General features: G+C 73.6%; 72 protein-coding genes. 43 read left to right on the top strand and 29 right to left on the bottom strand.

Going from position 1 to position 84067, the window contains the following annotated elements:
* The first annotated feature begins 102 nt into the window (after nucleotides 1–102).
* On the top strand, nucleotides 103–585 hold the full coding sequence (locus tag I3F58_RS15020) for an NUDIX domain-containing protein (RefSeq protein ID WP_240109084.1): 483 nt from the start codon (nucleotides 103–105) through the stop codon (nucleotides 583–585).
* Nucleotides 586–754: 169 nt separating this feature from the next.
* The gene (locus I3F58_RS15015) at nucleotides 755–3520 is read left to right on the top strand and encodes an HAD-IC family P-type ATPase (protein ID WP_240109083.1); all 2766 of its coding nucleotides are present in this window, start codon (nucleotides 755–757) and stop codon (nucleotides 3518–3520) included.
* A 160-nt stretch (nucleotides 3521–3680) separates the two neighbouring features.
* On the opposite strand, the gene I3F58_RS15010 is transcribed toward I3F58_RS15015, so the two are convergent.
* Nucleotides 3681–5126 (bottom strand): glyceraldehyde-3-phosphate dehydrogenase, encoded by a 1446-nt coding sequence (locus I3F58_RS15010; RefSeq protein WP_240109082.1) that lies wholly within the window; start codon nucleotides 5124–5126, stop codon nucleotides 3681–3683.
* 143 nt (nucleotides 5127–5269) lie between these two features.
* Here I3F58_RS15010 and I3F58_RS15005 point away from each other — a divergent pair, with 143 nt between their 5' ends.
* Nucleotides 5270–5953: a ribonuclease H gene (locus I3F58_RS15005; protein ID WP_240109081.1), complete on the top strand. Its 684-nt coding sequence runs from the start codon at nucleotides 5270–5272 to the stop codon at nucleotides 5951–5953.
* A gap of 36 nt (nucleotides 5954–5989) precedes the next feature.
* Here I3F58_RS15005 and I3F58_RS15000 read toward each other — a convergent pair whose 3' ends face one another.
* Complete coding sequence (locus I3F58_RS15000; RefSeq protein WP_240109080.1) at nucleotides 5990–7144, bottom strand: Gfo/Idh/MocA family protein; 1155 nt, start codon at nucleotides 7142–7144, stop codon at nucleotides 5990–5992.
* Nucleotides 7145–7269: 125 nt separating this feature from the next.
* Between I3F58_RS15000 and I3F58_RS14995 the strand changes: the two genes are divergently transcribed.
* Nucleotides 7270–8289: a LacI family DNA-binding transcriptional regulator gene (locus tag I3F58_RS14995; protein ID WP_240109079.1), complete on the top strand. Its 1020-nt coding sequence runs from the start codon at nucleotides 7270–7272 to the stop codon at nucleotides 8287–8289.
* A 184-nt stretch (nucleotides 8290–8473) separates the two neighbouring features.
* Here I3F58_RS14995 and I3F58_RS14990 read toward each other — a convergent pair whose 3' ends face one another.
* The 3 genes from I3F58_RS14990 to I3F58_RS14980 all read right to left on the bottom strand — a co-directional run bounded on the left by I3F58_RS14990 (nucleotide 8474) and on the right by I3F58_RS14980 (nucleotide 10688).
* Nucleotides 8474–9604 (bottom strand): Vms1/Ankzf1 family peptidyl-tRNA hydrolase, encoded by a 1131-nt coding sequence (locus I3F58_RS14990; RefSeq protein WP_240109078.1) that lies wholly within the window; start codon nucleotides 9602–9604, stop codon nucleotides 8474–8476.
* A 78-nt stretch (nucleotides 9605–9682) separates the two neighbouring features.
* Nucleotides 9683–9898: a hypothetical protein gene (locus I3F58_RS14985; RefSeq protein WP_240109077.1), complete on the bottom strand. Its 216-nt coding sequence runs from the start codon at nucleotides 9896–9898 to the stop codon at nucleotides 9683–9685.
* Nucleotides 9899–10061: 163 nt separating this feature from the next.
* Nucleotides 10062–10688, bottom strand: coding sequence for a hypothetical protein (locus tag I3F58_RS14980; RefSeq protein ID WP_240109076.1), 627 nt, complete (start codon nucleotides 10686–10688; stop codon nucleotides 10062–10064).
* Nucleotides 10689–10883: 195 nt separating this feature from the next.
* Here I3F58_RS14980 and I3F58_RS14975 point away from each other — a divergent pair, with 195 nt between their 5' ends.
* Nucleotides 10884–11177, top strand: coding sequence for a hypothetical protein (locus I3F58_RS14975; protein ID WP_240109075.1), 294 nt, complete (start codon nucleotides 10884–10886; stop codon nucleotides 11175–11177).
* A 164-nt stretch (nucleotides 11178–11341) separates the two neighbouring features.
* Nucleotides 11342–13357, top strand: coding sequence for a glycosyltransferase (locus I3F58_RS14970; RefSeq protein WP_240109074.1), 2016 nt, complete (start codon nucleotides 11342–11344; stop codon nucleotides 13355–13357).
* A gap of 21 nt (nucleotides 13358–13378) precedes the next feature.
* Here I3F58_RS14970 and I3F58_RS14965 read toward each other — a convergent pair whose 3' ends face one another.
* The 6 genes from I3F58_RS14965 to I3F58_RS14940 all read right to left on the bottom strand — a co-directional run bounded on the left by I3F58_RS14965 (nucleotide 13379) and on the right by I3F58_RS14940 (nucleotide 18815).
* Nucleotides 13379–13627, bottom strand: coding sequence for a chaplin (locus tag I3F58_RS14965; protein ID WP_240109073.1), 249 nt, complete (start codon nucleotides 13625–13627; stop codon nucleotides 13379–13381).
* Between the two features lie 86 nt (nucleotides 13628–13713).
* On the bottom strand, nucleotides 13714–14754 hold the full coding sequence (locus I3F58_RS14960) for a Gfo/Idh/MocA family protein (RefSeq protein WP_240109072.1): 1041 nt from the start codon (nucleotides 14752–14754) through the stop codon (nucleotides 13714–13716).
* Between the two features lie 33 nt (nucleotides 14755–14787).
* The gene (locus tag I3F58_RS14955) at nucleotides 14788–15732 is read right to left on the bottom strand and encodes a sugar phosphate isomerase/epimerase (protein ID WP_240109071.1); all 945 of its coding nucleotides are present in this window, start codon (nucleotides 15730–15732) and stop codon (nucleotides 14788–14790) included.
* Between the two features lie 95 nt (nucleotides 15733–15827).
* A complete protein-coding gene (locus tag I3F58_RS14950; protein ID WP_240109070.1) occupies nucleotides 15828–16682 on the bottom strand; it encodes an ATP-binding cassette domain-containing protein in 855 nt (284 codons plus the stop codon).
* Between the two features lie 4 nt (nucleotides 16683–16686).
* Entirely contained in the window at nucleotides 16687–17778 is a 1092-nt protein-coding gene (locus I3F58_RS14945) for an ABC transporter permease (protein WP_240109069.1), read from the bottom strand.
* Nucleotides 17778–18815, bottom strand: coding sequence for a sugar ABC transporter substrate-binding protein (locus tag I3F58_RS14940; RefSeq protein ID WP_240109068.1), 1038 nt, complete (start codon nucleotides 18813–18815; stop codon nucleotides 17778–17780). The genes I3F58_RS14945 and I3F58_RS14940 overlap by 1 nt, the downstream gene beginning before the upstream one ends.
* A 277-nt stretch (nucleotides 18816–19092) precedes the next feature.
* Between I3F58_RS14940 and iolC the strand changes: the two genes are divergently transcribed.
* From iolC to I3F58_RS14915, 5 genes are all read left to right on the top strand, one after another.
* Nucleotides 19093–20064 carry a 5-dehydro-2-deoxygluconokinase gene (gene iolC / locus I3F58_RS14935; protein WP_240109067.1) on the top strand — a complete coding sequence of 324 codons (972 nt, stop codon included), beginning with the start codon at nucleotides 19093–19095 and terminating at the stop codon, nucleotides 20062–20064.
* 132 nt (nucleotides 20065–20196) lie between these two features.
* Nucleotides 20197–21075 carry a deoxyribose-phosphate aldolase gene (locus I3F58_RS14930; RefSeq protein ID WP_240109066.1) on the top strand — a complete coding sequence of 293 codons (879 nt, stop codon included), beginning with the start codon at nucleotides 20197–20199 and terminating at the stop codon, nucleotides 21073–21075.
* Nucleotides 21076–21093: 18 nt separating this feature from the next.
* A complete protein-coding gene (gene iolB / locus I3F58_RS14925) occupies nucleotides 21094–21978 on the top strand; it encodes a 5-deoxy-glucuronate isomerase (RefSeq protein ID WP_240109064.1) in 885 nt (294 codons plus the stop codon).
* A 10-nt stretch (nucleotides 21979–21988) separates the two neighbouring features.
* Nucleotides 21989–23872 carry a 3D-(3,5/4)-trihydroxycyclohexane-1,2-dione acylhydrolase (decyclizing) gene (gene iolD, locus I3F58_RS14920; protein WP_240109062.1) on the top strand — a complete coding sequence of 628 codons (1884 nt, stop codon included), beginning with the start codon at nucleotides 21989–21991 and terminating at the stop codon, nucleotides 23870–23872.
* 52 nt (nucleotides 23873–23924) lie between these two features.
* Nucleotides 23925–25418, top strand: a complete 1494-nt coding sequence (locus tag I3F58_RS14915; RefSeq protein ID WP_240109061.1) for a CoA-acylating methylmalonate-semialdehyde dehydrogenase — start codon at nucleotides 23925–23927, stop codon at nucleotides 25416–25418.
* Between the two features lie 10 nt (nucleotides 25419–25428).
* Here I3F58_RS14915 and I3F58_RS14910 read toward each other — a convergent pair whose 3' ends face one another.
* Entirely contained in the window at nucleotides 25429–26880 is a 1452-nt protein-coding gene (locus I3F58_RS14910; protein ID WP_374207975.1) for an adenosine deaminase, read from the bottom strand.
* Nucleotides 26881–27076: 196 nt separating this feature from the next.
* Between I3F58_RS14910 and I3F58_RS14905 the strand changes: the two genes are divergently transcribed.
* A complete protein-coding gene (locus I3F58_RS14905; protein ID WP_240109060.1) occupies nucleotides 27077–27583 on the top strand; it encodes a hypothetical protein in 507 nt (168 codons plus the stop codon).
* A gap of 63 nt (nucleotides 27584–27646) precedes the next feature.
* Here I3F58_RS14905 and I3F58_RS14900 read toward each other — a convergent pair whose 3' ends face one another.
* Entirely contained in the window at nucleotides 27647–30361 is a 2715-nt protein-coding gene (locus I3F58_RS14900; protein WP_240109059.1) for a SpoIIE family protein phosphatase, read from the bottom strand.
* Nucleotides 30362–30453: 92 nt separating this feature from the next.
* On the opposite strand from I3F58_RS14900, the gene polX reads away from it, so the two are divergent.
* The 5 genes from polX to I3F58_RS14875 all read left to right on the top strand — a co-directional run bounded on the left by polX (nucleotide 30454) and on the right by I3F58_RS14875 (nucleotide 37016).
* Nucleotides 30454–32178, top strand: coding sequence for a DNA polymerase/3'-5' exonuclease PolX (polX, locus tag I3F58_RS14895; protein ID WP_240109057.1), 1725 nt, complete (start codon nucleotides 30454–30456; stop codon nucleotides 32176–32178).
* A 102-nt stretch (nucleotides 32179–32280) separates the two neighbouring features.
* Entirely contained in the window at nucleotides 32281–34089 is a 1809-nt protein-coding gene (locus I3F58_RS14890) for a serine/threonine-protein kinase (RefSeq protein ID WP_240109056.1), read from the top strand.
* On the top strand, nucleotides 34086–34772 hold the full coding sequence (locus I3F58_RS14885) for a hypothetical protein (RefSeq protein WP_240109054.1): 687 nt from the start codon (nucleotides 34086–34088) through the stop codon (nucleotides 34770–34772). The genes I3F58_RS14890 and I3F58_RS14885 overlap by 4 nt, the downstream gene beginning before the upstream one ends.
* A 147-nt stretch (nucleotides 34773–34919) precedes the next feature.
* The gene (locus tag I3F58_RS14880) at nucleotides 34920–36398 is read left to right on the top strand and encodes an MFS transporter (protein ID WP_240109091.1); all 1479 of its coding nucleotides are present in this window, start codon (nucleotides 34920–34922) and stop codon (nucleotides 36396–36398) included.
* A gap of 117 nt (nucleotides 36399–36515) precedes the next feature.
* Nucleotides 36516–37016: a flavodoxin domain-containing protein gene (locus I3F58_RS14875; protein ID WP_240109052.1), complete on the top strand. Its 501-nt coding sequence runs from the start codon at nucleotides 36516–36518 to the stop codon at nucleotides 37014–37016.
* A gap of 105 nt (nucleotides 37017–37121) precedes the next feature.
* Here the strand turns inward: I3F58_RS14875 and I3F58_RS14870 are convergent, their stop codons facing one another.
* Nucleotides 37122–38024, bottom strand: coding sequence for a S1 family peptidase (locus tag I3F58_RS14870; protein ID WP_240109049.1), 903 nt, complete (start codon nucleotides 38022–38024; stop codon nucleotides 37122–37124).
* A gap of 641 nt (nucleotides 38025–38665) precedes the next feature.
* On the opposite strand from I3F58_RS14870, the gene I3F58_RS14865 reads away from it, so the two are divergent.
* A complete protein-coding gene (locus I3F58_RS14865; protein WP_240109047.1) occupies nucleotides 38666–39052 on the top strand; it encodes a rodlin in 387 nt (128 codons plus the stop codon).
* A gap of 88 nt (nucleotides 39053–39140) precedes the next feature.
* Here the strand turns inward: I3F58_RS14865 and I3F58_RS14860 are convergent, their stop codons facing one another.
* Together I3F58_RS14860 and I3F58_RS14855 are read right to left on the bottom strand one after the other, a co-directional pair.
* A complete protein-coding gene (locus I3F58_RS14860) occupies nucleotides 39141–39674 on the bottom strand; it encodes a hypothetical protein (RefSeq protein ID WP_240109045.1) in 534 nt (177 codons plus the stop codon).
* A gap of 257 nt (nucleotides 39675–39931) precedes the next feature.
* Complete coding sequence (locus I3F58_RS14855) at nucleotides 39932–40570, bottom strand: TetR/AcrR family transcriptional regulator (protein ID WP_240109043.1); 639 nt, start codon at nucleotides 40568–40570, stop codon at nucleotides 39932–39934.
* 58 nt (nucleotides 40571–40628) lie between these two features.
* On the opposite strand from I3F58_RS14855, the gene I3F58_RS14850 reads away from it, so the two are divergent.
* The 12 genes from I3F58_RS14850 (at nucleotide 40629) to I3F58_RS14790 (ending at nucleotide 53729) form a co-directional block, all read left to right on the top strand.
* Nucleotides 40629–41648, top strand: a complete 1020-nt coding sequence (locus tag I3F58_RS14850) for a saccharopine dehydrogenase (RefSeq protein ID WP_240109041.1) — start codon at nucleotides 40629–40631, stop codon at nucleotides 41646–41648.
* Nucleotides 41645–42442 (top strand): class I SAM-dependent methyltransferase, encoded by a 798-nt coding sequence (locus I3F58_RS14845; protein WP_240109039.1) that lies wholly within the window; start codon nucleotides 41645–41647, stop codon nucleotides 42440–42442. Before I3F58_RS14850 ends, I3F58_RS14845 begins: the two co-directional genes overlap by 4 nt.
* 39 nt (nucleotides 42443–42481) lie before the next feature.
* A complete protein-coding gene (locus tag I3F58_RS14840) occupies nucleotides 42482–43042 on the top strand; it encodes a hypothetical protein (RefSeq protein WP_240109038.1) in 561 nt (186 codons plus the stop codon).
* 918 nt (nucleotides 43043–43960) lie between these two features.
* Nucleotides 43961–45514: a sensor histidine kinase KdpD gene (locus I3F58_RS14835; RefSeq protein ID WP_240109036.1), complete on the top strand. Its 1554-nt coding sequence runs from the start codon at nucleotides 43961–43963 to the stop codon at nucleotides 45512–45514.
* Nucleotides 45511–45921 (top strand): roadblock/LC7 domain-containing protein, encoded by a 411-nt coding sequence (locus I3F58_RS14830; protein ID WP_240109034.1) that lies wholly within the window; start codon nucleotides 45511–45513, stop codon nucleotides 45919–45921. The genes I3F58_RS14835 and I3F58_RS14830 overlap by 4 nt, the downstream gene beginning before the upstream one ends.
* Nucleotides 45918–46280, top strand: coding sequence for a DUF742 domain-containing protein (locus tag I3F58_RS14825; RefSeq protein ID WP_240109032.1), 363 nt, complete (start codon nucleotides 45918–45920; stop codon nucleotides 46278–46280). The genes I3F58_RS14830 and I3F58_RS14825 overlap by 4 nt, the downstream gene beginning before the upstream one ends.
* Nucleotides 46261–46914, top strand: a complete 654-nt coding sequence (locus tag I3F58_RS14820; protein WP_240109030.1) for an ATP/GTP-binding protein — start codon at nucleotides 46261–46263, stop codon at nucleotides 46912–46914. Before I3F58_RS14825 ends, I3F58_RS14820 begins: the two co-directional genes overlap by 20 nt.
* On the top strand, nucleotides 46911–48347 hold the full coding sequence (locus I3F58_RS14815; RefSeq protein WP_240109028.1) for a cytochrome P450: 1437 nt from the start codon (nucleotides 46911–46913) through the stop codon (nucleotides 48345–48347). The genes I3F58_RS14820 and I3F58_RS14815 overlap by 4 nt, the downstream gene beginning before the upstream one ends.
* Before the next feature lie 209 nt (nucleotides 48348–48556).
* Nucleotides 48557–49663: a selina-4(15),7(11)-diene synthase gene (locus I3F58_RS14810; RefSeq protein WP_240109027.1), complete on the top strand. Its 1107-nt coding sequence runs from the start codon at nucleotides 48557–48559 to the stop codon at nucleotides 49661–49663.
* A 15-nt stretch (nucleotides 49664–49678) separates the two neighbouring features.
* A complete protein-coding gene (locus tag I3F58_RS14805; protein WP_240109025.1) occupies nucleotides 49679–51031 on the top strand; it encodes a cytochrome P450 in 1353 nt (450 codons plus the stop codon).
* Nucleotides 51032–51273: 242 nt separating this feature from the next.
* Complete coding sequence (locus I3F58_RS14800) at nucleotides 51274–52974, top strand: rhodanese-like domain-containing protein (protein ID WP_374207974.1); 1701 nt, start codon at nucleotides 51274–51276, stop codon at nucleotides 52972–52974.
* Entirely contained in the window at nucleotides 52971–53729 is a 759-nt protein-coding gene (locus tag I3F58_RS14790; protein WP_240109024.1) for a sulfite exporter TauE/SafE family protein, read from the top strand. The genes I3F58_RS14800 and I3F58_RS14790 overlap by 4 nt, the downstream gene beginning before the upstream one ends.
* Nucleotides 53730–53804: 75 nt before the next feature.
* Here the strand turns inward: I3F58_RS14790 and I3F58_RS14785 are convergent, their stop codons facing one another.
* Entirely contained in the window at nucleotides 53805–54092 is a 288-nt protein-coding gene (locus I3F58_RS14785; RefSeq protein ID WP_240109023.1) for a metal-sensitive transcriptional regulator, read from the bottom strand.
* Nucleotides 54093–54896: 804 nt separating this feature from the next.
* Between I3F58_RS14785 and I3F58_RS14780 the strand changes: the two genes are divergently transcribed.
* Nucleotides 54897–56279, top strand: coding sequence for a cytochrome P450 (locus I3F58_RS14780; RefSeq protein WP_240109022.1), 1383 nt, complete (start codon nucleotides 54897–54899; stop codon nucleotides 56277–56279).
* A 52-nt stretch (nucleotides 56280–56331) separates the two neighbouring features.
* Here the strand turns inward: I3F58_RS14780 and I3F58_RS14775 are convergent, their stop codons facing one another.
* Both I3F58_RS14775 and ppdK read right to left on the bottom strand, forming a co-directional pair.
* Nucleotides 56332–57549, bottom strand: a complete 1218-nt coding sequence (locus I3F58_RS14775) for a globin domain-containing protein (RefSeq protein ID WP_240109021.1) — start codon at nucleotides 57547–57549, stop codon at nucleotides 56332–56334.
* Between the two features lie 230 nt (nucleotides 57550–57779).
* Nucleotides 57780–60479 carry a pyruvate, phosphate dikinase gene (gene ppdK, locus I3F58_RS14770; protein ID WP_240109020.1) on the bottom strand — a complete coding sequence of 900 codons (2700 nt, stop codon included), beginning with the start codon at nucleotides 60477–60479 and terminating at the stop codon, nucleotides 57780–57782.
* Between the two features lie 227 nt (nucleotides 60480–60706).
* On the opposite strand from ppdK, the gene I3F58_RS14765 reads away from it, so the two are divergent.
* On the top strand, nucleotides 60707–62398 hold the full coding sequence (locus tag I3F58_RS14765) for a GAF domain-containing sensor histidine kinase (RefSeq protein WP_240109089.1): 1692 nt from the start codon (nucleotides 60707–60709) through the stop codon (nucleotides 62396–62398).
* 135 nt (nucleotides 62399–62533) lie between these two features.
* On the opposite strand, the gene I3F58_RS14760 is transcribed toward I3F58_RS14765, so the two are convergent.
* Nucleotides 62534–63037 (bottom strand): pyridoxamine 5'-phosphate oxidase family protein, encoded by a 504-nt coding sequence (locus I3F58_RS14760; protein WP_240109019.1) that lies wholly within the window; start codon nucleotides 63035–63037, stop codon nucleotides 62534–62536.
* Nucleotides 63038–63273: 236 nt separating this feature from the next.
* On the opposite strand from I3F58_RS14760, the gene I3F58_RS14755 reads away from it, so the two are divergent.
* Complete coding sequence (locus I3F58_RS14755; RefSeq protein ID WP_240109018.1) at nucleotides 63274–63987, top strand: response regulator transcription factor; 714 nt, start codon at nucleotides 63274–63276, stop codon at nucleotides 63985–63987.
* Nucleotides 63988–64045: 58 nt separating this feature from the next.
* On the opposite strand, the gene I3F58_RS14750 is transcribed toward I3F58_RS14755, so the two are convergent.
* Entirely contained in the window at nucleotides 64046–64945 is a 900-nt protein-coding gene (locus tag I3F58_RS14750; RefSeq protein WP_240109017.1) for a universal stress protein, read from the bottom strand.
* Nucleotides 64946–65189: 244 nt separating this feature from the next.
* Here I3F58_RS14750 and I3F58_RS14745 point away from each other — a divergent pair, with 244 nt between their 5' ends.
* A complete protein-coding gene (locus tag I3F58_RS14745) occupies nucleotides 65190–65495 on the top strand; it encodes a DUF1876 domain-containing protein (protein WP_240109016.1) in 306 nt (101 codons plus the stop codon).
* Nucleotides 65496–65561: 66 nt separating this feature from the next.
* On the opposite strand, the gene I3F58_RS14740 is transcribed toward I3F58_RS14745, so the two are convergent.
* Entirely contained in the window at nucleotides 65562–66179 is a 618-nt protein-coding gene (locus tag I3F58_RS14740) for a CBS domain-containing protein (RefSeq protein ID WP_240109015.1), read from the bottom strand.
* Between the two features lie 62 nt (nucleotides 66180–66241).
* The gene (locus I3F58_RS14735) at nucleotides 66242–66697 is read right to left on the bottom strand and encodes a cyclic nucleotide-binding domain-containing protein (RefSeq protein ID WP_240109014.1); all 456 of its coding nucleotides are present in this window, start codon (nucleotides 66695–66697) and stop codon (nucleotides 66242–66244) included.
* A 199-nt stretch (nucleotides 66698–66896) separates the two neighbouring features.
* Between I3F58_RS14735 and I3F58_RS14730 the strand changes: the two genes are divergently transcribed.
* The gene (locus I3F58_RS14730; RefSeq protein ID WP_240109003.1) at nucleotides 66897–67577 is read left to right on the top strand and encodes a pyridoxamine 5'-phosphate oxidase family protein; all 681 of its coding nucleotides are present in this window, start codon (nucleotides 66897–66899) and stop codon (nucleotides 67575–67577) included.
* A gap of 122 nt (nucleotides 67578–67699) precedes the next feature.
* Here the strand turns inward: I3F58_RS14730 and I3F58_RS14725 are convergent, their stop codons facing one another.
* Nucleotides 67700–68740 (bottom strand): nitroreductase, encoded by a 1041-nt coding sequence (locus I3F58_RS14725; protein ID WP_240109002.1) that lies wholly within the window; start codon nucleotides 68738–68740, stop codon nucleotides 67700–67702.
* A 93-nt stretch (nucleotides 68741–68833) separates the two neighbouring features.
* A complete protein-coding gene (locus tag I3F58_RS14720; RefSeq protein WP_240109088.1) occupies nucleotides 68834–70186 on the bottom strand; it encodes a nicotinate phosphoribosyltransferase in 1353 nt (450 codons plus the stop codon).
* Nucleotides 70187–70415: 229 nt separating this feature from the next.
* On the opposite strand from I3F58_RS14720, the gene I3F58_RS14715 reads away from it, so the two are divergent.
* From I3F58_RS14715 to I3F58_RS14705, 3 genes are all read left to right on the top strand, one after another.
* Nucleotides 70416–71312, top strand: coding sequence for a universal stress protein (locus tag I3F58_RS14715; RefSeq protein WP_240109001.1), 897 nt, complete (start codon nucleotides 70416–70418; stop codon nucleotides 71310–71312).
* A gap of 7 nt (nucleotides 71313–71319) precedes the next feature.
* Nucleotides 71320–72225 carry a universal stress protein gene (locus I3F58_RS14710; protein WP_240108997.1) on the top strand — a complete coding sequence of 302 codons (906 nt, stop codon included), beginning with the start codon at nucleotides 71320–71322 and terminating at the stop codon, nucleotides 72223–72225.
* A 601-nt stretch (nucleotides 72226–72826) separates the two neighbouring features.
* Nucleotides 72827–73768: a DUF3040 domain-containing protein gene (locus tag I3F58_RS14705; RefSeq protein ID WP_240108996.1), complete on the top strand. Its 942-nt coding sequence runs from the start codon at nucleotides 72827–72829 to the stop codon at nucleotides 73766–73768.
* Nucleotides 73769–73780: 12 nt separating this feature from the next.
* Here I3F58_RS14705 and I3F58_RS14700 read toward each other — a convergent pair whose 3' ends face one another.
* Nucleotides 73781–74011 (bottom strand): hypothetical protein, encoded by a 231-nt coding sequence (locus tag I3F58_RS14700; protein ID WP_240108995.1) that lies wholly within the window; start codon nucleotides 74009–74011, stop codon nucleotides 73781–73783.
* A 397-nt stretch (nucleotides 74012–74408) separates the two neighbouring features.
* Between I3F58_RS14700 and I3F58_RS14695 the strand changes: the two genes are divergently transcribed.
* Nucleotides 74409–74615 carry a hypothetical protein gene (locus I3F58_RS14695; protein WP_240108994.1) on the top strand — a complete coding sequence of 69 codons (207 nt, stop codon included), beginning with the start codon at nucleotides 74409–74411 and terminating at the stop codon, nucleotides 74613–74615.
* A gap of 67 nt (nucleotides 74616–74682) precedes the next feature.
* Here I3F58_RS14695 and I3F58_RS14690 read toward each other — a convergent pair whose 3' ends face one another.
* Nucleotides 74683–74967, bottom strand: coding sequence for a hypothetical protein (locus I3F58_RS14690; protein ID WP_240108993.1), 285 nt, complete (start codon nucleotides 74965–74967; stop codon nucleotides 74683–74685).
* Nucleotides 74968–75590: 623 nt separating this feature from the next.
* On the opposite strand from I3F58_RS14690, the gene I3F58_RS14685 reads away from it, so the two are divergent.
* The 3 genes from I3F58_RS14685 (at nucleotide 75591) to I3F58_RS14675 (ending at nucleotide 79597) form a co-directional block, all read left to right on the top strand.
* A complete protein-coding gene (locus I3F58_RS14685; RefSeq protein ID WP_240108991.1) occupies nucleotides 75591–78347 on the top strand; it encodes a SpoIIE family protein phosphatase/ATP-binding protein in 2757 nt (918 codons plus the stop codon).
* Between the two features lie 47 nt (nucleotides 78348–78394).
* Nucleotides 78395–79144 carry a class I SAM-dependent methyltransferase gene (locus I3F58_RS14680; RefSeq protein ID WP_240109087.1) on the top strand — a complete coding sequence of 250 codons (750 nt, stop codon included), beginning with the start codon at nucleotides 78395–78397 and terminating at the stop codon, nucleotides 79142–79144.
* A gap of 237 nt (nucleotides 79145–79381) precedes the next feature.
* Nucleotides 79382–79597 (top strand): DUF5133 domain-containing protein, encoded by a 216-nt coding sequence (locus tag I3F58_RS14675; RefSeq protein ID WP_240108989.1) that lies wholly within the window; start codon nucleotides 79382–79384, stop codon nucleotides 79595–79597.
* 327 nt (nucleotides 79598–79924) lie between these two features.
* Here the strand turns inward: I3F58_RS14675 and I3F58_RS14670 are convergent, their stop codons facing one another.
* Entirely contained in the window at nucleotides 79925–80848 is a 924-nt protein-coding gene (locus tag I3F58_RS14670) for a MurR/RpiR family transcriptional regulator (protein WP_240109086.1), read from the bottom strand.
* A gap of 403 nt (nucleotides 80849–81251) precedes the next feature.
* Between I3F58_RS14670 and I3F58_RS14665 the strand changes: the two genes are divergently transcribed.
* On the top strand, nucleotides 81252–83759 hold the full coding sequence (locus I3F58_RS14665; RefSeq protein WP_374207973.1) for a SpoIIE family protein phosphatase: 2508 nt from the start codon (nucleotides 81252–81254) through the stop codon (nucleotides 83757–83759).
* 57 nt (nucleotides 83760–83816) lie between these two features.
* Here the strand turns inward: I3F58_RS14665 and I3F58_RS14660 are convergent.
* On the bottom strand, nucleotides 83817–84067 hold a 251-nt coding region (locus I3F58_RS14660), incomplete at its 5' end, for a glycosyltransferase (protein ID WP_240108988.1).

The raw sequence follows: 84067 nt of genomic DNA, 5'->3' as shown, positions 1-84067 counted from the left end.
CGCGGCGGAGGCGGCCGCGGCCGAGCCCCGGGCGGAGTCCGAAGCGGAGCCCAGCGCACCGCGCGCCACCGAGGCCGTGTCCGCCCAGTAGGGTGCGCAGGTATGGCAACTCCCGACTTCATCAAGGCCGTTCGAGCCAAGGCCGGTAACCGGCTGCTCTTCCTGCCCGGCGTCACCGCGGTCGTCTACGACGACCGGGAGCGTGTCCTGCTGGTACGCCGCTCCGACAACGGCCGGTGGACCCTGGTCGGCGGCATCCCGGACCCGGGGGAGCAGCCGGCCGCCGCCGTGGTCCGCGAGGTCCTGGAGGAGACCGCCGTACGCTGCGAGGCCCTGCGAGTGGTGCTTGTGGAAACAGAACCGGAACCGGTCGTCTACCCGAACGGCGACCGGTGCCAGTACATGAACATCACCTTCCGCTGCCGAGCCACCGGTGGCGAGGCCCGCGTCAACGACGACGAGTCCTCGGAGGTCGGCTGGTTCCCGCCCGACGCCCTGCCGCCCCTGTCCGGCCTCGACCGCCACCGCATCGACCGCTCCCGCACCGACGCCCCCACCTGGTTCGCCGCTCCGTCCGGCGGCTGACACCACCCCGGCCGCGGGCCCGAAGCATGGCCCGACCGGCCTGGCGGGCGGTGCCCCTCGGCCCCTGCGGACCGCCGGGTACGGCGTGATCCTGGAGGTGCACGCAGGCCGGGGCCGCCCGCCGACACCACCATCGGGCCGCCCCCGCCGTGCGGAACGGAGGCCGCGCATGGGAGGTACCGCCGGGATGGACGGACAGGCGCTCACCCCGGGCCGGACGGAAGCGCACGGCCTTTCCGCGTATGAGGCCGTACTGCTCCTGGAGACCGACGCCGAGCGGGGACTGGGCAGCGACGAGGCGGCGCGGCGGCTGGACCGCTTCGGCCCCAACGCGCTGCCCGCCGCGACCGGCGGCGGACTGCTGCGGCGGATCCTGACGCAGTTCCATCACCCGCTGATCTATGTCCTGGTCGCCGCCGGTGCGATCACCGCGGCCCTGGGCGAGTTCGTGGACTCTGCGGTGATCTTCGGTGTGGTGCTGGTCAACGCGCTGATCGGGGTGATCCAGGAGTCGAAGGCGGAGGCGGAGCTGGAGAGCCTGCGCTCGATGGCCCGGACCACCGCCCGGGTCGTACGCGACGGGCGTGAGCGGACGGTGCCCTCGGAGGACCTGGTGCCGGGCGACCTGGTGCTGGTCGAGGCCGGTGCCAAGGTGCCGGCCGACATACGTCTGCTGCGTGTGGCGGAGCTGCGGGTGGACGAGTCGGCGCTGACCGGCGAGTCGGCCCCGGTGGCGAAGGACGAAGTGGTTCTCGACCCGCGGACACCAGTGGCCGACCGGAGCAACACGGTCCACTCGGGCACGCTGGTGACGGCCGGACAGGGCACCGGCATCGCGGTGGCCACCGGGGCGGAGACCGAGCTGGGGGAGATCCACCGCCTGGTCGGAGCCGCGGAGACGCTGGCCACGCCGCTGACCGCCAAGCTGGCCGTGTTCAGCAGGGTGCTGACCGTCGTCATCCTGGGCCTGGCGGCGGTGACGTTCGTGATCGGTGTCGCACGGGGGCAGGGGCCCGCCCAGATGTTCACCGCGGCGGTCGCGCTGGCCGTGGGCGCGATCCCCGAGGGACTTCCGGCGGCCGTCACCATCACGCTGGCCATCGGGGTGGGCCGGATGGCCCGCCGCCGTGCGGTGATCCGGCGGCTGCCCGCCGTGGAGACCCTGGGCAGTACGACGGTGATCTGCTCCGACAAGACCGGCACGCTGACCGAGAACCAGATGACGGTGCAGTCGGTCTGGACGCCCGACGCGAGCTACACCGTGACCGGCTCCGGCTACGGCCCGGCGGGCGTACTGACGGACGCCGACGGCGCGGTGGTCAACGCCGGGGCGAGCCGTTCGCTGTGGTGGTGTCTGGCGGCCGGGGCGGCGTGCAACGACGCGGCGATCACCGACGAGGGCGGGCGGTGGCATGAAGGCGGCCGCTGGGGGCTGGTGGGCGACCCGACCGAGGGCGCGATGCTCGTCGTGGCCGGCAAGGGCGGTCTCGCCCCGCAGGAGCTACGGGCACGCTACCCGCGCCTGGCGACGGTGCCGTTCAGCTCCGAACGCCGGTACATGGCCACCCTGCACCGCGACGACGACACGGGCGGTCATGTCGTGCTGGTCAAGGGCGCGGTCGAACGGGTGGCCGACCTGTGTGACGCGCAGCTGGCCGCGGACGGCGGCCTGCGCCCCCTGGACCGCGCGGCCCTCCTGGCCGCCGCCGAGCAGCTGGCCGCCGAGGGGCTGCGGGTGCTGGCCACGGCGGTGCGGCGGGGTGGGGAGCCGGACGGCTTCGGGGAGCGCTCCGTGGAAACCTCCGGGGAACTGGCCCTCACCGGACTGCAGGCCATGTTCGATCCGCCCCGGGCCGCCGCGGCCTCCGCCGTCGACGCCTGCCGCACAGCCGGGATCAACGTGAAGATGATCACCGGGGACCACGCGGCCACGGCAGCGGCCGTCGCCACCCGCCTCGGACTGCTCAGCGGCCCCGGGGCGGCGGCCGGACGGGGGGAGCTGCTCACCGGCGCCGAGCTGGCGGCGCTGCCCGCCGGCGCTTACCCGGAAGCAGTCGACCGGGCCCAGGTCCTCGCCCGCGTCTCGCCCGAGCAGAAGCTCCGCCTGGTCGAGGCCCTCCAGGCCCGCGGCCAGGTCGTCGCCATGACAGGCGACGGCGTCAACGACGCTCCGGCGCTGCGCCGGGCCGACATCGGCGTGGCCATGGGGCTGAACGGCACCGAAGTGGCCAAGGACGCCGCCGACATGGTCCTCACCGACGACGACTTCGCCACCATCGAAGCCGCCGTGGAGGAGGGCCGGAGCGTCTTCGACAACCTCACCAAGTTCATCGCCTGGACGCTGCCGACCAACATGGGCGAGGGCCTGGTCATCCTGGTGGCCATCCTGCTCGGCACGACCCTGCCGATCCTGCCCACCCAGATCCTGTGGATCAACATGACCACCGCCGTCGCGCTCGGCCTGATGCTCGCCTTCGAACCGAAGGAGCCGGGCACCATGCGCAGGCCGCCCCGGGACCCGGCGCGCCCCCTGCTCACCGGCGCGCTCGTCATCCGGATCCTGCTGGTCTCCGCCCTGCTCGTCGCCGGGTCCTGGGGGCTGTTCTCCTGGGAGCGTGCCATGGGCGCGAGCCTGGCGGAGGCGCGTACCGCGGCGGTGAACGTGTTCGTCGCCGTCGAGACGCTCTACCTCTTCAGCTGCCGCTCCCTGACCCGCTCCGTGTGGCGCATGGGCCTGTTCGGTAACCGCTGGGTCCTCGGCGGCGTCCTCGTCCAGGCCGTGGCCCAGCTCGCCCTCACCTACCTGCCGGCCATGAACCACCTGTTCCACACGGCCCCGCTCACCGCCGCCACCTGGCTGCGCGTGCTCGCCGTCGCCGTCCTGACCGCACTGGTGGTCGCCACCGACAAGCGGCTGCGCGCCGCGCCGACCTGACGGACCGTGGCGGCCGGGGCCGAGCGGCACTCGGCCGCCACGGCGGGCACGGTTGCCCCCCGGCCCGCGCCGTCACTTCGGAGAGGCCCGTATGCGCCTCCGCCGCCGACCCCGGGGCGCGGGGTCGGCGGCGGAGCGACAGGGCCTTCGGCCCGTGGGGTCAGGCCGCCGGGGCCGGGAAGGTCGGGTACTCGACGCCCGAGACGTGCTGGACGACGCGGATGACCTGGCACGAGTAGCCGAACTCGTTGTCGTACCAGAGGTAGAGGATCGCGTTGTCGCCGTCGACCTTGGTGGCACCGGCGTCGACGATCGACGCGTGGCGCGAGCCGATGAAGTCGCTGGAGACCGCATCGGGGGCGCTGATGAAGTCGATCTGGCGCTTGAGCGGCGAGGTCAGCGACACGTTGCGGAGGTAGTCGAGGACCTCCTCACGGGTGGTCTCGCGGCCCAGCCGGAGGCTGAGGATCGCGATGGAGACGTCCGGCACCGGGACGCGGATGGAGCTGCCGGTGATCGGCGCCTTCAGGTCGGGCAGCGCCTTGGCGACGGCGGAGGCGGCGCCGGTCTCGGTGATGACCATGTTGAGCGGCGCCGAACGGCCGCGGCGGTCCGCCTTGTGGTAGTTGTCCAGCAGGTTCTGGTCGTTGGTGAACGAGTGGACGGTCTCCACGTGGCCCCGCTGCACACCGAACTCGTCGTCCATCGCCTTGAGCGGCGGGACGATCGCGTTGGTGGTGCAGGAGGCGCAGGACAGGACCTGCTCGTCCGGCTTGATGGTGTCGTGGTTGACGCCGTGGACGATGTTCGGGACGTCGCCCTTGCCCGGCGCGGTCAGGACGACCTTGTCGATGCCGGGGCGCAGGTGGTTCGACAGGCCCGCGCGGTCGCGCCACTTGCCGGTGTTGTCGATCAGGATGGCGTTGTCGATGCCGTACGCCGTGTAGTCGATCTCCGACGGATCGTTGGCGTAGATCACCTTGATCTCGTTGCCGTTGGCGACGATCGTGCTGTTCGCCTCGTCGACGGTGATCGTGCCCTGGAACTGGCCGTGGATCGAGTCGCGGCGCAGCAGCGAGGCGCGCTTGACGATGTCCTGGTCGCCGCCCTGACGGACGACGATCGCGCGCAGTCGCAGACCGTTGCCGGAACCGGACTTCTCGATGAGCAGACGGGCGACGAGCCGGCCGATGCGGCCGAAGCCGTACAGGACGACGTCGCGTCCCTCGCGGCGCTCGATCTTGTTCGCGCCCGTGGCCCCGGCGACGGCCTGGGCGGTGAACTCCTCGACGGACAGGCCGCGGTCGTCGCCCCTGTACGTCGCGGCGAGCATGCCGATGTCGATCTGGGAGGGGCCGAGGTCGAGCGTGGTGAGCGCCCGCAGGAACGGCATGGTCTCGGTGACCGAGAGCTCCTCGCCGGCGATCTGGCGGGCGAAGCGGTGGGTCTTGAGGATGCTGACCACCGACTTGTTGACCAGGGAGCGGCTGTGGACCAGGACGGTGACGTCCTGCTCCCGGTGCAGCTTCCCGATCATCGGGATCATCGACTCCGCGATCTCCTCGCGGTTCTTCCAGTTCGTGAACGAGTCGTCGTTGACAGTCACAGATCCATACTTTCGAGCTAGGCGGCGCTCATATGTTAACCCCACTGGAATTTTGATCGTTCAAGGGGTGCCGCGTGGCCGGGAAGGCACTGTTGACCTGTGACGATGCCCGGGAACGGGCCCGAGTGCGGCATCATCGGGGGATGTCTGATCGGATCATCGCCGCCTGCGACGGGGCGGCCAAGGGGAACCCCGGCCCCGCCGGATGGGCCTGGGTCATCGCGGACGCCGAGGGGCGCCCCGAGCGCTGGGAGGCCGGGCCGCTGGGCCGCGCCACCAATAACGTGGGCGAACTCACCGCCTTGCAGCGCCTGCTGGAGGCCGTCGCCCCCGGGGTCTCCCTGGAGGTGCGGATGGACTCCCAGTACGCCATGAAGGCCGTCACCCAGTGGCTGCCCAACTGGAAGCGCAACGGCTGGAAGACCGCCGCGGGCAAGCCCGTCGCCAACCAGGACCTCGTCCAGGCCATCGACACCCTGCTGGCCGACCGGGACGTCGAGTTCCGGTACGTGCCCGCCCACCGCGCGGACGGCGACCACCTGAACGCCATCGCGGACCAGGCGGCGAGCGACGCGGCCGTCAGTCAGCAGGCCGCCGGTACGGTGCACGGCGCCACCGCCGCGCCCGTGCCCGATCCGGGGCGCAGCGGCCCCGCCCGCCCCGCGGCCGGTGCCGGCAAGCGCCAGAGCCGCGGGGCGCGGACGATCAAGGCGAAGTTCCCCGGCATGTGTCCCTGCGGAAAGCAGTACGGGGCGGGCGAGTCCATCGCCAAGGTGGGAGCGCGGTGGGGGCACCCGGACTGCCGCGCCGCCGTCGCGGAGGCGTGAGTTCGCGCAGTTGTGCGGGCCGGGCCCGGGGGTGGGTCACGCGAGCGTGACCCACCCGCCCCGCGCGGCCGAGTCCAGCATCGCGTCCACCGCCGCCGCGCTGCGCACCGCGTCGTCCAGCGTGGCGCCGTACGGCGCCCCCTCCGCGATGGAGCGCAGGAACCGGTACGCCTCGATCACCTTCAGGTCGTCGTATCCCATCGCGGACGCCGCCCCCGGCTGGAACGCCGCGTACTCGCCGTGCGGCGGACCCACGTGCACGGTGCTCACCGGCTGGTCCTGGTACGCCGTGCCCCGGCTCACGCACAGCTCGCCCATGCGGCGGAAGTCCCAGGAGACGGCGCCCTTGGTGCCGTGCACCTCGAAGCCGTAGTTGTTCTGTTCCCCGACCGACACCCGGCAGGCCTCCAGCACGCCGCGCGCCCCGGAGGCGAAGCGCAGCAGACAGGAGACGTAGTCCTCGTTCTCGACCTGGCCGGCCGTCCCGCCCGCCGCCCGGGCATGCCCCGCCGTGGCGCCCGTCGGCCGGGCACGCTCCGGCAGGAACACCGCCGTGTCGGCCGCCAGTGCCTCGACCTCCCCGATCAGGAAGCGCGCCAGGTCCACCCCGTGCGACGCCAGGTCGCCGAGCACGCCGCTGCCGCCGCGCTCCCGCTCGTACCGCCAGGTCAGCGCCGACTCCGGGTGTGCGGCATAGTCGCTGAAGAGCCGGACGCGCGCGTGGGTCACGGTGCCGAGTTCGCCGGAGACGATCAGTTCCCGGGCCGCCTCGACGGCCGGTGCGCTGCGGTAGTTGAAGCCGACGGTCCCCTGGACGCCCGCCCTGGAGACGGCGGCGGCGACCGCGCGGGTGTCCCCGGCGGTGAGCCCGACCGGCTTCTCGATCCACAGGTGCTTGCCCGCCTCGGCCATGGCGGTGCCGATCTCGCGGTGCAGGAAGTTCGGGGCGGCGACGCTCACCGCCTGCACGCGTGGATCGGCGGCGACCTCCCGCCAGCCGCGGGCGGCGCGTGTGAAGCCGTACCGCTGAGCGGCCTCCTCGGCCCGTCCGGGCACCTCGTCGGCCACGGCGACCAGCTCGGGGCGGACGGGCAGCTGCGGGAAATGGTGGGGCAGGCGTGTGTACGCCTGGGTGTGCACGCGGCCCATCCAGCCGAACCCGACGACGGCGACACCGAGCGCGTCCACCATGACAGCCACCTCTTCGAGGGTCTATTTGGAACGGTCCAAGTTCTCTTCCGGGCTCACCTTGAGGGGATCTGTACGGGGTGTCAAGGGTTTGACGGGTGCCGATGAACTGTGGAACGGTCCACCCCATGGGGCGAGCACCGACGATTCGTGATGTCGCGGAACGTGCCGGCGTGTCGAAGTCGCTGGTCTCCCTGGTGCTGCGCGGCGCCGAGCAGGTACGGCCCGAGAAGCGGCGCGCCGTGGAAGCCGCCGTGGAGGAACTCGGCTACCGCCCCAACGCCGCCGCCCGCAGTCTCAGCGAGCGCCGCACCCGCACCGTCGGGGTGCTCCTCAACGATCTGCGCAACCCCTGGTTCGTCGAGCTGCTCGACGGACTCACCTCCCGGCTCCACGAGAGCGGGCTGCACACGCTGCTGGCCGACGGGCACCTCAACCGGAGGCTCGACGAGGACCTCACCAGGACCTTCACCGAACTGCGGGTCGACGGCCTGGTCGCCGTGGGAACCCTGGCCGACCCCGGCGCGCTCCGAACCGCTGCGGGGCGTGTTCCCATGGTCGTCGCAGGCACCCGCGAGCCCGAGCTGCCCGGCGTCGACATCGTCGCGGGCGACGACGCGCTGGGAGCCCGCCTCGCCACCGAGCACCTGATCGGGCTCGGGCACCGCCGTATCGCCCACATCGCGGGGCGGGGCGCCGTCGGGGAGCTGCGCCGCCGCGCCTTCGCCGAGGTCATGCGGGAGCACGGGCTCGGCAGCGAGGCCCTCGTGGAGCAGGGCGACCTGACGGAGGAGGGCGGATACCGGGCCATGGTGCGGCTGCTCGGTGCGGCGGAGACGCCCGCACGGCGGCCCACCGCGGTCTTCGCCTTCAACGACATCGCGTGCGTCGGAGCGCTGTCCGCCGCGGAGGAGACGGGCCTGCGGGTGCCGCGGGACCTGTCGCTGGTCGGGTACGACAACACGTACCTGTCCCGGCTGCGGCACCTGTGGCTGACGACCGTCGACAACGGGAGCGGCGAGGTGGGGCGGCGGGCGGCACGGTGTCTGCTGGAGCGGATCGCGGAGCCCGCGGGGGAGGGGCGGCTGATCCTGAGCGCGCCCCGGCTGGAGGTGCGGGGGACGACGGGGGCGCCGGGCGGGGCGTGAGACCCTCTCCCTCTGGCCGTCCCTTCCCGGATGGGGGGGCGAAGTGCGGCTCCGCCGCGTCGGGAGGCCCTCCGGTCTCCTGACATCGTGCCCGGGGGCGTACCCCCTGCCGGCCGGGCTTGCAGGAACTCGTCCGCAGACGCCGGCCGGGCCGAGGCGGCCGGCCGCCTCGGCCCGGCTCGCATCATGTGCTGCGGCACAGGGCGCCGATGCCGTGCGACGGCGCTCCCTCCGCGCCCGCGGGCAGGACCCGGACGTCCGAGCCGGTCAGGACGGCCGTCCTGATCGCCGCGTCGGCCAGCCGGGCGCGGGCCATGGCGCGGCCGGCGGGAGCGGGGGCCGGGCGGCGGTCGGAGAGTTCGGCGGGGGAGCTGCCGAACCAGGCCGAGCGCCGGTCCTCGGGGTCGTCCGTCACGACGAGCGTGTCCACCCGGCCCTCGGACAGGGCCCGCAGCGTGGGCTGTACGCCCTCCACCGCACGGCCGCCCGGCGCCCGCTCCTCCGCGAACCGGCGCAGCAGGCCGACCGTCAGCTCCTCGGCGGCGAGCCGGGTCTCCTCCTCCACCTGGGCGTCCCGGGAACGGCCGGAGCCGTCGGGGGCGCGGCCACCGCTGATCCTGCGCAGCGACACCTCACGCCTGACCCGCTCGGGCAGGTGCTTGGTGAGGTACTGCTGGGCGCGGACGTCGCCGGCGAGCAGCACGACCCGGGCGGAGACCCCGGACACGGTGTCGGTCAGCGCGTCCGCCACGCGGACCGCGTTGTGCTCCCAGGAGTCCTCGGCCCGCCGCTGGAACCGGGCCTGGGACATCCCGCCGGGCGCGTTCCGCTCGATCTCGTCGTCAGGGCCCTCCACCGTGCGGCGGATCGGCTCCGTCCCGCCCAGCGGGTACGCCTCCAGATCCGCACCGGACCGGTCGATGACGGCCAGCACATGAGCCGGGTGATCCTGCCGCCAGGCCAGCAGCGGCTGCAGGTGCGGCAGCGCGCCGCGCACCGCGGAGTCGCCCGCCGGCCGTCCGGCGTCCGGATCGCCGGGCAGGACCGCGGCGTACAGGATCTCCCCGTCCGCGGCGAACGCCGCCAGCGTCCCTGCTCCGGGCAGCTCGGCGTCGACGCGGCGCGCCAAGGCGTCCAGCGTGGCCGAGTCGGCGCCCTGGGCCGACAGCCGCCGGGCCAGGGCCCGCCAGCGGAGCCTCGCGTCGTCCTCCAGCTGCGGGCGGGGTTCGAGCCGGAGGTAGACCGAGCACATCGGGCCGCCGTGGTCGAACAGGTTCCGCAGGACGTCGTCTCTGATCGCAGTGGTGCTTCCCATGGTGGGCTCCTGAAGGGGCGTGCGGTCACTCGGTCGTGCTCCGGGCCGAGGGCGGGCCGTCATCGGCTGACCAGTGGTCTACATGCCCTGGGCGAGCAGGAGTTCGTGGGCCAGCCGGGCTCCTCGGGTCACGCGTTCCGCCGCTTCCGGGGCGGCCGCCGGATTCGCCTCCAGACCCTCCGCGAGGGCCCGTACGGCCTGGGCCAGAGTCTCCACACGCGCTTCGAGGACGCTCAGCCGTTCCTCGGCGGAATGGGTGTGGGACGTGTTCTCGGTCATGGGCTTCTCGGTCATGAGCCGACCTCCGGACCTGTGGTTCCGGTCGCTCCGAGTGCGTCGTTCCCGCCCTCACGGCCCATTCTCTCTCTCCTCGGCGCTCCCGCGCCCCGTGTTCCGTCCGCCTCCGGCCCACCGTCGGCTCCGCGTACCGGATCCGGTGCCTCTCACCGCTTCCCGCTCACGGTTCGTTCCGGTCACGTCCGCTCCAGTGCGGCTCGGTCAGCGCCCACTCCGCCTCCCACCCGGCGTACCGCCGAGCGTCCAGGAACCGCCGGAGCCCGGTGCGGGCGCCGCCCACGAGCAGCACGGTGCCGCCCGCGGCCGTCAGCGCGACGGCCGCCGTGGTGGCGGTCACCGAGGTGGGGCTCAGAGGAGCCGCGACCACCCGGCCGCTGTCCCGGTCGACCCACACCGTCGTACGGTCGCCCGCGCGGGCTCCGGGCTCCACGGCCGCCGTGCCGGTGCCCGTACGGCCGTCGTCCTGCCACCGGACGTCCGCCAGCGCCTTGCCCGCCCTGCCGCCCGGACCGGACGGTGACGCGTCCTCGACCAGCCGCGCGGCGACGGGCTGCCGGGTGGCCTCCTGGTACTCCCTGGCGTCCTGGTAATGGGCGTGGGTCACCGCACCCGCCAGCCAGGCCGCCAGGGGCAGCCCGAGGAGGAGCAGGGCCAGCAGCGCGCGGTCGACGCGGCGCTGGAGACGGTCGACGGGGCGTTCCAGCGGGTGGGCGGGGCGAGCCGCGCCGGAATCGGCACCTGTGCCGGTGCCGGTGCCGGGGCGGCGGTGGGGGAACCGGATGTTCATGACCAGCCTCCGACGCGGTGCGTGCCGTCGTCCCTCCCCTGTCGTCCTCTCTTCCAGGGTCCCTCCGCCCGCCGTCCGGCCGCAGCGGTCCGAAGGTCCCCGGATGTCCGGCGACACAGGGCCCTCGGACCTCCCCGTTTCGCCTCCGGTGGTGGACCATGGCCAGGGGGGACGTGCGTCAGGAAGGTGATCACCATGACGTGGGCATCGTGGACGACGACGGGAGTGTTCGCCGGAGCGGCGGGCGTCCCTACCGACGAGGCGGGTGTGGTCAGGGGCGACCTGAGCGTGCACACCACCTGGACGGACGGCCAGGCCATCCTGACCGTGCAGTACAGCGGCGCGTCCGAGTGGTTCACCATCACCGGCAGCCCTGTGAGGTGCGCCACGGAACGGGAGAGCCGCGATCTGCATCAAGAGGTGGTGGAGGCGGTCCGCGCCGGCGACGTCGCCGCCGTGCTGCGGCGCGGGCACCGTGTGACGACCTGACCGGGGGCGTCACCTCACCGTTTTCGGCCCTCTTTGGCTGATTTGCAGTATCGGTGAACCTGTAGAGAATCGTACGAGATGATCGACTGACCTAAGGGCCGACCGGGGGGCGTCTCTCGCGCTGCCCGGGCTCGGGCTGCGCGAGAGGACAACGGGACCGGACTGTGACCACCCCTGACATATCGGTGATCATCGGGGCGTACAACGCCATGCCCTACCTGACGAAGACCCTGACCTCCGTGGTCGAGCAGTCCGTCGGCCGTGACCGCCTGGAGGTCATCGCCGTCGACGACGGCTCGACCGACGGCACCGGTGAGGAGCTCGACCGGTTCGCCGCCGCGTACCCCGGGCTCTTCCGGGTCTTCCACCAGGAGAACTCCGGCGGTCCCGCCGCCCCCCGCAACAAGGGCCTGGACCACGCGCGCGGCCGTTTCGTCTTCATCCTCGACGCCGACGACTGGCTCGGTGAGGAGGCCCTGGAGCGGATGCTCACCATGGCCGACGAGAACAAGACGGACGTGGTGCTCGGCAAGATGGTCGGCGTCAACGGGCGCGGTGCCCCTGCCTCCATGTTCGTCCGCAACCAGCCCCGGACCGACGTCCTCACCTCGCGGGTCTACTGGACGCTCAATCCGATGAAGCTGTTCCGCCGCTCGCTGCTGGAGGAGCACGGCCTGCGCTTCCCGCTCGAGTACAACACGGGCGAGGACCAGTTCTTCACCGGCGCCGCCTACCTGCACGCGGACGGCATATCGGTCGTCGCCGACTACGACTGCGTGTACTGGGTCGCCCGGACCGACGGCGGCAACGTCACCGCCACCACCCGCGGCGCCGACCGGCGCATCCGCGTCCTGGAGCGGATGATCGACATGGTCGAGCAGCACGTCCCGGCGGGCCCCGGCCGTGACGCGCTGCTGGACCGGCACCTGTCCGTCGACCTGTTCCACGCCCTGATCCACCTGGCCCGGGAGACCGACGGGGATCTCCAGCGCCGGAACTTCGCGGAACTGCGCGCGCTGCTGGAGCGCAGCTACCCCGACTCCCTCAGGCGGCGGGTCAGCCCCCTCACCCGGCTGCGCTGCGAGCTGATCCTGCGCGGCCTGCTCGACGAGGCGATCGAGCTGGAGGCCGTCGACCGGAGGAACCGTGCGCGCCGTGTCCAGCCGGACATCCTCGTCGACCGCGACCGTGCCTACCTCCGGCTGCCGTACTTCCGCGACCCCGCGCGTGGCATCCCCGACGAGATCTACGACATCACGGGCGGGATCCCGGACGCCCACCGGCTGGACTCCGTGGAGCTGGACGGTTCCCGGCTGACCATGAGCGGCCACGCCTACCTGCGGCGCGTGGCGCAGGACGAGACCGTGACCGAACTCGTCCTGCGGGAGCGGGGCGGCAAGGGCGAGCACCGGTTCCCCACCATCCCGGTCGCCGTGCCGGGGCTGGGCGAGGACCAGGACGGCGGCCGGTTCGACTACACCGCGGCCGGATTCACCGCCGACGTCGACCTGGCCGCCGCGGACGGCGGCGCGCGGCTCGCCGACGGACTGTGGGACGTGTTCCTCGCCCTGCGGGTCCAGGGCGTGACCAGGGAGATCCGCTTCGGTCACCGGCGCCTGCCCGAGATCTCCGGCAAGCCGAGCACATACCTGGTTCCCGCGGGCGACGAGGTGATCGCGGCGACGCTGTACTACACCCACCCGTACGGCAACCTCACCGTCGACATCGGGGAGAACAAGCACAGGGCCGGCGACAGGCTCAGGGCCGGGGACGTGCGCTGGTCAGAGCGCGACCCGTCCGTCCTGGAGATCACCGCCGAGTGGACGCTCGCCACGCCGCCCCCGGCCGGCACTCTCGGTGTACGGCTCACCGAGAAGGGCGGCGCCGCCGTCACCGTGCCCGCCTCCGTCGGCGAGGGCAGGACCTTCTCGGTCGCCGTACCGGTGGACCGGCTCACCCCCGGTACGTGGGACGTGTCCCTGCGCCTGGCGGTCGCGGGCAGCGCGGCCGACTGGTCCCGGCAGGTGCCGCCGCAGCCCGGGCTGAAGGGCACCCGCTGGCGCCGGCGGTGCCTGCCGCGCTACGCGCTGCCCACCAGGAACAGCGGCCTGGCGCTCCGCGTCGGGCGGGTGGCCGTCGCGAAGGCGGTCGCCCGGCGGGCCAGGCGCCTGCTGCCCTGAGGCGCCCGCCGGGCCGGGGCGTCAGCGTCCGTTGACGCAGGTGTTCTGGTGCGGCTGCTGCCGCGCGGCCTCCGGCGCACCGGAGTCCCAGTGGTTGCCGCACCGGTTGACCGGGCGGTGTTCTTCGCGCTGGACGATGTTGCCTTTGCCGTAGGGCGGTTGCCAGATGTCGTCGGCCGCCGCGCTCGCGGCGGCCATGGCGAGGGCGGCGACCGCCAGGGCCGGGGCGGCGAGCCAGGTGGGCCGGGTGGTCCAGGGGCGAACCCGCATGGGGAGTCCTTCCGTTCGGGATGTCCTGCCACACTCTGCGGATCCGCCCCGGCCTGTCCGGGCATTACGCCGTCCGGCGGCGTGGCTCAGCCGTACAGGCCCGGCCGCTCCACCAGCTCGACCTCCACCCGTCGGCCCTCGGCCTGCGCCCGCACCCCCGCCTCGCAGACGGCCGCCGCGGCGTACCCGTCCCAGCAGCTCGGTCCCGTCACCTCACCGCGCCGTGTGGCGTCCACCCAGGCCCGCATCTGACGGTCGTACGCCTCCTCGAAGCGCTCCGCGAACCCCGGCGCGATCGAACCGCCCCACCCCCCGGCCGTGTTGACCAGCATGCCGTGCGCGTCCCCGATCCGGGCCGTGCCGTTCTCGCACACCGCCTCCGCCTGCACCTGGTAGCCGAAGCCGCAGTTGACGTTGATCTCGACGTCCACGATCACCCCGCCGTCCGTCTCGAACAGCACCAGCTGAGGGTCGTCGAGACCCTCCGGCGCGTTGCCGGACGGCCGGGGACGCAGCACCGTGACCGCTGTGATCTCCTGGTCCAGAAGCCAGCGGGTCACGTCCATCTCGTGGACCACCGAGTCGTTGATCAGCATGGCGCTGGTGAAGCCCGGAGGCGTGTCCGCGTTGCGGTGCCGGTTGTGCAGCATCAGCGGCCGGCCCAGTGCGCCGCCGTCCATCAGCTCCTTGAGCCTCAGGTACTCGGCGTCGTACCGGCGCATGAAGCCCACCTGCACCAGCCGGGTGCCCAGCCTCTGCTCCGCCTCCATGACCCGCAGCGCGGAGGCCGCGTCCGGGGTGAGCGGTTTCTCGCACAGCACGGGCAGGCCCCGTGCGAACGCCGCGAGCAGGGCCGCCTCGTGCGCCGGGCCCGGCGAGGCGATGACCACCGCGTCGACGTCCGGGTCGGCCATGGCGGCGTCCGGGTCGGTGTAGGGCGTGCAGTCGCCGGCACCCTCCGCGACCGCCTTCGCCCGGTCACCGTCCACGTCGACGACGGCGGCCACCCGGGCCCCGCTGGTCACCCGGCTGATCCGCCGTACGTGGTCGGTGCCCATGCGGCCGGTTCCGATGACGGCGACACCGAGGGGGCCACCGTGAGCTCCACGCGTCCCGCGCTGTGTCATGAGGGAGAGTCCTTCCTGTGTGTGGGTCGGCCGTCAGGCGCCGCAGGAGCGGAGGAATCTGCGGGTGCGGACGGCGATGGGCAGCGGTTTGCCGGGCGGGCACGGGTACATGTCCTGTTCGACGATCGCGAACAGCTCCACGCCCAGCCGCTGCGCGGCCGTCAGCACCGGCTCCAGCGCGGGCACACCGCCCGGCGGCTCGCACATCACCCCGCGCCGCACGGCCGGGCCGAACGGAACCCCGTTCTCGACGACGTCGGCCAGGATCTCCGGGTCCACCTGCTTCAGGTGCAGATAGCCGATCCGCTCGCCGTAGGTCTCGATCAGTTTGACGCTGTCGCCGCCGCAGTACGCGTAGTGGCCGGTGTCCAGACACAGGCCGACCAGGTCGCGGTTGGTGGAGTCCAGGAACCGCACGACGTGCTCCTCGGTGTCGATGTGCGTGTCGGCGTGCGGGTGGACGACGATGTCCAGCCCGTACGCGTCCCGGACCTCCCGGCCCAGCCGCTCCGTGCCCCGCGTGAGGTGCGCCCACTGCTCACGGGTCAGTTCGGACGGCTCGATGATCTCGGCGGTCTTGTCGTCCCGCCAGAAGGAAGGGATGACCACCAGGTGCTTCGCCCCCATGGCCTGGGTGAGCGCGGCGACCCGGCCGACCTGCTCCCAGGTCGACTCCCATACGTCGGGGCCCCGGTGCAGCGAGGTGAAGACGGTCCCGGCCGAGACCTTCAGTCCACGCCGGGCGGTCTCGTCGCGGAGCCGCACCGGGTCGGTGGGGAGATAGCCGTAGGGCCCCAGCTCGATCCACTCGTACCCGGCGCCCGCGACCTCGTCGAGGAACCTCTCCCACGGCACCTGCTGCGGGTCGTCGGGGAACCAGACGCCCCACGAGTCCGGGGCGGAGCCGACCCGGATACGGTCCAGGGCCGGGGCGCCGGAAGAGCCGTGGGCGCCGTGGCTGTCGGCGGTGCTGTGCATGTGGTGTGTCCTTCCGTCTGGGGGTCCGGGGTGTGCTCCGGGAGGTGCGGTGCCCGTACGGGGGAAGAGCGCGGTCGGGTGACGGGGACCGGGGGTCAGGCCGTGGTCCGTAGGCCGCCGCCCTCGGGAAGCCCGTCGGTGTCGACGCCGCGCACCTGCGCCAGTTCGTGCTTCAGCGCGGCCAGTTCGGCGCCGCCCGCCATGTGGTTGGTGAGCTGGTCGAGGCTCACCTCGCTGCGGGCGGCATCGAGTTCCACGGTGCCCAGGCGCAGCACGTCGAAGTGGTCTCCGACCATATAGGCGTGGTGCGGGTTGTGGGTGATGAACACGACGCCGAGGCCCCGGTCGCGGGCGGCGGCGATGTACTTGAGCACCACCCCCGACTGCTTGACGCCGAGCGCCGCGGTCGGCTCGTCCAGGATGAGCACCCGGGCGCCGAAGTACACCGCGCGGGCGATGGCCACGGACTGGCGCTGGCCGCCGGAGAGGGTGCCGATGGGCTGGTCCAGGTCGTCCAGGACGATGCCCATGTTCCGCAGTTCCTCGTCGGCGGTCCGCCTCATCCGCGCGATGTCGAGGCGGCGTACCGGCCAGGGCCCGCGGGTCATCTCGGAGCCGAGGAAGAAGTTCCGCCACACCGGCATCAGCGGGACGGTCGCCAGGTCCTGGTACACGGTGGCGATGCCCCGGTCCAGCGCCTCGCGCGGGCTGGTGAACCGCACCGGCTCGCCGTCGACGAGGAACTCGCCCTCGGTGTGCTGGTGCAGCCCCGCGACGATCTTGATGAGGGTGGACTTCCCCGCGCCGTTGTCACCGAGGACACAGGTCACCCGGCCGGCCCGGACGGTGAGGTCCACGCCGTGGAGGGCGCGGACGTTGCCGTACGCCTTTCCGGCGCCGCGCAGTTCCACGAGCGGCGTCTCGTTCGTCGGCGTCTTGTGCGTTGCCATGGGATCACCTCCGGGTCGCCGTGCGGCGGACCCACAGATTGACGAGGGCGGCGAGCAGCAGCATCACACCGAGGAACGCCTTGAACCAGTCCGGGTTCCAGTTCGCGTAGACGATGCCCTGCGAGACCATCCCGAAGATGAACGCGCCGATGACGGGACCGATCGCGGAGCCGTACCCTCCGGTGAGCAGGCAGCCGCCGATGACCGCCGCGATGATGTACAGGAATTCGTTGCCGACGCCCTCGCCCGACTGCACGGTGTGGAACGAGAACAGCAGGTGCATGCCGACGAACCAGGCACCGGCGCCCACGCCCATGAACAGTGCGATCTTGGTGAAGGCGACGGGGACGCCCACGGCACGGGCGCTGTCTTTGCTGCCGCCGACCGCGAAGATCCAGTTGCCGAACCTGGTGCGCAGCAGCAGCCAGGTCGCGGCGGCGGCGAACAGCAGCCACCAGAGGACCGTGATCTTGACGTCGACCCCGCCGAGCGTGACCTCCGAGGCGAACATACGCCGGGCCTGGGCGAAGCCGTCCATGTCCGCGATCGAGTCGCTGGCCACGTTTCCGGTGAACAGCTTGGTGACGGCCAGGTTGGCGCCCTGGAGGACCAGGAAGGTGCCCAGTGTGATGAGGAAGCTCGGCAGCCCGGTCCGTATCAGCAGGTAGCCGTTGAAGGCGCCGACGGCCAGCGAGAACAGCAGCGCGACGACCACGCCCGTCCACACGTTCAGCGAGAGCTGGAACGACAGGATGGCGGCGGTCAGAGCGGAGGAGGTGACGGCGACCCCGGCCGACAGGTCGAACTCGCCTCCGATCATCAGCAGGGCGACGGGGATCGCCATGACACCCATGACCGAGGCCTGGTAGAGGACGGTGGCGAGGGAGGCGGCCTCCCGGAACGCCGGGGCCACGGAGAAGAAGAACGCGTAGACGGCGACGGCGGCGATGAGCGCCCCGATCTCCGGGCGGGCCAGCAGCCTGCGGCCCAGGGAGCGCCGGGCGGTGCGGCCGTCCTTCGCCGCGGTGGGGGAGGAGACCGGCGGGGCCGGCGGCGGCGAGGCCGCCGCCGGTGCCGTGGCAGGGGACACGGTCATCACCGCGTTCCCTTCGCGGCGAACGCCGCGACGGCGTCGACGTTGTCCTTGTCGACGAACGCCGGCCCCGTCAGTACCGGCTGCCGGCCGCCGCCGCTGACGTTGCCGTTCGTCTCGTAGAGCCACAGGGAGTCGACCGCGAGATAGCCCTGGAGGTAGGGCTGCTGGTCGACCGCGAAACGCACGCTGCCGTCCTTCACGGCGGCGACCAGGTCCTTGTTGAGGTCGAAGGTGGCGACCCGGGCCTCGCTGCCCGCGTCACCCGCCGACTGGGCCGCGGTCAGCGCGAACGGGGCGCCAAGGGTGACGACATGGTCGACGGCGGTGTCCTGCCGGAGCTTCGCCGAGATGGTCGACTTCACCGCCGGCATGTCGGTGCCGGTGACGTACAGGTTCTCCGTCGTGCCCTTGAAGGTCTTCTTCACCCCGGCGCAGCGCGCCTCCAGGCCGACGTTGCCCTGCTCGTGGATCACACAGAGGGCCTTCTTGGCGCCGACCTGGTTGAGCTTCTCGCCGAAGGCCTCGCCCGCGACGCTCTCGTCCTGGCCGAAGAACTGGAGGAGGCCCTGCTCCTTCCACTGGCCCAGGCCGGAGTTGAAGCCGACCACGGGGATTCCGGCAGCCGTCGCCTTGGCGATGACGGCCTTCATCGCGTCCGGCTTGGCGAGGGTCACGGCTATGCCGTCGACCTTCTGGTCGATGGCGTTCTGCACCAGGTTGGCCTGGGTGGCGGCGTTGGGGTCGGAGGAGTAGACGAGCTTGACGTTGTCCTTCGCCGCAGCGGTCTGCGCGCCCTTGCGGATCAGGTCCCAGAAGGTGTCTCCCGGACCTCCGTGGGTGACCATCGCGATCGTCATACGGGGGGTGGAGGCATTTCCGGCGGGGGCGCCGGAGCCGGTGTCCTGCTGGGCCTGCTTGCCGCCGGAACTGCTGGAGCAGCCGGTGATCAGAAGAGCGGACGCCGCGCCGGCGGCGGCCAGGGCGACGAGTCCGCGGGGGCGGGATCGGAACGGGCGGAACGGGAACGTGCGGTCCATCTGTCCTGCACCTCATTGCGCGACAGGGGAGGGCGGGGCGGGCCGGGGGAAGGGGAAGGGGAGGGGCCCGCGGGAAGCCCGGGACATCAGCCGCGGCCGGGCGGCGCGGCTGTTGGGACGGGATACAAGCCCGTGGGGATGCCGTCTGTCAATACTTTGTTAAGACATCCTTTCAGGAGCAGGTGAGAATGTCTGTACAAAGTATTGACAGGGCTTCGCGGGACGGCATAGACCTGGGACAACCCCGCCCCGCGAGTACGTATCAGGAGCGACGCGCATGGCCGAGTCCGCCGAATCCCCCGACACCGACGCCTTCGATCTCATCACCATGGGGCGGGTCGGGGTCGACGTCTATCCCCTCCAGACCGGCGTTCCGCTGCCGCAGGTCGAGAGCTTCGGCAAGTTCCTCGGGGGGTCGCCCACCAACGTCGCCGTCGCCGCCGCCCGTCTGGGCCACAGCAGCGCCGTCATCACCCGGACCGGTGCCGACCCCTTCGGCACCTACGTCCACCAGGCGCTCAAGGAGTTCGGCGTCGACGACCGCTGGGTCACGCCGGTCGACGCCTACCCGACCCCGGTCACGTTCTGCGAGATCTTCCCGCCCGACGACTTCCCGCTCTACTTCTACCGGCAGCCCAAGGCTCCCGACCTGGAGATCCGGTCCGGCGAACTGGATCTGGGCGCGGTGCGCCGGGCGCGCGTGTTCTGGGTGACCGGGACCGGGCTGTGCGCCGAGCCCAGCCGTACCGCGACCCTCGCCGCGCTGGAGGCGCGGGCGAAGAGCGGTGTCACGGTCTTCGACCTCGACTGGCGGCCCGTGTTCTGGGGGGATCCGGCGGAGGCCCGCGCTCTCTACGCCGAAGCCCTTCGCCATGTCACCGTCGCCGTCGGCAACCTCGACGAGTGCGAGATCGCCACCGGGATGCGCGAGCCCCGTGCCTGTGCCGAGGCGCTGCTGGCGGCGGGGGTCGAACTCGCCGTCGTCAAGCAGGGACCCGCCGGTGTTCTGGCCGTTCACCGTGACGGCGGCAGCGCGGAGGTGCCCCCCGTCCCGGTCGAGGTCGTCAACGGGCTGGGCGCGGGGGACGCGTTCGGCGGGGCGCTGTGCCACGGCCTTCTCTCCGGCTGGGAGCTGGAGCGGACCATGCGGTACGCAAACGCGGCGGGGGCGATCGTGGCCTCTCGGCTGGCCTGTTCGGCGGCGATGCCGACGGCGGCGGAAGTCGAAACCGTCGTCGGGCGCGGCTAGACCGCGGCCGCAGGGACCCTCCTTCCCCCGCCCCTCCCCGAGACCGGGGGCTCCGCCCCCGGACCCCGTAATCGCGCCCGAACGGCGCTCGTCCTCGATCGCCGGACGGGCTTGAACGCCACGGAGCCCCATGTGACCCTCAGCATCTCCTCGCTCACCACCCTGCGGGCCCGGCATCCCGAGGCCATCGCGGAAGCCGCCGCGCGCCGCACACGGCGTCCACTGGTCGGTGACAGCGGCCGCCTCATGATCGTCGCCGCCGACCATCCCGCGCGCGGGGCCCTCGCGGTGGGGGACGACCGGCTGGCCATGGCCAACCGCGCGGACCTCCTGGAGCGGCTGTGCACCGCCCTCGCCCGCCCCGGTGTCGACGGCGTCCTCGCCACCGCCGACATCCTGGAGGACCTGCTGCTCCTCGGCGCCCTGGAGAACAGGGTGGTCATGGGCTCCATGAACCGGGGAGGTCTCGCCGGTGCCCGCTTCGAACTGGACGACCGCTTCACCGGACACCGTGCCGAAGACCTCGCGCGCCTCCGCTTCGACGCCGGGAAGCTCCTCCTCCGTATCGACTACACCGACGCCGGCTCCCTCACCACCATGTACGCCACCGCCCGCGCCATCGACGAGATGGCCGCCGCACACCTCCCGGTGTTCGTCGAGCCGTTCATCTCCCGCCGCGGCGACCGCGGGGTGCGCAACGACCTGAGCGCCGAGGCCGTGACCCGCTCCATCGCCATCGCCTCCGGACTCGCCGGGACCTCCGCCTACACCTGGCTCAAGCTGCCCGTCACCGAGAACCCGGACGACATGGCTGCCGTCCTGGAGACCTCCACCCTCCCGGCCGTCCTTCTCGGCGGCGAGTCCGGCGGGGACCAGGACGGCATGTACGAGAGGTGGCGCAAGGCGCTCCATCTCCCCACCGTCCAGGGGCTCGTCGTCGGCCGCTCGCTGCTCTATCCCGCCCACGGCAGCGTCGAGGAGGCCGTGGACACCGCCGTCAGCCTGCTCTGATCCCCCGAGGAAGCCACCATGACCACCCCCTCGCACCACCTGCCCGCCGGAAAGGCCGCCGACGGCCCGTACGCCGTGGACATCGGCCCCGAGTCCGCCGGCTGGGGATACTCCAGCCTTCGCGTGCTCGAACTGCCGCCCGGCGGACAGCACGCGTACGACACCGGAGACAGCGAGTGGATCGTGCTGCCGCTCTCCGGCTCCTGCACCGTCGCCGTCGACGGGCGGACCTTCCGGCTCACCGGGCGCCCCGACGTGTTCAGCGCCGTCACCGACTTCGCGTACGTCCCCCGTGACGCGCGGGTCTCGCTCGCCTCCCGCGACGGCGGCCGGTTCGCCCTCACCGGTGCCCGCTGCGACCGGCGCCTGCCCGCCCGCTACGGCCCCGCCTCCTCCGTGCCCGTCGAACTGCGGGGTACGGGCAACTGCTCGCGCCAGGTCAACAACTTCGGTGCGGCAGGAGTGTTCGCGTGTGAACGGCTCATCGCCGTGGAAGTGCTCACCCCCGGCGGCAACTGGTCCTCCTTCCCGCCCCACAAGCACGACGAGCACCGGCCCGGCGAGGAGTCCGAACTGGAGGAGATCTACTACTTCGAGATCGCCGCCCACGACGGCACCCCCGGTCTGGGCTACCAGCGGGTCTCCCCGTCCGGCCGCGGCCGCGGCACCGACGTGCTCGCGGAGGTCCGCCACGGCGACACCGTGCTCATCCCCGACGGCTGGCACGGCCCGTCCATGGCCGTCCCCGGCCACCACATGTACTACCTCAACGTCATGGCCGGCCCCGGCGCCGAACGCGCCTGGCTGATCTGCGACCACCCGGACCACGCCTGGATCCGCGACACCTGGCCCGGTCAGCCCGTCGACCCCCGCCTCCCGCTCTGCACCGCCCCGTCCCAGTGAGGTCATCCCGATGAGCCAGCACACCCGCCGACTGACCGTCGCCCAGGCCCTGGTGCGCTTCCTGGCCGCGCAGTACACCGAACGCGACGGCGCCCGGCACCGGCTGATCGCCGCCACCTGGGGGATCTTCGGCCACGGCAACGTCGCCGGACTCGGCCAGGCCCTCCTGGAGACCGGAGCGCACGCCATGCCGTTCCACCAGGGACGCAACGAACAGGCCATGGTCCACGCCGCCGTCGGCTACGCCCGCCAGTGCGACCGGCTCTCCGCCATGGCCGTCACGACCTCCATCGGCCCCGGCGCCACCAACCTCGTCACCGGCGCGGCCCTGGCCACCGTCAACCGGCTGCCCGTCCTCCTCCTGCCCGGCGACACCTTCGCCACCCGCACCGCCGACCCGCTGCTCCAGCAGCTCGAACACCCGGTGTCACCCGGCATCTCCGTCAACGACACCCTCCGGCCGGTCTCCCGCTTCTTCGACCGTGTCACCCGGCCCGAGGCGCTCATCGCCTCCGCCCTCCAGGCCATGCGGGTCCTGGCCGACCCGGCCGAGACCGGCGCCGTCACCCTCGCCCTGCCGCAGGACGTCCAGGCCGAGGCCTACGACTGGCCCGAGGAGTTCTTCGCCGACCGCGTCTGGACCGTACGCCGCCCCGCCCCCGGGCCCGGCGAACTCGCTCAGGCCGTCCAGGCGGTCCGCGCCGCCGAACGTCCCCTGCTCATCGCGGGCGGCGGCATCCACCACAGCCGGGCCGAGGACGCCCTCAAGGCCCTCGTCGACGCCACCGGCATCCCCGTGGCCTCCACCCAGGCGGGCAAGGGATCCCTCCGCCACGACCACCCCGCCGACCTCGGCGGCATCGGCCACACCGGCACCGCCGTCTCCGACGCCCTCGCCCGCACCGCCGACCTCGTCATCGGTGTCGGCACCCGCTACAGCGACTTCACCACCGCCTCGGGCACCCTCTTCGCCCGCCCGGACGTCCGCTTCCTCAACCTCAACATCACCCCGTTCGACGCCCACAAGATGGCCGCCCGCCCCCTTGTCGCGGACGCCCGCGCCGGACTCGCCGCCCTCACCGAGGCCCTGGCCGGGCACGGACACCGAGTCGACCCGGCGTACGAAGCCGAGTACACCGAGGGCAAGCGGCGCTGGGAGCGGGTCGTCGAGGCGGCCTACCGGGCCGACGACGACTCCGCCGTTCCCACCCAGACGCAGGTGCTCGGACTGCTCGACGCGGTCGTCGGGGACGAGGACGTCGTCGTCAACGCCGCCGGGTCCCTCCCCGGCGACCTGCACAAACTGTGGCGTGCCCGCTCGCCCCGGCAGTACCACCTGGAGTACGGCTACTCCTGCATGGGGTACGAGATCCCCGGCGGCATCGGTGTGCTGCTCGCCGCGCCCGGCACGCCCGTCTGGTCGCTGGCCGGGGACGGAACGTACCTGATGATGCCCACCGAGATCGTCACCGCCGTCCAGGAGGGCCTGCCGCTCAGGCTCCTCCTCGTCCAGAACCACGGGTACGCCTCCATCGGCGGTCTCTCCGCCCAGGTGGGCGGCGAACGGTTCGCCACCGACTACCGTTACCGCGCTGCCGACGGCACCTTCACCGGCGATCCGCTCCCCGTCGACCTCGCCGCCAACGCGGCCAGCCTCGGCATGGACGTCCACCGCGCCCGGACCGTGGGTGAGCTGCGCGAGGCGCTGCGGACCGCCCGCGCCGCCGAGCGGCCCACCTGCGTGTACGTCGAGACGGACCCCGACAACCCGAACGCCCCAGGCGCCGAGGCCTGGTGGGACGTCCCCGTCGCGGAGGTCGCCGCCCGCGAGGCGGCTGTCCGGGCCCGCAAGACGTACGAGCAGCACACCCCCGGTATCCGCCGCCACCTCTGAGCCCTTCCGCCTCGCCCTGCCGTCCCGCCGTACGAAAGGCCCCTCGACCGCCATGAAGACGATCACCCACTGGATGGACGGCAAGCCCGTCGACAGCACCTCCGGACGCTTCGGCCCCGTGTACGACCCCGCCACCGGCGCCCAGGAGAAGCGGGTGGCTCTCGCCACCCCCGGCGAGGTGGACGCCGCCGTCGCCAGTGCCCTGCAGGCGTACGGGAGCTGGGGCACCAGCTCGCTGGCGAGACGCGCCGCCGTGCTGTTCGCGTACCGCGAGCTGCTCGACGCGCACCGCGACGAGATCGCCGCGCTGATCACCGCCGAGCACGGCAAGGTCCACTCCGACGCGCTCGGCGAGGTGGCCCGGGGCATGGAGATCGTCGAACTCGCCTGCGGCATCCCGCAGCAGTTGAAGGGCGAGCTGTCGACGCAGGTCTCCACCCGGGTCGACGTGTCCGCGATCCGGCAGCCGCTGGGTGTGGTCGCCGGCATCACGCCCTTCAACTTCCCGGCGATGGTGCCGATGTGGATGTTCCCGCTGGCCGTCGCGTGCGGCAACACGTTCGTGCTGAAGCCCAGTGAGAGGGACCCTTCGGCCTGCTTCAGGCTGGCCGAACTGGCCGCCGAGGCGGGCCTGCCGGACGGGGTGCTCAACGTCGTCCAGGGCGACAGGACGGCCGTGGACCGGCTGCTGGAGCACCCGGACGTCGCCGCCGTCTCCTTCGTCGGCTCCACGCCCGTCGCCCGCCACGTCCACCGGAAGGCGAGCGAGCACGGCAAGCGCGTGCAGGCGCTCGGCGGAGCCAAGAACCACATGCTCGTCCTGCCCGACGCCGACCTGGACTTCGCGGCCGACCAGGCCGTCAACGCCGCGTACGGCTCCGCGGGAGAGCGCTGCATGGCCGTGTCGGTCGTCGTGGCGGTCGGCGGGATCGGGGACGCGCTGGTCGCCAGGATCGCGGACCGGGCTCGGCGGCTGCGGATCGGGCCCGGCACGGACCCGGCCAGCGAGATGGGCCCGCTCATCACCCGCGAGCACCGCGACAAGGTCGCCTCCTGTGTCAGCTCGGCCGCCGAGCAGGGCGCGGAGGTCGTCGTCGACGGCACCGGATACACCGTCGACGGCCACCCGGACGGCTTCTTCCTCGGCGTGTCGCTGCTCGACAGGGTGCCGGTGACGGCCGACGCGTACCGGGAGGAGATCTTCGGCCCCGTGCTGTGCGTGGTGCGCGCGGAGACGTACGAGGAGGGCGTCGCCCTGATCAACGCCTCCCCGTTCGGCAACGGCGCCGCCGTCTTCACCCGCGACGGCGGCGCGGCCCGCCGCTTCCAGCTGGAGGTCCAGGCGGGCATGGTCGGCGTGAACGTCCCCATCCCGGTCCCCGTCGGCTACCACTCCTTCGGCGGCTGGAAGGACTCCCTCTTCGGGGAGCACCACGTCTACGGCAAGGACGGCGTCGCCTTCTACACCCGCGGAAAGGTCGTCACGACCCGCTGGCCCGACCCGGCGGACCGGGGCATCGACCTGGGCTTCCCGAGCAACACCTGACGGCTGCCGCTCAGGATCCGGTCCGCCGCTCGAACGCCGTGAAGGCCCGCTCCAGCCTCCGCTGGAGCGCCGCCCTCGCGCGGTCCGGCAGGAACGCGTGCTCCAGCGACGCCCGGGCCAGGTCCTTGAGTTCCCTGTACCGCAGCCCGTACACGGTCGCGGCCTGCCGGTACTGCGCGCTGATGTCGGTGCGGGAGACCCCCGGATCGTCGGTGGCGAGCACCACCGGCACGCCGTGGGCGCGGTACGTCGTGAACGGGTGCTCCGTGCCGGTGACGCCCAGGATCTGGGCGTTGCTGGTGAACGGGACCTCCACCGCCACCCGTCGGCGCGCCATCTCCCGTACCAGCGTGGGCCACGCGTCCTCGTGGACCAGGTCCACGCCGTGGCCCACCCGTTCGGCTCCCGCGCCCTCGACCGCGCCCCGGATGTGGAAGGCCAGGTCCTCCGGCTTCACCAGTCCGGGCCTCAACTCGCCTGCGTGCAGCGTCACATGGGCGCCCAGGTAGGCGCGCCGCAACTCGGCCGTCATGCGCATGTGCAGGCGGTAGTCGCGCAGCGCCACCGCGCCGTGTTCGGGCTCGACCAGGTTGACCGCCACGAAGCGGAAGTCCCGCTCCGCCAGCGCCATCCCCAGGGCCAGCTGGGTGAACACCACCTCGGGCGGGCTGTTCCGGTGGGCGTGCGAGATCCAGCGCACCACCAGCCGGCAGCCGGGCGCGGGCCGGTCGCCGTCGCAGCGGGATGCGGCGCGGAACTCCGCGTCGGCGGCGTCGGCCTCCGCCCGCGCCGCCGCGACCAGCCGGTCGAGCCGCCCGCCCGCCGTCAGCCGCCGGTGCAGCCGGCGCAGGTCAGGGTCCCAGCCCACCTCGGCGGCGAGTGTGTGCACGGCCTCGGGCACCGGCGTGACCATCGTCTCCAGGTACTGCTGGTGCTGCCGTACCGCCGAGTCGGCCACCTCGGCCAGCTGAAGTCCGCGATGGTGCCGGATCACCTCGCCGAACCGGCCGAAGGTGGCGAAGAAGTGGTCGTGGCCGGGCCCGTCGGGCGGGAAGTCCTGCATGGACCAGGCCCGGATCAGGGAAGTACGGAAGGCGGTGTCCGTACGGGCGTCGGAGGCGGGCCGTAGCCCGGGCCGGGCGCACGGCGGGCGCACGGCGGTGAGCGTCGCCGCCTCCACGCACAGTCCCTGCCGTGCGGCGCTGCGGACCAGCCACTCGGTGGAGACGGCACCGCCCAGGTGGTGGTGCAGGTCGCCCCCCTTGGGCAGGTGGTGGAAGAACTCCGCCAGCCTGGCCGGATCGTGACGGATCGTCTCCAGGTAGGCGGCGGTCCGTGCCTCGGAGCCCCCCGCCGGTCCGGCGGCGGTCGCGGAGGCCCCCGGCAGCAGCAGGGCCGGGAGGAGGGGCAGCGTGCCGAGGAGGGCCGTCAGGGCGCGGGGGCGGCGGCAGGTGTGCGTCACCGTCGTATCGTCCCCGCGGACGTGCGGTGCCGGGGCGCAGGGCCGCGGTGAGCGGGGCCGGGGTCACCCCACCGGGCGTGCGGAATCGGCCGTTCGCAGCGAACCGGCCAGAGTGTTGACGTGTGCCTGACATTTGTGGGTTCCTGTGCCACTCTCCCCACGCCCCCACGGACACCGACACCTGAGGAGGACTCCCATGAGCCACAGGTACAGGGCCGCGCTCACCGGCGCCGTCGCGCTGCTCACCGCACTGACCGCCGGTGCCGCCCACGCCGTCGCCGCCGGGCCCGCCGCCGAGCAGAAGGCGGACGGCAGGATCGTCGTCCAGGGCACCACGTGCACCTGGACCGACGCCGCCACCAGCGCCGGTCCGCCCGACACCCTGACCGTCGACCGCTCCACCGTCAACCGGCCGGGCGGCAACCTGTCCTGTGACGGCAGCATCAGCGCGACGCTCGACAACGACCCGGTGTTCACCTTCGACGACGCCGCCGGGACCGCGCGTGCCGACGCCGTCGCCATCACCGGCAGGCAGAGCTTCATCTCCTGTTCGTATCGCGCGGCCGACGTCCGGTGGGACCGGGAGAGCGGCACCCGGACGTACCAGAACCGGGGCTTCACCGCCCGCAAGACCTCCGGCAGCTTCTTCTGCCCCGGCTCGATCACGATGGCGGCAGGTGAGGCTTCGGTCACCTTCCGCTGACGCCCACGCGTGGCCGGGCCGGCCGGACGGCCCGTACCCGGTGAACCGCGCTCCCGGCGCGGTTCACCACCCCGATTCGTCGACCAGCGGCACCACCGGCGGTCGCACGCCCGCACCGAGCGGCTGCTCGGTCCACATCACCTTGCCGTTGGACGTGTACCGCGTCCCCCAGCGCCCCGCGAACTGCGACACCAGGAACAGGCCCCGGCCGCCCTCGTCCGTCGTCGCCGCGCGCCGCAGGTGCGGCGAGGTGCTGCTGCCGTCCGACACCTCGCAGATCAGCGCACGGTCCCGGAGCAACCGGACGTGGATCGGATCGGAGCCGTACCGGATCGCGTTGGTGATCAGCTCGCTCAGCATCAGTTCCGTCGTGAACCCGATCTCCTCGAGTCCCCACCGCTCCAGCTGGCGCCCGCACGCGGCCCGGATCGGCGCCACCGCTGCCGGGTCGCGCGGCACGTCCCAGTCCGCGACCCGGTCCTGCTCCAACAGCCGGGTGCGGGCCACCAGCAGCGCGATGTCGTCGCTGCGGTGCGGCGGCAGCATCGCGTCCACCAGCGCCTGACAGGTCTCCTCCGGCGTGCGCGTCCCGCCGTCCGCGAGCGTGCTGCCCAGCAGCCGCAGCCCGGAGTCCACATCCCGGTCCCGGTGTTCGATCAGCCCGTCCGTGTACAGCACCAGACGGCTCCCCTCCGCCAGCCGCAGCTCGTGGTTCTCGAACGGTCCGCCGCCCAGACCGAGCGGCGGGAACACCGGCACCTCCGGGAACGCCACGCCTCCGTCGGCCCGGACCACGGCCGGGGCGTAGTGACCGGCCGTGGCCATGCAGCACAGCCCGGACACCGGGTCGTAGATCGCGTACAGGCAGGTCGCGCCCGTGATGCCGGCCGCCCCCTCGCCGCCCTCCTCCTCGTCGATCCGTGAGACCAGTTCGTCCAGGTGCCCCAGCAGTTCGTCCGGCGGAAGGTCCAGCGCCGAGAAGTTGTGCACGGCGGTCCGCAGCCGCCCCATCGTCGCCGCCGCGTGCAGCCCGTGCCCCACCACGTCCCCCACCACCAGCGCCACCCGTGCCCCCGGCAACGGGATCACATCGAACCAGTCGCCGCCCACCCCGGCCTGCGCCGGGAGGTAACGGTAGGCGATCTCGACCGCGTCCTGCTCGGGCAGCACCCTCGGCAGCAGGCTGCGCTGCAGCGTCACCGCCATCGTGTGCTCCCGGCTGTACCGGCGCGCGTTGTCGATGGCCACCGCCGCCCGTGCCGCCAGCTCCTCCGCGAAGGCCAGGTCCTCCTCCTCGAACGGCTCCGAACCCGTGCCCCGCCAGAAGTTCGCCATGCCGACGACGAATCCCCGTGCCAGCAGCGGCACCGTGACCAGCGAGTGGATCCCGTACCGCAGCGCCTCGTCGGCGCCCCGGGGGTCCTGCGCCCGCCAGCCGTCCGCCGCCCGCAGATCCGCCACCAGCACCGCCCGCCCCCCGGCCAGGGCCTCCGCCATGGGCGTCGTCGGCACCTCGAAACTGATCAGCTCCCCGGCTTCCTGGAGCGGATGGCCGCCGCGCACCCCGGACACCGCCGCCCGCCGCATCACGGAGACGTACTGGTTCGTCGGCTCCTCCCCGCGCAGCACCGGGTCCGGCAGTTCCACCGTCGCGAAGTCCGCGAACCGGGGGATCACCACCTCCGACAGCTCCTCCGCGGTCCGCACCACGTCCAGCGTCGTTCCGATCCGTACCCCGGCCTCGTACAGCAGCGTCAGCCGCTCCCGCGCGACCTCCGCAAGGCCGGACAGGGCCCGCAGCTCCGTCGTGTCCCGCAGGGTCGCCACCGTGCCGCCCGGCGCCCCGTACGGGTCCGTGGGCCGGGTACTGACCGCCAGCAGCCGGTCGCCCGCCAGATGCAGCTCGTCCGTCACCGCCCGCCCCGACGTCAGCAGTGCCGTCATGGCCGGGGACAGGCCCAGCTGAGCCACCGGCTGCCGGTCGGCGTCGGCCGACAGGTCCAGCAGCCGCCGCGCCTCGTCGTTCGCCAGCGTCAGCCGCCCGCCGCCGCTGACGATGAGCACCCCCTCCCGTACGGCGTGCAGCACCGCGTCGTGGTGCTCGTACATCCGGGTCATCTCCGCCGGGCCCAGCCCCCGCGTCTGCCGCCGCAGCCTCCGGCTCACCAGCACCGAACTGCCGGTCGCCAGGACCAGCGCCGCCGCGCCCGCGCCCAGGAACACCGGAAGCTGCCGGTCCACCGCCGCGCCCACGCTCTCGATCGCGACACCCGCCGAGACCAGGCCGATCACCCGGCCCTCCTCGTCGAACACCGGAACCACCGCCCGGGCCGCGTCGTCCGGGTCCCCCTTGTAGATCTCGGTGATCGCCAGCCCCTCCGCGGCTCGCTCCACCCCCTCCGCGCGGGTGCCGACCAGCTGCGGCGAGCTGTCGGCGATCCGGAGGCCGTCGGGCTCCATCACCGTCATGAAGTCCACGCCCGAGCCCAGCGTCGCCGCCACCACATGGGACTGGAACGTGGCCGTCGGATTGGGCGCGCGGAACGCGTCCAGGGTGCCGGGCGCCTCCGCGAACGACTCGGCCGCCGCCAGGGACCGCTGCTGCGCGACCCGCTCGCTGTCGTCCCGCACATGGAACGCCAGCGCCACCACGGCCGCGACGATCAGCAGCACGGCGACCACGACCTGGAGGAAGAGCACCTGCCCGGCGACGCTGCGCACCCCCAGCAGTCGCCCCAGACGCCTGGACAGCCCGAGACGTCCACTCTTGCCCCTCATAATCCCCTTTCTAGCACCGGCCGTATCACCCCGGCGACCGCGCGCACCCCGCACCCCGCGCGCCCGGACCGGGCGCCGGGCACCCTGGAGACATGAGCCGGGCCAACGACGACGTCGAGGCGCTGCTGCGGGAGTACGCGGACCTCATCGCCATCAGCGGTGGCGACGCCTTCAAGGCACGCGCCTACGAGAAGGCCGCCCGTTCCGTCGGCGGTCACCCCGCCGACATCGCCACGCTCGGTCCCGAGGGCCTCCAGGAGATCCCCGGCGTCGGCCGGTCCATCGCGGAGAAGATCATCGAATATCTGCGCACCGGCCGGATCGCCGCAGTCGAGGACACCCGCACCGCGATCCCCGCAGGGGTCCGCGAGCTCGTCGCCGTCCCCGCCCTCGGTCCCAGGAAGGCCCTCGTCCTGCACCAGGAGCTCGGCATCACCTCCGTCGACGAACTGCTCGACGCGATCCGTCACCGGCGGCTGCGCGACCTGAAGGGCTTCGGAGAGAAGACCGAGGCGAACATCCTGCACGGCATCCGCCTGATGCAGCGGGCCGGTGAGGGCCGGATCCTCGTCAGCGCCGCCATGGACGCCGCGGAACAGGTCGTCGCGGAACTCTCCCGGCTGCCCGGCTGCGAGCGCTGCGCGCACGCCGGGTCGCTGCGCCGGATGCGCGAGACCATCGGGGACATCGACGTCCTGGTCGCGGCCGACCGGGCCCGGCCCTTCATGGACGCCCTCACGGAACTCCCGTACACGGCCGAGGTCATCGCCCACGGCGAGAAGAAGACCTCCGTCCGCACCGCCAAGGGCCTTCAGGTCGACCTGCGGGTCCTGCCTCCGGCCTCCTGGGGCGCCGGCCTCCAGTACTTCACGGGGAGCAAGGCGCACAACATCCGCACCCGCGAGATCGCCGTCCGCAAGGGCCTCAGGCTCTCCGAGTACGGCCTCTTCCACGCGAGGAGCGGCCGCAAGATCACCTCGGAGCGCGAGGAGGACGTCTACGCCTGCCTCGGCCTGCCCTGGATCCCGCCGCCGCTGCGCGAGGACCGCGGCGAGATCGCCGCCGCGCTGCGCGGCGACCTGCCCGAACTCCTCGACGACCGGGACATCCGGGGCGACCTGCACACCCACACCGACCTCACCGACGGAACCGCCCCGCTCGACGCGATGGTCACCGCCGCCGCCGCACGCGGGTACTCCTACTACGCCGTCACCGACCACGCCCCGGGCCTCGCCATGCAGCGCATGACCACCGAGAAGGTCCTCGCCCAGCGCGAACAGGTCCGCGCCCTCGACCGCGAACACCACGGCATGCGGCTGCTGCACGGCACCGAACTCAACATCGGCCCGGACGGCGAACTGGACTGGCCCGACGACTTCCTCGCCGGCTTCGACCTGTGCGTGGCCTCCGTCCACTCCCACTTCACCCAGGACCGCGCCACCCTCACCCGGCGCATCCTGCGCGCTGTCGAGAACCCGTACGTCTCGGTCCTCGGCCACCCCACCACCCGGCTCATCGGGAGAAGGCCCGCCATCGACGCCGACTTCGACGAGATCTTCGCCGCCTGCGCGAGGACCGGAACGGCGCTGGAGATCAACTCTCACCCGGAGCGGCTCGACCTCGACGACGAGCACATCCTGAGGGCCAAGGGGTACGGGGTGAGATTCGCCGTCGACTCCGACGCCCACGCCACCACCCACCTGCCCTACCTGCGCTACGGTGTCGGCACCGCCCAGCGCGGCTGGCTCTCCAAGGACGACGTCATCAACACCTGGCCGCTCTCCCGGCTGCGCCGTTTCCTGCGCCCCGCGCACTGAGCGCATTCCGCCCGCAGGGGGTGCGCCCCCTTGCGGATGGGAACCGGTCGTGGCGGAAATGTGTCCCTCAGTTGGACAGCCGCCCTGGGGTGAGGAGGCCAGATGGACACGTGGTCGGTGCCCGGCTACACCGAAATCCGCGAACTCGGCGCGGGCGCGAGCGGACGCGTCGTCCGGGCCGTCCACGACACCACCGGCGTGCCCGTCGCGGTCAAACACCTGAGCGAGAACCTCCGCTCCGACGCGGACTTCCTGCACACCTTCCGCGACGAGGCCCGGCTGCTCGGCGCACTGGAGTCCCCGTACGTCACCCGGCTCTACGAGTACGTGGAGGGCCCTGACGGCGCCGCCATCGTGATGGAGCTGGTCGACGGACTCGCCCTGCGCGAGCTGCTGCGGGAACAGGGGCCCGTCGGCCCCGAGGCCGCTCTCGCCATCCTCAAGGGATCCCTGCTCGGCCTCGCCGCCGCCCACGCCGCCGGAGTCGTCCACCGGGACTACAAACCCGCGAACGTCCTGGTCGCCGCCGACGGCACGTCCAAGCTCGTCGACTTCGGCATCGCCACGGGACACGGCGCCGACGCGCCCGCCGCCGGAACCCCCGCCTACATGGCCCCCGAGCAGTGGTCCGGCGCACCCGCCTCGCCCGCCGCCGACGTGTACGCCGCGACCGCCACGTTCTACGAGTGCCTCACCGGGCGCAAGCCGTTCTCCGGCGACAGCCTGGCCGAGCTGGCGGTCCACCATGTCGACTCGCCCGTACCCGAGGACGGCGTGCCGGAGCCGCTGCGCCCGCTCGTCCGCAGCGGCATGGCCAAGGCCCCCGAGGAGCGGCCGCAGGAGGCTGCGGCGTTCGTCCGCGAACTGGAGCTGCTGGCCGGGGCCGCGTACGGCCCCGACTGGGAGGAGCGGGGCCGGGGCAGGCTCGCCTCGCTGGCGGCGCTGCTTCCGCTGCTGTTCCCGACCGCCGGGGACCGCGCCGAGACCAGCACCGACCTGGCGTCCACCTCGCTGGGGCAGGGCGACGGGGGCGCCGGGTGGAAGGCCTGGCTGCCGGGCGGGGCCGGGGCGGGGGCGGCCACGGCGAGCGCGCTGCTCCTCGCGCTGATCCTGGTGCTGACCCAGGGCGTCGCCGGCGCCGGGGCGGGGGGCGGCGGGACCGCGCCGCTGGCCGCCGCCACGACCAGCCTCGACCCGGAGGGGGACGGCGATGCGGGGCCCGGCACCACCTCGCCCTCGCCCTCCTCCCCGCCTTCACCTTCACCCTCGCCTTCGCCTTCGCTGAGCCTGGTCCCGCCGGACGTCCCGGGCAGCCCGTCCCCCGGCCCGGGCAGCCCCGGCCCGTCGGGGGTGACCCCCGACGACCCGCACGATCCGCACGACCCCACCACCCCCGACCCCGGCGGCCCCGGACCGTCCCCCGCCGTACCCGGCGGACCCTCCTCCCTCGCACCGCCGCACCCGGGAGGCGGCGATCCCGCCCCGGGTACCCCCAGCCCCTCCCCGCCGACCGGCCCGCAGGACCCGGGGGTGTCGCGCGACCCCGACCCGAAGACCCCGGAGGACCCGCCCGCCACCGCACCGCCCGCCGTCAAGGGCGTCACCGTCAGCGGCTTCCGCCAGACCGGTCCCGCCACCGCCACCGCCACCGTCGAGATCGCCGCCGACGGCACCGGCCCCCTCACCGTCGTCCTCACCTGGTCCACCGGCGACACCGCCACCGGACCGGCCGACCGGGACGGGGCCACCCGGACCTTCCGGCGCAGCGGCGCCACCCGCTACACCCTGACCGTGGACCACACCTTCCAGAAAACCGCCTGCTACTGGCACGTCAGTGCAGCGACCGACCCGGCGTCGGCTGACGGCGGCTCCTCCGCGCGACTCCTGACCCAGGGGTGCGACCTGCGATGACCCCGAGGGACCCCGCCGCCGGCCCGTACGACGACCCCTCCGACGATCCCGACTACAGTGCGACGGAACTCGCCAGCCACTGGATCCAGCGCCCGGCCCCCGCCGACCTTCCCACCACGGGCCCGGGCCCGGCGCCCGCCCCGGGGCCGCACGACACGAAGCCCCTGCCGACGACGCTGCTGCGCTTCGGCCCCGGTGTCCCGCCCCGCGCCCCGGTCACGCCGGCACCGCCACCGCCACGGCCCCCGAGGCGTCCCGCCGCGTGGCGCCGCTACACCCTGCCCGTCCTCGTCTACCTCTGCGTCCTAGCCTTCCTCGCCTGGCAGCGGTACGGCCCCACCGTCGCCGTCCGCGATGCCGTCGCCCGTACCGGGGGCGTCGTGGCGCCCGCGGGCGGCGGCTGCGGCGGCACCGCCGACATCGTCGGCGTCGTGCGGACCGACGGCCGCCCCGGCACCCTCACCTACCGCTGGGTCCGCAACGACGGCTCGACGTCCCCCGTCCTCAGCGAGCGGGTCCGCCGGGGCCAGGAAGAGGCCCGGCTCCACCTGAAGTGGACGTTCAGCGGCCAGGGCGTGTACGCGGCCCGCGCCGACCTGGAGATCCTCACTCCCACCCGGCACACCGCGAGCGCCGTCTTCACCTACACCTGCTACGACAGGCCGCCGTTGATCGACTGGTGACGGTCCCGCACCAGGCTTACGGTCGAACGGTGGGCGCGGGCGCCCGTCCCGCCCACCGGCCCCCTCCGCGGGCCTCGTCCCATGACCACGCCTCGACCGACTTCCGTGTCGCAGGCCGCCACCCCGAAGCGAGGCGACGGCAGCGGAATGGCCCTGCTGGTCATCGCCAGCTGCCAGCTGATGGTCGTCCTGGACATCACGATCGTCAACATCGCCCTGCCGCACATCCAGCGGGCACTGGACTTCTCGACGGCCGGGCTGTCCTGGGTCATCAACGCCTACACGCTCGCCTTCGGCGGGCTGCTGCTGCTCGGCGGCCGCACCGGGGACATCCTGGGCCGCCGCCGGATGTTCATGATCGGTATCGCGCTGTTCGTCCTCGCCTCGCTGTTCGGCGGACTCGCCCAGAACTCGGCGCAGTTGCTCATCGCCCGCGCCTGCCAGGGTGTCGGCGGCGCGATCGCCTCCCCGACGGCGCTGGCCCTCATCAGCACCACGTTCCGTGAAGGACCCGACCGGAACCGGGCGTTCGGCGTGTTCGCGGCCGTGTCGGCGGGCGGCGGCGCCATCGGCCTGCTCGCCGGAGGCATGCTCGTCGAGTGGCTGAACTGGCGCTGGGTGCTCTTCGTCAACGTCCCGATCGGGCTGCTCATCCTGCTCGCGGTGCCCCGCTGGATCCACGAGTCCGAGCGCCATTCCGGGCACTTCGACGTGATCGGTGCCCTCACCTCCACCCTCGGCATGGTGCTCCTGGTGTACGGGTTCATCCGCGCCGCACAGGACGGCTGGCGGGACGGGCTCACCCTGGCGTCGTTCGCCGGATCGGCCGTCGTCCTCTCGGCGTTCGTCCTGGTGGAGCGGCGCTCCCGGCAGCCGATCACCCCACTGCACATGTTCACCGACCGCAACCGCGCGGGCACCTACGGCATGATGCTGTGTCTGGCCGCCGCGATCTTCGGCATGTTCTTCTTCCTGACGCTGTTCGTCCAGAACGTGCTGGACTTCAGCCCGCTCCAAGCGGGGCTTGCGTTCCTGCCGGTCAGCGCGATCATCGCGGTCGGCGCCGGCGTCGCCTCCCGGCTGCTGCCCCGGTTCGGCCCCAAGCCGTTCATGATCGCCGGTGCGCTGTTCGCCGCGGCCGGGCTGGGCTGGCTCACCCTGTCGGACGCGGACTCCACCTACGCGGGCAGCATTCTCGGGCCCGTGCTGGTGCTGGGCTTCGGCATGGGCATGCAGTTCGTGTCGCTGACCCTGATGGCCCTGTCGAACGTCCGCTCCGACGAGACCGGGGCGGCGTCCGGGCTGCTCAACGCCACCCAGCAGGTGGGCGGCTCCCTGGGCCTGTCCATTCTGGTCACCGTCTTCGGCACGGCCAGCGCCCACGAGGCGGCCCGTCTGATCCCGGAGTTCCTCGGCCGGGCCACCCCCGCAGAGCTGCTGCGCTTCCAGCGCACCGGCGAACTGCCCGACCCCTGGGCGGACCAGGTCCTCACGGCCGGAGTCGGGGCCGCGTTCATCGCCGCGGCGATCGCGGCGGCGATCGGTGCGGTCATCGCGCTGCTGGTCATCCAGGTGCGCCCGGCGGACATCGAACGGCTCAAGGGCAACGGTGTCGGCCCGGGCTGAGGCGGTGCGCCCCGGTGAGGCCGTTCGGCCCGCGACGGGGGACGACCGTCCCCAGGACACCGGGCCCCCGCCGCGAGACCGTGGAGACGTAAGACCCCGACCCGTGGAGGAGGCGTCATGAAGCGCGTCCTGGTCACCTACGGCAGCAGGCACGGTGCCACCGAGGGCATCGCCGAGGAGATCGCCGAAGCCCTGAACGAGGACGGCTACCACACGGCCGTCGTCCCCGCCGACGATGTCGTGGACGTCAACGCCTACGACGCGGTCGTCCTCGGCGGTGCCCTCTACGCCGGGCACTGGCACCACGACGCCGTGCGCTGCGCCCGCCGCAACGCGCAGGCGCTGGGCCGCCGCCCGGTGTGGCTGTTCAGCAGCGGCCCGCTCGACGATTCGGCGGACGAGGGGGACATCCCGCCGGTGCGTGGGGTCGCGCGGGAGATGGAGCGGCTGCACGCGCGCGAGCACGTGACCTTCGGCGGAAGCCTCTCCCCGGACACCGGGGGTTTCCTGGGCCGCGCGATGGCCCGGCACGGGCAGGCGGGCGACCACCGGGACATGCAGCGGGTCCGGGCGTGGGCGCACCACATCGCCGAGGAGCTGGGGGAGGAGGAGCGGTAGGCGCCGCAGTGGCCGGACGGGCTGATCTCAGCCCGTCCGGCCACCGAGGGCGATCGGCGGAGCCACGGTACGGGGCCCCGGGCGCGGAGTCCCCGGCCGCGGGGCCTAGAAGACGCTCACGCCGTACGCGTTCAGCGCCTCCGTGACCGGCTGGAAGAACGTCGTACCGCCGCTGCGGCAGTTCCCGCTGCCGCCCGAGGTCAGGCCGAGCGCCGTGCTGCCGGCGAACAGCGCGCCGCCGCTGTCGCCGGGCTCGGCGCAGACGTTCGTCTGGATGAGGCCGCGGACGACGTCACCGCCGCCGTAGTTGACCGTCGCGTTGAGGCCGGTGACCCGGCCGCTGTGCAGACCGGTGGTGGAGCCGCTGCGCTGCACGGTCTGGCCGACGTAGGCGTTCCCGGCGGACGTGATGTCGCGGTAACCGCCGTTGTACAGGTACACCCGGCCGTCCGCGAGGGAGGAGCTGGACAGGCGGATGATGCCGTAGTCGTTGCCGGGGAAGCTGGACCCGGCCCGGCTGCCCAGCGGCGAGGTCTGGGACGAGTTCGTGTACCACGCGCCGGCGATGTCGGTGCAGTGACCGGCCGTCAGGGCGTAGTACGCCCCGCTGCGGCTGCGCACGTTGAAGCCGAGCGAGCAACGGCCGCCGCCGCCCGCGTAGATGGCCTGGCCGCCCGCGATGAGCTTGTTGAGCTTCCCGGGCGTGCGCTTGATCTCGACGGCGCCCGCCTTGTTCCCCGCCGCCTTCTTGAGCCTGGCGAGCTCGGCGGCCGGGACGGTCGAGTCGGCGGTCACGACGAGCCTGCCGGACTCGGCGTCGGTGTACCAGGCGGTGCCCGGCACGTCGGCGTCCAGGACGGCCTCGCTGGCCCGTGCCAGTTCGGCGGTGGTGGCGCGGGCCGTGTCGGCGGTGTCCGCCCCGGCGCTGGGGGTGGCGAGCGCGGTGGCGGTGACCAGAGCGGCGGCGACGGCGGTCAGCCGTGCGCCTCTGCCGAGGGTGAGGTTCACAGGTCCTCCGGTGGGGGGCGTGCGCCCGCTGGGTGGGCGGGCGCTACGGTCATGTGCCTGACAAGTACTCGCCAGGAATCCTCTGGTCCGGTTGCCCCCGCGGCAAGACCGGCTTTCGGTCGAGATGCGTGCGCCCGGGGATGGCGGACGCTGCCGCCGCCCTGCGCCGAGCGCGCCGGTGACTGACTGTCCGTCAGGTGTCCGGCCGGAGGTGACGGCGGAGTGCGCCGCCGGTCATGGGAGAGATCTCGTCGGGGGTGCGACGCCTTGGTGCGGTTCCGGCTGTTCAGCGTTGAACGGACCGGCGGTCCGGCTTTGTCCGCCCCTGCCGTACGGATCCGCGGCGCGGCGCGCCGTCACCGCGCCGCAGGCGTCGCTCGATGTCCCGCCGACCGTGGGTCCGCCGGAGAGGGTGCGGGGCCCAAGCGCCACTCCCTTATGCGGCAATCACTCCCGTTCGCCCCGTCGCCCCGCCTGTCCGGAACCGGCCCCCCGGGGCCCGCGGGGCGCGTGCCGCCCGCCCCGGGTGCGGCACACGGGTGAATGTGTCCGCCCGCATCTCGTCGGGCCGTGACGCTCACGGGGTCCGGCGGTTAGCAGGTGGACCCGGCCACCGGGTCTCCCGACGAGAAGGAAGACTCATGATCAAGAAGGTTGTTGCCTCCGCCGGTATCGCCGCCGCCGCGATCGGCGCCTGTGCTCCGATGGCGTTCGCCACCGGCGACCACAATGTGGACACGCAGAACGGCAACTTCTCCGAGCAGGCGCATGGCAACACCGTGACGGGTGGTTACGCGAGCCCCCAGATGAGCCTGGTCCAGGGGTCGCTGAACAAGCTCTGCGCGGGAGTCCCGGTCGCCGCCGACGTCCAGAACATCCTGCTCGTCAACGTCGGTGTCCAGGACCTGGTGAACGACACCCAGGACCAGCAGTGCGTGGAGAACTCCACCGCGGTCAAGGGAGACAGCGCGCTGTCGCACCTGGTGGAGAGCGTGGCCTCGGAGAACCTCTCCCTCTCCAGCCGCTGACGCGCGGCGGCTCCCGCTCGCCGCTCTCGTGGCGTCGCGTCACCCCGCCCGCGGGCCGGCCGGATCGTCCGGCCGGCCCGCGGGCGTGTCAGGTCAGGGTGTTGGTGAGATGCGGACCGATGTAGCCGATGAACACCCCGTGGCGTGTGCACGCCCCGTCGAAGTAGTGCAGCCGGGGCGCGATCGTGTTGCCGCCGCCGATCCGCAGATGGGCGCCCATGAACACCCGTCGGCTGGGATGGACGTACTCCGGCACGGGGAACGTGCGCTGCCGCCGCCAGCAGGGGTTCGCCCGCACCGTCTTGGACTCGCCCCGCACCACCTTCCGCGGCGAGATGGTGTGCGCGCCGTACGGCGCGTGCTCGCACCAGGTGCGGAAGTCGCAGTGCGTCCGGCCGCCGACCGCCGCGTCCGCGAAGTCCCGTAGCGCCAGCAGCGCCTCCCACGTCATGCGTCTCCAGGAGGCGCCGTACGCCTGCCCGTCCAGCTCCAGTGTGTCCTTGGGATTGCCGGTGAAGTGCACATGAGGCATCCCCGCGATGCGGTCCAGGATCTGGGCGAAGGACAGCCCGGCGTCGTCCGGTCCACCTTCGGTCGCTAAGCACGAGCGGCGACGGTCCACGGAGGTCTTCCTTCCGGGCGGAATGGCAGGCGGCGCGAAACGGGTGGAAACGGACGGCGCCGCCGCGGTCAGTCGAGAATGGACCAGCTCCGCGAGCGTCGTCAACGGAAGTCTCCCTTTGCGTCAACCGCCGTACATCAGTACGTCAAAGCGGGTCGAATGCGGTCGACTTCGTATCGTGCGCGACACGCGTTCCGCTCGTTTCGGCGCCTTCCGCTCCTTCCGTCCGTCCCGCTGCCTCGCCCCTCCCCGCCCCGTCACGGCAGCAGCTGCCGCACCAGCGCGTCGGCCGCCCAGCCCTCCCAGCGCCGCGGAGTCCACCCCCGGTCCCCGACCAGCAGGCCATATGTCTCCGGGCCCAGCAGCGCCGTCGCGACATCGGCCGCCGAGGCGGCGTCGTGTCCGTCCCGCAGCCCCGTCCCCGCCCGGCCCGCCTTGTCCGCCAGGGCCTTCGCGAAACACAGTTGGACGGTGTGCCGCTGCGCCCGGTTGGTCCGCCACAGGTCGGCCAGCTCCGGGTCGGAGGCCGCCGCTCCGCGGACGACCTCCAGGACCGGCGCCGCGCGCTCCAGGACCCGCCGGGCGCCCGCCGCCTGGAGGGCGAGCTGTGCTGCCGGGTCCGGAGCGTCCAGGACCTCGCGGGCCCAGGCGCGGTCGAGTGTCGCGACCGGGTCGGAGTCGCCCGCGACCGCGGTGTCCAGCAGTTCCTTCAGCAGGGCGCGCTTGTTGCCGAAGGTGAAGTACACCGTCTGGACGCCCACTTCGGCCGCGCGTGCGATGTGCTCCACGGTCGTTCCCGCCCAGCCTCGCTCCGTGAAGAGCCGGGCGGCGGAGTCGAGCATGCGCTTCCTGGTGCGCCGCGCCTTCTCGGCGCGTGACGGCGGGGCGGCGGTCATGGCGGGTTCCTCCCGGAGATTTTGACTGTAGTGACACTACAGTGTATTTCACTAGAGTATGACTACAGTGAACTCGGGCGGACGCGCCCTCGTCGTCGGCGGCCACGGAGCCGTGGGCGCCACCGTCACCGCCACGCTGGACGAATGGTTCCCCGGCAGGGTCCTCGCCGCCGGCCGCAGCAGGGGCGTGCGTGTCGACGTGACGGACCCGGACGCCTTCGGGCGGACTCTCGACGACCTGGGCGACGTGACCGCCGTCGTGCTCTGCGTGGAGCCTCCGGACACCCGGATCGCCCGGCTCTGTCTCACCCGCGGCATCCACCTGGTCGACATCGGCGCCACCCCGCACCTCCTCGACGGCGTCGCCGCCCTGCACGGAAGCGCGGCGGAGGCGGGCGCCACCGCAGTGCTCAGCGTCGGCGTCGCCCCGGGGCTCACCAACCTGCTGGCGGCGCGGGCGGACAAGGCCGTCGGCGGCGCTGACCGGATCGACCTCACCGTCCTGCTCGGCTCCGGCGAACGGCACGGCGAGGACGCCGTCCGCTGGACCGTCGAGGGGCTTGCCCGGCCGGCCGGCACCGCCCGCGCGGCCCGCGTGCCGATCCCCGGTCACGGGACCCGCACCGCCCGCCCCTTCCCCTTCTCCGATCAGCACACCCTGCGCGGCACGCTCGGCGTCCCGGAGGTCACCACGCGCATGTGCCTCGACTCGACGGCGCTCACCTCCGTGGTGTTCGCGATCCGCCGCCTGGCCCGGCATCCCCGGATGCGGGACCTGATGACCGGTGCGTTCCGGCGCGTCCACATCGGCGGCGAGGACTTCGCGGTACGGGCCGACGCCCGGCGAGGCGACCGGCATGCCGCGTACGCCCTGACCGGCCGCGCCCAGAGCCGGGTCACCGCCCTGGTGGCGGCCCACACCACGCGCGCGGTGCTCACCGGCGCGCTGCCGCCGGGCGTCCACCACATCGAGGAGCTGCCCGCCCTGGCCGGCATCCCCGAGGCGCTGGCCGCCGACGGTGTCACGGCGCACGGCCCGCTCGCGGACGAGCCCGCCGACGGGGGGCCGCGGCGGTGAACGCCTCCTGGAGCGGCGGCGACTACACCGCCGCCGGTGACGCCTGGGCGAACGCCGCCGACGACGTGGCCGCCCACGCCCTCGGCGGCCTGGCGGCCGAAGGCGCCCCGCGAGTCCTGGACGTCGGCACCGGCTCCGGCCCAGCGGCCCTCGCCGCCGCCCGGGCGGGCGCCCGGGTCACCGCCCTGGACCTGGAGTCCGGCCTGCTGCGGACCGCCCGAGCGCGGGCCCGTCGAGCGGGTCTCGACCACCGCACCCGGTTCGTCGTGGGCGACGCCCGGGCGCTGCCGTTCCCCGACGGGTCCTTCGACCTCGCCCTGTCCACCTTCGGCGTCATGTTCGCCCCCGACCCGCCCCGCACCGCCGCCGAACTCGCCCGGGTGTGCCGCCCCGGCGGCCTCCTCGCCGTCGCCTCCTGGACACCTGACGGAGTCCTGGGCCGGGTCGCCCCCGTCGTCACCCGCCATCTCGACCGGCCGCCCGCCGCCCCGCCGCCCACCCGGTGGGGCGAACCGGACCGGCTGCGCGCCTGGTTCGCGCCGCTTCCGGTCTCCCTCCACTCGCGTGTGGTGCACGTCCGCGTCACCTACCCGTCCGTCGCCCACGCCGTCGCCGTCTTCGAGGACAAGCCCGGCCCGTTGCGGGTCCACCGCGCGGCGCTGGAGGCCGCCGGCCGCTGGCAGGCCGCCCGCGCCGACCTGGCGGCCCTGTTCACCGCGCACAACACGGCAGCCGACGGCACGCTCGCCATGGACGTCCCGTACCTGCTCGGCACGGGGCGCGTCCACGGCTGACCCCGGCGCGGTGGGGGCGCCGACCTGTCATCGGCGCCCATGGGGACGTACATCGACGGCTTGATCGAGACGCGTACGGCGGGCCGGGCCCGGAAGATGGAGGCCGATCTGCACGACTTCGGTCTGGGGAAGGCATGGGACGCCCGTGAGTGCCTGTTCGGCTACGGCGGGGTCCTCGCGCTGGAGCGCCCGCTGTTCGACCAGCGAGCGTGGCCGGAGGACGCCTGCGACGAGGTGCCGAAGGAGCTGGGCGAGCTGAACCACAGCCACTCGTACGCGCCCTGGGCCGAGATCGCGGCCGTCGACTGGGACGCGCCGCTCTGCGACGGTCCCGACGCGAATCATCTGGGCGAGTGGCGGCCGGGGCCGGGCGGTGAACTGGTCCTGGACGATGTGGTCTGGGCGCCGGCCGAGGTGCTGGGGGAGGCCGAGAGGCTCTTCGGCGGGGATCTGTTCCCGCGCGAACGGCCGGGCGGAGAGGTCCACCTGAACGGGGCGGTGTACCGTCCAGTGGTCGTCACACCCCGGATGTTCGTGCCACCCGACGGGCGTCGGGCTCCCGTGGGGGCGTCGATGCGCGCGCTTGCGGCCGAGTGCTGACGAGAACGTCCGCCTGGTGGTCTGGTTCGGCTGAACCCCGGCCGCGGTGCTCGCGCTTCGCTCCGGTTCCCGCGGGAGAAGGGCGGCCGTGGCGTCTGCGACCGGGAACGCGGTTCTCGCCGACACCCGTGTTTGCTCACGCGGAGCGACGGTCCGTGTGCAAGCGGAAGCGTCCGGACGGCGGCTCCACGCCGGCCCCGGCCACGGCCGCCGCCGGTCCCGGTGGACCTGATCCGGCCGTTCCCGGTGGCGCCGGGTCTGTGTCCGCCGAACTCCCCGCACCGCTCCCTTCGCTGGTGCCCACGGGCAGCAGCGCCGTCCGCAGCGCCGTTCCCGGCGGGCCGCCCCCTGTCGGCCCGGCCCCGCCGTGCACGGTGAACCGCGCACCGGCCGCGCCGGACCGCCCACCGCCGCGCAGGAGCCGTCGCGCGCCGCCGCCCGTTCGTGCCGGGCTGCTGCCTCATCGCTGCCCGGGATGCCGTTCTCGCAGGTCAGGTCATCGGTGCCGGGGGCGAGGCGGTCGTGCGCAGTGCCTCCGTCGACCGCGAAGGACCCGTCCTCTCCGACGCCCGGCGGCTCGGCCTGACCCGCATCCCGGACCGGCGTCCCTCTCTCGGCCGAGTTCCCCTGGCCGCCCGGGGCACCCGCCTCTGGCGCGGTCCCAACTCGGCGTGTCGTCAGTGGAGATATGGCGCACGACGCCCAACGCGTGGCGCACTGTGCCGAATCGGCCTCCACGCCCCCCGCGTCGTCGACGGGCTGAAGACGTTTCTCCCGCGTCTCACCGACTGAAAGCGGAACCTTGCGCAAACATCGGGCCATCCCATGACCCAGTGTCAAAGTCCCTCACCCGGAAGGGCTATGCTCAACGCCCGTCGTACACATGATCTTTCTTCGTCGATGGGTTTGAGGGTGCTGATGGTCCGTGAGGAATCGTCGCCCGGAAGTGGAAGCCCGCGGTCCGCGGCATCTTTCGTGTGGCTGCTGCCCGCCGCTGTGATCGCTGCCGCTTCCGGAGTGCTGGTGGCCGTGGTGCCCGTCTCCGCACGCGGCCTCGTCGGGGCCCTCGGGGCCGTCTGTGCGCTCACCCTGGTGGCGCTGGGCACCGAGATCGCCCGCAGAGGGCGCATGCTGGCTGAACTGCGGCGGACCTGCGCCTCGCGGGACACCGCCCTGGCGCGCCGGAACGCCGAGACCGCGCACCTGGCCGGGACCCTGCTGCCGGACGCCGTCGAACAGCTGCGGAGGGGGGCGTTCCCGGAGGACGTCCTCGCCCCCCTGAAGGCCCCCGAGGAACACCAGGCCGTGGTCCGGGTGGTCGTCGACGCCGTCACCGCCGAGGAGGACCTGCGCGAGTCCGCGCAGCGCGCCTTCGTGAACATCGCCCGACGGGTTCAGGCCATCGTCCACCAGCAGGCCACCGAGCTGCGGGCCATGGAGGACCGGCACGGCAACCGGCCCGACGTGTTCGGCGACCTGCTGCGCATCGACCACGGCACCGCACTGATCGGCCGCCTCGCGGACTCCATCGCCGTGCTCGGCGGCGCCCGCCCCGGCCGTCAGTGGAGCAGGGCCGTTCCCCTGTACAGCGTGCTGCGCGGCGCCATGTCGCGCATCATCGACTACCAGCGCGTCGAACTGCACTCGGTCACCGAGGTCGCCGTCACCGGTCCCGCCGTCGAGCCGCTCATCCACACCCTGGCGGAACTGCTCGACAACGCCACCCGCTACTCGCCGCCGCAGACGAGGGTCCACCTCACCGCTGTGGACGTGCAGTCGGGCATCGCGGTCGAGATCGAGGACGGCGGCGTCTCCATGAGCGAGGAGGCCCGCAGGCGCGCCGAGCGCATGCTGCGCCAGGCCCAGCAGGGCATCGACGTCAACGATCTGGGGGAGACCCCGCGGCTCGGCCTCGCCGTCGTCGGGCGGCTGGCACAGGCGTACGGCTTCCAGGTCAGCCTGCGCTCCTCCGCGTACGGCGGCGTGCGCGCCGTCGTCATCGTGCCCCAGGAACTGATCACCACCGTCGCCGGGGCCTCCGGCCTCGCCCACGGCATCGGCGCCACATCGGTGCCCCGCACCACTGTCCCGGCCGCCCCGCCCGTACCCGGCCCGGACACCGTGCAGCGTCCGGCCACCGGCCCGGTGTCCCCGGAGCCCGAGGTGCCGGCCATCGTCGAGCGGACCGCCAACGGGTTGCCGCAGCGCCGCCGCAGGCAGCAGCTCGCCACCCCGCCGCAGGCCGCGGGAGCCGCCCCGGCCGCCGGGCCGTCGCCGTACACGGGAACCGCGCCGGCCGACGGGGGCGCACCGGCCGCATCCACCGGCGAGGCGTCACCGACGCACGCCGCCACGGCCCCCGACCAGGGGCAGCAACCGCAGGTGCAGCCCGGAATGTGGCTGGCCGCCTTCCAGAGCGGCCTGTCCGGGGAGCCCACCGACGCAAGCAGCAAGGGGAACTCGCAGCAATGATCAAGCAGCAGGCCAATATGGACTGGATGCTCAAGGACCTCGCGGAAGGGGTGCCGCAGACCCGGCACGTCGTCGTGCTCTCCGCCGACGGCCTGCGTATGGCGCAGCACGGCGCGGACCACGACACAGCCGACCGGCTCGCCGCCGCCTGCGCCGGACTGCAGTCCCTTGCCGGAGCCGTCGCCACCGAACTGCCGCACAGCGATGGGCGGATGCGGCTCGTCGTGATCGAGATGGACGGCGGCTTCTTCTACCTCATGGCAGCCGGGCAGGGCGCCTACCTCGCCGTCCTCGCGGGCGAGGGCGTCGACGCCGGGCTGATGGGACAACGGATGCGGGACCTCGTCCTGCGGATCGGGGAGCACCTGAGCAGCCCGCCCCGACAGGACGGGACGGACGCCAGGTGAGCGACGCGGGCGGCGGGGACTGGGAGGAATCCAGTCCCGAGCGGCTGTACGTGATCACGGGGGGCCGCAGTGGCGGATCCGCGCCCGTCGATCTCGACCTCGTCACCCTGATCGTGGCGAAGGCCGGTGCGAAACCCGGGATGCAGCCCGAGCACGCGTCGATCGTACGGCTCTGCCAGTCACCGCTGTCCGTGGCCGAGATCTCCGCGTATCTCAGTCTCCCGGTCAGTGTCGTCACGGTCCTGCTCGGCGATCTCCTCGCCGAGAACCGGATCATGGCGCGGCCCCCCGTCCCTCCCGCCCGACTCCCCGACCCCGCGTTGATTGAGGCAGTGATCCATGGACTTCAGAAGCTCTGAGCAGCCCGACGGGCCGCAGGGCGCCGACGCCGTCGCGGTACGGGGGCCGCGCAGCGAGGACGTCCTGCCCGAGACGGCGACCACCGCGGTGAAGGTGGTGATCGTGGGCGGGTTCGGCGTCGGCAAGACCACCTTCGTCGGCTCCGTGAGTGAGATCCGCCCGCTCACCACCGAGGAGACCATGACCCAGGCCGGGGTCGGGGTCGACGACATCTCGGGCGTCGACGGCAAGACGTCGACGACGGTCGCCATGGACTTCGGCCGGATCAGCATCAACGAGGAGCTGGTGCTCTATCTGTTCGGCACCCCCGGACAGGAGCGCTTCTGGTTCCTCTGGCGCGGCCTGTTCGAGGGTGCCCTGGGCGCCGTCGTCCTGGTCGACACCCGCCGCCTGGAGGTCAGCTTCGATGTGCTCGGCCGCCTGGAGGAGCGCGGTGTGCCCTTCGTGGTCGCCGTCAACAGCTTCCCGGACGCGCCGGGCCACGGCGTCGAGGAGCTGCGGGCCGCGCTCGACCTGCCGCCGACGGTGCCGATCGTGCCGTGCGACGCCCGCGACCGGGCGTCCAGCCGGGACATCCTGATGACGCTGATGCGTTACCTCCAGACCCTCGCCACGACCCAGGAGGCGTCATGACCCCCGCCGAGTCCGCTGCCCCCGCCGCCGGCCTCGCCCCGCCTCCCGGCTGCCCCGCCCACGGCATGGGCGGCGCCGTGCTGCGCCGGCTGTACGGCCCCGAGGCGGAGGCCGATCCGAGGGCGCTGTACGAGGTGCTGCGCGCCGAGCACGGCCCGGTCGCCCCGGTCCTGCTGCACGGCGACCTCCCCGCCTGGCTGGTGCTGGGCCACCGGGAGAACCTGGAGGTGATGCGCTCGCCGTCGCGGTTCTCCAACGACTCCCGGCTGTGGCGGATGTTCCGCGAGCACCGGGTGCCCGGGAACTCCCCGCTGCGGCCGATGGTCGAGTGGCAGCCGCTGTGCGTGTTCGCCGACGGCGCCGAGCACGAGCGGCTCCGGTCCGCTGTGCGGGACGGCCTGGACGCTTTCGACCGCCGCGGTATCCGGCGCTATGTCATCCGCTACACCAACCAGCTCGTCGACGCGTTCGAGGCGGGCGGCCGGGCGGATCTGATCCGGGACTTCGCGGAGCAGCTGCCGATGCTGGTGATGACCCAGCTGTTCGGTATGCCGGAGAGCTACGGTCCGAGGCTGGTCGACGCGGCGCTGGACATGATGAAGGGCAGTGAGACGGCCCTCGCCAGCAACGACGTCGTGGTGGAGACGCTCCGTACGCTGGTCGCCCGCAAGCGGGAGAGGCCCGGACACGACTTCGCGAGCCGTCTGATGGCCCACGGGGCGGGGCTGGACGACGAGGAGGTGATGGAGCACCTGCGCCTGGTGCTGGTCGCCGCCAACGAGACGACCGTCAACCTCATCGCCAACACCCTGCGCCTGGTGCTCACCGACCGCCGGTTCCGTGCCAACCTGGCGGGCGGCCACATGACGCTGCCGGACGCGCTGGAGCAGGTGCTGTGGGACGAGCCCCCGCTGTCGGCCATCACCGGCCGCTGGGCGACGGGTGACACGGACCTGGGCGGGCGCCGGATCAGGGAGGGCGACATGCTGCTCCTGGGGCTCGCCGCGGGCAACGTCGACCCGGAGATCCGTCCGGACCTCAGCCGCCCGCTGCTCGGCAACCGGGCCCACCTGGCCTTCAGCAGCGGACCGCACGAGTGCCCGGGCCAGGACATCGGCCGCGCCATCGCGGACACCGGTATCGACACGCTGATGGCACGGCTGCCGGATCTGCGGCTCGCTGTGGCCGACGAGGAACTGCGCTGGTCGGCGGCGTGGCTGTCGAAGCGTCTGGACGAGCTGCCGGTGCTGTTCACCCCGCCCGCCGCGGTTCCCCGGCCCGTCGTGACGCCCGTGCCCGAGGACTTCGCGTCCACGTCCCCGGACCCGTGGCCCGAGCCTTCGCCGGTGGCGTCACCGGACGGCGCCGGGATGCCGGGGGACGGGGCGGTGCGCCGGTCGTGGTGGAGCGCGCTGTTCGGGTCCGGCCGCTGAGGAAAGACGTTCCGGTGGAAGGGAGTTACGCTCCCAGTCGACCGAAGTCCTTTCTCAAATGTACCGGTTGGCCTGTTGGAACCGGGTGAACAGGTGGCTACTATGCGCCATGTTGATCATTTCTGTGGCGCAAGTGGCTTGAGTTGACTCATGCTTGACAGATTTTGCGCCAGGCGAGCCGTCGCGGCAGCGACGAGAAGGAGGCCGTCGTGGGGTCCGGTCTGAAGGTGCCACCGATCTACTCACCCATAGCGCCCGCGATCCACCCGTGCCACGCGGAGGCCGACGTCCAGACGGCGGCCTGGGCGGAGGCGTTCCGCATAGGCTCCGAGGAGCTCCGGGCCCGGCTGGTCGCCCAGGAGATGGGGACGTTCGCCGCACGCATCCTGCCGGAGGGCCGCGAGGAGGTCGTGGGGCTCCTCGCGGACTTCGTCCTCTGGCTGTTCGGCGTCGACGACGGTCACTGCGAGGAGGGCGAACTGGGCCGCAGGCCCGGGGAGCTGGCGGCGGAACTGCACCGGCTGCTGAGGGTGGCGCACAACCCCGAGGCGCCCGTCAAGCTCGACGACCCGCTGGCGGCCGGTCTGCGCGACCTGCGCCTGCGGGTCGACCGGTACGGCACGCCGGGGCAGGCGCAGCGCTGGGTGGACACCCTGCGCGAGTACTTCTTCGCGGTGGTGTGGGAGTCCTCGTACCGCCGCTCGGGGACCGTGCCGGACCTCGACGACTACACGCTGATGAGGCTGTACGACGGCGCCACCACGGTCGTCCTGCCGCTGCTGGAGATCGGCCACGGGTACGAGCTCCAGCTCCACGAGCGGGACAACAAGGCCGTGCGCGCGGTCACCGAGATCATGTCCTTCATCATCACCTGGGACAACGACATCTTCTCCTATCACAAGGAGAAGAAGGAGAAGACGTCCACCGGCTACTACCTCAACGCCCTGCGGGTGATGGAGGAACGGGAAGGCCTGACCCCCGAGCAGGCGCTGACGACCGCCATCTCCCAGCGCGACCGGGCCATGAGCCTCTACGTGCGGCTGACCGAGCGGCTCGCGCGGGACGGGAGCCCGCAGCTTCGCCAGTACCTGCGCAGCATCGGCCACTTCATCCGGGGCGCCGAGGACTGGGGCATCTCGTCTGTCAGGTACACGACTCCGGATGATCCGGCGGACATGCCCTCGTACTTCCGCGACACCCCCATGGACGACAGCGGCGAACCGCTGGACATCCCCGTCATCCGCTGGTGGTGGGACCTGCTGCCGGAGACCGTCGGCGCCGGTCGTACGGCGGCGCGCCGGACCATGCACAGCTAGAGCAAAGGATTCTTCGTGTCAGTGGCGACCATCGGTCCGGAATCGGTGCCCCGGGCCCCCGGGGCCGTGCCGCTCCTCGGGCACGCCTGGAAACTGTGGCGTGATCCGCTCGGCTTCCTCAAGGCGCTGCGGGAAAGCGGCGACATCGTCCGGATCAGCCTCGGCACCATGCCGGTGTACGTCGTGACGTCCTCCGAACTGGTCCATGAGGTGACGGTGCGTCAGGCCCGCAGCTTCGAGAAGGGGCGGCTCTTCGACCGGCTGCGTCCCCTCGCCGGCAACGGCCTCGCGACCGCCGGCGGCGAGGAGCACCGCAGGCACCGCAGGCTGATCCAGCCCCTGTTCCACCCGCAGCGCATCCAGCTGTACGCCTCCGTGATGAGCGACAACGCACAGGCGCTGGCCGACTCCTGGACCCCCGGCCAGGAGGTCGAGATGGAGCAGGCCATGGCCGGATACGCCGTCGAGACCCTCGCCAAGAGCCTGTTCTCCACCGACATCGGGCTGCCCGCCGTGGAAGCGGTGCGCGAGAACCTGCCGGTCGTCCTGAAGAACATGCTGATCCGGGCCGCGTCCCCGAAGTTCCTCGACCGGCTCCCCGTCCGGGCCAACCGGGACTTCGACGCGGCGGCGGCCCGGCTGCGCCGGGTCATCGACGAGGTGGTCGCCACCACCCGGCGGTCCGGGGCCACCGGGCACAACGACCTGTTGTCGGTGCTGCTCGCCGCCCGCGACGCGGAGACCGGCGAGGCCCTCACCGACACGGAGGTGCGGGACGAGCTGAGCACCATCCTCTTCGCGGGCGCCGAGACCACGGCGTCGACCCTCGCCTGGACCTTCCACGAACTGGCACGCCACCCGGAGGTGGAACGGCAGCTGGTGGACGAGATCCACGAGGTCGTCGGGGACCGGCCGGTGGCCGTCGAGGACGTGCCCCGGCTGGTCGCGGTGCGGCGGGTGCTCGACGAGGTGATCCGGCTGCACGGCGTCACGATGCTGATGCGCCGGGCCACCGCCCCGGTCGAGCTGGGCGGCCACCGCTTCCCGGAGGGCACCGAGGTGGCGTTCAGTCTGTACGCGATGCACAGGGACCCGGCTCTCTACCCGGACCCGGACCGTTTCGACCCGGACCGGTGGCTGCCGGAGCGCCGGGAGGCGATCGCGCGCCAGTCGTACATCCCGTTCGGCGCCGGCAACCGCAAGTGCATCGGGGACGCGTTCGTGTGGACGGAGGCGACCATCGCCCTGGCGACCATCCTGGCCAAGTGGCGCCTGCGGCCCGTGCCCGGTCACACGCCCAGGGAGGTGGCCTCCGCGGTGGCCCATCCCGACCGGGTGCCCATGATCGTGGAACCCCGCACCCGCTGACCCCGCCACGGCGGACGCATCCGACGGCCCGGCCGCGCCCCACGAGGGTGCCGCCGGGCCGTCGGTGGTCCCGCGCTGCCGGGCCCGATGCGCCGGCCGCCGGGGCGGGGCGGCTCGTTCGCGCTCTTGTGCCGGGACTCGCACGGCTCCGAAGATACCCCCGGGGGTACCCGTGATAGGGTTCCCCATATACCCCCGGGGGTACACTTGCGTCCCCGGGCACGACCGGAAGGAGTGCTCTCGTGTTCTTCGTCGACACCATCGAGACGCGAGGACTCGGCAATCGCGGCTACCTCGCCGGAGGCGGCCGCCGGGCCGTCGCAGTCGACCCGCCCCGCGACATCGACCGCGTCCTGGCCGCAGCCGCGGCGCGCGGCGTGCGGATCGCTCTCGTCGTGGAGACCCACGTCCACAACGACTACGTCACCGGCGGTCCCGAACTCGCCCGCGTCACCGGCGCCGACTACCTCGTCCCCGCCGACGCGCACGTCTCCTTCCCGCACACCCCCGTCCGCGACGGCGACCGCCACCCCGTCGACGGGCATCTGGAGCTGCGTGCCCTCGCCACCCCCGGCCACACCCCGCACCACACCGCCTACGTCCTGGAGGACGGAGGCACCCCGGCTGCCGCGTTCACCGGCGGTTCGCTCCTCATCGGCACCGTCGGCCGCCCCGACCTCGTCGAACCCCGGCTCACCGAGCAGCTCGCCCACGCCCAGTACGCCTCCGCGCACCGGCTCGCCGACGAACTCCCGGACGACACGGCCGTCCTGCCCACCCACGGCTTCGGCAGCTTCTGCTCCGTCACCAACGTCGACGGCGCAGGGACCTCCACCATCGGCGGCGAGAAGGCCGCCAACGAGGCCTTCGCCAAGGACGCCGACACCTTCGTCGCGGACCTTCTCGCCTCCCTCGACGACATCCCGGCCTACTACGCCCACATGGGCCCCGCCAACGCCGCCGGTCCCGCACCCGTCGACCTCACCCCGCCCGCCCGGGCCGACGCCGACGAGATCGCCGCCCGGCTCGCGGCGGGGGAGTGGGTGGTCGACCTGCGCAGCCGTGTCGCCTTCGCACAGGGGCACGTCGCCGGGGCGTACAACTTCGAGGCGGGCGGCCAGCTCGCCACGTACCTGGCCTGGCTCGTCCCCTGGGGCAGACCGGTCACCCTCCTCGCCGAGTCCGCCGAGCAGCTCGCCGCCGCCCAGCGCGAACTGGCCCGCGTCGGCATCGACCGCCCCGCCGCCGCGGCCACCGGAGAGCCCGCCGCCTGGCTTCGCGACGGCGAGCGGCCCCGGTCCTTCCGCCGCGCCACCTTCGAGGACCTCGCCGCCGCCCGGGACGCCGACCCCGGGGTTGTCGTCCTGGACGTCCGGCGCCGCGCCGAACGCGCCGCCGCGCACCTCGAGGGCTCCGTCCACATCCCGCTGCACGAGCTGCGCCGCCGTACCCGTGAGGTGCCCGACGGTGTCGTGTGGGTGCACTGCGCCGGGGGCATGCGCGCCGCCATCGCCGCGTCCCTGCTCGACGCGGAGGGGCGGGAGGTCGTCGCCGTCGACGACACCTTCGACCCGGCGACCGTGCGAGGGGCCGTGCCCGGCCGGGTCAGCGCCGAACAGGCCCACCGCCGGACCGCGCACGCCGGCGCCGCGGCCGTACTCCTCGACGTGCGGGAGGCGGGGGAGTGGCAGGCCGGGCACGCGCCCGGGTCCGTGCACGTCCCGCTGTCCGCGCTCGTCGACCACGCCCCGCTCCCGGAGGACGCGCGGGGCCGCCCCCTCGTGGTCATCTGCCGGACCGGGCGCCGGTCCCAGGACGCGGCGCTGCTCCTCGCCCGGCGCGGGGAGCACCCGGTCGTGGACGTCGACGGCGGGCTGCACGCCTGGGTCCGCGCGGGCCTCCCCGTCGTCGACGCGCACGGCAAGCACGGCTCGATCGCGTGAGCGCACTGGTCCTCGCCCTGGCGGCCGGGGCCGTCGTCGGCCTGGCCCTCGGCGCGCTCGGCGGGGGCGGCGGCGTCCTCGCCGTGCCCGCGCTGATCTACCTGCTCGGCTTCGCGCCGTCCGACGCCGCCACCGCGAGCCTGGTCATCGTCACCGTCACCTCCGCCACCGCCCTGTACGGGCACGCGCGGGACGGGTGGGTGCGCTGGAGGGCCGGGGCGCTCTTCGCCGCCGCCGGGGCGGGACCGGCCGCGCTGGCCGGCGTCCTGGCGGACGGTGTACCGCGACGGGTGCTGACGGCCGCGTTCGCCGCCGTCGCGGTCCTGGCGGCGCTGCGGATGCTGCGCGGGGCGCCGGCCGAGGGCGCGGAGCTTCCGGTACGGCCCGTACGGGCGACGGCGGCCGGGGCGGCACTCGGTGGCGTCACCGGGTTCCTGGGCGTCGGCGGGGGCTTCCTGGCCGTGCCCGCGCTGGTGGGCGTGGTGGGGCTGCGGATGCGCGCGGCGGTCGGCACGAGCCTGCTGGTGATCACCGTCAACGCCCTGACGGCCCTCGTCGCCCGGGCCGGTACGGCGACGGCCCTGGACTGGTCGGTGGTCGCACCGTTCACGGGTGCGGCCATCCTGGCGGCGTGGGACGGCCGGCGGCTCGCCGCGCGGGTCGAGCCGTCCGCGCTGCGCCGTGTCTTCGGCGCCGTTCTGCTGGCCGTGGCGGCACTGATGGCGGCCGACACGCTGTTCGTCTTCCGCGCTTGAGCGGCACCCGGCCGGAACTCCCCCGGGATCGACGAGCGGGGGCACCACCGGACGGGCAGGAGTGGTCGGGAGCGGTCAGGCCAGCGACAGGAACAGCTTCTCCAGGCGGGTACGCGTCTGCTGGAGGTCCCCGTTCCCCTCACCGTCCGCGCCGCCGTCCGTCAGGCACTGCTGGAGGCCCGTCGCGATGATCGCGAACCCTGCGCGGTCCAGCGCCCGCGAGGCGGCGGCCAGCTGGGTCACGACCTCCTCGCAGTCGCGGCCCTCCTCGATCATCCGGATCACACCGGAGATCTGGCCCTGCGCCCTGCGCAGCCGGTTGAGCACCGACTTCAGCTCGGCCCCCGCGAGATCCAGTTCCACGGCACACTCCTCACGCCCTGCCCCGATATACCCCTAGGGGTAATCTACTCCTGCTTTCGGGGCCCCGTCGACGACCAAGGATGTCACCCTCGTGCACCACCGCCTGCTGCGCCCGGGTCGGTACCCGGCCGCCCGGGCTCACCGTGCACGGTGAGCGCACCCCCGCCGACTTCGCCGCCGGACACCTGCCGGGCGCCCCCGGCATCCCCCTCGACCGGTTGGGCCGGGCCCCGCCGGACGGCCGGCAGGCCGCCGAGCACCGTGACGTCCCGGTCCGCGCCTCCGGGCCCGCTCCGCGAACGCCTGCCGCGTACCGGCCGGCTGCGGGGGCATCGCCGCCCTCGCCTGCTGCACCGGCGGCCGGACCACCGGGGGCCGTGGCCAGCACCGGCCGCACGCTGCCGCCGCGCTCCATGGAGCGTCAGGCCCGTTTCAACGCGGCGTTCCCCGTGCTCCTCGGCCCGGTCCCCCCGGGCCTGCCGTACCCGGTCTTCCGTCCGCTCTCCGCCGCCCTAGCGGCGGGCTGGTCCTCTCCGCGCTCGCCGACACCTGCGGCATGGTCGCCGTCCTGGCCGGGCTCTCCCGCAACCGCCCCCGCCCCGTCGGCCCCGCAACCGCCCCCGCCCCGCGGTGACTCTTTCCGGCCACCCGGACCGGGGCGAATCCGGTTGAAGCACCCCCCGAACCGGACGGGTCTCGCGATGACCGCACGGGCGGCGGTCCTTCCGGTGCAGAATCGGTCCAGCGCACGGTCCGCCGCGACAGGGCCGTCCAGGGCCGCCTGGACCGGCTCCAGGGAGACCCATGACGACCACCGTCCCACAGATCACCGGCCCCGCAGGACTGCCGCTCGTCGGCTCCATGCTCGACCTGAAGCGGGACCCCCTCGGCACCTTCCTCGGCGCTCATCGCGAACACGGCGACCTCGTCCGCATCACCGCGGGCCCGCCCGGCCTGCGGACCGAGCTGTACGGGGTGTTCTCCGCCGAGGGCGCCCAGCAGGTCCTGGCCACCGACTCGGCCAACTTCCGCAAGGACAACGCCTTCTACCAGGAGGTCCGCGATTCCTTCGGAAACGGCCTGCTCACCAGCCAGGACGAGGCCTACCTGCGGCAACGGCGGCTGGTGCAGCCCCTGTTCACCCGGCGCCGGGTGGACGGCTACGCCCAGGCGATCACCGCCGAGACCGACGCCACCCTTCAGGGCTGGCCGGACGTGCCCGGCGGTGTCGTCGACGTCTCCGCCGACATGATGCGCCTCGCCCTGCGGACCGTCGCCCGCATCCTGTTCGGCACCGACGTCGAGTCGGCCGTGGGCGTCGTCGAGCGCTGCTTCCCGGTCATCGGGGAGTACGTGCTGCGCCGCGCCTTCTCGCCCGCCAGTGCCCCGCGTCACTGGCCCACCCCCGCCAACCGCCGCGCCGCCGCGGCGATGGCGGAGCTGTACGCCGAGTGCGACGGCATCATCGGCAGGCGCCGCGGCGGCGGCTCCGACGGCGCCGCCCCGGCCGGCGAGGATCTGCTCGGTCTGCTCGCGCGGACCGTCAGCGACGGGGACAGTGCCCTGGACGCGGGCGAGATCCGAGACCAGGTGCTGATCTTCCTGCTGGCGGGCCACGAGACCACCGCCACCTCGCTCGCCTTCGCCCTGCACCTGCTGGCCCGTCATCCCGACGAGCAGCGGCGCGCCCGCGACGAGGCCGCACGGGTCCTGGGCGGGCGTACCCCGGTGGCGGCCGACCTGGACGCGCTGCCGTATCTGACACGGGTCCTCAAGGAGGCCATGCGGCTGTTCCCCGCCGCCCCGGTCATCGGCCGCCGCGCGGTTGCCGCCGCGGAGGTCTCCGGCGGCGTCATCCCGGCGGGCGCCGATGTGATCGTCGCCCCCTGGGTGACACACCGTCACACCCGCTACTGGGACGACCCGCAGCGCTTCGACCCCGACCGCTTCACCCCCGAACGGGAGAAGGAGCGGCCTCGCTACGCCTGGTTCCCCTTCGGCGGCGGTCCGCGTGCCTGCATCGGCCAGCACTTCTCGATGCTGGAGTCCGTCCTGGCCCTCGCCGTGATCCTTCAACGCTACGAGCTGGAGGCCGTGGACCTCGACGTCCCCGTCTCCGCCGGGATCACCCTGCGCGCCGAGGGGCCCGTCCGCTGCCGGCTGAGGCCCGTGCCGTCCGCCTCGTGACGCCCGCCGCAGGGCCGGGAACCGCCCGGCCCCGCCGCGACGGCGCGTTCCGTCAGGCGTCGGCGGCGTCCGCCAGCCACAGGTCGGGGCCGAACACCTCGTACCGGATGGACCGTGCCGGGACGCCCGCCTTCAGCAGCTGCTCCCGCGCCGCGCGCATGAAGGGCAGCGGACCGCACAGGTACACGGCCGCGTCCGACGGGAGGGCCACGTCGTCCACATCCGTCAGGTCCATCAGCCCCGGACGCGCCCCGGGCACCCCCTCGGCGCCCTTCTCATACCAGAACTCACCCCGGGCGTCGGCCAGTTCGTCCACCAGTCGGGTGGTGTCGCCGCGCAGCGCGTGCTCGGCGGGCGACCGGTCCGCGTGCAGCACCGTGACCGGCCGGGCCGAGCCGGTGGCCGCGAGGTGCTCCAGCATCCCCACCAGCGGGGTGCAGCCGATCCCGGCGGAGACCAGCACCAGCGGCTGGTCCGTGTCGTCCAGCACCACGTCCCCGAACGGAGCGGACAGGGTCAGCGTGTCACCCTCACGTACGGTCGCGTGCAGCAGGTTCGACACCTCGCCGTCCGGCGCCCCCGCCTCGCCCGTGACCCGCTTGACGGTGATCCGGCGCAGGTCCTTGTCCGGCGCCGACGACAGGCTGTACTGCCGCAGCTGGTGCACGCCGTCCGGCATCCGCACCTTCACACTCACGTACTGCCCCGCACGCGCGGCCGGCGCGGCCTTACCGTCGGCCGGGCGCAGCAGGAACGACACCGTGTCGGCCGTCTCCTCCCGGCGCTCCGCCACGGTCCAGTCCCGCCACGGGTGCCCCGGCTTCACCTGGGCCTCCAGGTAGAGCCCGGCCTCCTGGGCGATCAGCGCACCGGCCATCAGCCAGTAGACCTCGTCCCACGCGGCGGCGACCTCCGGCGTCACCGCCTCGCCCAGCACCTCGACGATCGCGCCGAACAGGAACCTGTGCACGATCGTGTACTGGTCGTCGGTGACCCCCACGGCGACGTGCTTGTGGGCGATCCGGGACAGCAGCCGGTCCGGGCGGGCCTCCGGGTCCGCCAGCAGTGCCCCGGCGAACGCGGCGATCGACCCGGCCAGCGCCTTCCGCTGGTCGCCGCTGACCTGGTTGCCCCGGTTGAACATCCCGTCCAGCAGCTCGGGGTGCTCCTCGAACATCGCGCCGTAGAAGCGGGTGGTGATCTCGTCCAGGGCGCCGCCCACGGCGGGGAGGGTGGCCCGGATGACGGAGGCTGATTCGGCGGAAAGCATGGGACTCCTAAGAAGCCAAGGCGGGGGGTTCCTGATCGCCGCGGAAACGCAGGCATTGCTCTGTCTAGCAGCCCTACGGCTCCGGTCCCTGCTCTTCAGGGGCAAGGAGGGCCGAAGGTCCCTGGAGCGAGGACCATCGACCCGTTATCCCCCGCCCGGCCCGGGGCCCGCGGCCCGGCCGAACAGCGTTCCCAGGCGCACAGCCGGCCCGTTCGCGCCCCCGGTCGCGCTCAGCGGGTGTCCGTGGCCTCCGCGCCGCTCAGTGTCGCCCGCCCCGCCTCCAGCCGGGCCACCGGCACCCGGAACGGAGAACACGACACGTAGTCCAGGTCCACCGAGTGGAAGAAGCGCACCGACTCCGGGTCGCCCCCGTGCTCCCCGCACACCCCGACCTCAAGCTCCGGACGCACCTCGCGTCCCTCCGACACAGCCAGCTCCACCAGCCGCCCCACACCCTCCCGGTCCAGCGTCTCGAACGGCGACACGTCGAACACACCCCGCTCCAGATAGGCGGGGAAGAACTCCGCCTCCACGTCGTCCCGCGAGAAACCCCAGGTCGTCTGCGTCAGATCGTTCGTGCCGAAGGAGAAGAAGTCCGCGTCCCGTGCGATCCGTCCCGCCGTGAGCGCCGCCCTCGGCAGCTCGATCATCGTGCCCACCGGGCACTCCACCCGCACTCCCGTCTCCTCCGAGACCCGTGCCAGCACCCGCTCCACCTCCTCCCGCACCAGGTGAAGCTCCGTCACCGCCCCCACCAGCGGCACCATGATCTGCGCCCGCGGATCGCCCCCGGCCCGGACGCGCTCCACGACCGCCTCCGCCACCGCCCGTACCTGCATCGCCACCAGCCCCGGCACCACGAGACCCAGCCGCACCCCGCGCAGCCCCAGCATCGGGTTCTGCTCGCGCATCCGTTCCACCGCCGCCAGCAGCTCCCCGTCCCGGGGGTCCGGGGCCCGCCCGGACGCCTCCGCCCGCGCCACCCGCACCGCCAGCTCCGTGTGGTCCGGGAGGAACTCGTGCAGCGGCGGGTCCAGCAGACGGATCGTCACCGGCAGCCCGTCCATCGCCGCCAGGATGCCGGTGAAGTCCGCCCGCTGGAGCGGCAGCAGCTCGGCCAGCGCCGCCTCCCGCTCCTCCGCGCCCCCGGCGAGGATCATCGCCTCCACGTACCGCCGCCGTTCCCCGAGGAACATGTGCTCCGTGCGGCACAGCCCGATGCCCCGCGCCCCGAACCGCCGCGCCCGCTCGGCGTCCTCCGGCGTGTCCGCGTTGGCCCGCACCTCCAGCCGCCGCAGCGCGTCCGCCCGTTCCATGAGCCGGTGCACATCCCGTACGACCTGCTCGTCGTCCGGGCCCGGCCGCCGTCCGCCGTTCTCGAAGTACCGCATCACCACCGAGTCGACCAGCGGCACCGCACCCGGGAAGACAAGCCCCTCCGACCCGTCGACGGACAGCGTCTCGCCCTCTGCGACCGTCACGTCCCCCACCGTGAACCGCCGCCCCTGCACGTCCACGGACAGCGCGTCCGCCCCGCACACGCAGACCCTGCCCATGCCCCGGGCCACCACCGCCGCGTGACTGGTCTTGCCGCCCCGGCTGGTCAGCACCGCCTGCGCCGCCACCATGCCCGGAAGGTCGTCCGGTGTCGTCTCCGGCCGTACCAGCACCACCCGTTCGCCTGCCGCCGCCCGCCGGACCGCCTCCGCCGAGTCGAACACCGCCGCCCCCACGGCCGCGCCCGGCGAGGCCGGCACCCCGCGCGCCAGCGGCTCACCCGCGCCCGAGGTGTCGAACCGGGGGAACATCAGCCGCGCGAGGCCCTCCCCGCCCACGCGCGCCAGCGCCTCGTCCAGACTGATCAGTCCCTCGTCGACAAGCTGCCCCGCGATGCCGAACGCCGCCTGCGCGGTCCGTTTCCCGACCCGCGTCTGAAGCATCCACAGACGGCCCCGCTCGATGGTGAACTCGATGTCGCACAGGTCCCGGTAGTGCTCCTCCAGCCGCCGCAGATGGCCGCACAGCTCCTCGTACGACTCCGGGTCCAGCCTTCGCAGATCCTCCAGCGGCACCGCGTCCCGTGTCCCCGACACCACGTCCTCGCCCTGGGCGTTCGGCAGATAGTCCCCGTACACCCCGGGCCGCCCGGTCGCCGGGTCCCGGGTGAACGCGACCCCGCTGCCGGAGTCGGAGCCCAGGTTCCCGAACACCATGGTCTGGATGTTCACCGCCGTGCCGAGGTCGTCCGGGATGTGCTCACGGCGCCGGTAGAGCCGCGCCCGCTCCGCGTTCCACGACCCGAACACCGCCAGCACCGCCCGCCTCAGCTGCTCGTGCGGGTCCTGCGGGAAGTCCTCGCCGGTCCGCTCCCGGACGAGGTCCTTGAACGTCTCCACCGTCCGGATCAGGTCCACGGCGTCCAGATGCGCGTCGTCCGCCGCATGGTGCTGACGCTCGATGCGGCGCAGCACCCCCTCGAACAGCGCGCCGTCCACTCCCATCACCGTCGTGCCGAACATCTGCACGAGGCGGCGGTACGAATCCCAGGCGAAACGCTCCCGCTCCGGGACCTTCGCCAGCCCCATCACCGCGTAGTCGTTCAGCCCGATGTCGAGGATCGTCTCCATCATCCCCGGCATCGAGAACCGCGCCCCCGACCGGACCGACAGCAGCAGCGGGTCGTCGACCTGCCCGAGCCGCCGCCCCGAGGCCCGCTCCAGCCGCTCCAGGTGCTCCGCGATCTCGTCGTCCAGCTCCGGCGGCGGCGCACCCGTTTCGAGGAACACCCGGCAGGCCTCCGTCGTCACGGTGAACCCGGGCGGCACGGGCAGGCCCATCCGCGCCATCTCGGCCAGGTTGGCGCCCTTCCCGCCCAGCAGACCGGACTGTTCCCGGCCGCCTTCGGAGAAGTCGTACACATAACGGACCATGGGTGCTTCCTCGCTTCCGTGACCTGCAGGGGTTTCCTCACGTGCGCGGCCGGGGTGCTCCCCCGACCAGCGTGCCACCGCCGGGCCGGTACGGCGTTCCCGACCGGACGCGGATGACGGGACAGGTGCCCTGCGGCCTCCCGGCGCCCGCTAGGCTGGCGGCAGGTTCTGCCAAGCGGGTGAGCGAGGGAGGTGGGCCGGTGGGCGTCGACGAGCCCCTGTCGCGGATGCCGCAGCTGCGGCTCGACGAACTTCTGGAGGAACTCCAGGCGCGTATCAACGCGGCCCGCGGGACCCGCGACCGGGTGCACCACCTGCTGGAGGCCGTGGTCTCCGTCGGCCGTGAACTCGACCTCAACCAGGTGCTGCGCCGCATCGTCGAGGCCGCCGCGCTGCTCGTCGACGCCCGCTACGCCGCGCTCGGCGTGATCGGACCCGACGGGCGCACCCTGTCGCAGTTCCTGACGGTCGGCCTGAGCGACGAGGAGGTCGCCCGCATCGGCCCGCTGCCGGCCGGGCACGGGCTGCTCGGCGAGATCATCCGGCACCCCGAGCCGCTGCGCATCGACGACATCCACGCCCACCCGTCCTCGTACGGCTTCCCCGCCCACCACCCGCCGATGAAGAGCTTCCTCGGCGTGCCCATCCGCGTCCGCGACGAGGTCTTCGGCAACCTCTACCTCACCGACAAGCGCGGCGAGCAGGAGTTCGACGCCGAGGACGAGGGCGTCATCACCACCCTGTCCGTCGCCGCCGGCGTCGCCATCGACAACGCCCGGCTGTACGAGAGCTCCCAGCGGCAGCGGCGCTGGCTGGAGGCCAACGCGGAGATCACCCGTCGGCTGCTGTCCGGCAGTGCCCGCCGCGACGTCCTCGAACTCCTCGCCCGCCGTGCCCGGGAGATCACCGGCGCCGCCCTGGCCGACGTCTCCGTCCCCGTCCCCGGCACCGGCGACCTGGTGGTGGAACTGGCCCTCGGCAGCGACCCGGACGCCCGGCGCGGACTCGTCGTCCCCGCCGACGGCACCCTCTCCGGCGCCGCCTACGCGAGCGGCACCCCCGCCACCACCCCCGACCTGCCCAAGGACGACCGCTACAACGCGGGGCCGCGCTCCTTCGACGGCCTCGGCCCGGCCGTGTCCGTGCCCCTCGGCACCGGAGCCGAGGACTCCCGGGGCGTTCTGCTGCTCGCCCGCGCCGAAGGCGATCCCGTCTTCACGGACGGCGAACTCGAACCGCTTCTCACCTTCTCCGGGCAGGCGGCCGTCGCCCTGGAACTGGCCGACCGGCGCCGGGACGCCGAACAGCTCGCCCTGCTGGAGGACCGCGACCGGATCGCCCGCGACCTGCACGACCTCGCCATCCAGCGGCTGTTCGCCACCGGCATGACCCTGCAGAGCGCGGCCCGCCTGGTCGAGAACCCCGGGGCCGCCGAACGCGTCGCCCGGGCCGTCGGGGACCTGGACGAGACCATCAAGATCATCCGTTCGACGATCTTCGGGCTCCGCACCCGGGAGGAGGAGACCGGGCCCAGCCTGCGTGCCCAGGTCGCCCGGGCCGTGGGAGAGGCCGGTACGACCCTCGGTTTCCCGCCCCGGCTCAGCATGGAGGGGCTCCTCGACACGGACGTTCCGGCGGTGATCGCGGACCATGTCGTCGCCTCCCTCACCGAACTGCTCAGCAACGCCGCCCGTCACGCCGACGCCACCCGCGTGGAGGTGACCCTGCAGGCCACCCCCAGGGAGGTCTGCCTCACCGTCACCGACGACGGCCGGGGCCTCCCCGACGGAGGCCGCCGCAGCGGTCTCGTCAACCTCGCGGAACGTGCCCACCGGGTCGGCGGCACCATGGAGACCGCCGCTCCACCGGAGGGCGGCACCCGCATCACCTGGCGGGCACCGCTGAACACCGACCGCTAGCCCGCGCCCCGCGGACCGGGTCCGGCTCGCGAGGCGCCGTACGCCCTCTCCGGAGGACCCCGCCCCCCGGCGGAACCAGCCCACCCGCTTCCCACGTGGCTGTGATCCGCCGGTCGCCGCCCGCCGGTCCGGTGTTCACTCGCCCGGCCCCTGGGGCGGGGCGACCACCAGCCTGAAGCCCGTCACCAGGTCCGGGCGGATCCGCAGCGCGTGGCTCATCGGCGCCTCCGGCGCCACCCACGGCCGCAGCAGGCCCTCGTAGCGCCGCAGCTCCGCCGGATCGACGACCAGCTCGGCGTACCCCGTGACCACCACACTCCAGCCCAGGTGCGTCTCCGGATCGATGACATCCGCCTCGTACGCGACGACGATCCCCGGCGACCCGGCCGGTGCCGCGATCGACGCCAGCGTGGCGCCGTCGTGGAGCCGCACGACCACGTCGTCCTCGTCCAACAGATGGTTCACCGGCCGGATCGCGGGCAGCGCCCGCTCGGTGAACACGATCCTGCCCAGCGACACCGAGCCCAGCAGCCGCAGCGCCTCACCGCGGCTCAGCTGGCGCAGACGGCGCGGGGCCACGGCGGCGTCACGGCGGCGCTCCACCGGCTGCCGTACGGCTGATGCTGCTTTGTAGTCCATCGTCCTGCACCCTCAGACACCCTGTCGGACACGGTGTTCCTCGTTCCTCACCCGGACACCCCAGCGTCCCCGGCCACGGTCCGCGGCGACAGGGCCGAACGGACCCTTCATCGGCCCCGATGCGCCACACAGGGCCGAAGGGCCCTGGCAGGAGGCCCCGAGGACGAGGCACTATCGGAGCGTGCCGTGTCCCGGGGCACCGCACGACGACAGCGACGACGAAGAGCGAGGACCCGATGACGGACAGCAGCAGCCCCGCCGCACAGGAGAGGGGCCCCGTCCGGGTCTTCCTCCTCGACGACCACGAGGTGGTGCGGCGCGGCGTGCACGACCTGCTGGACGCCGAGCCCGACCTCACCGTCGTCGGAGAGGCCGGCACCGCGGAACAGGCCCTGGTCCGTGTGCCCGCGCTGCGCCCGCACGTCGCCGTCCTGGACGTACGGCTGCCGGACGGCGACGGTGTGAGTGTCTGCCGCGAACTGCGTTCCCGCATGCCCGAGCTGGCCTGCCTGATGCTGACCTCCTTCGACGACGAGGAGGCACTCCTGGACGCGATCATGGCGGGCGCCTCCGGGTACGTGCTGAAGCAGATCAGCGGTACCGACCTGGTCCAGGCGGTACGGACGGTCGCGTCCGGCCAGTCCATGCTTGACCCCGGCGCCACCGCCCGCGTCATGGCCCGGCTGCGCGGCGGCCCCCGTCAGGAGGAGCAGCCGCAGGGCCTGCCCGCGCTGACGGAGCGGGAACGGGAGATCCTCGCCCTGGTGGGGGAGGGGCTCACCAACCGGGAGATCGGGAAGCGGCTGTACCTCGCGGAGAAGACCGTCAAGAACAACATCTCGCGGCTGCTGGCCAAGCTCGGCGTCGAGCGGCGGGTGCAGGCGGCGGTCATCGCGACACAGGCGCTGAAGCCGCAGCCCTCTCACGAGTCGGGCGGACGCCGGACCTGACCCGACCTGGCACCGGGTGGCCGGGGGCCGGAGCCCCCGGCCACCCGGTGCGTGCGGGCTACTCGTGCGGGACGACCACGACCGGGCACCGCGCATGGTGCAGCGCCGCGTGCGCCACCGACCCGATCCGGGGGCCCACCGGAGCATGCCGCACCCGCCGGCCCACCACCAGCAGCCCCGCCCCCTCGGCCGCCGACAGCAGCACCTGACCGCCCCCGCCGATCTCCACGTGCTCGGTCACCGGCACGTCCGGGTACCGCTCGCGCCAGGGCGCCAGCGCCTCTGCCAGCGCCTTGCGCTCGTACGGCTCCAGGCCGCCCGCCTCGTCCGCCAGGCGCAGTGACCCGGGACTGTAGGCGTACAGCGGCGGCAGGCTCCAGGCCCGTACGGCACGGAGCCCGACGCCCCGGGCCGCCGCCGCCTCGAACGCGAAGCGCAGCACCGCCGCGCTCTCCTCCCCGGTGCCCTGCTGGCCCACCACGACCTCCGCCGCGTCCAGCTCCGCCGTGGACCGCCCGTCGTCCGCGGCCGCCCGTACCGACACCACCGGACGCTCGGCGGCGGCGATCACCTGCTGGCCGTAGGAGCCGAGCAGGAACCCGACCAGCGCCCCGTGCCCGCGCGTGCCGAGTACCAGCATGTCGGCCGCCTCCGCCGCGGCGAGCAGCGCCGGAACCGGCGTGTCCGACACGACCCGGGCGCTCACCGTCACCCCCGGGTGCTGTGTCCTCACGGCCGTCACAGCCGTGTCCAGCACCGTCTGCGCCGTCCGTGCCTCCGCCTCCCGGTCCTGCGCCAGCGGTACGTCCAGCGGCTGCCACAGCCACGCGTGGACCAGGTGCAGGGGCAGTCCGCGGCGCTCGGCCTCACGGGCCGCCCAGTCGGCCGCGGCCAGGCTCTCCGGGGAGCCGTCCACCCCCACCGCGATCACGCTGTTCGTCGGGGCCTCGTTCGCCATGCTTCGTTCCTCCGTACGGGGTCGGTGTGCCGTGTCCGGCCCGGCCCGTCGTGCGTGGCCGGTCTCCCCCCAGCCTGCTGCCCCCCGGAGATCCCGGCCAAGGGCCAGGAGGCCCGGGTTCCCTGCCGTCAGGCCGCAAACCCGGGACCTTCCGGCTCGTCCGCCCGGCTGTGCGGGTGGATCCTGTAATCAGGCGGAGTCACGCGTTCCGCCGCCGCCGTCCGACGCGTCGAGGAGGCACACCATGACCCGGACGCTGAAGTGGAAGATCAAGATGGATCTGCTGGAGGACGAACAGGGCAACACCACGGCGGACGCCACCCTGGACACGGGCCAGTCCAGACTCACCGGGCACGGCCAGGCAAGGCGGAACCCCGCGGACACCGACGTCCCCCTGATCGGCGACGAACTGGCGGCGAGCCGCGCGATGAGCGATCTCGCCCGGCAGTTGACACGCCTCGCCTACAAGGACATCGGTGAACAGGGCGCCGGCATGGCCGGCGAGCAGGAGGAGGAGTCGCCGTACGGGTGGTCGACCCCGGGCCGGTGAGGCCGCACGGAAGGCCGCCCGGCATCCGGGCGGCCTTCCGCCGTGCCCGCTGGGCGTCCGGAGGCGTCAGGCGGTGACGGCCGGGGTGTCGTCCCGGTCATAGGTGAGCCGGGTGTCGACCTCCACCACCCCGTCGACGCTCTCGCACAGCCGCACCACGATCGGTACGAGGCTCCGCCGCTCCAGATTGCCGCTGAGCGTGACCGTGCCGTCGTGCACGTCCACGGTCAGCGCCGAGGGCGGCAGCCCCAGGGTGCGGGTGACGACGTCCTCCAGGATCTCCTCCTGGATGGCCCGGTCCCGCCGCAGGAACAGCTGGAGCAGATCGCTGCGGCTGAGGACGCCGATGAGCCGCCCGGCCGCGTCCACCACGGGCAGCCGCTTGATCCGGTGCTTCTCCATCACCCGAGCCGCCTCCACCGCACTCCAGTCCGGCCGTGCCACCACGGCCGGACTGGACATCAGGCCCTCGGCGGTGGCGGTACGCGCGTTGCCGTCGCCCGTGTGCCGCCGCAGCAGGTCCGCCTCGGAGACGACCCCGAGCGGGCGCGCGTCCTCGTCGACCACCGGGACCGCCGTGATCGCGTACTCGTCCAGCAGCCGCGCGATCTCCTTGAACGACGTACCCCGCTGTACGGCGACGGCCTCCGGGGTCATCAGATCGGCCACGCTGCGGTGCCTCATCGCTGGATGTCCGTCCCTTCTCGGCTCAGGTATCGCTGCCTACCACCTACCCGTCCCGCACCTCAGACCACACTCGTCGCACGCGGCACGTACAGATCGATCAGCCGGGCCCGGGTCGCCTGCAGCCGGTGCGCCAGCACCTCCGCCGCCCACTGCGTCAGCGCGAACCCGAAGCCCGCCTCGGACGCGCACCGGTCCCGCACCGCCACCGCGTCGAACTCCCAGGCCCGCACCAGGCTCATGGCCTCCGCGCCCAGCTCCCACTCGTACGGCGGGAACAGCCAGGACAGGCCCACCAGATCGCCGTGTCCGAGCATCTCCACCTCGGCCGGGCGACGCCCCGGCACCTGCGCGTCGAGAATGACGGCCCCTGTCTTGACGACCCAGAAACGGTCCGCAGGCTGATGCTCGTCGAACAGACGCTCACCCGGCCGGAAGGAGACCTCCCGGGCCAGCGACATGAGCCGCTCCCGGTGCGGGGCCGGCAGGGCGTTGATCCTCGGTGCTGTGGTGCTCATGCGAACCTCCAGATGAACCGCACACGTCAGTCCCAGCCTCGCGCGGCACGGCGCGGGGCCGCAGGGGCCGCAAGGGACAGGGGCGATGGCCCGACCGTCCCTGCCTTCCCGCAGGACGCGGCACCCCGCACACTGCGGTGGTGCTTTCGAGCGTACGCTCCGCCATGCGGCGGGCGGACGGCACGGCTACGGTGATGCCATGCCAGGACCTGAGCACCTCAAGGGTGACATCGGCCGACGCGTGGCCGCCCGCCGGGAACAGCTCGGGCTCTCCCGAGAGGAGGTCGCCCTGCGGGCCGGTTCGGCGCCCGGGTACATCCAGTACCTCGAAGAACAGACCGCCACCCCCGGCATGGGGTTCCTGCTGCGTCTCGCGGACGCCCTGGAGACCACCGTCGTCGCGCTCACCGGCGGTACCGCCGACCTGCCCCCGGGCATCGGCCACGCCGCGTACCACCCGGAACTCGTCGACCTCGGCGCCGAGGAGTGCTGGCAGCTGCTCGGCACCCACGGTGTCGGCCGGGTCGCCGTCACCACCCACGAGGGCCCGGCCATCCTGCCCGTCAACTACCTGGTCAGCGGCCGGGAGGTGGCCTTCCGTACCCAGCCCGAAGCCGCCCCCGCGCTGGTGGCCCGGGCTGCTCCGGGCGAGGTCGCGTTCGAGGTGGACCACATCGACGACGCCTTCAGCCAGGGCTGGAGCGTCCTGCTCGTCGGCTCCGCGAGAACGGTGACCGAATCCGACGCGGTCGGTGCGCTGGAGGCACACGCCCACACGACCCCCTGGGCGGGCGGTGACCGGGACCTGTGGGTCGCGATCGCCCCCGCGCACGTGTCGGGCCGCCGCATCCGCGTACGCCACACCCACGAGCCCGGCTGACCGCAGCCCGTCCGGAGTCCGGGGACGCGCGTCGCAGCCGCGGCGACCGGAGCGCGGGCGGAATCCCCTCACGCGGCGCTACCGGACACCGGCACGGCCGGGCGGGGGAGAGGAGCGGCCCCTCAGTCCTCCGCCGCGTCCACCGTCAGGACCTCCTCCACCGGCCGCCGCGGCGTCGCCGGGACCTCGGGGCCGTACCCGAACCGGATCGTCATCTGCGCGTAGCCCATGGACGACCGCGGATCGCGCACCGCCCACCGCAGCCCCGGCCACTCCAGCGCGTGCGAGTTCAGCGACGTCGCCAGCCCGTCCTGGGTGGCCTCCAGCAGCACCCGCTCCATCGCCTGCCCGGCCCGCAGCCAGTCCACCGGACGGTCCTCCCGGGTGCCCAGCACCGCGAGGCACGGCCGCCGCTCGAAGACGGCCTCCTCCCGCCCCCGCGCGCCGCGGGCGAAGTCCCGGACCGGCGCCCGCCCTTCGTGCCGGTGCGGCCCGAAGGCGTACGACGGGATGCCCTCGGCCCGCCCGCCGGGGGCCTCGGCGCTCTCCGCCCGCCACGTCCAGCGGGCGATCTCCGCTCGCACCTCCGGGTCGGCGGCCTCCTCCGCCTCGGCGTCCCGCACCAGCTCCAGCGCCTCGTCCGCCTGCCAGTCGTCCAGGAACACCATCCGCGTCCCCTCCGCGACCGCCGCGCCGCACAGAGTCTCCCGCAGCGCCTCCGGCACGGGCTCCTCGGAGAACGGGAACCGGTTCGTCCGGCGCCTCCGCAGCTCCGGGTACAACGTCGCGAGCACGTCGCCCGGCGGCACCGGACGCTCGAAGGTCACCTCCGCCAGCAGCTCCGGGTCCCCGGGATCCGGCAGCAGCGTCACCTCCGCCTCCCGCCCGGCGTGCGCGGCGGCCACCCGCAGGTTGAACAGCGCCGCCCCGCAGCCCACGTGCAGCGCCCGCCGGTCCGGGTCGGCGTGCGGCAGGGCACGCGCCGGATCCAGCCGCATCCGCAGCACTCCCAGGCCCCCGGCGGCCGGAGACCAGCGGAACAGCCACGGCTGCGCGTTGTGCATGGACGGGGCCGTCGTGGCGTCCTCGACCAGGGACGTCACCGTGGCCGTGTCGAGGGCGCGCACCCGAGTCGCGGGCGCCTCCCTCCGGCTCTCACTCATCATGGGCCTCCCTGCCTCCAGCATCGGTGCCGTCCACGCCCGCGGTGAGGGCCGGCCGGGCCCGTCCCGACCGCCCGAACGGCCCTGCCGCCCTCATGCCCGGCCCCCGCCCGCCGCAGCCGGGGACACCGTTCCCGCCAGGCGCCCCCGCACCGCGTCCGTCAGCTCCGCCAGCCGGGTCGACACCCGCGGAGCCACCGGTGCCGGGTCGCGCACCCGGCGCGCGGACGCGGGCAGCGCCGTCACATCCGCCACGAACCGGGCGTGCGCGGCAGCCACGTCGTCCGGCGGGCCGATCCGCCGGCCGCCGCGCATCACCGTGCGCAGCAGCGGTTCCGCCCCCTCCGGCCGCGGCTCGTCCCACAGCGCCAGCACATCGGGGCCGCCCGGCGTACGGAACACCTGCTTGCGGCCCGGGGCCGTCACCTTCGCCGACGACAGCTTCATCACCGGCCGCCCGTCGTACTCGACCAGCTTGTACGCCGAGTCCAGATACGGAGCGTCCGCCGACGTCCCGACCTTCGTCCCCACTGCGAACACGTCGACCGGAGCGCCCGCCCGGATCAGCTCGTCGACGCCGTACTCGTCGAGACCGCCGCTGACCACGATCCGCGTCCCGTCGAGCCCCGCCGCGTCCAGCAGTTCCCGCGACCGCCGCGACAGCGCGTCCAGGTCGCCGCTGTCCAGACGTATCCCGCAGCCCGTGCCCCGGTGCAGCTCCCGCAGCACCCGGGCCGCCGTGACCACGCCCCGCTCCGTGTCGTACGTGTCCACCAGGAACGTCACCGGCCCCGGGTGGGCGCGGGCGAACGCCCGGAACGCCGCCTCCTCGTCGGGGAAGGCCTCCACGTACGAGTGCGCCATCGTCCCGGACGCGGTCAGCCCGAGCCGGGTCGCGGCGGCCACGTTGCTGGTCCCGGCGAAGCCGACGATCCCGCCCGTCCGGGCCGCCTGGAAACCGGCCTGGGGCCCGTGCGCCCGGCGCAGTGAGAAGTCGATCACCGGGTGCCCCGCGGCGGCCAGCACACTGCGTGCCGCCTTCGACGCCACGGTCGTCTGATGGCTCACCAGCGCCAGCAGGTAGGACTCCACCAGCTGTGCCTGCGGCAGCGGCGCGGTCACCTCCAGCAGCGGCTCCCCGGCGTGCACCACCCGGCCCTCGGGCACCGCGCGCACCTCGCCCCGGAACGCCAGTCCCAGAAGCGGCTCCAGCTCGGCGGGGTCCCGGTCCAGCGCCGCCGCGAAACGGCGGACGTCGCCCCGGGTGACCCTGAACCCGGACAGGTAGTCCAGTGCCGGTTCGAGGCCCGCGCTCACCAGGAACCCGCGGCCGGGCGGAAGCCGACGCACGAAGAGGCTGAACGTCGCGGGGGCGTCCATGCCCTCGTGGACGTACGACAGGGCCATCGTGACCTCGTAGAGGTCGGTGGTGGTGACGTCCGACATCGTGTTCACCGCCCTCCTGGAACCGCTGCCCCGGTACGGTCCGCCGTCTCCAGCATGGATCAGGGCGGCGGCCGGTGCGCGACAGGGACTTTCGGTCCCCGGCCGCGGACCCGGCGACCCTCGCGGCGGGGCGCCACCGGTGCGAGCGTGGAGGCACAGCGGGAGAACGCGCCCTAGTCGCGTGCCAGGCGCCTTGTACGCCCGACGCTGCCGTCACCAGGAGGAACGCATGAACCACGACATCAGCCTCGGACCCGTCGTCGCCGGCGTCGACGGCTCCGCCCGTGCCCGCGCCGCCGTGCTGTGGGCCGCCGAGGAGGCGCAGAGCAGGGGGCAGTCCCTGCACCTGGTGCACGCCACGGGCACAGACAAGCACGTCCTCCACACGACCGCCGCGTCTCTCGAAGGCGTGCAGGAGGCGGGACGCGACCTCCTCGCCGAGACCGCGGAGCTGGTCGCGGAGCGGTACCCCGCCGTGGCCGTCACCACGGAGCTCAGCCCCCTCGACGCCGTCGCCGCGCTGCGCGAGGCGGCGGGGAGCGAGGGCACCGTCGTCGTGGGCAGCCGGGGTCTCGGCGGCTTCGGCGCCCTGCTGCTGGGCTCCGTCAGCCTCGGTGTCTCCGCAGGGGCGAAGGTGCCCGTCATGGTCGTACGCGGCGAGGACACCGACGAGCCCGCGAGCGCCGGGACCGTGGTCGTCGCGGCCGTCCGCGGCCAGGACGACCTGCCGTGGGCCCGGTACGCGGCCCACGAGGCCTCGCTCCGGAAGGCCGGGCTGCGGCTGCTGACCGTCTGGGCGCCGCTGTCCCACGTCGGCACCGAACTCACCCTGCTGGACGACATCGACGGGGTCGCCAAGGAACGCGTCCACGAGATCGGACAGCTCGCCGGGACGCTCCGGGAGGAGTTCCCGGACCTGGACGTGACGACGGAGGTGGAGGGCGCGCGCTCGGTCCCCGGGCTGCTGGTCGAGTCCACCCGGGACGCCGCCCTGCTGGTTCTCGGTGCCCACCGGCCGCCGCTCGGCATCGGCCACGCGCTCGGCCACGTCACCCACGCGGTCCTGCACCACGCGCACTGCCCTGTCGCGATCATCCCGCGCGCGCCGCGGCCGGACGAGGAGTGAGGACACGATGAACGCACCGGAACGGCACGAGAACTCGGGGGCCAAGCGCGGCATCGTGGTCGGCGTGGACCCCCGGGGCGGTTCGCACACGGCCGTCGCCTGGGCGGCCGACGAGGCGGCACGCCGGGACGTTCCGCTGCGCCTGCTCCTCGCCGTGCCCGCCCGGCACGACCTCCCGCAGGGCAGCCGCCGCCACCGGGTGGCCGACCGGACCCACCGGGCGGCGCTGCACGCCGAGGGCGAGACCGTGCTCGCCGACGAGGCCGCGTGGGTGACCGGCACCCACCCCGGTGTCACGGTCACCACGGAGCTGCCGGACGGAGGGCCGGCGGCCGTGCTGTGCGCCTGCTCGCACCAGGCGCTGATGCTCGTCCTCGGGTCGCGGCGGCTCGGCCGTTCCGCGGAGCTGTTCAGCGCGAGTTCGGTGACCCTGCCGGTGAGTGCCCGGGCCGCGTGCCCCGTGGCCGTCGTGGCACAGGAGCCGCGGGGCCCGCGCGGCCCGGCGCACCTGGTCGTCGGTGTCGACGGCAGCGAGTCCTCCCGGGCGGCGCTCGCCTTCGCCCTGGAGGAGGCGGAACGGCTGGGCGCGTCCGTGCGGGCCCTCTGGGTCTGGCCCCGCAGCCTCCTGTCGCCGGGCGACGACACGCCGACGGCGGCCGAGGAACGGCGCCTGCTGCTCACGGCGGGGGTGGCGGGCTGGCCGGAGAAGCACCCGGACGTCCCGTTCACGGCCCACGTCCTGCGCGGCCACCCGGTCGAGGAACTGGCCCTCGCCGCCCAGGACGCCCTGGCGCTCGTCGTCGGACGCCGAGGCCACGGCGGCTACACGGGCATGCGCCTCGGTTCGGTCCCTCACGGACTCCTGCACCGCGCGGAATGCCCGGTCGTCACGGTCCCGGGCCCGGGCGAGTAACCCGAGCCGTCGGGGAGCGGCTGCGGCCCCGCCCCGGCGGCGCGGGCACGGCCCGGTGCGCAGGGTGGCGCCTGCGGCCCGCCGCGGTCGTGCGTCCAACCACCGTGCGCCGCACACAGGGGCAGGTCCGGGGTGACCGGGGCCCCCGCCTGCGGTGCCCTTCCGCCCGAGCGAACCGCCGTCCGCCGTCCCGCACCGCTCGCCCCCTGGGCATCCGGCCCGACGCCGCGGTCGTCGTCGGCGCCCCCGGGCACCTACCGGCGGCCGCCTCGCGTGGCGAGGCCGCGCGCCGCCGCCCACCATGGGGCAGGAGGCCTTCGCGGGCCGCATCGCGGAGGTGCGCGAGACCGACCCGGACGCCCGCACCGGGCAGGTGCCGGCGGACAGCGCGTGATGGACGGTGCGACCGCGCTCAGGGCGGGTACGAGAAGGGCAGGCGGTACGGATCGTCGACCGTGACGGACCGCACCTCGTCGTTCAACCCGTCGGCACATCCGCCGGGGAGCCCGGGGCGTCCGACCGCTCCGGCGAATCCGGTGGTCCAGGTGACTTCCGGTGACCCGGGTGACGAAGCCGCCGACGCCGAGGAGGAGGATCCGCCATGAACTCCGGACTCGTCGGTCTGCTCCCGGGCGCGCCCCTGCCGCTCGCGTTCCCGACGGTCCTGGTGGTGCCCGGGCACCGGCGGTGCGCCGTCCGCCGCCTCGGCCCGGGCGCCGTCCCGGACGAACGGCTCGTCGACCGCGACAGGATGAGCCGGCGCCTCCGGCACTTCCCCGACGACATCACCGACCCGTGGGGCGTGCGGGCCCCGCTCGTCGAGACGAGGGACGCCGAGGCGATGCGGCGCGAGACGGCCCGGCAGGCTGAGGCCGAACCGGACCGGCGGGCCGAGGCCGTCCACACGAAGGGCGAGCCCGGGGCGGCCGAGACCCTCGCGGACGCCACACGGCGGCCGGAGCGCCGGCCGGAGACCGTGCACCCGCGGATCCCTTCGGCCACGGCGGAGACCTCCCCGGAGCGGACAGCCGCACGGGTCTCCCCGCTCCCCGTGGAGACGCTCCGTCCCGGCGGCACACTCCGCCCTCAGGACGCGGCGGCTCCCGTCCCCGCCGCCCCCGCACAGCCCCAGTCCGACATCGGGCAGCCACGTAAGGCTGCCCCGGAGGTGGTCGACATGGCACCGGGAATGGACGAAGACCGCCTGCTCGCCGAGATAGAGCGGTCCCTGGCGCGAGAGGACCCCGCACTGGACGAACGCATGGCCGCGCTCGCGCGCCAGTTCACCGGATCCCCGTCCGGCAGCGGCACCGACGGCGGAGACCGCACCGGCGGCGACGCCGGGCGCCCCGCCCGAAGAGAGCGGGGCCGCCGGGGCCGACGGCGGGACTGGCGCAAGGTGGTGGCTGTCGCGGCGCTCGTGGTGGCCGTCCTCGGCATGGTCCTCACGGCCCTGTTCACCCGCCCCGCGGGAACCCCCACCGACCAGGTGCCGCCTGCGGGCATGTCGGTGGTCGCGACGGACGCACGGCACGTGCTCTGAGCTGCGGGGCGGTCAGGCGCCGTCCCGCTCCTCCGCTTCCTCCGGCAGCTCGGGCAGCAGCAGAAGCAGGTCCGGCAGGCCGCAGAGCAGCACATGAGGTGACAACCGCTCCAGCGTCGCCACCACCTCCGGCCGGGCGCCGGCCGACCGCGCCGCCGCGCACAGCTGGTCCCTGCCGACCCACCCCGACCCGAACGCACCGCGCGTGCAGGCACTGATCTCCTGCCGCGTCACCGTCGCCATGACTGCCCTCCGCTGCCGCTCCGCCACGCACCCCACCCCACTGTCCGTCACTCACCGCGATCGTACCCTCACGCCGGGCCCCCGCTCGGGGCCCGCGAGCAGGCCGGGCATCGCGCAACTCTCACATGAGGTACGGGTTAACAGTCGGCGGACAGCGGGCGTCGCGCTCGGTCCAGTGCCCTGAAACGCGACAATCCAGCGTCACCGGCCGGTCCGTGACTTGCCTTCGCACTTTGCCGCTGCGTTAGATTGGTGCCGTTCTCCGGGGCGGTGCCTGCACCGCCCCGGACCGCGAACGAGCCGTATTCCGCGGTCGCTTCGACGCTCACCCGCACCACCCCCTTTCCCACCGCGCGCCGCCATCCGTCCGCGCGCGCCCACCCGCTCGGGGAGAACCATGGCCGACGACGTCACCCGGACCGAGATCGCCGAACACCTGACAGGGGTCTTCGCCAACGGGGCGATCGGCAGAAGCGATCTGCTCATCGCCGCGGCCGGCGCGCGGCCCGAGGTGCGCCGGGTGCTGGAGGGCCTGCCAGACCGGCGCTACACCGAACTGCGGCAGGTCTGGGAGGACCTGCCGAGCATCCCGATCGGCCTCTGAGCGACGGGGACCTCGGCCGCGGCCTCACCTGCCGCACCCTTCCCTCGGGCGCCACGTGACCCGCCCCTCACGCCCGCGCCTCGTGCGCCGCCTCCGCCACCGCCCGTGCGGGCGCGGGCGCCAGCCACAGCAGGTACGCCGTCCGCCCCAGCACCGCCCGTACGCACCCCCGCGGCATGTACCAGGGCTCGCCCACCCGCACCTCCGACAGAGGTGCGCTGTCGATCTCGCTGCCGCGGCTGTTCAGCAGCGTCAGCCTGCCTCCGGCCACCCGGACCCGCCCGGCCGTCGTCAGCTGGCGCCACCCCCGCCGGATCGGCACCCCGCGTTCCTCGAACTGCCGCTCGGCCATGTCGCGCCCCCAGTCGCCCGCCCATGCCGCCCCTGCGTGGACGATACCCGTCTCCGACGGCTGAAAATGCACCCTCCGTCCTCACAGTCGGCTCGCCCGTCTGCGCGACCCGTAGTCAACGGACGCGAGGGCCCCGGACGTTCACCCCGTGCTGTCGGCGGTACGGAGACAGGCCCGGCCGACGTCCCCGGGAACGTCCGGCGGCCCGGGGAGCGCGGCGCGCCCGCTCACCGGCCGGTGAAAGCGGCGAAGGGCCCGGAGGACGGCGTTCCCGGATCCCGGACGTGCGGGCCGTCGCGTTCACGGCCCTCTGACGGCGTCGGCCGACGCGGAGGCCGACCGGGCGCGCGGCGCGTGCCCCGGCCGCTGAACGCCGCATGCGTGACGTTCGGCGTCGTACGCGGGATCGGGGATGCCGGCCGGGCGGTGCTGGGCGGCCTCGTCGGCCGGCCCGCAGGGCCCGTCGCTCATGGCCTTCCGGGTCCGCCGCCGCGCCCGGGAGGCGAGCGGACGGGGTACCGGTCCGGACGCGACACCACCGGGCCGGGACGCGGTCCGGCCCGGGTGGCGGGCGTTCACCCGGTTCCCGGGCCTGGCGCGGGCCCAGGGGCCCAGTGTTACAAATGAACGTGGTCAACTTTTTCGACCGGTTCCGAGGCGCCTCGGTCCGGTCCCTGGCCGAAAGGCGTCCACGCAGCGTCGCGGGGCAGGTGTTCGTCCTGCAGGTGACGCTGGTCGTGCTGCTGGTCCTGGGCGCCATCCTGGCGCTGCTGCTCCAGTCGCGCAGCGACAGCGACCGCGAGGCCCGGGGCAAGTCGGTCGCCGTCGCCCAGAGCGTCGCCCACGCCCCCGGGCTGCTCGACGTCCTCGAACAGCCCGACCCGTCCGCCGTGCTCCAGCCCATGGCGGAGGAGACCCGCCGGGCGGCGGGCGTCGACTTCGTCGTCATCATGGACACCGAGGGAATCCGCTACAGCCACCCCCTGCCCGACCGCATCGGCCAGCGGTTCGTCGGAACCATCGAGCCGTCCCTCGAAGGCCGGGTCATCACCGAGCGGGTGTCAGGCCCGCTGGGCGACGAGGTCCAGGCCGTGGTGCCGGTGACAGCCCCGGACGGCGAGGTCGTCGGCCTCGTCTCGGCGGGTCTGAAGGTCACCAACGTCACGAGCCTCGTCACCCGTCAGCTCCCCGTCATCCTCGGCACGAGCGCCGCCGGGCTCGCCGTCGCCACCGTCGGTACCGCCCTCGTCACCCGTCGCCTGCGCCGTCAGACCCACGGCCTGGGACCAGCCGAGATGACCCGGGTGTACGAACACCACGACGCCGTCCTGCACGCCGTCCGGGAAGGCGTCGTCATCGTCGGCGGCGACGGCCGCCTGGTCCTGGCCAACGACGAGGCCGAACGCCTCCTCAGACTCCCGCCCGACGGTGAGGGGCTGCTCGTCGACGACCTCCCCGGCCTCGATCCCCGGATCGCGGAGCTGCTCACCTCCGGCCGGGTCGCCACCGACGAGGTCGTCCCCGCGGCCGGCCGCCTCCTCGCGGTCAACCAGCGCCCCACCGACCCGTACGGGGGTCCCGGCGGCACCGTCGCCACCATCCGCGACACGACCGAACTGCGCGCGCTCAGCGGCCGTGCCCAGGTCGCCCGCAAGCGCCTCAACCTGCTGTACGACGCGGGGGGCGGCATCGGCACCTCCCTCGACGTCGTCCGCACCGCCGAGGAGCTCGCGGAGGTGGCCGTGCCCCGCTTCGCGGACTTCGTCACCGTCGACCTCTCCGCCCCCGTCCTGCGCGGCGAGGAACCGGCGGGTACCGATACCGCCATGCGCCGCACAGCATCCCGGGGCATCCGCGACGACCATCCTCTCTACCCGACCGGCAATATGATCACCTTCGTGCCGTCCACCCCCCAGGCCCGGGGGTTCGGCTCCGGGCGGGCCGAGCTGGTGCCCGACCTGTCCCGGGCGCCGGGCTGGCAGGCCCAGGATCCCGAGCGGGCCGGCGCCATCGTCTCCTACGGCATCCACTCGCTGATCGCCGTGCCGCTGCGGGCACGCGGTGTCGTCCTCGGCGTCGCGAACTTCTGGCGCTCCGAGAAGCCCGAGCCCTTCGAGGCGGAGGACCTCACCCTGGCGGAGGAGCTGGTCGCCCGCGCCGCCGTGGCCATCGACAACGCCCGCCGCTACACCCGCGAGCACGCCATGGCCGTCACCCTCCAGCGCAGCCTGCTGCCCCGGGCCCTGCCCGAGCAGAGTGCCGTCGACGTGGCTCACCGCTACCTTCCCGCCCAGTCCGGCGTCGGCGGCGACTGGTTCGACGTCATCCCCCTGCCCGGCAGCCGGGTCGCCCTCGTGGTCGGGGACGTGGTCGGCCACGGGCTGCACGCCGCCGCGACCATGGGCAGGCTGCGTACCGCGGTGCACAACTTCTCCACCCTCGACCTTCCGCCCGACGAACTCCTCGGCCGTCTGGACGACCTGATCGGCCGCATCGACCAGGACGAGGCGGGCGCCGACGACCTCGCCATCGGCGCGGGCATGACCGGTGCCACCTGCCTGTACGCGGTGTACGACCCGGTCACCCGTCGCTGCGCGCTCGCCCGGGCCGGGCACCCGATGCCCGCGCTCGTCCACCCCGACGGCCGGGTCGAGTTCCCCGACCTGCCGGTCGGACCGCCGCTGGGCCTGGGCGGCATACCGTACGAGACGGCGGAACTCGACCTGGCCGAGGGCAGTCAGCTGGTCTTCTACACCGACGGGCTCATCGAGGAGCGCACCCGGGACATCGACGTCGGGCTTGAGCTGTTGCGGCAGTCCCTCGGCGGGCCGGGCCGCAGTCCCGAGGAGAGCTGCCAGGCGGTGCTGGCCGCTCTGCTGCCCGCCCATCCCAAGGACGACGTGGCGCTGCTCATCGCCCGCACCCGCGGCCTCGACGCGGACCGGATCGCGGACTGGGACGTGCCGTTCTCGCCCGAGGCGGTCGCCGGGATCCGGGCCGAGGCGGCGGCGAGACTCGACGCGTGGGGGCTGTCCGACCTGGCCTTCACCACGGAGCTGGTGCTGAGCGAACTGATCACCAACGCGATCCGTTACGGCTCGCCGCCCGTCCACGTCCGGCTGATCTACGACCGGGTCCTGACCTGCGAGGTCACCGACACCAGCAGCACCTCGCCGCACCTGCGGTACGCGGCCACGACGGACGAGGGCGGGCGCGGGCTGTTCCTCGTCTCGCAGCTCGCGGACCGCTGGGGCACCCGCTACACCGCCGAAGGCAAGGTCATCTGGGCCGAGCAGCCCCTGCCGGGCGCCTCCGGCACCCGCGGCGCGGCGGAGCCGGCGTTCGACCCGCTGGACGCCTTCGACGTGGACCCGCTGTGACCCGCCGGAGCGGCCGTACCGCTACCCTCCCCGTAATGATCACTCCCATGTCCGCGCCCGAGGGACCCACGCTCCGGGAGCTGGCCGTCCAGGCGCTCTCCTCGGTCGAGCGCGGCTACGACCTGCTGGCCCCGAAGTTCGACCTGACGCCGTTCCGCACGCCCGACGCCGTCCTGGCTGCCACGGCCGACGCGCTGCGGCCCCTGGGGCCGTTCGGCGCGGGCCTCGACGTGTGCTGCGGCACGGGTGCCGGTACGGGACTGCTGAGGGGGCTGTGCCGCGAGCGGGTCGCCGGGGTGGACGTCAGCGCGGGCATGCTGGCCCGGGCCCGGGAGGCGTGTCCGGCGGGGGAGGGGCGGCACCCGGACCCGGAGTGGGTGCGGGCGGACGCGCGGGCCCTGCCGTTCCGGGAGGAGTTCGACCTGGCGGTGAGCTTCGGGGCGTTCGGGCACTTCCTGCCCCGGGAGCGGCCCGGGCTGTTCGCGCGGGTGCGCGCCGCGCTGCAGCCCGGCGGGCGGTTCGCGTTCCCGGTGATGGCGCCGCCGCGGGTCGGCTCGCTGCCGTACTGGACACTGTGGGGTTTCGACGCCGCCATGCGCGTGCGCAACGCGCTGTGGTGGCCGCCCTTCGTCATGTACTACCGGACCTTCCGGCTCCCGGACGTGCTGGCCGACCTGGAGCGCGCGGGCTTCGAACCCGCCGGGCTGTATCCGCTGGCCGCGCTGGGCCGGCGGCCGGACGGGGCGCCGCGCTGCCGCCTGGTCGTGGCGCGCCGCCCGGCCGAAGATCCTGCTTGATCACACTCCGTCGCGTCCCGTACGGCGAACCCATCACGGTTGCATCACAATGTCGTGTGAAGGCCGGGCAGTCCGGGCACAACCCCGTGCGGGACGGCGTCCGTACGCCCGATCCGGGTGTCTCCGATGCGTATCGCCCGGCCCTCGCTCAGGTCACATCCACCTCCGGGGACTCCGGCAGCGCCGTCGTCCCCGACCTCTCTCGTGCCTCATGGCGTCGGAAAGGCAGGTACGCCCATGCTGTTGGCGCATCCCGCTGTGCTTCGTGAGCTGGTCGCCCGCTACGAGTCCCTGTGCGCGGCGGCGCAGGAGCGGGCCGTCGCTCCCGATCTGAAACGCCGCCTGGACGATGTGACGTACACGCTGTGCGTGACCACGGGCACGCGTCAGCTGGAGCACGCGCTGGCGGCGGCCCGGGCGCGGCTGGCCGCGGCGGCGGGCGCGGCGGGCTGAGGCGCGAGGCCGGGGAGAGGGTCGGCGGCCCCGGACCAGGGGTAGACCGGGGCCGCCATGCGGGCTCCGCAGGGGAGAGCGGATGACCCGGCAGCGAACACGTGGGGCGGCGCGAGGAGGGAGCGCCGCCCGCTGTGTTCGATCATCGGGCGCCGCGGCGCACCTATCGGTGCGTGCGGGCCGTGCGAGAAGTAAATATATATACCGTTGAGTAAGCAAGGGCATGAAAAATTTCATGCTCCTAGATGGCCGAAAATATTCGGTGCCGTCCGGTCGTTCCGGACCCACCGAAGTCTCCTGCGCAGCGCGCCCCCGCGCCCCCGCCGCTCAGTCGTCGAGGAAGAACTCGTGCTGCATGGCCACCTGTTCGTATCGCTCCAACCGCGCCTGTGTGCGCTCTGGTTCGGCGTCCGCCATCGCCTGGAGCACCGCCGCGGACAGCACGCCCGGTGCGGCGTACGAGTCGAAGACAAGGCGTGATCCGGTCGGCGCGGTGAGCGCCACGTCTGCGGCCTCCACAAGAGGCCCCATGGTCAGGTCAGTGATCAGCGCCACACGGAGCCCGGCACGGCGGGCCGCCGACAGGGCCGACAGCGTTTCCTTAGCGTGCCGCGGCATCGCGAACGCCAGCACCCAGCTGCCGCCCGCCTCGCCGGCCTGGAGCAGCGTGTCGTACGCGACGCTGCCGCCGCGTGTCACCAGCCGGACATCCGGATGGATCCGCCGGGCCGCGTACGCGAAGTACTCCGCGAGCGACACCGAGATCCGCAGACCCAGAACCGTCAAGGGCACCGAACGCGCCAGCTGCCGCCCCAGCTCCAGGATCCGTTCCGGGTCACCGAGGACCCGCCGCAGGTTCTCCAGGTTCTCGATCTCGGCGTCGATCGCCGCCTGGAGTTCGTTGCGGCGGATCTCCTCACGGCTGTCCGGGGCGGCGGCGATGGCACTCAGCGCGATCGGCTGCAGGGCCTCCCGCAGCGCCGGGTACCCGCTGTACCCGAGCGCCCCGGCGAACCGGGTCACCGACGGCTGGCTCACTCCGGCACGCTCCGCCAGCTCGGTGATCGACAGGAACGCCGCCTCCGTGAGGTGGTCGACCAGGTACTGTGCGATACGCCGCTGTCCCGGGGACAGCCGGTGGCCGCCGAACAAGGCCCGCACCCGCTCCGCGGGCGTCGGCTCCACCTCCGGGACCTGGAGTCCCGGTGTGATCGCCGCCGCCTGCGCGCGTGCCTGCTGCCCCGATGGCACTGATGGCACGATCCGCCTCCTTCATTCGCCCCAATTCCGCACAAGATAGCGCGCAGGGTACGCCCTCGACTGCCGGTGGGGCTGTGGGCTGCCGGGCCCTCGTTCCTCGCCGCGGGAAGACGTTCCTCCCCGAGCGCCCGTGCGGGGACACCCCCAGGGCGATGACGGCGCCGCCTGCTCAGGGGGTCCCCTGTGCGGACGAAGCCGAGAACCGGGGGAGGAGCCGAGAGCGCAGCAGGGGGCGGGCGCGGTGGAACGGCCCTGTGGTCCGCCCCCCGCCCCGACCCCGCGGGCGCCGGGCGTCCGCCGGGACGGTGCCCCCGCACCGCCTGAGCGCCGCACTCGGCCGGACGGTGTCCCGCCCCGGTGGCCCCGGTGGTGACACCGGGCGCATCCTTGCTGTGTGACCTGGTTCGGCGCCCCCGGTGGCCCCTCCGACCCCCCGGGCCCACAGGAAAGCGGCGCGGCGGAGGCCCCCGTCCCAGACCCCCTGGCCCTCACCCTCGCCCCCGCCGTCGTGGCCGCCGTCGAAGCCGCGGGCGGCTACGCCGGCGGCGTCTACCTCCGCTCCCGCTCCGGCGGCCTCCTCCGTCTCGCCGTCCTCGCCGGTCTCCCGGGCCACCTGTTCCGCCCCTGGTGGCGCATGCACATCAACCGGCCCTTCCCCGTCGCGGACGCCTACCGCTCCGGACACCCGGTCCACCTCGCCGACGCCGAGGAGGCCATGCGCCGCTACCCCCAGCTGATGGCGGGCCTGCCCTACCCGTTCGGCTCGCTGTACGTACCGGTCTCCGCCGACCGCGACCGCTTCGGGGTCCTGGTGGTGCTCCGGGCCACCTCCACCGGCGCCGTCGCCGCCTCCGACCGCCGCCGTGTCAAAGCCACCGCCGACCGCCTCGGCGCCGCCCTGGCCGAGCTGGACGCAGCAGGCACCCCGGTCGCCTGGGACAGCGCCCCCGCCCTGGTGCAGCTCCCCGCGGGCGCCACCCCGCCCGTCCACGTCGCCCGCTTCACCTGGGCCCTGGACACCGGCGTCGTCACCGCCGACGCCGAGGTGCGCCGGATCCTCTGCGGCGAGTCCGGAGACCCGCCCGGCACCGCCGAGGCTCTGTTCCGCCTCCTCGCCCCCGAGGACGTGTACGGCCTGTCCGCGATGGTCCGCCGGCTGACCGAGGACACCGGCTCCGGCCGGCCGGCCGGCCGCCGCATGTGGCTGCGCGGCCGTGACGGCCGCCCCCACCTCATCGAACTGTCCCGCCGGCCCGCCCCCGACGATCACCGCGTCTCCGGGCTGCTCGTCGACCCCGGCACCGGCCCCATCGTCGCGGCCGCCGCGGACCGGCTCTCCACCGGCGTCCTCTCCCTGGACCGCCTCGGCCGCGTCACCTACCTGAGCCGCCGCGCGGAGGACCTTCTCGGCGTCGCCCGCGGCGCCCTCCTCGGACAGGTCCTGTGGGAAGCGCAGCCCTGGACCGCCCGCCCCGCGTACGAGGACCACTTCCGCGCCGCCCTCCTCTCCTCCGAACCGGTGCACTTCCTCGCCCACCGGAACGGGGCCTCCTGGCTGAACGTCTCCCTCCACCCCGACCACGACGGCCTCACCGTCAGCCTGAGCGCCGCCGACGAGCCCGCGTACGCCCCCGGCTCCGTGGCCAGCCCCGGCAGCGTCCTCATGGGTTCCCCGGCCGACCGCGCCTCCGTGCTGTACCGGCCGGTCGCCCTCGCCATCGCGCTCACCGAGGCGGTCACCGCCCGCCAGGTCTCCGAAGTCGTCACCGAGGAGCTGCTGCCCGCCTTCGGCGGCCGTGAGCTCGCCATCTACCTGCTCAGCGAACGCCACCTCCACCTCGCCTGGGAGACCGGCTTCCCGCAGGGCTTCCTGGACCGCTTCGACGGCGTCGGGCTCGACGCCCGCCTGCCCGGCGTCGAGTGCCTCACCACCGGCCGGCCCATCTTCTTCGAGTCCATGCAGCGGCTCGCCGCCGCCTACCCGGGCATCCCCCTCGACGCCCACGTCGGCGCCCGTGCCTTCCTCCCGCTCATCGCCTCCGGGCGGCCCGTGGGGTCCTGCATCCTCGGCTTCGACCAGCCCCGCGGCTTCAGCCCGGAGGAGCGCACCGTCCTCACCGCGCTCGCCGGGCTCATCGCGCAGGCGCTCCAGCGGGCCCGGCGCTACGACACCGAGGCCGCCCTCGCCCGAGGCCTCCAGGACGCGCTGCTCCCGCACCGGCTGCCCCGGCTGCGCCATGTCTCCACCGTCGGCCGCTATCTGCCCGGCACCCAGGGCATGGACGTCGGCGGCGACTGGTACGACGTCGTGGAGACCTCCCGGGGCCTGGCCCTCGTCATCGGCGACGTCCAGGGCCACGGCGTGTCCGCCGCCGCCACGATGGGCCAGCTCCGCAGCGCCGTACGGGCCTTCGCGCTGGCCGGGAACGACCCGCAGGAGGTCGTGAGCGGCACCAACCGGCTGCTCATCGACCTCGACCCCGGCCAGTTCGCGAGTTGCTGCTACTGCGTGCTCGACTCGGAGACCGGCGTCGTGCGCGCTGTGCGCGCCGGTCATCTCCCGCCGCTGCTGCGCCGCCCCGACGGCGCCGCCGAGGTCGTCGACCTGCCGGGCGGCGTCGTCCTCGGTGTGGACCCGGACGCCACGTACCCGGTCGCGGAACTGCAGCTGCCGCGCGGAGCCGTGCTGGGCTTCTACACGGACGGGCTGGTCGAGCAGCCGGGTGTGGACATCGACCTCGGCGTGGAGCGGCTGCGCGGGCTGCTCGCCACCGCCCCCGCCGACCTGACCCTGTCCGCCCTCGCGGACCGGCTCGTCGACGAGGCGCTCCGTGCCAAGGACCGCCCCGACGACGTGGCCCTGCTGCTCGCCGCGCGCGACGAGGCACCCCCGGGTACCTGAAGGAGTCGATCCGGCGGCAAGCCGGGAAGACGCGGAGCAGGGGAGCCGGAGAGTCGCTCAGGCCGCCCCGGGCACCGAAGGCCGCACCGCCCGGCGCCGGGCCTCGCACACCTCGCCGTACACGGTTTCCGTGGCCGCGGCGACGTGCGTCCAGTCGTACAGGCTGAGCACCCTGCGCCGCCCGGCCGCCCCGCACCCGGCCCGCAGCGCGGGCTCGGCCGGCAGGCCGGCCACCGCGCGTGCCGGCGCGTCCGGGTCGCGGGGCGGCACCAGACGCCCGCAGCCCGCGTCCGCGGCCGAGTCGAGGG

Source organism: Streptomyces sp. MUM 203J, from assembly GCF_022414595.1.
Classification (GTDB): domain Bacteria; phylum Actinomycetota; class Actinomycetes; order Streptomycetales; family Streptomycetaceae; genus Streptomyces.
Note: the sequence above shows the minus strand (reverse complement) of the source record. Positions and strands in the feature narration are given on the sequence as shown.

Coding starts and splice junctions, on each gene's coding strand:
- I3F58_RS14855 (WP_240109043.1), bottom strand. CDS start 40,570: ATGACCGCCGCCCCGCCGTCACGCGCCGAGAAGGCGCGGCGCACCAGG.
- I3F58_RS14775 (WP_240109021.1), bottom strand. CDS start 57,549: ATGCTTTCCGCCGAATCAGCCTCCGTCATCCGGGCCACCCTCCCCGCC.
- I3F58_RS14955 (WP_240109071.1), bottom strand. CDS start 15,732: ATGCACAGCACCGCCGACAGCCACGGCGCCCACGGCTCTTCCGGCGCC.
- I3F58_RS14730 (WP_240109003.1), top strand. CDS start 66,897: ATGCCAGGACCTGAGCACCTCAAGGGTGACATCGGCCGACGCGTGGCC.
- I3F58_RS14990 (WP_240109078.1), bottom strand. CDS start 9,604: ATGGGAAGCACCACTGCGATCAGAGACGACGTCCTGCGGAACCTGTTC.
- I3F58_RS14985 (WP_240109077.1), bottom strand. CDS start 9,898: ATGACCGAGAAGCCCATGACCGAGAACACGTCCCACACCCATTCCGCC.
- iolD (WP_240109062.1), top strand. CDS start 21,989: ATGAGCCAGCACACCCGCCGACTGACCGTCGCCCAGGCCCTGGTGCGC.
- I3F58_RS14975 (WP_240109075.1), top strand. CDS start 10,884: ATGACGTGGGCATCGTGGACGACGACGGGAGTGTTCGCCGGAGCGGCG.
- I3F58_RS14950 (WP_240109070.1), bottom strand. CDS start 16,682: ATGGCAACGCACAAGACGCCGACGAACGAGACGCCGCTCGTGGAACTG.
- I3F58_RS14720 (WP_240109088.1), bottom strand. CDS start 70,186: ATGTCGGACGTCACCACCACCGACCTCTACGAGGTCACGATGGCCCTG.
- I3F58_RS14960 (WP_240109072.1), bottom strand. CDS start 14,754: ATGACACAGCGCGGGACGCGTGGAGCTCACGGTGGCCCCCTCGGTGTC.
- I3F58_RS14840 (WP_240109038.1), top strand. CDS start 42,482: ATGGGGACGTACATCGACGGCTTGATCGAGACGCGTACGGCGGGCCGG.
- iolC (WP_240109067.1), top strand. CDS start 19,093: ATGGCCGAGTCCGCCGAATCCCCCGACACCGACGCCTTCGATCTCATC.
- iolB (WP_240109064.1), top strand. CDS start 21,094: ATGACCACCCCCTCGCACCACCTGCCCGCCGGAAAGGCCGCCGACGGC.
- I3F58_RS14880 (WP_240109091.1), top strand. CDS start 34,920: ATGGCCCTGCTGGTCATCGCCAGCTGCCAGCTGATGGTCGTCCTGGAC.
- I3F58_RS14945 (WP_240109069.1), bottom strand. CDS start 17,778: ATGACCGTGTCCCCTGCCACGGCACCGGCGGCGGCCTCGCCGCCGCCG.
- I3F58_RS14755 (WP_240109018.1), top strand. CDS start 63,274: ATGACGGACAGCAGCAGCCCCGCCGCACAGGAGAGGGGCCCCGTCCGG.
- I3F58_RS14765 (WP_240109089.1), top strand. CDS start 60,707: ATGCCGCAGCTGCGGCTCGACGAACTTCTGGAGGAACTCCAGGCGCGT.
- I3F58_RS14905 (WP_240109060.1), top strand. CDS start 27,077: ATGAGCCACAGGTACAGGGCCGCGCTCACCGGCGCCGTCGCGCTGCTC.
- I3F58_RS14940 (WP_240109068.1), bottom strand. CDS start 18,815: ATGGACCGCACGTTCCCGTTCCGCCCGTTCCGATCCCGCCCCCGCGGA.
- I3F58_RS14680 (WP_240109087.1), top strand. CDS start 78,395: ATGTCCGCGCCCGAGGGACCCACGCTCCGGGAGCTGGCCGTCCAGGCG.
- I3F58_RS14725 (WP_240109002.1), bottom strand. CDS start 68,740: ATGAGTGAGAGCCGGAGGGAGGCGCCCGCGACTCGGGTGCGCGCCCTC.
- I3F58_RS14745 (WP_240109016.1), top strand. CDS start 65,190: ATGACCCGGACGCTGAAGTGGAAGATCAAGATGGATCTGCTGGAGGAC.
- polX (WP_240109057.1), top strand. CDS start 30,454: ATGAGCCGGGCCAACGACGACGTCGAGGCGCTGCTGCGGGAGTACGCG.
- I3F58_RS14890 (WP_240109056.1), top strand. CDS start 32,281: ATGGACACGTGGTCGGTGCCCGGCTACACCGAAATCCGCGAACTCGGC.
- I3F58_RS14705 (WP_240108996.1), top strand. CDS start 72,827: ATGAACTCCGGACTCGTCGGTCTGCTCCCGGGCGCGCCCCTGCCGCTC.
- I3F58_RS14695 (WP_240108994.1), top strand. CDS start 74,409: ATGGCCGACGACGTCACCCGGACCGAGATCGCCGAACACCTGACAGGG.
- I3F58_RS14750 (WP_240109017.1), bottom strand. CDS start 64,945: ATGGCGAACGAGGCCCCGACGAACAGCGTGATCGCGGTGGGGGTGGAC.
- I3F58_RS14710 (WP_240108997.1), top strand. CDS start 71,320: ATGAACGCACCGGAACGGCACGAGAACTCGGGGGCCAAGCGCGGCATC.
- I3F58_RS15005 (WP_240109081.1), top strand. CDS start 5,270: ATGTCTGATCGGATCATCGCCGCCTGCGACGGGGCGGCCAAGGGGAAC.
- I3F58_RS15000 (WP_240109080.1), bottom strand. CDS start 7,144: ATGGTGGACGCGCTCGGTGTCGCCGTCGTCGGGTTCGGCTGGATGGGC.
- I3F58_RS14820 (WP_240109030.1), top strand. CDS start 46,261: ATGGACTTCAGAAGCTCTGAGCAGCCCGACGGGCCGCAGGGCGCCGAC.
- I3F58_RS14865 (WP_240109047.1), top strand. CDS start 38,666: ATGATCAAGAAGGTTGTTGCCTCCGCCGGTATCGCCGCCGCCGCGATC.
- I3F58_RS14780 (WP_240109022.1), top strand. CDS start 54,897: ATGACGACCACCGTCCCACAGATCACCGGCCCCGCAGGACTGCCGCTC.
- I3F58_RS14735 (WP_240109014.1), bottom strand. CDS start 66,697: ATGAGCACCACAGCACCGAGGATCAACGCCCTGCCGGCCCCGCACCGG.
- I3F58_RS14835 (WP_240109036.1), top strand. CDS start 43,961: ATGGTCCGTGAGGAATCGTCGCCCGGAAGTGGAAGCCCGCGGTCCGCG.
- I3F58_RS14850 (WP_240109041.1), top strand. CDS start 40,629: ATGACTACAGTGAACTCGGGCGGACGCGCCCTCGTCGTCGGCGGCCAC.
- I3F58_RS15020 (WP_240109084.1), top strand. CDS start 103: ATGGCAACTCCCGACTTCATCAAGGCCGTTCGAGCCAAGGCCGGTAAC.
- I3F58_RS14740 (WP_240109015.1), bottom strand. CDS start 66,179: ATGAGGCACCGCAGCGTGGCCGATCTGATGACCCCGGAGGCCGTCGCC.
- I3F58_RS14965 (WP_240109073.1), bottom strand. CDS start 13,627: ATGCGGGTTCGCCCCTGGACCACCCGGCCCACCTGGCTCGCCGCCCCG.
- ppdK (WP_240109020.1), bottom strand. CDS start 60,479: ATGGTCCGTTATGTGTACGACTTCTCCGAAGGCGGCCGGGAACAGTCC.
- I3F58_RS14900 (WP_240109059.1), bottom strand. CDS start 30,361: ATGAGGGGCAAGAGTGGACGTCTCGGGCTGTCCAGGCGTCTGGGGCGA.
- I3F58_RS14690 (WP_240108993.1), bottom strand. CDS start 74,967: ATGGCCGAGCGGCAGTTCGAGGAACGCGGGGTGCCGATCCGGCGGGGG.
- I3F58_RS14700 (WP_240108995.1), bottom strand. CDS start 74,011: ATGGCGACGGTGACGCGGCAGGAGATCAGTGCCTGCACGCGCGGTGCG.
- I3F58_RS14995 (WP_240109079.1), top strand. CDS start 7,270: ATGGGGCGAGCACCGACGATTCGTGATGTCGCGGAACGTGCCGGCGTG.
- I3F58_RS14830 (WP_240109034.1), top strand. CDS start 45,511: ATGATCAAGCAGCAGGCCAATATGGACTGGATGCTCAAGGACCTCGCG.
- I3F58_RS14675 (WP_240108989.1), top strand. CDS start 79,382: ATGCTGTTGGCGCATCCCGCTGTGCTTCGTGAGCTGGTCGCCCGCTAC.
- I3F58_RS14980 (WP_240109076.1), bottom strand. CDS start 10,688: ATGAACATCCGGTTCCCCCACCGCCGCCCCGGCACCGGCACCGGCACA.
- I3F58_RS15015 (WP_240109083.1), top strand. CDS start 755: ATGGGAGGTACCGCCGGGATGGACGGACAGGCGCTCACCCCGGGCCGG.
- I3F58_RS14875 (WP_240109052.1), top strand. CDS start 36,516: ATGAAGCGCGTCCTGGTCACCTACGGCAGCAGGCACGGTGCCACCGAG.
- I3F58_RS14715 (WP_240109001.1), top strand. CDS start 70,416: ATGAACCACGACATCAGCCTCGGACCCGTCGTCGCCGGCGTCGACGGC.
- I3F58_RS14915 (WP_240109061.1), top strand. CDS start 23,925: ATGAAGACGATCACCCACTGGATGGACGGCAAGCCCGTCGACAGCACC.
- I3F58_RS14685 (WP_240108991.1), top strand. CDS start 75,591: ATGAACGTGGTCAACTTTTTCGACCGGTTCCGAGGCGCCTCGGTCCGG.
- I3F58_RS14760 (WP_240109019.1), bottom strand. CDS start 63,037: ATGGACTACAAAGCAGCATCAGCCGTACGGCAGCCGGTGGAGCGCCGC.
- I3F58_RS14885 (WP_240109054.1), top strand. CDS start 34,086: ATGACCCCGAGGGACCCCGCCGCCGGCCCGTACGACGACCCCTCCGAC.
- I3F58_RS14815 (WP_240109028.1), top strand. CDS start 46,911: ATGACCCCCGCCGAGTCCGCTGCCCCCGCCGCCGGCCTCGCCCCGCCT.